At 44.9% G+C, this 96702-nt stretch carries 80 protein-coding genes and 2 pseudogenes (1 of these 82 cut by a window edge); 30 read left to right on the top strand and 52 right to left on the bottom strand.

Annotated features, from left to right (window positions below):
- Nucleotides 1-206: 206 nt before the first annotated feature.
- Nucleotides 207-1256, bottom strand: coding sequence for a Preprotein translocase subunit SecY (locus KI742_RS16360; protein WP_115386688.1), 1050 nt, complete (start codon nucleotides 1254-1256; stop codon nucleotides 207-209).
- A 439-nt stretch (nucleotides 1257-1695) separates the two neighbouring features.
- Here KI742_RS16360 and KI742_RS16355 point away from each other — a divergent pair, with 439 nt between their 5' ends.
- From KI742_RS16355 to KI742_RS16340, 4 genes are all read left to right on the top strand, one after another.
- Complete coding sequence (locus tag KI742_RS16355; RefSeq protein ID WP_005388493.1) at nucleotides 1696-2157, top strand: hypothetical protein; 462 nt, start codon at nucleotides 1696-1698, stop codon at nucleotides 2155-2157.
- A gap of 93 nt (nucleotides 2158-2250) precedes the next feature.
- The gene (locus tag KI742_RS16350; RefSeq protein WP_005375841.1) at nucleotides 2251-2724 is read left to right on the top strand and encodes a copper chaperone PCu(A)C; all 474 of its coding nucleotides are present in this window, start codon (nucleotides 2251-2253) and stop codon (nucleotides 2722-2724) included.
- 608 nt (nucleotides 2725-3332) lie between these two features.
- The gene (locus KI742_RS16345) at nucleotides 3333-4088 is read left to right on the top strand and encodes an SDR family NAD(P)-dependent oxidoreductase (RefSeq protein WP_017634222.1); all 756 of its coding nucleotides are present in this window, start codon (nucleotides 3333-3335) and stop codon (nucleotides 4086-4088) included.
- Between the two features lie 415 nt (nucleotides 4089-4503).
- Complete coding sequence (locus KI742_RS16340) at nucleotides 4504-5400, top strand: NAD(P)-dependent oxidoreductase (RefSeq protein ID WP_373417450.1); 897 nt, start codon at nucleotides 4504-4506, stop codon at nucleotides 5398-5400.
- 485 nt (nucleotides 5401-5885) lie between these two features.
- Here the strand turns inward: KI742_RS16340 and KI742_RS16335 are convergent, their stop codons facing one another.
- The 4 genes from KI742_RS16335 to KI742_RS16320 form a co-directional block, all read right to left on the bottom strand.
- Entirely contained in the window at nucleotides 5886-7643 is a 1758-nt protein-coding gene (locus tag KI742_RS16335; RefSeq protein ID WP_285386109.1) for a sodium:solute symporter family protein, read from the bottom strand.
- 450 nt (nucleotides 7644-8093) lie between these two features.
- Complete coding sequence (locus KI742_RS16330) at nucleotides 8094-8717, bottom strand: bifunctional 4-hydroxy-2-oxoglutarate aldolase/2-dehydro-3-deoxy-phosphogluconate aldolase (protein WP_285386108.1); 624 nt, start codon at nucleotides 8715-8717, stop codon at nucleotides 8094-8096.
- Nucleotides 8718-8795: 78 nt separating this feature from the next.
- Nucleotides 8796-9728, bottom strand: a complete 933-nt coding sequence (locus KI742_RS16325) for a sugar kinase (protein ID WP_136976428.1) — start codon at nucleotides 9726-9728, stop codon at nucleotides 8796-8798.
- 34 nt (nucleotides 9729-9762) lie between these two features.
- Nucleotides 9763-10098, bottom strand: a complete 336-nt coding sequence (locus KI742_RS16320; protein ID WP_005450851.1) for a cupin domain-containing protein — start codon at nucleotides 10096-10098, stop codon at nucleotides 9763-9765.
- 421 nt (nucleotides 10099-10519) lie between these two features.
- On the opposite strand from KI742_RS16320, the gene KI742_RS16315 reads away from it, so the two are divergent.
- From KI742_RS16315 to KI742_RS16305, 3 genes are all read left to right on the top strand, one after another.
- On the top strand, nucleotides 10520-12685 hold the full coding sequence (locus tag KI742_RS16315) for a heparinase II/III family protein (protein ID WP_285386107.1): 2166 nt from the start codon (nucleotides 10520-10522) through the stop codon (nucleotides 12683-12685).
- A 2-nt stretch (nucleotides 12686-12687) separates the two neighbouring features.
- A complete protein-coding gene (locus tag KI742_RS16310) occupies nucleotides 12688-14853 on the top strand; it encodes a heparinase II/III family protein (RefSeq protein WP_285386104.1) in 2166 nt (721 codons plus the stop codon).
- A gap of 322 nt (nucleotides 14854-15175) precedes the next feature.
- Nucleotides 15176-16927 (top strand): polysaccharide lyase family 7 protein, encoded by a 1752-nt coding sequence (locus tag KI742_RS16305; RefSeq protein WP_054576768.1) that lies wholly within the window; start codon nucleotides 15176-15178, stop codon nucleotides 16925-16927.
- A 470-nt stretch (nucleotides 16928-17397) separates the two neighbouring features.
- Here KI742_RS16305 and KI742_RS16300 read toward each other — a convergent pair whose 3' ends face one another.
- Nucleotides 17398-18963 (bottom strand): polysaccharide lyase family 7 protein, encoded by a 1566-nt coding sequence (locus tag KI742_RS16300; protein ID WP_017821221.1) that lies wholly within the window; start codon nucleotides 18961-18963, stop codon nucleotides 17398-17400.
- Nucleotides 18964-19039: 76 nt separating this feature from the next.
- Nucleotides 19040-19813, bottom strand: a complete 774-nt coding sequence (locus KI742_RS16295) for an oligogalacturonate-specific porin KdgM family protein (protein WP_053307760.1) — start codon at nucleotides 19811-19813, stop codon at nucleotides 19040-19042.
- A 569-nt stretch (nucleotides 19814-20382) separates the two neighbouring features.
- On the opposite strand from KI742_RS16295, the gene KI742_RS16290 reads away from it, so the two are divergent.
- Nucleotides 20383-22128, top strand: coding sequence for a hypothetical protein (locus KI742_RS16290; RefSeq protein ID WP_054576769.1), 1746 nt, complete (start codon nucleotides 20383-20385; stop codon nucleotides 22126-22128).
- A 228-nt stretch (nucleotides 22129-22356) separates the two neighbouring features.
- Here KI742_RS16290 and KI742_RS16285 read toward each other — a convergent pair whose 3' ends face one another.
- From KI742_RS16285 to KI742_RS16275, 3 genes are all read right to left on the bottom strand, one after another.
- On the bottom strand, nucleotides 22357-23400 hold the full coding sequence (locus tag KI742_RS16285; protein ID WP_054574338.1) for a polysaccharide lyase family 7 protein: 1044 nt from the start codon (nucleotides 23398-23400) through the stop codon (nucleotides 22357-22359).
- 197 nt (nucleotides 23401-23597) lie between these two features.
- Nucleotides 23598-24887, bottom strand: coding sequence for an MATE family efflux transporter (locus tag KI742_RS16280; RefSeq protein WP_053308081.1), 1290 nt, complete (start codon nucleotides 24885-24887; stop codon nucleotides 23598-23600).
- 189 nt (nucleotides 24888-25076) lie between these two features.
- Nucleotides 25077-25793, bottom strand: a complete 717-nt coding sequence (locus tag KI742_RS16275; protein WP_017634231.1) for a FadR/GntR family transcriptional regulator — start codon at nucleotides 25791-25793, stop codon at nucleotides 25077-25079.
- A gap of 560 nt (nucleotides 25794-26353) precedes the next feature.
- Here KI742_RS16275 and KI742_RS16270 point away from each other — a divergent pair.
- From KI742_RS16270 to KI742_RS16255, 4 genes are all read left to right on the top strand, one after another.
- Complete coding sequence (locus tag KI742_RS16270) at nucleotides 26354-27073, top strand: FadR/GntR family transcriptional regulator (protein ID WP_005388529.1); 720 nt, start codon at nucleotides 26354-26356, stop codon at nucleotides 27071-27073.
- Between the two features lie 142 nt (nucleotides 27074-27215).
- Entirely contained in the window at nucleotides 27216-29078 is a 1863-nt protein-coding gene (locus KI742_RS16265) for a putative nucleotidyltransferase substrate binding domain-containing protein (protein ID WP_285386101.1), read from the top strand.
- Nucleotides 29078-29794 carry a 3'-5' exonuclease gene (locus KI742_RS16260; RefSeq protein ID WP_213987018.1) on the top strand — a complete coding sequence of 239 codons (717 nt, stop codon included), beginning with the start codon at nucleotides 29078-29080 and terminating at the stop codon, nucleotides 29792-29794. Before KI742_RS16265 ends, KI742_RS16260 begins: the two co-directional genes overlap by 1 nt.
- A gap of 683 nt (nucleotides 29795-30477) precedes the next feature.
- Complete coding sequence (locus KI742_RS16255; RefSeq protein WP_031781211.1) at nucleotides 30478-32259, top strand: transporter; 1782 nt, start codon at nucleotides 30478-30480, stop codon at nucleotides 32257-32259.
- 363 nt (nucleotides 32260-32622) lie between these two features.
- Here the strand turns inward: KI742_RS16255 and KI742_RS16250 are convergent, their stop codons facing one another.
- From KI742_RS16250 to KI742_RS16240, 3 genes are all read right to left on the bottom strand, one after another.
- On the bottom strand, nucleotides 32623-33237 hold the full coding sequence (locus KI742_RS16250) for a hypothetical protein (protein WP_285386099.1): 615 nt from the start codon (nucleotides 33235-33237) through the stop codon (nucleotides 32623-32625).
- A 324-nt stretch (nucleotides 33238-33561) separates the two neighbouring features.
- Nucleotides 33562-33882, bottom strand: a complete 321-nt coding sequence (locus KI742_RS16245) for a DOPA 4,5-dioxygenase family protein (RefSeq protein ID WP_053307765.1) — start codon at nucleotides 33880-33882, stop codon at nucleotides 33562-33564.
- A gap of 396 nt (nucleotides 33883-34278) precedes the next feature.
- Nucleotides 34279-34473: a hypothetical protein gene (locus tag KI742_RS16240; protein ID WP_152560954.1), complete on the bottom strand. Its 195-nt coding sequence runs from the start codon at nucleotides 34471-34473 to the stop codon at nucleotides 34279-34281.
- A gap of 65 nt (nucleotides 34474-34538) precedes the next feature.
- On the opposite strand from KI742_RS16240, the gene pdhA reads away from it, so the two are divergent.
- Genes pdhA through KI742_RS16225 form a run of 3 tightly spaced genes read left to right on the top strand, consistent with a single transcriptional unit; the run spans nucleotide 34539 to nucleotide 37754 of the window.
- Nucleotides 34539-35633: a pyruvate dehydrogenase (acetyl-transferring) E1 component subunit alpha gene (gene pdhA, locus KI742_RS16235; protein ID WP_025998586.1), complete on the top strand. Its 1095-nt coding sequence runs from the start codon at nucleotides 34539-34541 to the stop codon at nucleotides 35631-35633.
- The gene (locus KI742_RS16230; protein WP_213866281.1) at nucleotides 35626-36609 is read left to right on the top strand and encodes an alpha-ketoacid dehydrogenase subunit beta; all 984 of its coding nucleotides are present in this window, start codon (nucleotides 35626-35628) and stop codon (nucleotides 36607-36609) included. Before pdhA ends, KI742_RS16230 begins: the two co-directional genes overlap by 8 nt.
- Entirely contained in the window at nucleotides 36606-37754 is a 1149-nt protein-coding gene (locus KI742_RS16225; RefSeq protein ID WP_285386096.1) for a dihydrolipoamide acetyltransferase family protein, read from the top strand. Before KI742_RS16230 ends, KI742_RS16225 begins: the two co-directional genes overlap by 4 nt.
- A gap of 67 nt (nucleotides 37755-37821) precedes the next feature.
- On the opposite strand, the gene KI742_RS16220 is transcribed toward KI742_RS16225, so the two are convergent.
- Complete coding sequence (locus KI742_RS16220; RefSeq protein ID WP_285386095.1) at nucleotides 37822-38787, bottom strand: electron transfer flavoprotein subunit alpha/FixB family protein; 966 nt, start codon at nucleotides 38785-38787, stop codon at nucleotides 37822-37824.
- Between the two features lie 138 nt (nucleotides 38788-38925).
- On the opposite strand from KI742_RS16220, the gene KI742_RS16215 reads away from it, so the two are divergent.
- Complete coding sequence (locus KI742_RS16215) at nucleotides 38926-40587, top strand: electron transfer flavoprotein-ubiquinone oxidoreductase (protein WP_285386094.1); 1662 nt, start codon at nucleotides 38926-38928, stop codon at nucleotides 40585-40587.
- A gap of 59 nt (nucleotides 40588-40646) precedes the next feature.
- On the opposite strand, the gene KI742_RS16210 is transcribed toward KI742_RS16215, so the two are convergent.
- Complete coding sequence (locus KI742_RS16210; protein ID WP_213903727.1) at nucleotides 40647-41531, bottom strand: LysR family transcriptional regulator; 885 nt, start codon at nucleotides 41529-41531, stop codon at nucleotides 40647-40649.
- Nucleotides 41532-41648: 117 nt separating this feature from the next.
- Here KI742_RS16210 and KI742_RS16205 point away from each other — a divergent pair, with 117 nt between their 5' ends.
- Nucleotides 41649-42320 carry a type 1 glutamine amidotransferase domain-containing protein gene (locus KI742_RS16205; RefSeq protein ID WP_285386093.1) on the top strand — a complete coding sequence of 224 codons (672 nt, stop codon included), beginning with the start codon at nucleotides 41649-41651 and terminating at the stop codon, nucleotides 42318-42320.
- A gap of 84 nt (nucleotides 42321-42404) precedes the next feature.
- On the opposite strand, the gene KI742_RS16200 is transcribed toward KI742_RS16205, so the two are convergent.
- Entirely contained in the window at nucleotides 42405-43052 is a 648-nt protein-coding gene (locus KI742_RS16200) for a glutathione S-transferase family protein (protein WP_285386092.1), read from the bottom strand.
- Between the two features lie 118 nt (nucleotides 43053-43170).
- Between KI742_RS16200 and KI742_RS16195 the strand changes: the two genes are divergently transcribed.
- Entirely contained in the window at nucleotides 43171-44001 is an 831-nt protein-coding gene (locus KI742_RS16195) for a LysR family transcriptional regulator (protein ID WP_285386090.1), read from the top strand.
- Nucleotides 44002-44010: 9 nt separating this feature from the next.
- Here KI742_RS16195 and KI742_RS16190 read toward each other — a convergent pair whose 3' ends face one another.
- From KI742_RS16190 to artP, 5 genes are all read right to left on the bottom strand, one after another.
- Nucleotides 44011-44583: a protocatechuate 3,4-dioxygenase gene (locus KI742_RS16190; RefSeq protein WP_213903724.1), complete on the bottom strand. Its 573-nt coding sequence runs from the start codon at nucleotides 44581-44583 to the stop codon at nucleotides 44011-44013.
- Between the two features lie 138 nt (nucleotides 44584-44721).
- Entirely contained in the window at nucleotides 44722-45390 is a 669-nt protein-coding gene (gene artM / locus KI742_RS16185) for an arginine ABC transporter permease ArtM (protein WP_005450156.1), read from the bottom strand.
- Nucleotides 45387-46076 carry an arginine ABC transporter permease ArtQ gene (gene artQ / locus KI742_RS16180; protein ID WP_005388570.1) on the bottom strand — a complete coding sequence of 230 codons (690 nt, stop codon included), beginning with the start codon at nucleotides 46074-46076 and terminating at the stop codon, nucleotides 45387-45389. The genes artM and artQ overlap by 4 nt, the downstream gene beginning before the upstream one ends.
- Nucleotide 46077: 1 nt before the next feature.
- Complete coding sequence (locus tag KI742_RS16175; RefSeq protein ID WP_005388572.1) at nucleotides 46078-46821, bottom strand: arginine ABC transporter substrate-binding protein; 744 nt, start codon at nucleotides 46819-46821, stop codon at nucleotides 46078-46080.
- Between the two features lie 96 nt (nucleotides 46822-46917).
- The gene (gene artP, locus KI742_RS16170; protein WP_086013014.1) at nucleotides 46918-47646 is read right to left on the bottom strand and encodes an arginine ABC transporter ATP-binding protein ArtP; all 729 of its coding nucleotides are present in this window, start codon (nucleotides 47644-47646) and stop codon (nucleotides 46918-46920) included.
- Nucleotides 47647-48070: 424 nt separating this feature from the next.
- Between artP and KI742_RS16165 the strand changes: the two genes are divergently transcribed.
- Nucleotides 48071-50305: a hypothetical protein gene (locus KI742_RS16165; RefSeq protein WP_285386087.1), complete on the top strand. Its 2235-nt coding sequence runs from the start codon at nucleotides 48071-48073 to the stop codon at nucleotides 50303-50305.
- A gap of 141 nt (nucleotides 50306-50446) precedes the next feature.
- Complete coding sequence (locus tag KI742_RS16160) at nucleotides 50447-51442, top strand: ABC transporter substrate-binding protein (RefSeq protein WP_005375798.1); 996 nt, start codon at nucleotides 50447-50449, stop codon at nucleotides 51440-51442.
- Between the two features lie 82 nt (nucleotides 51443-51524).
- Here KI742_RS16160 and KI742_RS16155 read toward each other — a convergent pair whose 3' ends face one another.
- The 7 genes from KI742_RS16155 to KI742_RS16125 all read right to left on the bottom strand — a co-directional run bounded on the left by KI742_RS16155 (nucleotide 51525) and on the right by KI742_RS16125 (nucleotide 59313).
- Nucleotides 51525-51902 (bottom strand): nuclear transport factor 2 family protein, encoded by a 378-nt coding sequence (locus KI742_RS16155; RefSeq protein ID WP_306309115.1) that lies wholly within the window; start codon nucleotides 51900-51902, stop codon nucleotides 51525-51527.
- 142 nt (nucleotides 51903-52044) lie between these two features.
- Complete coding sequence (locus tag KI742_RS16150) at nucleotides 52045-52776, bottom strand: DUF3726 domain-containing protein (protein ID WP_285386085.1); 732 nt, start codon at nucleotides 52774-52776, stop codon at nucleotides 52045-52047.
- Nucleotides 52773-54509: a hypothetical protein gene (locus KI742_RS16145; RefSeq protein ID WP_213876122.1), complete on the bottom strand. Its 1737-nt coding sequence runs from the start codon at nucleotides 54507-54509 to the stop codon at nucleotides 52773-52775. Before KI742_RS16145 ends, KI742_RS16150 begins: the two co-directional genes overlap by 4 nt.
- A gap of 101 nt (nucleotides 54510-54610) precedes the next feature.
- Nucleotides 54611-56212, bottom strand: a complete 1602-nt coding sequence (locus KI742_RS16140) for a BCCT family transporter (protein WP_285386084.1) — start codon at nucleotides 56210-56212, stop codon at nucleotides 54611-54613.
- 109 nt (nucleotides 56213-56321) lie between these two features.
- Nucleotides 56322-57311 carry a membrane dipeptidase gene (locus KI742_RS16135; protein WP_213876118.1) on the bottom strand — a complete coding sequence of 330 codons (990 nt, stop codon included), beginning with the start codon at nucleotides 57309-57311 and terminating at the stop codon, nucleotides 56322-56324.
- Nucleotides 57312-57380: 69 nt separating this feature from the next.
- Nucleotides 57381-58841, bottom strand: a complete 1461-nt coding sequence (locus KI742_RS16130) for an aldehyde dehydrogenase family protein (RefSeq protein ID WP_031781215.1) — start codon at nucleotides 58839-58841, stop codon at nucleotides 57381-57383.
- Nucleotides 58842-58914: 73 nt separating this feature from the next.
- On the bottom strand, nucleotides 58915-59313 hold the full coding sequence (locus KI742_RS16125) for a RidA family protein (protein ID WP_005375789.1): 399 nt from the start codon (nucleotides 59311-59313) through the stop codon (nucleotides 58915-58917).
- 155 nt (nucleotides 59314-59468) lie between these two features.
- Between KI742_RS16125 and KI742_RS16120 the strand changes: the two genes are divergently transcribed.
- The gene (locus tag KI742_RS16120) at nucleotides 59469-60359 is read left to right on the top strand and encodes a LysR family transcriptional regulator (RefSeq protein WP_005375788.1); all 891 of its coding nucleotides are present in this window, start codon (nucleotides 59469-59471) and stop codon (nucleotides 60357-60359) included.
- An 80-nt stretch (nucleotides 60360-60439) separates the two neighbouring features.
- Here KI742_RS16120 and KI742_RS16115 read toward each other — a convergent pair whose 3' ends face one another.
- The 13 genes from KI742_RS16115 to KI742_RS16055 form a co-directional block, all read right to left on the bottom strand.
- Nucleotides 60440-61546: an NADH:flavin oxidoreductase gene (locus KI742_RS16115; protein ID WP_086047323.1), complete on the bottom strand. Its 1107-nt coding sequence runs from the start codon at nucleotides 61544-61546 to the stop codon at nucleotides 60440-60442.
- 670 nt (nucleotides 61547-62216) lie between these two features.
- On the bottom strand, nucleotides 62217-63131 hold the full coding sequence (gene cyoE / locus KI742_RS16110) for a heme o synthase (RefSeq protein WP_017634257.1): 915 nt from the start codon (nucleotides 63129-63131) through the stop codon (nucleotides 62217-62219).
- Nucleotides 63092-63403 carry a cytochrome o ubiquinol oxidase subunit IV gene (gene cyoD, locus KI742_RS16105; RefSeq protein WP_005375783.1) on the bottom strand — a complete coding sequence of 104 codons (312 nt, stop codon included), beginning with the start codon at nucleotides 63401-63403 and terminating at the stop codon, nucleotides 63092-63094. The genes cyoE and cyoD overlap by 40 nt, the downstream gene beginning before the upstream one ends.
- On the bottom strand, nucleotides 63403-64005 hold the full coding sequence (cyoC, locus tag KI742_RS16100) for a cytochrome o ubiquinol oxidase subunit III (RefSeq protein WP_213911998.1): 603 nt from the start codon (nucleotides 64003-64005) through the stop codon (nucleotides 63403-63405). Before cyoC ends, cyoD begins: the two co-directional genes overlap by 1 nt.
- Nucleotides 63995-66031, bottom strand: a complete 2037-nt coding sequence (gene cyoB, locus KI742_RS16095; RefSeq protein ID WP_033906952.1) for a cytochrome o ubiquinol oxidase subunit I — start codon at nucleotides 66029-66031, stop codon at nucleotides 63995-63997. Before cyoB ends, cyoC begins: the two co-directional genes overlap by 11 nt.
- A gap of 5 nt (nucleotides 66032-66036) precedes the next feature.
- Complete coding sequence (cyoA, locus tag KI742_RS16090) at nucleotides 66037-66918, bottom strand: ubiquinol oxidase subunit II (protein ID WP_005388604.1); 882 nt, start codon at nucleotides 66916-66918, stop codon at nucleotides 66037-66039.
- A 798-nt stretch (nucleotides 66919-67716) separates the two neighbouring features.
- Nucleotides 67717-68475, bottom strand: coding sequence for an SDR family oxidoreductase (locus tag KI742_RS16085; protein ID WP_005375778.1), 759 nt, complete (start codon nucleotides 68473-68475; stop codon nucleotides 67717-67719).
- A 110-nt stretch (nucleotides 68476-68585) separates the two neighbouring features.
- Entirely contained in the window at nucleotides 68586-69491 is a 906-nt protein-coding gene (mmsB, locus tag KI742_RS16080; protein WP_262652996.1) for a 3-hydroxyisobutyrate dehydrogenase, read from the bottom strand.
- Nucleotides 69492-69502: 11 nt separating this feature from the next.
- The gene (locus tag KI742_RS16075) at nucleotides 69503-70642 is read right to left on the bottom strand and encodes an enoyl-CoA hydratase/isomerase family protein (protein WP_025767666.1); all 1140 of its coding nucleotides are present in this window, start codon (nucleotides 70640-70642) and stop codon (nucleotides 69503-69505) included.
- 8 nt (nucleotides 70643-70650) lie between these two features.
- Nucleotides 70651-71436, bottom strand: a complete 786-nt coding sequence (locus KI742_RS16070) for an enoyl-CoA hydratase (protein WP_053349982.1) — start codon at nucleotides 71434-71436, stop codon at nucleotides 70651-70653.
- 38 nt (nucleotides 71437-71474) lie between these two features.
- Entirely contained in the window at nucleotides 71475-72629 is a 1155-nt protein-coding gene (locus tag KI742_RS16065) for an acyl-CoA dehydrogenase family protein (RefSeq protein ID WP_213901635.1), read from the bottom strand.
- 19 nt (nucleotides 72630-72648) lie between these two features.
- The gene (locus KI742_RS16060) at nucleotides 72649-74142 is read right to left on the bottom strand and encodes a CoA-acylating methylmalonate-semialdehyde dehydrogenase (RefSeq protein ID WP_213915508.1); all 1494 of its coding nucleotides are present in this window, start codon (nucleotides 74140-74142) and stop codon (nucleotides 72649-72651) included.
- Between the two features lie 23 nt (nucleotides 74143-74165).
- Nucleotides 74166-75377, bottom strand: a complete 1212-nt coding sequence (locus KI742_RS16055) for an acetyl-CoA C-acyltransferase (protein WP_285386082.1) — start codon at nucleotides 75375-75377, stop codon at nucleotides 74166-74168.
- A gap of 275 nt (nucleotides 75378-75652) precedes the next feature.
- On the opposite strand from KI742_RS16055, the gene KI742_RS16050 reads away from it, so the two are divergent.
- The 5 genes from KI742_RS16050 (at nucleotide 75653) to KI742_RS16030 (ending at nucleotide 80670) form a co-directional block, all read left to right on the top strand.
- Nucleotides 75653-76027 carry a MerR family DNA-binding transcriptional regulator gene (locus tag KI742_RS16050; protein ID WP_017821195.1) on the top strand — a complete coding sequence of 125 codons (375 nt, stop codon included), beginning with the start codon at nucleotides 75653-75655 and terminating at the stop codon, nucleotides 76025-76027.
- A 66-nt stretch (nucleotides 76028-76093) separates the two neighbouring features.
- The gene (locus KI742_RS16045; protein WP_213893353.1) at nucleotides 76094-77263 is read left to right on the top strand and encodes an isovaleryl-CoA dehydrogenase; all 1170 of its coding nucleotides are present in this window, start codon (nucleotides 76094-76096) and stop codon (nucleotides 77261-77263) included.
- 25 nt (nucleotides 77264-77288) lie between these two features.
- Complete coding sequence (locus KI742_RS16040; RefSeq protein ID WP_021036013.1) at nucleotides 77289-78893, top strand: carboxyl transferase domain-containing protein; 1605 nt, start codon at nucleotides 77289-77291, stop codon at nucleotides 78891-78893.
- Between the two features lie 29 nt (nucleotides 78894-78922).
- Complete coding sequence (locus KI742_RS16035) at nucleotides 78923-79762, top strand: enoyl-CoA hydratase-related protein (protein ID WP_042521092.1); 840 nt, start codon at nucleotides 78923-78925, stop codon at nucleotides 79760-79762.
- The gene (locus KI742_RS16030) at nucleotides 79762-80670 is read left to right on the top strand and encodes a hydroxymethylglutaryl-CoA lyase (RefSeq protein WP_285386080.1); all 909 of its coding nucleotides are present in this window, start codon (nucleotides 79762-79764) and stop codon (nucleotides 80668-80670) included. The genes KI742_RS16035 and KI742_RS16030 overlap by 1 nt, the downstream gene beginning before the upstream one ends.
- Before the next feature lie 46 nt (nucleotides 80671-80716).
- On the opposite strand, the gene KI742_RS16025 is transcribed toward KI742_RS16030, so the two are convergent.
- The 6 genes and pseudogenes from KI742_RS16025 to KI742_RS16005 form a co-directional block, all read right to left on the bottom strand.
- A complete protein-coding gene (locus KI742_RS16025) occupies nucleotides 80717-81595 on the bottom strand; it encodes a DMT family transporter (protein ID WP_005375761.1) in 879 nt (292 codons plus the stop codon).
- Between the two features lie 391 nt (nucleotides 81596-81986).
- A pseudogene (locus tag KI742_RS23585) lies at nucleotides 81987-82340 on the bottom strand (methyl-accepting chemotaxis protein); the annotation flags it as partial.
- A gap of 180 nt (nucleotides 82341-82520) precedes the next feature.
- A pseudogene (locus KI742_RS23580) lies at nucleotides 82521-83207 on the bottom strand (PAS domain-containing protein); the annotation flags it as partial.
- Between the two features lie 756 nt (nucleotides 83208-83963).
- Entirely contained in the window at nucleotides 83964-84785 is an 822-nt protein-coding gene (proC, locus tag KI742_RS16015; protein ID WP_285386079.1) for a pyrroline-5-carboxylate reductase, read from the bottom strand.
- 10 nt (nucleotides 84786-84795) lie between these two features.
- Nucleotides 84796-85755 (bottom strand): zinc-dependent alcohol dehydrogenase family protein, encoded by a 960-nt coding sequence (locus tag KI742_RS16010; protein ID WP_285386077.1) that lies wholly within the window; start codon nucleotides 85753-85755, stop codon nucleotides 84796-84798.
- A gap of 259 nt (nucleotides 85756-86014) precedes the next feature.
- Complete coding sequence (locus KI742_RS16005) at nucleotides 86015-86482, bottom strand: Lrp/AsnC family transcriptional regulator (protein ID WP_137282532.1); 468 nt, start codon at nucleotides 86480-86482, stop codon at nucleotides 86015-86017.
- Nucleotides 86483-86624: 142 nt separating this feature from the next.
- Between KI742_RS16005 and KI742_RS16000 the strand changes: the two genes are divergently transcribed.
- Nucleotides 86625-87797: a pyridoxal phosphate-dependent aminotransferase gene (locus KI742_RS16000; protein WP_285386075.1), complete on the top strand. Its 1173-nt coding sequence runs from the start codon at nucleotides 86625-86627 to the stop codon at nucleotides 87795-87797.
- A 4-nt stretch (nucleotides 87798-87801) separates the two neighbouring features.
- The gene (locus tag KI742_RS15995) at nucleotides 87802-88686 is read left to right on the top strand and encodes an AEC family transporter (RefSeq protein ID WP_285386074.1); all 885 of its coding nucleotides are present in this window, start codon (nucleotides 87802-87804) and stop codon (nucleotides 88684-88686) included.
- Nucleotides 88687-88961: 275 nt separating this feature from the next.
- Here the strand turns inward: KI742_RS15995 and KI742_RS15990 are convergent, their stop codons facing one another.
- The 3 genes from KI742_RS15990 to KI742_RS15980 all read right to left on the bottom strand — a co-directional run bounded on the left by KI742_RS15990 (nucleotide 88962) and on the right by KI742_RS15980 (nucleotide 91395).
- Complete coding sequence (locus KI742_RS15990) at nucleotides 88962-89264, bottom strand: hypothetical protein (RefSeq protein ID WP_005375707.1); 303 nt, start codon at nucleotides 89262-89264, stop codon at nucleotides 88962-88964.
- Nucleotides 89265-89469: 205 nt separating this feature from the next.
- Nucleotides 89470-90408, bottom strand: a complete 939-nt coding sequence (locus KI742_RS15985; protein ID WP_017635745.1) for an alpha/beta hydrolase — start codon at nucleotides 90406-90408, stop codon at nucleotides 89470-89472.
- 72 nt (nucleotides 90409-90480) lie between these two features.
- The gene (locus tag KI742_RS15980; RefSeq protein WP_017821078.1) at nucleotides 90481-91395 is read right to left on the bottom strand and encodes an alpha/beta hydrolase; all 915 of its coding nucleotides are present in this window, start codon (nucleotides 91393-91395) and stop codon (nucleotides 90481-90483) included.
- Nucleotides 91396-91523: 128 nt separating this feature from the next.
- Here KI742_RS15980 and KI742_RS15975 point away from each other — a divergent pair, with 128 nt between their 5' ends.
- Nucleotides 91524-92453 carry a LysR family transcriptional regulator gene (locus tag KI742_RS15975; RefSeq protein WP_213873957.1) on the top strand — a complete coding sequence of 310 codons (930 nt, stop codon included), beginning with the start codon at nucleotides 91524-91526 and terminating at the stop codon, nucleotides 92451-92453.
- Nucleotides 92454-92522: 69 nt separating this feature from the next.
- On the opposite strand, the gene KI742_RS15970 is transcribed toward KI742_RS15975, so the two are convergent.
- Entirely contained in the window at nucleotides 92523-93716 is a 1194-nt protein-coding gene (locus KI742_RS15970) for an acetate/propionate family kinase (RefSeq protein WP_005386205.1), read from the bottom strand.
- Between the two features lie 363 nt (nucleotides 93717-94079).
- On the opposite strand from KI742_RS15970, the gene KI742_RS15965 reads away from it, so the two are divergent.
- Complete coding sequence (locus KI742_RS15965; RefSeq protein WP_031781023.1) at nucleotides 94080-95618, top strand: bifunctional diguanylate cyclase/phosphodiesterase; 1539 nt, start codon at nucleotides 94080-94082, stop codon at nucleotides 95616-95618.
- A gap of 72 nt (nucleotides 95619-95690) precedes the next feature.
- Here the strand turns inward: KI742_RS15965 and KI742_RS15960 are convergent, their stop codons facing one another.
- Nucleotides 95691-96702, bottom strand: the 3' portion of a protein-coding gene (locus KI742_RS15960) for a DEAD/DEAH box helicase (RefSeq protein ID WP_005375680.1). Its footprint extends 920 nt past the window's final position; only the last 1012 of its 1932 coding nucleotides appear in the window; its start codon lies off the right edge, out of view; the stop codon is at nucleotides 95691-95693.

The following is a 96702-nucleotide window of genomic DNA, read 5'->3' as shown; positions in this document are numbered from 1 at the left end:
AAATTGCCAGATGAAGGGATGGCGGGTAAAGCTGTTGATGCAATGACACCGGAAAAAGAGAAGAAAACGGTGAAAGACGTAACCAAAAAGCTCAATAAAGATTGATACCCTTTCTTATATTTAACTTTAAAATCGAAAACCCCCCCCCCCCCCCCAAAAAAAAGAGCGCCGATTGACGCTCTTTCCGAACTCTAATAGATAACCAATTATGCGGTCTCTGCTTCACCTATCCAATGATAATGGTGGTTGGCTTTTTTCCCCACTAAACCGAGCTCTGCCAATTCTTCAAATACCTTGTCTACCTCTTCCGCAGACAGCCTAAACTGTTTAGCAACGGCTTTTTTGGTGCACGTAATTTGATGCGTTTTAAGTGCATCGCTAACTTGCTCTAACAAGGTTTTCGGTTCCTTTGGTTCTTCTGGCTCCGGCGCTGCTGGTATTTCTTGCTCTACTTCCTCTTTTATATGAGGAAGATAACCCGCAGGCGCTGGGTCTATATCGCGAACTGTTTTCAATATCATGCCCTCATTTCTGCGATAGAAATATCGGAACCGTTGCTCTTCACCAATCAAGCCAACAAAAAATGCAGCAAAGAAGTCCAAAAGAATCGAAAGAAATACAACCAAGCCAAGCTGAGCTTGCTGAGAGGTGGTACCAAATGCGTTAGCTAGACTATCAATTAAACCAATCACTGAGCCTTGCGTCACCGGCGGTAAACTATCACGCTCCATAGCCAAGCGTTGCTGCTCTTCACGTAAGGTTTTGTTTTGCTCCTGGATGCGAGTTACACCAGTCGCGATACGTTCCATCTCGATGTATTTCTGCGCTGCCATATTGTTGAGCTCAATCTGCTTATCGATTGCCGCAATCTGACGATTAAACGCTTCCACTTTCGCCTGCTCTACCGAAATATGACTTTGTGCACTATTGGTTGCACTATTAATCCCACCAATACTACCGCCAATGGAAATCGCAGCTAAGACTAAATAAAACACGAGAGCGGTTGCTGCTCCTGTGTAGTTGCGATGGGCTCGGCGCTCACCGTATTCATACCAAGCGTAAAATTTACCTGCTTCAAAAACAATCGCTAAACCACCAAATAAGGTTTGCATCATCGGGTTTTCGTCGATAGACAAAAACAGCAATAGAGAAAAAATAGTCGATGCTAAAATCGCAGCACCGGTGAATGCATATACACTCACCATGGCAAATCGACCTTTAGGGTATCGATATCCAATCTGTTGTTCGTATTTCATTTGAGAAATTTCTTAAGATTAATCGCCCCTCCGACTAAGCAGGACGGACGTTTCTGGCATGTACAAAGGAGCGCAGAATACCGTATCCTTTATTAAATTACTGTCATAATTCCGTTAATGGAAAACAAGTGAAGATTCGGTGTGCATTTTGAATCGATATCAGCCAAATCTAGCACGTAAAAACACCACCACGACACCCACTAACCGAAGCTTCAGTGACATATAAGAGAGATTAATTCGGTATCTTCAGAAGCGACTAAGCAAGACTGACAAGTTGAATTGGAGGTTGTGAATGTCAGCCGAATCAAGACATTAAAGCGTTAAAAATAGGCAACAAAACAAATAATGCACACTTGCATCACCTTTTAGTAAACTGATAATTACATTGTTTGGTTAATTTGTTAGTATCCCGCGCCGAAGAAGATAAGCACTCAATTGTATGGAAAACACTCTAATACAGCACAAACACCATCGCTTGCACGCTATTGCGGTTATTATCGCGGTGTTGTTTCAGTTGTATTTAGCGTCCACAGCCGCTCTTAATCCTACACAAGTTCACAGCACAACTTGGCTCAACAAAGTCCAAAGTGAAAAGGTTTTACTGTGTACCGCAGATGGTTTCAAATGGGTGGATATCAATACGTTGATTGAGGCTAACGCTCAATCTTCTTCTAAGCTCATCCAAGATCTTAACTTACACGACGGCTTCCAGTTTGAATGCCCGCTTCTTCAAGCTGTTCAATTCTTTCTTTTAGTTGCGATTGGGCTTTACCTGACAACCATCCATTGGCTGCGCCGAGTAAAGTATGCACTGACGACTTATCACTTTTCAAAATGCGATAAGCTCGTTTACAAACACATCGCGCCTAAGCACTCTCCGCCGAGTGTTTTTCCTGCCTAACAGGCATCTAATCATTGACAACTTTATTCAAAAATAACGATGACTCTGTTTGTTGTCCATTCAGAGAAGCTATTAATTCAAAAGGAAAAACACATGCTTAAATCATTAAAAACCGCCGCTATCGCGCTTATTGCTGTCATCGCTAGCCCACTGAGTTTAGCGCACGATTATGAAGCAGGAAAAATTCATATCGACCATCCATGGAGCCGCGAAGCGCCACCAAACGCACCTGTTATCGGTGGTTTTTTTCAATTAACCAACCACGGTGACAGTGAAGATGCATTGATCGCAGCAGAAAGCCCAATCGCAGGGCATGTCGAAATTCACACGCATAAGAAAGAAGATGGTGTGATGAAAATGATTAAGATTGACGAAGTGCGCGTTCCAGCCAATGACTCAGTGTTGTTTAAGCCAGGCAGCTTCCATTTAATGATTTTTAACCCAACACAAACTCTTAAAGAAGGCGACCGCTTCCCTATGACGTTAACATTCAAAAACGCGGGTAAAGTGGAAGTAGAAATGGCGGTTGAAAAACAAGGTCACATGGAAAAACACATGCACCATTAATGACGTAAACAAAAGTGCCCGCTGATTTAGCGGGCATTTTTATCTCAGCTTAGTCAAAATCATTATTCCGGTAGATCCTAACTCGACTCTTCAGAATAATGGTGATGAATAACGCTCGGCGAAACGGGGTCACATATCATAACAGCGTGCTCGGGCAAGAGATTCTAAATCACGCTCGTCCCTCACTATTCAGAATGACCTTGAAAGACTTAAGATCCTAAAAAGGTTCCCTACCCGCTTAAAACTCAACCTCTCGACAAAGTTCTCCAACCATCACTTGGCAAGCCTAAATGAAATCATAAGTTTGGCAACAAAGACCCACTGTTAATCAGCTTTCTTTCTACTTGAAACAAACCTCAGCCCAACGAGCTAAGCCGGCAGCTATATGCTCAATTGTTTATATATCCCGATTCTCCTGACTAGATACAAATCATGCACGACCGTAAAAGTCGATATATGCCACTGGATGAGTCAGCATCTCAAAAAAGTACGTGATCGACTTCTCATTGTTGGTGTTTCTCTGTTTATTAAAACCATTTGTATTACAATAATACCCTATGTTAAATGAAAAATCCTTTCCAACTCTACAAACATGAGAGAACACCATTATGTCTACTAAAATTGCATTTATTTCTGGTGCTACAGGCGGTATCGGCTTCCAAGTGGCAAAGCGTCTTGGTCAGGATGGATACACGGTCATTCTAAACGGCATTGAAGATGAAAAAGGTTCGGAGTGTGTCTCCAAACTACATAACGCAGGGATTGAGGCTGAATACTACGGTTTTGACGTTACAGATGAACATGCCGTCGATGAAAACATCAATGCTATTGGTGAAAAATACGGCAAAATCGATGTTGTCGTTAATAACGCAGGTGGTCTTGGTGGTCGTAGTCCTATTGAAGGTATGGAAACTGCTTTTTTCCGTAAAGTCATGGCTTTAAACCTCGATAGTGCATTCTTCGTATCACGCGCAGCGATTCCATTTCTAAAAAAGTCTGATAACGCATCAATTATCAACTTCACTTCAAACGCTGCTTGGAATGCAGGTGGTCCAGGTGCAGGTATTTACGGTACATCAAAAGCCGCCGTTCATACATTAACTCGCGCTTTAGCTAAAGAGTTAGCTCCGGCAGGAATTCGAGTCAATGCAGTATCTCCTGGCACTATCGATACACCATTCCATGCTCAAATCAAAGCAACCAAGCCTGAAGTATTTGCTTCTTGGGCAGACAGTATTATGCTTGGACGCCTAGGCCAGCCAGAGGAAGTCGCCTCTGCTATCTCTTTTCTGGTAAGTAAAGATGCATCATTCATTACCGCAGAAACACTGCAAATTGGTGGTGGTCAAGCTTTAGGCATTTAGTACCAATAAGTCTTTTTACCTATCAGTAAGTGCGCTTTAGTACTGATTTGATAACGGCCGCAGTATGTTTGTACTGCGGCTTATCCTTATACCACCTCTCCTTTAACCCCATCTGTAACGTTTCACCCATTTTTTAGTATGGACAGTATTCCTCTAGCTGAAACAAAATCACTTGTATTACAATAAATTTTATTTTTACATTATTTAAGCCCCCTAAAGGCTTTGTTCACGATAAAATGGAAGCGTGATGAATCCGCTTTTCTTATATACGCTGATGAATAAAACCCTCACAAACCTTACTTACATCTCACTTTTAGAAAAAATTCATCGCAAGCCCGCTATGCTCATAATTTTCAATTGCAAAAGCCACAATAGTCATTATGATTACTAACAAGCAATATAATCATACAATAGCATTTTTGGAGTTAAAATGACTAAACCTATCATTGGTTTCATCGGCCTAGGCTTGATGGGCGGAAACATGGTTGAAAACCTACAGAAACGTGGTTACGAAGTTGCTGTAATGGACCTCAATAAAGATGCTGTTGACGCAGTACTAGCTCGTGGAAACGCTTCTGAAGCATCTTCAGGTAAAGAGCTAGCAGAGAAAAGTGATATCGTGATGCTGTGCCTAACAACATCTGAAGTTGTCGAAAAAGTTGTTTACGGAGACACTGGTGTTCTAGCTGGCATGTCAGAAGGTAAAACACTCATCGACTTCGGTACATCTATTCCAGCTTCAACGAAGAAGATTGGCGCTGACCTCGCTAAGAAAGGGGCTGGTATGATTGATGCGCCTCTAGGTCGTACACCTGCCCACGCAAAAGATGGTTTACTAAACATCATGGCCGCAGGCGACGTCGAAACATTCAATAAGGTTAAGCCAGTACTGGACGATCAAGGTGAAAACGTATTTTACCTTGGCGCACTAGGTTCTGGTCACGTAACCAAGCTTGTGAATAACTTTATGGGTATGACAACCGTAGCAACCATGTCTCAGGCATTTGCTGTTGCTAAACGTGCTGGTGTTGATGGCCAACAATTATTCGACATCATGTCTGCAGGACCATCAAACTCACCATTTATGCAATTCTGTAAGTTTTACGCCGTAGATGGCGAAGAAAAACTAGGCTTCTCTGTCGCAAACGCAAACAAAGACCTCGGTTACTTCCTTGCTCTATGCGAAGAGCTTGGTACAACTTCCCTGATTGCAGAGGGCACTTCTAAGAGTCTACAAGCAGCAGTTGATAAAGGCCTTGGTCAAAATGACGTTCCAGTCATCTTCGACTACTTTGCAGAGCTAGAAGCTTAGTCACACTCAGTTGTAACTAAAAGCCCAGCTACCAATGTAGCTGGGCTTTTTTTGTTTTTCCCCAGACGCTCATCACTCCTTGATACCCTAGCCACTCCTTTAAAGTTTTGCAGGGCTGCCTCTTCCAATTCTCTTATATATTTTCCACTAACACTTCAAAACCTCTCTCCTATTTCTGGCGTACGCCTCATTAAAGCTACGTCTGATTTAATGCTTTTTCTTTGCTAAGAAGGCACACATATTTATTTAAATAGACAAAGCATCAGGTTTGGGGTGTAAAGTGTAAACACAGCGTGCAAAGAAAGTTAGATTGCTTTTTCGCTTTAGGCTGACGACTCTAATGCGAATATAGTCGCACCTTATTGGGAGTTCCCCAATACAACGAATAACAACAAACGATGCGCCACGCTTTCTCAGTCAGCTTGATCAAAAAATCCCACAGTAGCGATACTGTGGGATTTTTCATAGAGAGTCGTTAACTGTGGTTAGCTTTTCGCGTTAGCTAACTTTGGGCTTTTAGGCCCTCGTGCTGCGTTCACCAATAGAACACCCACCGAGAGAACAATCGCACCACACAAGATAAACAGTAGTCGACCTGATGGTTCGTTTGGAATCAGAGCCATCGCTAGGATACCGAAGCCCGCTACGCTGATAAGCTTACCAAGCATGCCACGCTGTTTTGTATCTAGGTTCTGCTGCTCTTCGCTGTCAGCCACAAGTGGCGTGTTCCAGTTCTCGAACAATTGAGCCACTTCTTTCTCACGTTCAGGTGATAGACCTTTGTAGAAACGTGTTGTCAGTAGGAAGAAGCCACCAGTGAAGACAACGTGTGCCGCTAGGCTCAAGCCAACTTTCAGGTCAGCCCACTCACGTCCTGTAAACGCTTGCTCTAGACCGAATAGGCGCTCTACGTCTTCTGCTTGTAATGAGATACCGAAGATGTAAGAAACAAAGCCACCAACAACCAGTGTTGCCCAACCAGCCCAATCCGGCGTCTTACGAATCCACATACCAAGTAGTACAGGAATCAACATTGGGAAGCCAATCAATGCGCCCACGTTCAGTACGATATCGAACAGGCTCAAGTGACGTAGTGAGTTAATGAATAGACCGATACCAATGATGATGAAGCCCATCACGATAGTCGTTGCTTTACTCACGATAACCAGCTCTTTTTGTGACGCTTGTGGACGTACAATCGGGCTGTAGAAGTTCATCACAAAGATACCCGCGTTACGGTTAAGACCAGAGTCCATTGAAGACATGGTCGCCGCAAACATTGCTGACATCAGAAGACCCACCATACCTGCTGGCATTACGTTTTGTACGAATGCTAGGTAAGCTGCATCACCACCTACTGAGCCGTATTGCTCTGCGAAATCAGGCATAAATGCCGCAACGTACCAAGGTGGTAGGAACCAAATGATAGGACCAACAATCATCAGCACACATGCAAGGCCAGCAGCTTTACGTGCGTTTTCACTGTCTTTTGCACATAAGTAGCGGTAAGCGTTGATGCTGTTGTTCATGACACCGAACTGTTTAATAAAGATGAACACAACCCAAAGGATAAAGATACTGAAGTAGTTCAGGTTGTTACCTAGCATGAAGTCGCCGTGGAAGTTCGACACGATGTTGCCAATACCGCCACCATGGAAGTATGCCGCCACCGCACAAGTGATCGTCACTGCCATGATAACCAGCATCTGCATAAAGTCAGATGCAACAACTGCCCAAGAGCCACCCGTTACCGCCATTAGCATTAGCACTAAACCCGTAACGATGATGGTCGCTTCCATAGGAATGTTGAAGACCGCTGCCACGAAAATCGCAAGACCATTCAACCAAATACCGGCTGAGATCAAGCTGTCTGGCATACCAGCCCAAGTGAAGAACTGCTCTGAAGTCTTACCAAAACGTTGACGAATCGCTTCAATCGCCGTCACTACACGTAATTGGCGGAATTTTGGAGCAAAGTAGAGGTAGTTCATGAAGTAGCCAAATGCGTTGGCTAAGAATAGGATTACAACAACGAAACCGTCGTTGAACGCGCGTCCTGCGGCACCTGTAAACGTCCATGCTGAAAATTGCGTCATGAAGGCGGTAGCACCTACCATCCACCATAACATCTTACCGCCCCCTCGGAAGTAGTCACTGGTTGAGGTAGTGAACTTACGGAACATCCAACCAATTGCAACTAAGAAGAAGAAGTAGGCAAGAACAACAAGAGTATCAATAGTCATTTTTTCAGCCTTTCAAGTTTGATCATTTTCTAACGTCTAGACTACTCTTCTCACAACTCCATTTGTACTACAATAAGCTTTAATTGTGATCTAAAGCATAAGTTACTCAACGAAAAAAACACGTCAAACCCCTTAATTTCTTAGACCAATGGCTTTCTAGGAGATAATTGCCACTCAGAACACCTCAACATATTGTAATACAAATTTTCTAATTGAAATTTATTAGAGTATGGAATATTTTTCTTCTTCGCGCTTTGTCTGAAGATCAAAAATACGCGGCATTTCTTTGAAGGAAACGTAATGAGATGTTTCGAAAAAATTGGATAGAAAGTAGGATTTATATGAATGCGATTCTTAACTCTCGCCTCTTTCAAACTTTCAAACACAAAAAAGCAAGCACTGAGGCTCGCTTTTCATTCTTTCGCTAGTTTTATCGGGGTGTTACGACACTTATGCTACGTGAGCTACTGCGTCGCCGACCAGTGTACCTAGTTCATCCCACTTACCTTCATCGATAAGCTTTGTTGGCACCATCCAAGTACCGCCACATGCCAGCACTGAAGGGATAGACAAGTACTCGTCTACGTTACCTAGGCTCACGCCACCTGTTGGCATGAATTTCACTGGGTAAACCGCCGTTAGTGCTTTAAGCATACCAACACCGCCAGATGGCTCAGCAGGGAAGAACTTAAGTGTACGCAGACCCATTTCCATCGCTTGCTCAACAAGGCTTGGGTTGTTTACGCCAGGTACGATAGCCACGCCTTTGTCTAGGCAGTATTGAACCGTGCGAGGGTTAAAACCAGGGCTTACGATAAAGTCCACACCAGCTTCGATCGCTTGGTCAACTTGCTCGTTAGTTAGGATCGTACCTGCACCGATCAGCATTTCTGGGAACTCAGCGCGCATAGCACGAATCGCTTCTGCAGCACACTCTGTGCGGAACGTGATTTCTGCGCAAGGCATACCGTTTTCAACCAAAGTGCGGCCTAGAGGGATCGCATCTTCTGCTTTGTTGATGGCAATAACAGGAATTACTTTTAGGTTTGCTAATTGTTCGTTTAATGTCGTCATAAGAGTGTACTCGTCGTCGTTAACTTGAGTTCAATAAATCACTGCGGAGCGCCGATTACTCAACGCTCTGCAAAAGAATTACAAAGGAAGATCTGGCATCACTTCACGTGGAATGATGGCACCTTTATGTTGAATTACCGCGCCAGCCATACAGTGGCCAGAGTAAGCCGATTCCGCTGCATTGCCGCCAGTCAAACGCTTCGCCAAGAAGCCCGCACTGAAAGAATCACCAGCCGCTGTTGTATCAATCACGTTGTCGACTTTGTTTGGCGCCACGTATTGCGCTTCGCCATTCGCCACAACCAAGCAATCTTTGCTACCACGTTTGATGATGATTTCATCCACGCCCAGTGCAGAGGTTCTCTCGATGCACTGTTCTAGATGCTCGTCACCGTAAAGCATTTGCTCATCTTCAAATGTGAGCAGTGCGATATCTGTGTGCTTAAGGATCTTAAGGTACCAAGACATGGCATTCTCGCGGCTTTCCCACAATTTAGGACGGTAGTTGTTATCGAAAATAACCTTACCACCTTGTGCCTTGAAGCGCTCAAGGAAGCCAAACAGTTGCGTCTTACCTTCTTCAGTAAGGATCGCTAATGTAATACCGCTCAAGTAAACCGCATCGTACGAGTAAAGTTTGTCGACTAATAGCGGAGACTCGTTTTGCTCGAATAGGAACTTAGCGGCCGCTTCGTTACGCCAGTAGTGGAAGTAACGTTCGCCAGTTTCATCGGTTTCGATGTAATAGATACCTGGTTGCTTTCCTTTAACAGAAAGAACCAGACTAGTATCGATGCCCTCTTCTTGCCATGCTGATAGCATTTCTTGGCTAAAAGGATCATTACCCAGAGCCGTTACGTAGCTGGTTTTAATATCGTGAGCTTTGGTCAAACGAGATAAATACAGTGCGGTATTCAACGTATCACCACCGAATGACTGCTTTAGCTGACCTTCCTTTTTCTGTAGCTCAACCATACATTCGCCAATGACCGCGATGTTTAATGATTTCATGTTGTCACCTTAGCAACTGAGGTTGCGCTATAGATTATTTTAAGAAGTCTTCACGTGCTGGGTTGAAGATGTCCAGAAGAATGCTGTCTTGCTCTAGTGCAACCGCACCGTGCATCATGTGCTTACGAGCAAAGTATGCGTCGCCTTCTTTTAGTACTTTCTTCTCGCCTTCGATTTCTGCTTCAAAGCTGCCACGTACTACGTAACCGATTTGATCATGGATTTCGTGAGTATGCGGAGCGCCAATCGCGCCTTTGTCGAAACATAGGTGAACCGCCATTAAGTCATCTGTGTAAGCAACAATTTTACGTTTGATACCGCCGCCCAGCTCTTCCCACGGGTTCTCATCTAATACAAAGAAAGAATTCATCGTCATACTCCTAAAAAGTCTCTATTAAAGCGAACCCTACGGCACTTCATTCTTAACCATGCTTTTATTAAAAGGTTCTCTTAAAAAAGCGTCGTATTGATAAAAGTGAAACGCGAAGCGAAAGGGTCTGCTGTCGAATTGGTAACGAGCATATCCGATCTATTTTAATTGTCATACAATATATCTAAAAATATGTGATATTCATCAAACGGTGCTCGTTAAAGCATTCCACTTAACGATTGATAACGCCGAAACATCAGTCACAACAAGGATTACCACACCAATATAAATCAATAAGTTAGCTAAATTCGCGTGATTTCACTCTCCCTTTTTGCCACAAAAACTACACCCAAACTTAATATTGTATTACTTTATAGAAAGTTTAAGAAAACAACACACTTCATCTGAGGGTGGTAAAGAAATGACTACACAACCGATTTTGTTGACTGAAGCAGAAGTCGAACTACTAAGAAAGGAAGTCGGAAAGCCGAGCTTAATGGGCAAATCCATTGAAGCGAATCGCAAGGAACTTGAAGCCTTCATGCGTCTGCCTCTAGACGTACCAGGTCACGGCGAAGCGGGTGGCTACGAGCACAACCGCCACAAACAAAACTATACCTACATGAACTTAGCGGGTCGTTTGTTCTTGATCACTCAAGAAGAAAAGTACGCGCAGTTCGTTAAAGATCTTCTCGCTATTTACGCAGAGAAGTACCTCACTTTTGATTTCCACGTACAGAAAAACACTAACCCAACAGGTCGTCTTTTCCACCAGATCCTTAATGAACACTGTTGGTTAATGTTTACTAGCCTTGCTTACTCTTGCGTGGCATCAGTGATGACAGAAGAAGAGCGCACAGCCGTTGTTGAGCGCATTTTCGAACCAATGCTAGACATGTTCACCGTAAAATACGCGCACGATTTCGACCGTATTCACAACCACGGTATCTGGGCAGTTGCGGCTGTTGGTATTTGTGGTCTAGCCATTGGTAAACCTGAATATCTAGAGATGTCGGTATACGGTCAAGACCGTGATGATACCGGTGGCTTCCTAGCGCAAATCTCACAACTGTTCGCCCCTTCTGGTTACTACATGGAAGGCCCTTACTACCATCGTTATGCGATTCGTCCAACTTGTGTATTTGCAGAAGTAGTACACCGTCATATGCCTGAAGTAGACATCTACAACTACAAAGACAAAGTGATTGGCAACACAGTACAAGCGATGCTGGCAACGGCTTACCCGAATGGTGAGTTCCCTGCCCTAAACGACGCATCTCGTACCATGAGCATTACAGATATGGGTGTTCAAGTTGCGGTGAGCGTTTACAGCAAACACTACGGTATGGATGACAACATCCTAGGCATGGCGAAGATTCAAAACGCAGTTTGGATGCACCCTTGTGGTCTTGAGCTTTCTCAAGCCTATGATAAAGCCATCGCAGACCGTGAAATCGGCATGCCTTTCTGGCCGAGCGTGGAACTTAACGAAGGTCCAACTGGTAACAACGGTGCACAAGGCTTTATCCGTATGCAGGATAAAACCGGTGATGTGTCACAGCTTGTGATGAACTACGGTCAACACGGCATGGGACATGGTAACTTCGATACGCTTGGCATTACCTTCTTCAACCGTGGTCAAGAAGTGCTGCGTGAATACGGCTTCTGTCGCTGGGTAAACGTTGAGCCTAAATTCGGCGGTCGTTACCTAGACGAAAACAAATCCTACGCACGTCAAACTATCGCGCATAACGCGGTAACGATTGATGAGCAATGTCAGAATGGTTTCGATGTAGACCGCGCTGATTCGGTACACGGTTTGCCTCACTTCTTCAAAGTAGAAGGCACTGAAATCAACGGTATGAGTGCGTTTGCGAACGACCATTACCCGAATACAGACATGCAGCGCAGTGTGTTCATGCTTAACCTCGATGAGCTTGAAGCACCGCTATTGCTAGACCTTTACCGCATCGAAGGTGAAGGCGAGCATCAGTACGACTACTCTCATCAATACGATGGTCAAATCGTACGTACTAACTTCGATTACCAAAGCTTTGGTGAACTGAACACGCTTGGCGATGACTTCGGTTACCAACACCTTTGGAAAGTAGCAAGCGGCAAAGTGCAAGATACCGCGCTGGTTAGCTGGCTACAAAACAACACCTACTACACTTGGTTAGGCACAAGCAACAGCGCGAAGCAAAACGGTGATAATGAAGTAATCTTCACTCGCACTGGCGCCAATGACCCAAGCTTTAACCTACGTAGCGAACCGGCATTCATTCTGCGCAGTAAGGGCGAATCGACACTATTTGCTTCTGTGCTAGAAACACACGGCTACTTCAACGAAGAGTTTGAGCAGTCGGTGAATGCACGTGGTCAGGTGAAAGATATCCGCGTCGTGGGTTACAACGCCGTTGGCAGCATCGTAGAAATCACGACTGAAAAATCACTGGTTACTGTGATGATCAGCAATGTGCTAGGCGCTGACGACCAAACCCCACACCAAGTAGAATTAAACGGTAAAACCTACAGCTGGAATGGCTTCTACTCTCTAGAAGTAAACGCATTCGGGCAGGAGAAATAATAATGAGCTACCAAACCCAGTCTTACCAACCGCTATTAATGAACTTTGAAGAAGCGGCAGAACTAAGCAAAGCACTTGGCACGGATAGCCTATTAGGAAATGCACTAGCACGTGACATCAAACAAACTGACGCTTACATGGCTGAGGTCGGTATTGAAGTTCCAGGTCACGGCGAAGGCGGCGGTTACGAGCACAACCGTCACAAGCAAAACTACATCCACATTGATCTAGCGGGTCGCCTATTCCTTATCACTGGCGAACAGAAATACCGTGATTACATCGTGGACATGCTAACGGCTTACGCGAAGGTTTACCCGACGCTAGAGAGCAACACCAGCCGCGACTCTAACCCTCCGGGTAAGATCTTCCACCAAACTCTGAATGAGAACATGTGGATGCTATACGCCTCTTGTGCGTACAGCTGCATTTACCATACCTTGGAAGAAGAGCAAAAAACACTGATTGAAAACGACCTGTTCAAACAAATGATTGAGCTATTCGTAGTCACTTACGGTCACGACTTCGACATCGTACACAACCACGGTCTGTGGGCAGTAGCAGCAGTGGGTATCTGTGGTTACGCAATTAACGATCAAGATGCGGTAGACAAAGCGCTTTACGGCTTGAAACTGGACAAAGTTAGCGGCGGCTTCCTAGCTCAGTTAGACCAACTGTTCTCGCCAGACGGCTACTACATGGAAGGTCCTTACTACCACCGTTTCTCGCTGCGTCCAATCTACCTATTCGCAGAAGCGATTGAACGTCGTCAACCTGAGCTTGGTATTTACGAGTTCAACGACTCGGTAATCAAGACTACGTCTTACGCAGTATTTAAGACGGCATTCCCAGATGGTACTTTGCCAGCATTGAACGATTCATCGAAGACGATTTCGATCAACGATGAAGGCGTAATCATGGCTACATCAGTCTGTTTCCACCGTTACGAGCAGTCTGAAACGCTACTTGGCATGGCAGACCACCAGCAAGACGTTTGGGTTCATATCTCAGGTAAAACATTGTCTGACGCGGTTGCAGCCGCAGACAACATCAAACCATTCAACTGGGGTAGCCTATTCGTAACAGACGGCCCTAAAGGTGAAAAAGGCGGCGTAAGCATTCTTCGTCACCGTGACGAGCAAGACGACGATACCATGGCGCTTATCTGGTTTGGTCAACACGGCAGCGATCACCAGTACCACTCAGCGCTAGACCACGGTCACTACGATGGTCTTCACCTGAGCGTGTTTAACCGCGGTCATGAAGTGCTGCACGATTACGGCTTTGGTCGCTGGGTAAACGTTGAGCCTAAATTTGGCGGTCGTTACATCCCAGAGAACAAGTCTTACTGTAAGCAGACAGTCGCGCACAACACAGTAACGGTTGACCAAAAGACGCAAAACAACTTCGACACAGCGCTAGCAGAAACCAAGTTCGGTTCTAAGCACTTCTTCAAAGCTGATGACGAAAAACTGCAAGGCATGAGCGGTCGCATCTCTGGTTATTACAACGGCGTAGACATGCAGCGCAGCATTATTCTTGCTGAATTGCCAGAATTCGAAAAACCACTTGTGATTGATGTTTACCGCATCGAAGCAGATCAAGAGCACCAATACGATCTGCCAGTGCACTACTCTGGTCAAATCATCCGTACGGATTTTGAATACGACGTAGAAAGCACGCTGCGTCCAATGGGCGAAGACAGCGGTTACCAACACCTATGGAATGTGGGTTCAGGCCAAGTTGAAGGCAGCTCGCTTGTAAGCTGGTTGCACGACAACAGCTACTACTCGCTAATCACAAGCGCAACAAACGGCGGCAAAGTGTTCTTCACTCGCACAGGCGCAAATGATCCAGACTTCAACTTGAAGAGCGAACCAGCACTGATCCTACGTCAATCGGGTCAGAACCACGTGTTTGCCTCAGTGCTAGAGACACACGGTTACTTCAACGAGTCTATCGAAGCATCAGTTGGCGCTCGTGGTCTAGTAGAGTCAGTCACCGTCGTTGGCAACAACGAAGTGGGTACTGTGATTCGTCTGCAAACAACCACAGGCAACGCTTACCACTTCGCCATCTGCAACCTTGACGAAGACAAGCAGAACGCGGCACATCGCGTTGAGTTCGACGGTGTGACTTACACTTGGGAAGGCGCATTCGCACAAATTTAATCTTTAGCTAGTCACTAAAAATTAATGTAAAAATCGGGAACTAATTCAAAGCCGGACGCCATGTTCGGCTTTTTTTGATTGTTTACATGACTCTACATGAGCTTATCAATTAGCGTTTAATCATAGTAAAACCGTTAATAACTCTTAGGAAAAACAGACATAACTTAACCTTACGCCTTATCAAAGACACCACTTATAGATATAGAACTCTTCTGAGATTTAATTAACACTTTTACTATTTAACTTATGACTAAACTACTCCCCAATAACACTAAAATGATATTGTATTACAAATATTAAATGGTATAAGAGACGTACTACTGTGTTTATAAAATCAACTAAATTGCTTCTAATAAGCTTCTCTGGGCTTGGATTAATAGGGTGTGGAGGAAATACCTCCCCTACAAGCCAAGATGATAAACCAAATATTCCACACCAAGAGCATGTAGCACCATACTCAGTAGCAAAATTTCAAAACATATTGAGTAATTCAGATTTACAAGTATCAGATCCCAATGGGGAGGAGGGAAACAAAAACAGTGACGTCAAAAATGGAGCATTCTCGGATTATAAGAGTGACCACTTTTACGCAGAAAAGGATTCCAATTACCTTGTCTTTAAAATGTCGAACTACAAAATGCGCTCAGAAGTTCGTGAGCGAGAAAACTTCAACATTTCAGAACAAGGCGTCTTTAGAACTTTGTATGCAGATGTTCGATTACCAGAGATTAACCTTGCAATGGCTAGCTCCCCTGCAAACCACGATGAAGTCACTTTCCTGCAAATTCATAACAAAGGCACAGATACTTCTGGTATAGGTGCTATCCCACACCCTTTGTTACGAATCGTTTGGGAACAAGAACGAAACAGTATCACTGGTCATTACTGGGCGGTAGTAAAGAACAATGCCATAGATTGCAGTCTACCTTCTAGCGCATCAGATTGTTATGCAACATCATATGATCGTTATGATTTAGGAAAAGCCGATCTCAACGCATTCACGCGATTCGAAGTAAAAATCGGAGAAAACACATTAACCATTAAAGTGAACGATGAGCAAAAGGTAAATGTAGATGTATCCTACTGGCAGCACCTCCTGAGCTACTTTAAAGCCGGAGTTTACAACCAGTTTGAAAACGGTGAAGCAAAGGTACAATTTAAGCAGCTAGGACTAACCAAAACTGACCATACTGATTCAATAGCCTGGAATATTGACGATTGGAAATTAACCATTCCTGCAAGCAAAAATGATTGGTATGGTTTTGGCGGTGACAGCGCGGCTGAATTAGAGCCTGAGCGTTGTAATTCAAGTAAAGATCCTCTGTCTAACGAAGAGAGCGTTTACCAACGCGAGATTGATTTATCATACTTCAATGTTATTGACGGTAGCATGCATTTCCGTGCCGATATGGGTTACGGCACGTCAACGGCCAACTCCAGTTACATCCGTTCAGAGTTGCGAGAGCTCTACATCAGTACTAACTCCCCGGATTGCAGCACCAGCGATGAAGAGACAAGTTGGTATATTGAAGATAGTCGTACCGGTGCAACTTCGCATACGCTAAACGCAACACTAAGAATTAACGAATACCCTAAAATCGACGGTCAATTACCAAAAGTCGTGGTAGGCCAGATACATGGTTGGAAAATCAGCCAAGCACTCGTGAAGCTACTTTGGGAAGGTGACAATAAGCCAGTCCGAGTTATTCTGAACGATAACTACAAACTTGATAACAACAAAGACTGTACTGATTGCAACGCATTCAGCGTTAAGCTTGGTACCTACGCGGTAAACGAAGACTGGCAATATACGATCCGTGCCGATAAGGAAGGACTGTTTTTAGCCACCTACGATGCAGATGGCAGTAATATGGTCTCGCACACACTGAAGTGGGGAGAAGCATACTCAGACACCGCTAACAACAAGTCCTATACTCTTACTGAAAGATGGGCATCGCCTGATATTGCGTTTTACTTCAAAGCCGGAATTTACCCTCAGTTTAAACCTGATAATGCATATCGAGGAGAAATCTTTGATGTGAGCTTTAGTGCTTTGAGCACTCTTCATCAATAGTCATTTCAATCTCTTAGCAATAGGCTTGCTACTTTGCTCTAAAGCAACGAACAAAGCTCATACTGCCGCCACGGGAAATTTATTTTCTCGTGGCCTCTTCTTTTAGAACACCACAATTCAAATCGCTTCACGCATAGTGTTTCCTTCTACGATAAATATATAAATCAACCTCCACTTAGGCAGCTTAAAAAAAGCTTCTATAGTTTCATGAGATATTTATCTACCCTAACGCTGAGTTATTTTAAATTTAACCAATTAAACTACTCTAATATACATTCGCACTTAAAAATAAACATTGTCAGAAGATAAAAGCAATCAATAATTATTACTTATCTATGGTGATAAATTTTTAAATTAATTTATCCATGTCAATTAAAATAATATTTGAGCTGTTTTATTCTTCTATAGAAAAAAAGCCCTCAGCTACAAAGCCGAGGGCAAAGGACTTCAATCAACTAAAAGTGATAGAACTAGCCTTGGTACTTACCAAAAGATTGTTTTAATTTATAGAAAGTAGCTTGTGCGTAATCATCTGGATTACCGTACATATTCTGGTTATAGACACCGGCTTTAAAGTACATATATCTGCCACCTTCGTCATAGCCACTGTCACTCATATCTACGACTTGAACAACATCATCTTTACCATCACGTTTTACCGTAACTGTCATTGTGTTGCCTTTCACATCAATGATGTAGCTGAATTTTTCACCTAGCGCGATGCCATCGTCACCGATTTCACCAGTCATATCACCCACTAAGCTGTAGTAATCCTCTGTTCCAGTTTTGGTTTTTTCGTGAGCAAAGTAAACTGTACCTGTTGGTTGGTCTGGTAGCTTACGATAATAAAGACGAATTGGCTCATCATCTTTGTCATGAATCTGGCCGATAATAAAGCGGCCAACTTCATGCGACTGACCAGTTGTGGTTGCGTGGTCAATCTTCAGAGTAGCTTCAAGCGTACCGTCTACACCACCCGCTTCTTTTTGATCTTCAACTGGTGCAGAACTGAATACCCAGTTATTAGGATTTACACCTTTTGTGCTGTAAGACTTATCACCAGCACGAAGCATGGTACGTAACTCAGTTCGCGCGTATTTAGTGTTTTCAGAAGTTCGAGCGCCTTTCACATAGCTCTTGAATACCATTCCGCCATCATCTGCTGTGTAGAATATATCAGAGTGTTGGAAGCCGTTAGCCAAGTCCCACTCATCAATATCATCAGCACGACCATCTTTGTCATGGTCGAAAGGTGTCGTCAGTTTCCAACGTGTTAAGTCAAAGTTTTCACCCGGAGCATTTGTAGCGAGTGGCTCTTTCGGTAACGTAGGGTAAGGCATCGCTTTAGAAAGATCACACGTCACAGTCGTTTCACAAGGACGGACGATTGGTGCTCCAAAGTCGCCTTTACGATTCTTTTTGAGTAAATCCTTTTGTGCCTTTTGCTCCGCTTTCATTTGCGCAATCATAGCCGCTTCAGCGTTAACGACGTCATCAGTAATGATGTGGCTTGCCGGACAGGCATTAATTCCGCAATTAACTGCAGCTAACTCAGTAACTGAGTTCCATTGGTTTTTGCTATTACCGTGGCCAACGTAACGAACATAGCGTGCTTTTACTGCAGGCTCAAACTGGAAGCGCTCTAAGCCAAGTGCGCGACCAGAGCTTTGCGCACCCTCAATAACCGTCACCCAGTTTTCACCATCAGTACTAAACTGAACATCAAATTTGCTGACGCGTTCGTTACCTTTGCTGAACGAGGCTTGAATTGCGTCGAACTCATAAACCGAGCCGTAATCCAACATCGCCCACTCACCATCACCATTTGCTGACCAACGTGTCATAATATCTTGGTCAAACAACTGCTCTGGAACATTACCATCATGACTACTCGCCGTTATCGTAACGGGAGTCAGAATATCAGCACCAGTTTCTTGGTTGTTTGGAAATGGATCTACCATGGTCGCCGTACTATTACAGCCCACAGCAAGTAAAATAGAAGAAGCTAACAAGCTTTTGAAGAAAATATGCTTCATGTAATCTAACACCTACAATATAAAAATGAATTAACAGCTCTTTTGCTGTAACAACAATTAGGCAATAACACTCGGGTTAAAAGCTGTATTTAAGACCAAGGCGTGTTCTCAATTGGCGGTCATCCGTGGTTGAACCATCCTTACCTTTGACATTCCACAATTCAAAGTAAGGACGGAAATCTCCCATTTGGTAACCAACAATTAAGCCAGCATCCCACTCAGAATCTTTCCAATCAGATAAACGCACTTCGTCATAGTTTTTGTTGTAGTTGATCTCATAGCTCAGCTTGACGTTATCAAGGTACTCGTTATCAAACTGACGCATATCGTAAGAGCCTGTCAGTGTCCACTTACCTTGTTCAACTGTTTTCCCAGCAACGCTTACCGAAGTACCATCCGTTAGTGTTTTGTTACCTGCACCATCTGAATAAACTTGAAATTCGTGTCGGTAACGTAAAGCGGTACTTAAGCCAAAAGAGGATTTGTAACCAACACGAACTTGTGGTTTATAAGTGGTTTTTTCGTCATCATCGCCAAAAGTAATAGGCATCCCTGGTTGGATAAACCATTGTTTATTTATTTGGTAGCGAACTCCCCAATCAAACTCAGAATCACCAGCAACGAGTTGATCCCAAAAATGCGAGTTGTCGTAACTATGGAATTTTTGTTCAACACCAAAGTTCAGTTTGGTCTGATCGTTAATTTTAGAACTACCACTAATTTTGATACGTTGGGCATAAGTTTCACTCTCATGCTTATATTCTGCGCGATAGTCTAAAGTTGCTGCGGAAACCGCTCCCGTCATTAATGTGGAAGCAACGAATAGGGACATTGTTGTAACTGCTTTCATGATTATATCTCTCTGTATATATTTTTTGGGATACCACTTAAATCCCTGGATTTGATTCAACACTATTGAATTAATGTATGACAAATACTAGTTAATTAATCATGAGAGTTCTGTGATATTAATCATGTAAGTGCCCCTCAACTGACAATTTGTATTATTATATATTCAAAAGTGTTAGCTATGTCTGATTCTAAAACGACCTTTGTAGACATCACTTACAGAGAAATGTTTTAACTCGTTTCATATGATAAAGAAGAAGATTAAAAAATATAAACAACAATAAATTCAATGACTTAAAATAAAAAATCTTGATGTAAAATCAAATTTCTTTCCTAAATCACCTTTAGTTTTTGCTGTTTCTCTATAAAGAAAGCCCTCAACCTCATAAAGGTTCAGCTCTTATTGATGTTGATATTCAACTATTTTGTGTGACTTATTCATCACTTCAGTGAGCGATCATTGTATCTAGTGTGAGTCGGATCATTCTATTGATAAAACCATCTAGATGACAGAAATTATTTGTCTAACAATATTACATAAATAAAAACACATAGAAGTGAGTACCTACCATGCAAGTAACAAAAATTGCAGCAGCAATTGCTATTTCCACAGGTTTGTTAACCGGATGTAACACTGATTTAAGGGATGCACCATCAGCTCCCCCACCAACAGAAACTGAGTCTGAGTTGAGCCAAGGTATGTGGGATATTTCAACACCAGCCACTGTGGCGAAATCCGATGATGAGCACGACCTGCCAAACGTCTATGTCTTTGAAGACGGTACGCAAAAGTATTATAACGATGATGATAACTTCGGTACTTACACAATCTACACTTCAACTTATACCGAAGATAAAGATACAGAGACGCTTACATTCAACCTTTATGACGAGAGCGATCTAGGTAACCCTACCGAGTTAACAGGGACTTATGAAGTTTCAAACGGCATGTTAACCATCTCAGGAACAAATGACGGAAAGTTCACCGGTAACGATGAATCAGAAAACGATGCGGTGAAAGATGCAGTTGCAGCGGCAAATAATGACGCTGGCGATAACAACGTCGTACAAATTTTGGATACCAATAAAGGTGGAACAGAAGAAGACACCGGTGAGTTACGAATCAAGCTGTCTGATTCAACGAGTGTTTCAGAAATTTCAACAGGCCGACTAACTGTAGATCTAACTTACCAGCATCATGAAGAAACAGAACAGGAAGCCGACGGTTCTGGTGACAATGCTTACATCTCATTTTATGCAGCAAAAACCTCGAATTCCAACTTGCATGGCGAAGTGGCATTTGAAAACGGCAAAATCAAATACCGCGATGCAAGTGGAAACTTGACGGAAACAGGCGACACGTTTGAGTTAGGTGAAAACCTCGCGATAGAAGTCAGTTGGATAGAAAACTTCTTCTCTTTTTCGGTTAACGGTAAACAAATAGGTGAAATGTTACCTGTCGCTGATGGCACCGCTGTAACTTATGTATCACTGAGACTAGGTGATAATGGCAACACTACAAACTTTGAATTAAATGCAGACAACTTGAAGATTTACTCTAGTGATTCGGGCTCTGAAGTGTTGGTTCTAGAAGAGGATTTTGACAACTACATTCCAGGCTTAGACCTTGCGACAATTTACAACAGTGCATCAAGCGAAGCGGTTGTCATTTCAGACGGAAGTTCTAATCCTGATAAACCGTCAGAAGACGTGAGTGAAAACTTTGACTCATACCCAGTAGGAACAAATATCAGTTCAGCAAACTCTAGTTGGAAAGAATACAATACGGTTGCTGATGACTCCTCCACCTTGACCTCCGTGGCTGTAGTAAGTGATGACGTATCAAAGAGCGGCACTAACTCTCTGCTAATATCCGACACAGATACGACCAACAAACCATACGTTACGCGCGAGTTTTCAAACGGAGCAACATCAAACGGTAGCGTGTCATTCGATGTTTACATTCCGTCAGACAACGAAAAAACTACATACATTAATGTGGGCTCAGGTAAAAACAACTCAGATCGTTACTACGAATTGAGAATTTCGGGTAGTGGTAAAGTTGAAGCCGAAGCAGGATCAGATGACGTAGAAATAGGCACTATTACGACTGACGCTTGGAACTCAATGTCCCTAGCTTGGGATGGTGATGAGATTAACGTTTCTATTAATGGAAAAACGGTTGATGCACCAAGTCAGTCCGAAACAGGCTTAGACGCAACGAATACACCATCACAACTGACTATTTATGTAGGGGACACAAGTGGTGCTTCAACAAAAGCATATTTCGATAACATCGATTCAAAGCAACTCTAGTGTTATTTTGTAGCACTTGATACTAGGCCAGGCTTTCGAGCCTGGCTTTATTTTTTTACCTCTTCAGAAGGACAAAATTCAACACAATACTCTAAATTCAAGCCAGTCCCAGTGATTGCTTGCTCTATCTTGTTTCTTACCTTTTAAAGAATTCCACTGAAAACAAAAGCCTCATCAAATCGATGAGGCTTAAGTAGAAATCGAGTAGCTCTTAGTTTTCTATTAGTTTCAATTTTGATTTAGCTTGAGCTTAGAAAATGTCACGCTATTATAGTCACCGTTTTTCTTGTCGACTGAAAAATCACCGGTGCCCGCACATCCTGTACCCCACACAGGGTGAGACTCACTGACGCTACATTGACCATAAGCTCCTGCTTTAAAATAGAACATGTCTTCTGCGTAGCCATGCTCAAAGTCCTTACTATCAATCCCCTTACTGAGATCTATGGAATAATTTACTGTCTCGTGGCGTTCTGTTTCAAACGTCAAGTTCATCATAGTTCCTTGAACTTCTATCTTGTAGCTGAACTCTTCACCAAGAGCGATACCTGCTTGGCCTGGTTCTTCAAGGTTATCCCAAGTATTTCCCCATACTGGATATGCAATATCAATACGATTTGGATCTTCCTTCGCTAGGTTACGCTCGTAGTTCCAAAATACAGAGCCCATTTTGTGTTCTGGGAATTTTTTATAGAAGATTTTAATGGGTTCATTTCCATGTCCATAACCTTTACCCTCTTTTATTCTTGCATCAATTTTTTTCGCGTGGATTTGACCGACAACAACAGAATGAGCAGGCCCTTTTTCTGGAAATTTGGCGTGTTCAGAAACATGGTTCACTTTCAAGGTCGCTTCCAACGTTCCACCTACGCGACTGTGTTTAGCAGCCTGAGGGTGGCTCGATAAAGCCCAATGGTTTGCTAAATCATCGGTTTGAATAGAAAAGTCAGCGCCACGAGGCATTTCACGTAGTTCAGAGCGAGCATTCTTCGAGTTTTTTGTCGTTACCGCTTTATTCTGCACTTCAAACACCAAGTTGCCTTCTTCGTTCAAGAAGAAGAAGTCTTTGTGTGAATAACTCAGCATCGCCACACCCTCGATTTCGTCCACTTTTCCGTCTTCATTGATATCGGAAGGAATAGTGATCTTCCAGTTTCGCATATCAAATTTATCGGCAGGGACTGGATAATCAACGCCATTATTTAAATCAGAAGCGATAACAAGAGTTGGTAAGGTAACAGCCATTGCGGCTACGAGTAGATTGAGTTTCATGTTCAAACCTTATTATATGTAATATTGTCATACATATAATAAGGTTTGCAAAGGAATGATTCGAGGAAAGAAGTTATGATGTGCTCTATTGATCACAATTTATAAACTCGATAAACCCCAAAATGATAAGCTATACATACTCCTCTTTAGTCCATAGCATCTACGAATCTTTTCGACCTAATCCGAAAGTCATAGGATCAATCGTACATTAGCTTGTCTGCCTTATTAATATCGAAATCTTTCAGAGACTTACGTGCTAAATGCCTAAATGGCCATGCCTTAACAATTTCTTCAAACGGCATGATTGCAAACACCCAAAACACTGAAAGGTCCAAGTATAAAATCATCAAAGCACATAACGGTATTGAGATTACCCACTGACCGGTAAAGTTAATCTTAAACACCTCCGTTGTTTTACCTAACGCTCTCAAAATATGACCATGAACGGTGTTATAGCCACGTACTATCGGTAGCAGTATGTAAAGTGGAGCAATCGCGGATAACGCTTTGTAAGTACTCGGGTCTAAGTCGGGATACAAATCAGGAAGAACGAAACTAAGTGCAAAAAAGAAAAATGCTGAAACGAACGAGATCATCACGGCCATATCAATACTAATATCGACATTGTTACGCAGCTCATCCATTTTTCTTGATCCAATTGCTTGGCTAATCGTGATTGCCGATGAATGCGCCCAAGCAGTAATGAACTGAGTACCAGCTTTGATCCAAGGCATCACGATAGTCATAGCGACATAAGCATTTAAGGTCAGTTGCGAGTACAGCAACATGTATATCGTTGCGCCAGTTTGTAACATTGTGACGTTCGCCGCGACGGGGAAAATCTCTTTAAAATGCTTATATATATTGCTTTTCAATGACGCATCAAGCTTCTTAATAGACAAGATGATAGAATCATCAAGCTTAATGCACATGGTTAAATATAACAGCCGAATACTAATAGCAACCAAACTACCCGCCGCGGCGCCTTGAACGCCAATACCTTCAAAATTAGTCAGGCCGTGAATCAGAACATAAGACATCGCCACGTTGACTGGCAATTCAATCAAATAGCCTTTAAATGGAACTTTGGTCCGTCCAAGCGCATTGAACACCGCAATCATAACCTGAGTAATGGCATTGAATATGACGATGAACTTAGCAATTGCAAGGTAGCATTTTGTCTCCGCATAGAGATCAACGTTATCCGTCAACTTACTGATTAACGCTTCATCAAAGACAGTAATCAACAGCCAGAATAAGGATGCGACTAGAACGTTGATAACTAAAGCTGCCCAGAAACCTTTATTTAACGATAGATAATGACCAGAGCCTACGGCACGGCTAAGTACCAATTGAGACCCATTTGCTAGAGCCATTTGGATGCCTAAAACGAAAGAAACTATTGTTGTAGCAATCCCCATAGCAGCAAGTGAAACTTCACCTAATGGCGTAACAAGCAGCGTATCAATCATAAGCATTGATTGCATCAACAAAGCATTAAGAGCAAGCGGCCAAGCAAGAGATAAATTTTTCTTTATATATGGTTGGGAAAACATTAGTAAACCTTTGTAATGAGGTTAAACGTTTAAACTAAAGAGCTCGGTCATTAGGCAAAGTTCATGACAAAAAGAAACGACAGAAAAATCTTTTTAGTCAATAAAGGTGTACGCAAGCTCTTAACTATTCACGGCGTCGGAAAGCCTCTGATTCTCATCATTTAACAGCGTTTGAGAGGCTAAACGAGCTTGAAATGAGTTTCCGACCATAATTGCATCATAAATTGCACGGTGCTCATTAAGGCAGAACCTCCCTCCTTCAACTGACTTGTCAATAAACACCTTAAATATGGTCGAAAGTATATTGCTGAAGGGAACGTAGAATTGATTATCGGTACAAAGGAATATCGTTTGATGAAACAAATGATCGTTAGCAATCCACTCATCATAATCGTGACATCGTGCTGCCATCGTCATTCTTTGAAATACAATTGACAACAGCTTTCTTTGCTCAGCATTGGCATTTTGGGCTGCCAGCGCACACGCCTCTGGTTCTATGGCTTTACGCAATCCTAAAAACTGAGATAGAAACGGCTTAGTATCTTCTAAATCTTGGATCCACTCTAAGAGTTGAGGATCAAGAAAATGCCAATAGTTTCTTGGTAGTACCGTAGTTCCAACTTTTGGTTTAGAGATAATTAAGCCTTTAGCAGACAGCAACTTCGTCGACTCTCGTAGTGCTGTCCGACTAACACCAAACAACTTACACAGTTCTATTTCACTCGGGAGCTTCTCATTTTGACTTAATTCTCCTGACAATATTTTGCGAGAAATCTGTCTTGCTACTTGTACATGTATCTTGTGATTTGAATTCCCGAGAAGTGAAAACTCTGCCATCTATATTCCTCATTGCCAGCAGCCTAAACGACTTGTTTAGCTAATAATTAGAAAAGGCCAAATGAAACACGCTTTGAAGGCGGAGACTTTCTGTGTAAATGTAAAGCACTGTTATTTAGCGTCTAAAATCTAACGATCTTATGAATATGATTTTTACTTGCGAGGTATATTGGCCAAACTCAATATTGAATGGTCGAGTAGTAACATCATGTACACCGATCTTTAGTATATAATAATACAATATCACTTTATTTAACAAGAAACCTGACCTTCTATTCAAATTGTGTGCTGTGTATTGAAAATCAGTGAGTACAATAAGTAGGCGCGACTAGAGTTAACTAACATATTGAGCTAACAGATAAATAAGGAATGATGTAAGAATCGGTGGCCTCATCTGTTATACGCTAAGTATCATAATCATGAAGGCTTCATAAAGCAGTCGGAGATTCAAAATGGATTTGTGAAGACAACTGTTATTACGTAAACATCTTCTTGGTGAGCTACACTTTGGATGATATAGTCCAAGCTTAAATAATACAATTTTAACGATAAGTGATTTTATGTCTGGTGAATTTCATTCTATCTCCGGTTCCAAGCGCAGCTTACATGTACAAGTAGCTCGCGAAATTGCTCGTAGCATTTTGTCAGGCAAGATCCCTCAAGGGTCCATTCTTCCAGGAGAAATGTCCCTGTGTGAACAGTTTGGTATCAGTCGCACAGCTTTGCGTGAAGCCGTAAAACTTTTAACATCAAAAGGTTTACTCGAGTCACGTCCAAAAGTTGGTACTCGAGTCATCAACCGAGCGTACTGGAACTTTTTAGACCCACAATTAATTGAATGGATGGACGGTCTAACAGAGATAGATCAGTTCTGTCATCAATTTTTGGGGTTACGACGCGCGATAGAGCCTGAAGCTTGTGCACTCGCAGCGAAAAATGCCACTGCGGAACAGCGAATTCAGCTATCAGAAGCATTCCAAGATATGTTGGAAGTCGCTAAAGCAGACGAACTGGACAAAGCGCGCTGGATGGATGTAGATATTCGTTTCCATAGCATTATTTTTAACTCAACCGGAAACGACTTTTTCTTACCGTTTGGGCATGTTCTGACTACAATGTTCATTAACTTTATTGCTCACTCATCTGAGGAAGGCAATACGTGCATCGAAGAACATCGTGAGATTTATGAAGCAATAATGGCAGGCAATGCTGAAAAAGCACGTCAAGCTTCGGCTAACCACTTGTTGGAGTCAAAACATCGCTTACCCGAAGCCAGTTAAGCTTAGAGCTTGGGCGATCTAATAACTAGGCAAAAGCACGCATCTCGCGTGCTTTTTTAATTTCGTTTCCTCCAATTCTTTATGGCACACCATCAATATTTTGATATATAGTAATACAAATGTATTTTGAGAATGTTGTGTTATGACCGACTCGCTACTGCCAAATATCATACAGTTTATCAGCCAGATTGATCCGTTTGACAAGGTACCTAAAGGTGCACTTCGCGAGCTTGCTTCATCTGTTAAGATCACTTATTTAAGCAAGGGGGATGTTGTTGATCAGTATTCTTCTAAGAACGAAAAGTCACTTTATATTGTTAGAACTGGCTCTATCGAACAGCGTAAATCTGATGGCATATTGAGAGCTAAACTTGGTCCGGAAGATTTGTTTGGCTTCACTTTTCTTGGTAACGAAGTCGAAAGCGGAAAAGAATACAAAGCAATTGCAATCGAAAATTCATTAGTTTATGTAATTCCAAATGCTGCGCTGAAAAAGTTGTGCACTTCTCATCCTGAATGTGCTGAACATTTTGCATCACAAGCTCAGGTACGGCTAAAGTCAGCATTAGATGTCGTGTGGTCTAACAAAGAAAAAGGGTTGTTTATTCGGCGTGTAGAGGAAGTTGCTAGTGGTCGAGTTGCAATTGTAACCGCTGAGCAATCCATTCAGTCAGTCGCCAACGAGATGATCGATAAGTGCTCTCCCTGCGCTGTCGTTTATCGTGATAATAAAATAGTTGGACTGATTACCGACCGAGATATGACAAAGCGAGTCATCGCCAAAGGATTAAGCATCTCAACACCAGTCGTCGAAGTCATGTCGCCTGATCCTAAAACAATTCATCCTGACGATTTAGTTCTGCACGCAGCCTCCATTATGATGCAGCACAACATAAGAAATTTACCCCTAGTCAAAGACAATAACGTCGTTGGCGTTTTGACAACAACGCACTTGGTTCAAAACCATCGAGTCCAAGCTATATTTTTAATTGAAAAGATCAAATATGCTGGCAGTGTCAAAGCTTTGTCTAGTTTTACGTCTGAGCGCCAAGCTATTTTTGAAGCATTAGTCGAAGGACGGGTTTCACCAGAAATCATTGGTAAAGTGATGACCATGATTATGGATGCGTACACTCGTAGGTTAATACAAATAGCCATTGATAAGTTGGGAACACCTCCCTGTGACTTCTCTTGGATTGTGGCAGGCTCTCATGCTCGCCAAGAAGTACATATGCTGTCAGATCAAGATAGCGCCATCGTATTAGATGATTCGGCAACAGATAACGACCGTATCTACTTCAAACATTTAGCAATGATAGTAAGTAATGGCCTGAATAAATGTAACTATCCATTGTGTCCAGGGAAGTTTATGGCAGCGACCCCTAAATGGTGCCAGCCTCTCTCTGTTTGGAAAAAGTACTATAAGAAATGGGTGGCAAATCCTGAATACGAGCGCCTCCTCAATATCAGTGTCTTTTTAGAAATCCGAACCGTTTATGGAAACAAAGACTTTGAACAGATACTTCGCGATGAGCTTCACTCTAACATCAACGCTAATAGAGAATTCCTTACGATGTTAGTTAACGATGCGGTGAAAACAAACCCACCGCTAGGAATATTCAATAGCCTAGTATTACAAAAATCGGGAGAGAACAAGAAAACGCTCGACGTAAAAAAATACGCGATTAATCTAATCATTGATCTTGCAAGGATTTATGGTCTTGCAGTTGAATGTGACCTCACTGCAACTGATGAGCGTTTTAAAGCAGCCAACGAAAAAGGGCTGCTCAGCCATGACGCGTACAAAAATATAATAAACGCATATCAATTCATCTTGTCGTTTCGATTTGCCCATCAATTAGAAGCACTAAAAAGTGGAGATGAGCCAAATAACCACATTGACCCCAATACGTTCGGTAGTTTTGAACGTCAACATTTAAAAGACGCGTTCCGCATCATTGCAGATCTACAAGAAGTCGCCAAACTCCGTTTTGGGAGCCGATAATGAAGCGCTTACTTGAGTACTTTCATCCATTGACACGAAAAAATCGTCAGAGACAAAAGCACTATAAAAAGAAGCACATCCCTCTTTATCTTAAAAAGCTGCTTCGCTCGCCAAATCTGGACGTAAATCAACGAGCTTTTGACACTGAGTTCATCGTTCTAGATCTTGAAACAACTGGCTTAGACAGTGAGGAAGAAGTCATTCTTTCCATGGGCTGGGTAGAGATTCGACAAGGCCATATTGACTTAGCAACAAGCAAACACCTTTATGTACATAGCGACTCAAAAATTAAGCCCGAAACCATAGTTGTTAACCATATTACCCAACAAATGCTGACTGATGGAATCTCTATTCATGAAGCAATGCGGACATTCTTTAAAGCAGCAGAAAACAAAGTTATTGTTGCGCACGGATGTATAGTCGAAACTAGCTTTATTAATCAATATTTACAGCGAGTTTTCAACATAAAAGAGTTGCCGCTCATTTGGATAGACACCTTGCGAATAGAAAAAAGGTTACAAAGAGCTATCAATGCTTCCGATGAATCAGATGTGACTCTAGCAGCGACAAGGGAACGTTACGGGTTACCCGCTTACAACGGCCATAATGCACTTGCAGATGCAATTGCAACTGCAGAGTTACTATTAGTTCAACAAACCCGTATCGCACCTCAGACAAAAGCGACAGTCGGGCCCCTTTATCGGCTTAGCCTGTAATCATCCAGATCACAGGCCTATTTGCTAAACATGTTCTCTGTCACAATTTGGTATCATCAGCATTTACCTTAATTAATAATACAATATCATTAATGGGGCGACGTTAGCAAAATGCAGCGAATAGCCATTGTCACTTGCCAACATCAGAGCGAGTGTAAACTGATTAGTTGCTCCATATCATAACTACATTTTAGAGAGCTTAGCATTGCATGTGCGCAATGATTGTCGAAGATCTAGCAGTGTTACATAAACAACCGAATTCAGGTGATGTCCCCTCGAACGTCATCTTCAGTGGTTAGTAATCATGTAAAGCCGCTGTTGCGAACTTCAGCCGACAGCTCGCGGTACTAGTACCGTTTGGCCCATGCAGTACAGGCTTGCATGGGCTTTTTTTTAACAATCCTACATCAATCGATGTTATATCCCTCTGCCAGATATGCAAATCCGCGTCCATTCTTATTAGAGGACTTAAGATTCTTTATAAGTATATTCATAGAACCCATACCTAAACTCGACACCTTTAGCAGCTTCAGAGAAAAGCAATATCTGACACCGATCACTTGTATGATTAATTAAAGGGTTTATTACGCCTTACTGGTCACGATTTTGAGTTATTGTACTACAAATAAGAGGAGCGAACGTTACTATTACTTCGGACAATAAACTACTTCAAAGGTCTAAAGATGGAACTCAATACTCTCATTGTGGGCATCTATTTTCTATTCTTAATCGCAATAGGTTGGATGTTCAGAACTTTTACTAGTACTACAAGCGACTACTTCCGAGGTGGCGGCAACATGCTTTGGTGGATGGTTGGAGCAACGGCGTTTATGACTCAATTCTCTGCTTGGACATTTACTGGCGCCGCTGGTAAAGCCTACAATGATGGTTTTGCTGTCGCTATTATTTTCCTTGCAAACGCGTTTGGTTACTTCATGAACTTCGCTTACTTTGCACCGAAATTTCGTCAGTTACGCGTCGTAACTGTCATAGAAGCCATTCGTATGCGTTTTGGTACAACAAACGAACAAGTATTTACTTGGTCTTCAATGCCAAACAGTGTTGTCTCTGCAGGTGTATGGCTTAACGCCCTTGCTATTATAGCTTCAGGTATTTTTGGTTTTGATATGACAGCAACCATCTGGATTACCGGTTTAGTTGTACTTGCGATGTCGGTAACTGGCGGCTCTTGGGCGGTTATCGCCTCCGATTTCATGCAAATGGTCATCATCATGGCGGTAACGATCACATGTGCAGCCGTTGCTATTGTTCAAGGTGGTGGCGTTACTGAAATTATCTCTAACTTCCCAGTCGCAGAAAGTGGGAGCTTTGTTGCCGGTAACAACCTGAACTACTTAAGCATCTTTAGTATTTGGGCGTTCTTTATCTTCGTTAAGCAGTTCTCTATTACAAACAATATGTTGAACTCTTACCGTTACCTAGCTGCAAAAGACTCTAAAAATGCAAAAAAAGCAGCTTTGCTAGCATGTGTATTGATGCTGGGTGGAGTTTTCATTTGGTTCATGCCTTCTTGGTATATTGCAGGCCAAGGTGTTGATTTAGCGGCAGCTTATCCAGATGCTGGTAACAAAGCAGGCGACTTCGCGTACCTATACTTCGTTCAAGAATACATGCCAGCAGGTATGGTTGGACTTCTGGTCGCTGCAATGTTTGCTGCTACGATGTCCTCTATGGACTCTGGTCTTAACCGCAATTCAGGTATTTTCGTAAAGAACTTTTATGAACCGATCGTTCGTAAAGGCCAAGCATCAGAGAAAGAGCTCGTCGCAGTTTCTAAAGCAACATCGGCGGTATTTGGCGTTGCAATTATTCTAATCGCGCAGTTTATAAACTCTCTAAAAGGTCTGAGTCTATTCGACACTATGATGTACGTTGGTGCGCTCATCGGATTCCCAATGACAATTCCAGCGTTTTTAGGCTTCTTTATCAAGAAAACTCCAGACTGGGCAGGTTGGGGAACTCTAGTTGTGGGTGGCATCGTTTCCTACCTTGTTGGGTTTGTTATCACAGCTGATATGGTGTCATCGGCGTTTGGCCTTGAGGAGTTGACTAGCCGAGAATGGTCTGATGTGAAAGTAGCAATAGGTCTAATCGGACACATGACGCTAACTGGTGGCTTCTTCATGTTGTCGACTCTATTCTACAAGCCTCTAACTGACAAACGTCAAGCAGATGTCGATAAGTTCTTTGAAAACCTATCAACGCCTCTTGTAGCGGAATCAGTGGCACAGAGAAAACTCGATAACAAGCAACGTCAAATGCTGGGTAAACTTATCGCGGTCGCAGGTATAGGTGTCATGTTTATGGCTCTGCTACCTAACCCAGTATGGGGGCGCTTAGTGTTTATTCTATGTGGTGCCATCGTCGGAGGTGTTGGTCTACTACTTGTAAAAGCTGTGGATTCAAGCGCTGAACAAGCCTCTGAACCTGTGACAGAAAGTTAAATCTCTTATTCTAATAAACGCGGCTATTCTTTGGCCGCGTTTTTTAATTCTAAGTTCCCAGTACGAACACTTCACCCTTTTACGAAGACATATCATCTTGTCTAGGGTTATCGAATTGCAGCTTTATTTTGTCATTCGATAAGGCTAAACCAGAACGTGATAATCTGATCGAGTTAAAAGTGCAGCCTACCTTGCTTAAGTAAACGCCCCAAAGCCATCCAAATACCTGATGAAGTAAAGATCTCGGCTCGTATACTTTTTTGCCGCTTCGTGATTTAGACTGGCTAGTCCTTTACACCACTACCTAGTCTACAAGCCAAACTATTCCCGCTGAACAAACCATCTCGGGATTACTTAGGTACACTATTTTTCTCTTTTTGCAGATGGCACAACAACCGCTACCAATAAAGCTAACAGCAGGAACACAGGGCTAAGCATTAATCCATGCCAGATTGAATACCCATCATGGAACAGCCAGAATATACCAAGCGTCAGTAGGTACGAAAAGTAGCTGCAAAACACCAAGCTAATCGCGACAAAGCGCTTTTGATTAATAATAAGAATCCGCACTAGATACTGGCTAAGAATACCAGAGCAGCGCATGGCAAGTTGCCAATTAATGATAAAGAAAGCAAGCGCAATAAACCCAGCTACGACCAGTGCATCATGCGTGCTTAAAATGAAGTAGCTACCAAATCGGCTTATGATGACCGGATAATCGCCTTCGTATATCGTTGACCAAGATATTGCGTTCGCTGCTGCTACGTAATTGGCAAAATAAGCAATGGCGTAGAAAGTCGTTTGAGAACTGAACGGCTGAAATACATCCGTACAAAATCCTCGCCACTCTTCTTTGTTGGCGGTAGGCCCAACCCAGTCACGTTTTTTTTGAGCGGTACGCCCGGCAAACGCAGGCCCGTTGCGAAACAACAGCCAAAATATATAGAGTGCAAGTATAACCAAGAGTATTGAAAACATACCCTTCCCCCTCAGAAATTATCGGCGCCACTGCCAATGGCGTTGGGGTCGTAAACTGCACTTCCCTGCTATACCTATTTGATTTATCAAAGACTTATTATTTTATTACCACCAAAATTCATTCAACGGCATACTAAACAGCGACATTTTCACGCTTTGTGTGAAGTTCGAAAGCCTACTTTTAGGTTTAGCACAAAAATAGCTACAGCAAAGCGTAAGAGAGGGATTCCGCACCCATCAATGAAGATGAGGCGTTAAGCAGAAGCTGTGACCGCAATGAGAAGAGAAGGATTCAAAGCGGCCATGCATGGGCAAGAGGAGCAACTATTTCTCTAACTTTTCTTCAAATACACCAATCTCTCTGCCCAACCAAATCGCGCGTTCTGTGTGATCGAGCAACTCTTCTTCGCTTACTGGGTGAATAAGCACAGAAAAATCGCCTCGAATCGTATCAAGCCACGCCAAGAACTCTTCACTCAATGATTCTAGGTGAATTTCAAACATCGGCATCTTGTGTGGGCCAACTAACCTTCCAACTAATGGAAACACACGCAGCACATCTTGACGCTCTTGACGGATGATATCGTTCAAGGCTTGCGCTTTATCTTGTTCTCTTAGGGGAAAATAAACATGAGCGTGGTACATAACTTCTCCATAATCACTTCCGCTTGAGCACCACCTACTTTGGATAAGCTCAAGGACTGCCGAGGGTATACATTTGTAATGCCGTCACCCTACCTTGATTCCACTCAGTTGGGAAGAAGTTATGCATTCTCATAAGGTCGAGGCTTCGAGCACAACAAAAATTTGCAATTCATCATATAGCAACTGTTTGAGTTGATTCATTAATAATGACTCACTTTGTCAAATTTTACAGCCAAATTTTGTTGCAAATATGTTTCATTAACCAGTAATTAAATTCGAGTTTAAAAATACCACCAACAAAATAGCAGCATATTACTCTGCAAAATCAGGGTGTAAGCAAAACTTTACTACTGAGCGAAAGTCAAAATGAAGCATAATTTAACAATTTGTTTACACTTATTGTATCTGGCTATACCACGATTTAGTTAGAGGGTTAGATACAGAAAAGCCTTTCTCTGTATCTTGCGGTGAAATAATCGCAGCGATGTTATCGACAAATAGTTTAAGGGACGAACAGATGCCTACCGCTATCGAAAGCACACGCAACCTTAGGTATGGCCTTTGCGCTGATATCAGAGTTTGAGTACCCATACAAACTCTGGTTTTGTATGAACAGCTGCAGTCCAAAAGACCCGCAGCGTCAAAAGGAGCTTGAGATGAACGTTCAGGCATTACCCATGCATCGGTTTATCGACCATCGTGGGGACCTCGTCGGCCAACTACCCAACTGGGCTGACACTGAAACATTGGTCGGGTTTTACCGAGACATGGTATTAACTCGCACTTACGACAACAAAGCAGTTGCCTTGCAACGCACCGGTAAGCTAGGGACCTATCCCTCACACTTAGGCGCGGAAGCCATAGGCATTGCGGTCGGCAGAGCACTTAAAGCCGATGATGTGTTTGTCCCTTACTACCGCGATATGCCTGCGATGTGGTGTCGTGGCATTGGCATGGAAAAGAACCTTCAATACTGGGGTGGCGATGAGCGCGGGAGTGATTTTGCTCCTGAAGGAAGTCCGGTTCCTAGCCGAGACCTTCCCTACTGTGTACCCATAGCGACGCAATGTACGCATGCTGTCGGGGTGGCTTCCGCGCTAAAAATTCAAGGTAACCATGAAGCTGCGCTAGTCATGTGCGGCGATGGTGGTACATCCAAAGGGGACTTTCTTGAGTCAATAAACTGCGCAGGTACTTGGAATATTCCACTTGTTTTCGTCGTAAACAATAACCAGTGGGCAATTTCAGTGCCGCGTAGTCTCCAATGTGCCGCCGATTTCTTATCAGAAAAAGCGCAAGGTGCAGGTATACCGGGTATTACTGTCGATGGTAACGATGTCGTCGCCGTTTATGATGCAACTAAAACCGCCCTTGAGAGAGCAAGAAAAGGGAAAGGTGCAACACTCATCGAAGCGGTGAGTTACCGACTGAGTGACCACACTACGGCCGATGATGCGACTCGTTATCGTAAAGAAGATGATGTTCAAACTGCATGGCAATACGAACCTATCGCACGTCTTAAAACGTACCTCCTTAATCAAGGCGCTTGGAGCGACGAACAAGAACAGCAATGGCTAGATTACTGTAAAGAGCAAGTAGAGTTAGCTGTTGAACGCTATCTGAGCTTACCGCCACAAGCACCAGAAACCGGTTTCGATTATTTGTATGAATCGCTACCTCAAGAGCTTCATGCACAAAGAGATGAACTCATCAACAAGGCAATGAGAATGCAGGGAGGCAGACATGGCTGAGCTAACGTTGGTTGAAGCAGTAAACCTTGCCCTGCACCACGAAATGCAACAAGACCCCAATGTTGTCGTATTAGGTGAAGACGTGGGCGATAATGGTGGTGTATTTCGTGCCACTGTTGGACTCAAGCAAGAGTTTGGTCTTAAACGAGTCATCGATACGCCACTCGCTGAAGCCTTAATCGGCGGGGTTGCGGTCGGTATGGCAACGCAAGGATTACGACCTGTCGCCGAATTTCAGTTTCAAGGTTTCGTTTTTCCTGCTTTGGAGCACTTAATGTGCCACGCGGCTCGAATGCGTAACAGAACTCGCGGTCGGCTCACTTGTCCCGCGGTTTTCCGTGCGCCATTTGGCGGCGGTATCCACGCTCCGGAGCACCACTCAGAAAGCGTGGAAGCGCTATTTGCTCACACTGCTGGATTTAAAGTGGTGATTCCTTCTTCACCACAACGCGCATACGGCTTACTTCTCGCCGCAATTAGAAGCAATGATCCCATCATGTTCTTCGAACCGAAGCGCATATATCGCACCGTTAAATCTGAAGTCGTCGATAACGGCGAAGCACTCCCACTCGACACCTGCTTCACCTTACGTAAGGGGCGAGATATCACGCTCGTTACTTGGGGCGCATGCGTCGTAGAGTCACTTCAGGCCGCACAAACCTTGTCTAGTCAGGGAATTGAAGTCGAGGTGATTGATTTGGCGAGTATTAAGCCAATTGATACCGCGACGATTTTCAGCTCACTAGAAAAAACTGGACGTTTACTCGTTGTTCATGAAGCGAGTAAAACTTGTGGTGTGGGCTCTGAGCTATTAGCTCGAACCGCTGAACATGCCATGTGCTTACTTAAAGCCCCACCTAAACGAGTAACTGGAATGGACACCATTATGCCTTATTACCGTAACGAAGATTATTTCATGGTTCAGGAAGAAGACATTGTGACCGCGGCGCGCGAACTCGTGGAGGATTGGAAATGAAGACGTTTAATTTACCCGATCTCGGTGAAGGTCTCGCTGAGTCAGAAATTGTCAAATGGCACGTTAATGTCGGAGACATGGTTAAATTAGATCAAGTGATCTTAACCGTAGAGACAGCAAAAGCGACGGTAGACGTCCCTGCCCCCTACTCGGGCCGTGTGGTCAGCCGTCATGGTGAGGAAGGTGAAATCGTCAATATTGGTGCATTACTGCTAGAGATTGATGAAACAGGTGCCGGGAGAGAAGTAACGGCAGAGAAAAAAGCCACTGCTGACGCCGCAACCGTCGTCGGTAGCGTTTCTCACCAAGCGCATCATGTTAACGTTGATGATTTCTGGATTGGTGGCAACCACAACACGACAGAAAGTAACCTCGTTACCGCCCTGCCTTCGGCTCGCTTGTTGGCACAAAAACTTGGGGTAGATCTTAACCTCGTGTCAGGTAGTGGCCCGAACGGACTTATCGTAGATACCGATATTTACGACGAAGCCGGAAAACAGCGTCCAGGCACCGAAGTTTTGAAAGGCGCTCGACGTACCATGGTATCGTCTATGACCGAATCGCACGAACATGTTGCTGCCGTAACCATTACGGAAGAAGCATTGTTGGAAGATTGGCTGCCAAACGAAGATATCAGTATCCGCCTTGTTCAAGCGATTGTTCATGCGTGTCAAGAAGAGCCCGCTTTAAACGCTTGGTTTGATGCCGAAACCATGACACGCTGTGTACACACAACGGTCAATGTAGGAATTGCAGTAGATAGCCGTCATGGATTGTACGTACCAGTCTTGCGCCACGCAGATGAATACGAGCCACAAGATGTTCGTCGTTGGCTCGATCAAACCGTTGAAGGGATCAGAGAGAGAAAAATCGGTCGTGAGCAATTGCAGCACGCGACGATTACGCTTTCCAACTTCGGCGCGATTGCCGGTATTTACGCAACACCTGTCGTCACACCGCCACAAGTCGCTATTGTCGGCGCGGGCCGAATACTCGACCGAGTAGTGATAAGAAACGGTCAAGCAATTTCGGTGAAAGCAATGCCGCTATCCGTAACGTTTGATCATCGCGCTTGTACTGGTGGTGAAGCTGCAAGGTTTACGAAAGTACTTGCAGAGCACCTGCAACGTCCGAGCGAAAAGTAACTTATAAAAATCAAATGATAAAGGCTTCCAGTCCGGAAGCCTTTTGTTTTAGGAAGCAAGACTATATCTACAGCTTCTCTAACAGCTCAGGCATTACCACAAACAAATCGTCGACCAATCCATAATCTGCAATGTCAAAAATAGGCGCATCAGGATCGCTATTAATTGCAACAATCACCTTGGAATCTTTCATTCCCGCCAAATGCTGGATCGCGCCAGAAATTCCGACGGCAATGTATAACTCCGGTGCAACAATTTTGCCGGTTTGCCCGACTTGATGGTCATTAGACACATAGCCCGCATCGACCGCCGCTCGTGACGCCCCTACCGCTCCACCTAGCTTGTCCGCCAATTGTTCTACTAAAACAAACTTCTCTTTACTCCCGAATGCACGACCACCCGACACCACTACTCTAGCCGCTGACAATTCTGGTCGCTCACTTTCTGGCGTTTGTTGCGAAACAAACTCACTAAGTTTATTGATAATCACCGTGTCGACTTGAGTAAGCTTAGGGACACCTGGCGTGTCAGATAGCTCTGCGGCATCAAAAGCCGTACTTCTTATGGTCATCACTTTATAGGGGTCATTCGACGTGACTCTCACCAATGCATTTCCAGCATAAATTGGACGAATCACCGTATCGATAGACTCGATTGTCATCACGTCAGAAAGTTGACCAACATTAAGCAACGCCGCCACACGAGGCATCACATTCTTACCAAATGTACTGGCAGGAGAAAGAATGTGTGAGTAGTTTTTGGCTACTTGTGAGATCAAAGGTGCGATATTTTCCGCTAATCCATGTTCATATCCCTTCGCATCAACCCAGATAATTTCTGCAACACCCTGAACACAATTCAACTCATCCAAAACTGATTGGCACTGATAACCAATAAGCAACACAGAAACAGGAAGCGATTTATCATCATCCTTAATCTCAAATGCCGCTTTAATTGCACACAGCGTCCCTACAGCCAACGATTGGTTGTCATGCTCTGCGAGCACAAGTGTTGCTAATGGTCGGTCTTCCATGGTCATGCCTCATATAACACGTCAGATCCATTACTTGAGCTTAGTCCACTTCACGTTAACGTCAACTGAGCTATAGTTTTCTGTATAGAAACCAAAAACCTGTCACGCAGATGACGATAATAGAAAGGAAGCATAGAGATGGAACGAGAATGCATGGAGTTTGATGTCGTGATCGTGGGGGCCGGACCTGCAGGCTTAAGCGCCGCTTGTCGGCTAGCTCAACTCAGCCAAGACAGTGAAGGTGACGCACTTTCAATTTGCGTTGTAGAAAAAGGCTCAGAAGTGGGCGCACATATTTTATCTGGCGCTGTTTTTGAAACTAGTGCCTTAGATGAGCTTTTCCCCAATTGGAAAGAAATGGAGGCCCCGCTAGCAGCCTCGGTTCAACGAGATAATTTCCTTTATCTTACTACTGAACAAAACCATATTCGCGTTCCCCACTTCCTTACACCGCGTCCAATGATAAATGGCGAGAATAATTACGTAATTAGCCTTGCCAACCTTTGCCGTTGGCTCGCTAACCAAGCAGAAAATCTTGGGGTGGAAGTTTTTCCGGGCTTTGCCGCTGCAAGCATCAATTATGATCAGACTGGCGCCGTGACAGGCATTAACACGAGCGATATGGGACTAGATAAGAACGGCCAGGCCAAACCTAACTTTGAACCAGGTATCGAGCTAAGGGCAAAATACACCCTTTTTGCTGAAGGTTGTCGCGGACATCTGGGTAAAGAACTTATTCAAAGGTTCGACCTAGACGCAGGAAAGCAACCACAGCACTACGCGCTTGGCCTAAAAGAGATATGGGAGTTACCCACTGACAGTAAGGATGTATCTGGCAGTGTTATCCATTCCGCTGGCTGGCCCTTGAGTGAAACAAATACCACAGGCGGCGGTTTTCTCTATCACATGGAGAACAACCAAATCGCCGTCGGGCTTATTGTCGACTTGAATTACAGCAATCCTTACTTGAGTCCGTTTGACGAATTTCAACGCTTTAAGCACCATCCTGCTATTGAACCACATTTGAAAGGTGCTCAGCGCATCGCTTATGGCGCAAGAGCCATTGCGAAAGGTGGGCTTTCCTCTCTGCCGAGACAGCAATTCCCTGGCGGTTTATTGATTGGTTGTGATGCGGGGACTTTGAACGTCGCAAAAATTAAAGGCAGCCACACAGCAATGAAATCCGGAATCATTGCAGCAGAAGCGGTACATACGGCCCGACAAACTGGAGCTTCTGAGCCAGACTACCAGTCGTTGTTTGAATCATCATGGTTGTATGACGAACTCGCCGAAACGCGTAACTTTGGCGCGAACATTCATAAGTTTGGCAGCATACTTGGTGGTGCTCTTTCGACTTTTGAACACAACCTGTGGCAACCACTGGTTAAGAAGCCGTTACCTTGGTCTATCAAGGACTATTCGCACGATCATGAGCAGTTAAAACCTAAACAAGAGTGCCACCCAATTGCATACCCAAAACCAGATGGTGAAATCAGTTTTGATAAGCCTTCGTCGGTATTTTTGTCGGGAACACAGCACGAAGAGAATCAACCTTGTCACCTTGTTCTGACTTACCCTCACATTCCAATTGATGTGAATTTAGGTATGTATGACGAGCCGAGCCAGCGCTATTGCCCTGCAGGGGTTTACGAAGTGGTGGAAGTTGAGAGTAAGTTGAAGTTTCAGATAAATGCCGCCAACTGCGTGCATTGCAAAACCTGTGACATCAAAGATCCTTCACAAAACATCACATGGAAAGCACCAGAAGGCGGCGGTGGACCGAGCTATCAAAACATGTAGATACGTTAGTATGTTGACGATCTAACAAATGGATAAACAAACCGATTGGCAGAGCCTCATTACTCCTGCCAATCGGCAAAATGATCAAGCAAGAAGTCGATAGCCAATCGCGCTCGTAGTGGCAGAAAGTGACGATTCTGATAAACAATCCAGCTGCTGTTACCACTTCCCCAATAGGGCTCTAGGATTGGCACCAAACGACCAGACGAAATAGCATCGTTGAAACTGCTCTTCGGTAAGTACGCCACACCTAATCCTTCTGCACAGGCTTGCAAAACCGTATGCGCGTTATTGCTCTTCCACCTGCCCTGCACTTTTACGCCATCTAACGGCTCGCCGTCTTTTTCAAACAACCAAACGTCTTTGTTGGCGATGATGCAGCTATGACGCTTGAGTTGCTCGGGGTGCGTTGGCAAACCATGTTCATCGAGATAACGCTGACTGGCTGCCGCTGCCATCGGACGATCCACCAGCTTTCTCGCAACCAAGCCTGAATCACTCAACCTGCCATAACGAATGGCAAAATCGAAACCATCTTCAATAAAGTTGACCATGCTGGTATTGAAGTTGATCTCTACCGTGAGATTAGGATGTTGCTTGGCAAATGCCATCAAGGCAGGCGCTACATGGTTCTCAGAAAACGCACCAGCGGCGCTCACGCGTAACGTACCACTTAGTTGAGTTTGCTGCGTGGTGAGCTGTTCATTGGCTTGCTGAAGCCCAATCACCAACTCTTTACACTGCTGATAATACGCTTGCCCTGCTTCCGTTAGACTCACCATTCTTGTCGAACGTGCTAACAAGGCGACACCTAATCGCTCTTCTAATCTTGTGACTTGACGACTGACATGACTAGTACTGCAACCTAACTGTTTTGCCGCTGCAGAAAACCCTAAGCTCTCAGCAACCGTAACAAACTCATTGATACCTTCAAAACTGTCCATACTTACCTTTGCTATATAGCAATAATGTTTTGCCAATTAATCATATTATCACTTATTTGTTTAGCAATTAGTATGAAGGTGTTCAACAAATATACGTAAGCCAAAAAGGAAACCATCATGAAGAAAGTACTCATCATTGTGACGAACCATGCGACCCTTGGTGAAACTGACCAAGCAAACGGAACTTACGCGCCAGAGCTCACTCATGCGCTTAGCGAACTACTAGGTGTAGGCTTCGATTACGACATTGCCTCTATCAAAGGCGGGCAAGCACCACTGTACGGAACCGACATCGAAGGCGACGCAGTGAACGAGAAAATCTTGGCGGATGATGATTTCCAGAACCGCATCAACAACACGATTCCAGTGTCACAAATCAACGGTGACAACTACGATGCGATCTTCTATCCGGGTGGCTTTGGTCTTCTTTCAGACCTAGCGAGCAACGAAGATTTTGCCAAGATTTCTGCAAAACACTATGAAGATGGCGGTATTGTTGCAGCAGTTTGTCACGGTCCAGGCGCTCTTCTACCTATCACGCTTAGCAATGGCGAAAAGCTACTTTCGTCTAAATCAGTAACAGGCTTCACTCGTGAAGAAGAGATCGACTTCGGCACCATCAACGATATCCCTTTCCTATTGGAAGAATCTCTTGCACGCAGCGCAGCGCGCTACTCTAAAGTGCAACCATGGCAAGAGTTTGTAATTGTGGATGATCGTGTCATCACAGGTCAAAACCCAACGAGCGCACACGGCGTAGGCAGAGCGATTGTTGAACACCTAGCTTAAACGCGCCGGAAACTACAACCATCCTAGAAGAGGAAAGCGTGCTTTGTCATGCTTTCCCTTGCTACAGGCGATCGCAAGATGCGCTTATACTTCTACCCCTGCTTCATCTTCTTCTACAATATCCGTTTCTTGGTTCGCCTCTTCCAACCATTGCTGTAAAGATTCACTTGCTAGCACCTTCTGTTGGTAAGCTTTGGCACCTTCCGATAACTCGATGCCGTAAGTTTGGAAACGCAATGCCACAGGTGCATACATAGCATCAGCTATCGACCATTCTCCAAATAGCCAACCGTTGGGATACAGTTTGGCTTGCTCAGCCCAAATGGCATCAATACGCGCAATATCCTTACGCGCACCATCCGTTAGATCGACTTTTCTGCGTGCGCGGGTGTTCATTGGGAGTTCGCTTCTTAAGTTAAAGAAACCCGAATGCATTTCTGATGCGATGGCGCGTGCTTTAGCCCGTTCTGAAGACTTACTTGGCCATGCTTTGCCTTGTAAGTATTGCTCGTTAACGTATTCCAAAATCGCTAATGAATCCCACACGGTTGCGTCACCATCCACTAAGGTAGGGACTTTCGCGGTTGGTGTAATATCTTCCAAGGTCTTATAAAAATCTTCTGTGAATAATTTGAGCTTGGTGACTTTCACATCCAGTTTGAATTGAGAAAAGATCAGCCATGCGCGAAGTGACCAGCTTGAGTAGTTTTGATTAGCAATAAACAGTTTCATGACGCCTCCATGCGGTTCGTGTTTTGAGTACCCATTCACAATATCTGATTGTATTTAAGGGGACTAACGGATAGTTTTGATGGAACACTTCAACAAAAACGATGGATGAGTTTTAGATATGGATATCGATGCGTTACGCAGCTTTCTGGCTTTTGTCGAAACGGGCAGTTTCACTCGTGCAGCCAAGCAGATCAATCGCACCCAATCCGCGTTCAGTGCGCAAATGCGTAAGCTAGAAGACGAACTCAGCGTCAGTTTGTTTGAAAAAGAAGGTCGTAACCTCATACTGAGTGAAGCGGGGCTGGCACTGCGCTCTCACGCCGAGCAATTGGTCAGCTTGCACAATCAAGCGCTGAAACAAGTGAAACGTTATGAAAACAAGCGCCCTCTTCGCTTAGGTTGCCCCGAGGATTACAACGACAATATCCTGCCTAGAGTCATTCGCGTATTACAACAATCTGAGCCCACATGTTCGATTCAAGTCTTTAGTGAGCCAAGCATCACCTTGAGAGAAAAACTCGATGAAGGAAAGCTAGACGCCGCTATTGTGACAAGAGCACCGGACAGTGAGGAAGGTTACTGGCTAGCAAGCGACAAAGGCGTGTGGATTGCTCATCCTGATTTTGACATTGAGAACGCCCAACCTCTCCCTCTCGCCCTATTCCAAACCGACTGTAAATACCATGCGGCAGCAGTAGACGGATTAACCAAACGTGGCACTCCTTATCAACTACTGGCATGTTGCAATACGGCTTCTGCACAACGAGCAATTGTACGTTCAGGCATGGCTATCGGTGCGATGGGCAGTATTAGCGTTAGCGAGGATCTTAAGATCTTAGGCAATATGCCATCGCTGCCTTCCGTAGATATTGTACTGGTCACGGGCGTCGAGCCTCATCCGATACTGGATAAAGAATGCTTGGCGCAATTGGTTGAGTTAATGGCTTAACCGGATTAGCTAGCCAATCACAAAGTTAAATTGGCCAGTTAATCGCCCGTCGGTTCGTATGGTTTCAAACTGTAGATAATCTCGGGCTTTGCCTCCCCACCATTCATCGCCAGTATTGCCTTTCAAGTACAACTGAGTGGTCAGAAGTTCTTGATTATCTCGCCACAACTTAACGTGAATGTGCGGTGGGCGAGAAGCATAAGGTACAGGGTATAAGGTCTGAAACAAGTAGCGACCATCCGATTGAGTTTCGACTGCGCCAAAGCCAGCAAAGTGAGCATCAAACTTATCGTTATTTGGTTGCTTAGGATGATCGTAAATCCCCTGCCCATCGCATTGCCAGATTTCTACTTTGATGCCTGAGGCAGGGTTTCCCGATGTATCTACTACTCTGCCTTGCAACACGATAGGTTCACCGACCAAGCCTTCTGATTGCAGAATCAAGTTTTGACGAAGAGGAATATCCACTACTGGATAAAATGGTCCTTCTGTTTGTGCTGGCGTCGACCGCATTGGTGTTTTCGCTTTTAAAGAGGGGGCGAACAACAATGTCCACAGTGCTAAAAAGTGTCTTCTTTCCATGATGCCACCAATGCAATTGGGTTGAATTAAGTTTGGTGGAACTTGAGGAATTTGCCATGACAAATATAAAAAATGCCCCTGCAAGAGAGTCATTCGCAGAGGCACTGTGGAACTAAACGATGAGTGTTGATTGAAGGATTATGCGGCTTCGAACGCCAATGCTTTCTTCTCTACCTGACGGAAAATGAGAGTCAACACACCATTTACCGTTAAATAAAATGCGCCTGCAACACCAAATACTGTCAACGTATCGTAAGTTTGTGCGTTAATGCGCTGCGCGTAACCCATCAGATCCATGATCGTAATCGTACTTGCTAGTGACGTGCCTTTGAAGACCAAAATCACTTCGTTCGAGTAAGCCGGAACAGCACGACGAATAGCGTATGGCAGAAGCACTTTCAGTGTTGCTGTTTTGTTCATGCCTAATGCACGACACGCTTGCCATTGACCGGAAGGAATCGCGTTAAACGCTCCTTTGAACAACTGAGTGCTGTAAGCAGCGGTATTGAGTGCTAGTGCTAGCATCGCACAGAACCAAGGTTGGCTTAACCATGTCCAGAATACGCTTTCTCTTACGACATCAAACTGACCTGGACCGTAATACACCAAGAAGATCTGCACCAACAAAGGTGTACCAGTAAACAAGGTGATGATGCCACGACTTAACCAATGCAAACCCGGAGTACGTAAGATCAGAGTCAGCGTCATCATCAAAGCTAAGAGACAGCCCACCACCAAAGAAGCGGCAGTCAATTGAAGGCTAGTGCCTAAGCCATCCAGCATTTGCCAAACGTGTTGTTCGTTCATGCGGTAGCCTCCTGTCCCATACTCATGCCTTGAATTGAGAACTTCTTATCAATCAGTTTTACGGCACGTTGCGTAATCAAAGTAATGCCTAAGTAAATCGCCGCAGCAGTTGCGTACCATGTAAACGCTTCATGCGTCGCTGCAGATGTTAGCTGCGCTTGCTTCAATAAATCCGTTACGCCAATCAGTGATACAAGCGCGGTATCTTTCAGCAAAACCAACCATTGGTTAGTTAAACCTGGTAGCGCGTGTCTTACCGCTTGTGGCAAAACAATGCGAACAAAAGCGTGTGCTTGACTGATGCCGAGTGCACTTGCTGCCTCTCTTTGCCCTCTTCCAACGGCTTTCAATGCGCCACGTAGAGTTTGAGAAGCATAAGAGGCGAAGATCAATGACAACGCCACCACGCCAGACAAGAACGGGCTAACTTCAATAAAGTCGCCGGTGATTAAAAACAGAACCTGCGTCGAACCAAAATAGATGAACAACACGACAAGGATTTCTGGCAAGCCACGTACAATCGTCACAAACGCCGTCATTGGCCATTTAACGAAAACACGGCGAGACATTTCACCACTGGCGAATACCACTGCCAGAATCAAACCGACTAAAAGGCTTGTGAATGCTAGCTGGACAGTCATCCAACTAGCTTGAACAAGCGATAAAGAGTAACCCGTTAGTGCCATATTACTTACCGAAGTACTTGTTGTAGATTACGTCGTATTCGCCGTTCGCTTTCACTGTTTTCAGTGCCGTGTTCAGCTTGTTCACTAGCTCGTCGTTACCTTTGTTTACTGCGATACCGAAACCGTTACCGAAGTATTTAGGGTTAGTAACGTGCTCACCAACGTACGCTAGGTTGTCTTCTTTCTTGAACCATTCCGCTACAACTGCTGTGTCACCGAATACAGAATCAATACGGCCATTCTTCATATCGATGAACGCGTCTTGGTAGCTTGAGTAAGGAACCGCGGTTACGCCCGGCATTTGCTCAATCAGGTAGCTTTGGTGTGTTGAACCGTTTTGAACACCAACACGCTTACCTTCTAGTGCTTTTTGATCGGCCACTTTTTCTTTGATAGAAACAAACGCTGCTGAGTTGTCATAGTATGCATTCGTGAAATTCACTTGCTCCAAACGCGCCTCAGTAATGTCCATTGCAGAGATTGCCGCATCGTAGCGCTTGAATTTTAATGCTGGGATCAGGCTGTCAAAAGATTGGTTGTGGAAGGTGCATTTTGCTTCGATTTCTTTACATAGTGCATTCGCCAGATCCACATCAAAACCTTGGATTTGGTTGTTTTCATCCATGTATTCGAACGGTGCGTACGTCGCTTCCATCGCGAATTTGATCTCTTCTTGTGCTGCTGCGTTTGCTGCCATAGTTGCAGAAGAAAGGCCGATTAGTGAAGCTAGTAGAATCTTTTTCATTGCAATACTCCGTGTGTACTTAGTGGGCTGACACTCGCAATGACAGCCGAGCTTATCTGTTAAATAGACTGAACTTTAAAAACGTAATTTAGTGATTTAGTGATTTAAGTAGTCAGCAAACTGGGCGGTTTGCGGGTTAGAAAACGAATCATTTGTGCCGTGCTCAACGATGTGTCCTTTTTCTAAATACAGTACGTGACTAGCGATTTTCTTGGCGAAATCCACTTCGTGCGTCACAACTACTTGTGTAATTCCGGTTTCGCTTAAATTTTTAATAATCTTAACGACTTGGTTAGTAATTTCCGGATCAAGCGCAGCGGTCGGTTCATCAAAAAGCAAGACTTCCGGTTTCATCATCAATGCACGAGCAATCGCCACACGTTGTTGCTGACCACCAGAAAGTTGCATCGGCCATGCATCCGCTTTGTCTGCCAAATGCAGCGTCGCAAGAATTTGCATTGCCTGCTTCTTCGCTTCTTCTTTATCCATGCCAGCGACTTTTACCGGAGCCTCAATCAGGTTCTCCATCACTGTCATGTGTGGCCATAGGTTGTACTGCTGGAACACCATGCCCACTTTACGACGAAGTGCTAAACCTTGTTTCTCTTTGATTTCAGTAGAGAAATCAAAAACATCATTTGCGATGTTTAGCTTGCCGTTATCCGCTCCTTCAAGAAGGTTAAGAACACGTAGTAGAGAGCTCTTCCCTGCACCACTCGGACCGAGTAACACCAGTGTTTCGCCGCTTTCACACTTAAAGCTGACATCGTGAAGCACTTGTGTCTCACCGTAGGATTTATTGATTCCGCTTACCTGAATAGTCATGCTGACATACCGCATTAATTGTCACTTGGCATTTATATTACTCAAAAGGATTTTTTATGCAATAAAAATGTATAAAAATTAATTTTGTTAAATTTTTGTATGATAAGCAATCAATACAACAGAGAATATGACTGGTTTAATCAGTTGGTTTTAACTGAAATTGTTGATGAAAATCCAACAATATGATGGCAATCGAACAAGGTTAAAATTCTGGTTACTTTTGTGCTTGTGTAGACGGAGTTTTGAGTCTTTGAACGTACTACACCCGACGCAGACCTTCTCATTTTTGCCGGGCTTCCCCCCTCGATTTCCGGTAAAGCCTTCTATCGGCGGGTTCCTGATTAGGACTTTGTGAATGGACTATAATTTCTCTTTGTATTCTGGCCCTTAATTCGAGTCATCTAAGTATGAGTGAGATAACCCCATGTTGAAGTCGCATTGTTTTTCTCTCATTGCACTTGCTTCTCTGAGCTTACTTTCTATACCCAGCGTTTGGAGTAGAACATCAATCGTGTTACCTGGATTGCATGAACAGGGTATTGATCTTCAAGATAAGCCTATATCTGCTGCCGCTGCACTTGAATGGGAGTTGGATAATGCCGATATCGTGTTTGGAGCTTACAAAGATAAGAGTGATAACGAGCGTGTAAAAGCGCTTGGTTACATGTACAACCAAAAGCTGGAACTTAACTCAGGTTGGCTGGAAAACGATATACGTAACCAAGCAGAACTGAATGGAATTGACTACGAAGATTTCTTTCTCCACTTTTCTGAAGACACTATCCTAGCTGAAGTCGACTCAAGCCATGGTGAAAATACCTTACTCAATCGAAAACCGATGATCGTTGGCTATACCGCCAGCGCTGACCACGCCGGCTTTTGGCTATATCAACCACCGCCATGGGATGCTGATGTATTTGGCCAGGCGAATAATGGTGGAGCCCTCTATGTCTATCACTCAGAGAAGTTCGACCGCTTAGCCTTTACGTTCTCTCAGTTTGCTCAAGGCGGCAGCTTCACGATTGAATACCCTTCTGCTATCGACTCGTTTGGTCGGGTAACAGAATGGAAACGCTTCGCGATTAAAAAAGACAAAACTGAGAACATGACTAAAAACCAAACAGTAAACTGGTCTGTTCCTTCGGATTGGGTTCGCGCTACAACGCATGATGGTAGCGGAAAAACTTATGGTGGCGGTCAGTACTTTGGCTCCACCTTTTTACGCGACGGCGGCCGCCTTTACTTTGCGAAAATTACTTGGCATGACGGCAACATAGAAAACCGCCCACGTCTCGAAAACATTCAACTCAAAAATAGCTTCCCTGCCGTCAATATCTCAGGAGCACCAACGGAGACACCGGAAGGTCAAACCATTCAACGCTGGCGTAAAATTCGTGGCTTCGACAAATCTGCAGATCGAAACCAAGACAATTATCTTTCTTGGAATGAATACAAAAACCGTTCGAATAAGAATGCAACGGCCCGATTTCGTTGGGAGTCACGGGTTATTCCATTTGGTCGTATGTGGAATCAAACCTCTTCTTGGGCATTGACCAATCTCGGTAATCCCGTTTTTACCAATACAATGCGCCACTATTACCAAGCTGAATGGGCGAAACAAGGTTTAAATGGTGCGTACAACGACGATACGAATCAGTTACTCGGTGCAAATCAGTTCTACATATATTCCGGAGGCACAGTGGATGAACTTGGTTTGGTGGCGGGTAGCCAAGCTGCTGACGATGCTTACAAAGCGCAATTCTCGGCGTTCTTGAATAAACTGGCAACGCTGGATGAAGATGCGTTAATTGGCCTCAACATAGGTACGGCAAACTTATTCGGTCGTAATGGGCAAAACCACTTGGTTAACGCTGGCTCCTTGTACTTGCGCGAGCACTACCTTTTCCCTGCTACCGGCTTTAGTGGCTATGCTGGCTTGGCTAAATTTTGGGATAACTCTGCACTCGCCAAAGCGGGTCAGAAAGTGATTTATCAAGCGACCACGCGTTATGGTCGCGTTCAATACTTTGGGAACACAGAAGACAATTGGAAACAGGACCAATACTCTGCACTAGCAGTGTTCTACTTAAACTATCACCCTGAGCGCAGTTACTTTAATCAGTGGAACAATGGCTACTTATATGGAAGCAATAACACAACAAGTGACAACTTCTGGAAGGCAGGCGTACCAAAGAATATTGCTTATCAACCTAGCTCCTTGCTTGCCGTTGATTTGGGAGAGCCTGCCAATCAAATACCAGAGGGATATCAGGCGACTCCGCTAATGATGTCCACCAGCACGCCCTATCCTGCCGATTACACAGTCATTGGAGATGCTTCTATGAGCAAAGTGGCTCACCCTGACTTGCCTAATGGCGCTATCGATTTGTTACCAACCCATACGTACTTTGCGTATCACTCAGACGATGCGGTAGTGATGCATGGCCCTACAGAGATGGTGTTAGCCCGCGAATTCACCAAAGGCCGAGTGCTGTATCGGACTGATTTCTTTGGCAAAAATATCGATTACTTCTCCTCACCGAAGATAACTATCGCACTTCCAGAGCCTATGCGACCTGTAGATCAAGACGGTAACATCGGCGACTATGTTTCTCATATTGAGATTGGCGGCTACGAAGGAGTGTTCTTGCTGTATTAACTCCCTTTCAACACGCCTCACCAAACGCTTCATAAATCGCCGTTTTTATGCTTAACGTCACTGAAAAAAACTTGTTCACTGAATCTTTATAAACCGATGTATATACTGAAGTAAATGACAACGACAAGGAAATTCAGTCACATGAAGACGACACCTTCAATGCTCTCTGTTCTGCTGCTATCAGCATTATCTACTCATGCAAATGCGGACGAATGCGGAAAAATAACCATCGCAGACATGAATTGGAATTCGGCCAGCTTAATGGCGCACATCGACCAATTTGTCTTAAATGAAGGCTACCAGTGCGATGCGGAATTGATCCCTGGTGATAGCGTTCCTACAGGCACCTCTATGATTGAAAAGGGACAGCCTGACGTTGCGCCAGAGTTATGGACAAACGGTATTAAAGAAGCACTTGATAAAGGGATTGCGGATAAACGCTTGCGCATCGCTAGTGAATCGCTTGTCAATGGTGGTGAAGAAGGGTTTTGGGTTCCCGCCTATCTGGTAAAACAGTATCCAGAACTCGCGACGATAGAAGGCGTCATCAAGCACGCCAAACTATTTGAACACCCAGAGGATGATGACAAGTTCGCGTTTTATAGCTGCCCTGCTGGTTGGACATGCCAAATCACCTCCGGTCACTTGTTTAATGCATTAGGGTTAAGTGAGCACGGCTTTGAGATGGTTGACCCAGGATCTGGCGCAGCATTAGCTGGCACCATCGCCAAAGCCTATGATCGCAAAATGCCTTGGTTTGGTTACTACTGGTCACCGACCCCCGTATTGGGCAAGTATGATATGGTCAAAGTGGATTTTGGTAGCGGAACAGATTTAGAAGAGTATCGCAACTGTACCACTCAGCCTGATTGCGCTTCACCAAAAGTAACAATGTACCCACCTTCTCCAGTTCGCACAGTAACAACTGAGGCGTTTGCGAGCAAAGAACCCCAAGCATTCGCGTACTTGCAGAAACGCGGATTTACCAACGAGCAAATGAGTGAAATGCTGGCCTGGATGGAAGATAACTACGCGGACGGTGAAGAAGCGATGTTTTACTTCTTTAATACCTACCCTGACTTGTGGAAAGGCTGGGTATCTGAAGACGTCGCGGTGAGAATCGAAAAAGCGCTTTGATGATTAATACTTAAAGTGCCACAAATCATTTAACCTCCCATACCGTTTGAATAAACGGCATGGGAGACTCGTCAACGACTCGTTAATACATGGTGTGACCATTCAATGTTTCTTTAGGAATCTCTTGCAGAGCGTCCCAATGTTCGACGATCTTCCCATTGTGATCAAAACGAAAGAAATCCATTGTCACGTATTCAATATCATTAGGCCATGTTTGGTGAGTGTGTAGTGCCACCAAGTTCCCTTCAGCAATGGCTCGCACAAACGTAATGTCTTTATTGGGATACTCATTTTGCATCCGCTCAAAATACTCGATAAAAGCCTCGGGGTCATTTCCAACTAATGGATTGTGCTGAATGTACTCATCGCCAACATAGTCTTCAACCGCTTTTCTTGGATTACCTCGATAGGCGGTTTCGTAAAACGCAATGGCATTTCTTTTATTCTCTTGCAGATCCATTTTTCTTACCTGTGTTGCTCCATCTTGCGGATAACGGTAATCATAGTCTTTGAACTTCAGAAGTGACCAAACTTCGCGCACAAAAAAGGCCGCTAAAGAGCAGCCTTCATCACTTCTACTTGGAATCATCGCCTTTCATCGCTTAAACCACACCGCCAGCACCGAGCATAGAACGCTCACTGTTCTCCACCAGCAACGCGGTTGCGGTTTGTTTCAGTGTTTCCCATTCTTGGTCTTCGACAAAGATACCATTTTGCCAAGAAGCTTGTTGCGTACGGCTTAACTCATCACCTTCAATGTGGGTGGTATACCCTTGTGCACTTTTCTCGATATCGAAATCGTTCACGGAGAGCTCGATAACCATACTATGCAAATCCGTATCATGCACATCAAACTGATCCGAGAAAAAGACTTCTGGTGCGATTCGTCCACGGTTTAACACATAAAGCGTTCGCTTGGGACTTGAGCCATTGACCCACTGTGCTCGACACGCAATGCCTTTCGCAGAGAGCTTCAACAACTCACTGAAACCCAGCCAACGGTTATGACACTGTTTCAACGTAATGGTAATCGACTTACGGTTGATCATTTTCTCGAGCGCGAAATCCAACACAGCGGGTAAATGACACGCTACACTCCCGTTGTGCAGTTCTACCTCTATGCTTGACGGTGTGCTGTTGATCACCGATACGGCGCAGTCTGAATCTAACCCAAGAAACAGACTGGCGTTATTAAAATGGCGAACTCCATGTAAGCCAACCATTTGCAAGTCCGCCACCATGTTCGCAATGACATCCGCCTCACCACAGTGACGGCGCATGCCAAGAAATGCCTTATTAACCGCGGCCACCAATTCGTTGTGAGAGACGATCATAATGCAAATCCTCCACTGATTTTTTGATTATCACTTTGCGCAATTTCGTCACGTGGCGGCATGCTAGGGAAAATCCATGTGTCTGCCAGTTTAGGGTCGTGAATTTCATCTAACAACGGCGCACCTTGGAAGAAAGTTACTCGAACCCAACGATCCGAGCGCGGATCAAACTTAGTCGCGCCAAAGATCGCCAATTTACAGCGCAGTAAGTGCATTGGTAACGCATCTTTACGCAGCACATTCATTTGAATATCCCCCATCGCACGGTTGCCTAGCGTCCATACGCGACGTGTGATCGAACGATAAGCCGGTTTTTGCAATAGAAACTCTGCTACGGACATTTCTACATCACAGTCAAGCAAGGCCTGGTACAAGCGATTCACTTGTCTGCCGATATCAAGCGGCAGTTCTTTTTCTTCTCCAGCCTCTTCCCCGCGAACACCAAGCCTTGGCTCTTCTTTATCTTGTGAGCGATACCAGAACCAGTAGTTGTTCTCGGCTAGTGAGTAATCCGCATCAATCGCCCAGCGGTACTTGCTTTGCAACACTTCCAGTAAATCTTGGATCTTTTTCCCGCCCGGAATAGATAACGTTTCATCCGTATTCATTTGGCTAGCAAATTCATCCACTAAAGATGGGTAGAGTTCGATCAAGCAAGAGGTGAGGATTTCTTGGGCTTCCACACTCATTGTTTTCTTATGCTCGACCAAACTCGCCCAGTTCGGATGTAATGCCATTAACGTTGTTAGCTTCGATAGCAGTTGTTTGATGTCTGCTATCGCTTGATGATTGAGCCTGTCTTGATGTTCATTGATGGTGATGACTTGCTCTAAATGACGCTGTGCTTTTTGCAGCAATCCTTGCAAAGGAGCATGGAACGACGCTTCACATGGCATCGCAAAGACTCGCGCTACCGCACGTTCACGAGAGGTCATCCATTGGTCAACAATACACGGATGATTAATCAAGTATGGAGCCATGCCTAAGCCAGTCGCATTGCCGACACCAAGGTAGCGCTGCAAGCCACGATGCAAAGCCACCGCGTTGTCGCCACCTTGTTGAAGTGCCAGATAGTGCACCCAATCTAGGCTGAATTCACGCAACATATATACTGCACACATTTGCGCACTAAAAGACTGGCTGAAATCTGAGTTGTTCTCTAACAGTTTGAAATCGGCGATACCAAACTTTCCGTTACCATAAACAGCTGTGGTACGCAGGATATAACCCACTTCCGCTAACTCTTTCGGCTCAGGCTGCTCGCCTTGAGAAAGCGCGCTAACAATGTGCTCAAACACGCGCACACTTTTATTTGCGCGAGCAAGAACAAGTACGTTGTTTGGATTACGCCCCGCTTCTTGTAGCGGTACATTTTCTCGCAATCTTTCCAACAAAGTAACATCAACATCGCCTTGAACCAGTGCAAATGTGACGTCCCACTTTTCTGCAATAACGCGATCATTACGCTCGTCGTCGGCAATTTCATCACAGAATACCACCAAATGATAAACGTGCTCTGGCGTGGTCAATTTGTAAATCACATGACCATAACCACGAGGACAAAGCTGCCACTCATGCTTGGTTACTTGCCAGTTTTGGCTTGCCATATTACGAATCAGACTGCGTACAAAGCTAATTCGGTTTTGGTGCATTGCGCCAAGCCTTTCGGCTGCCATGACAATCGCTGCATCGCGCATAGTTGCTTCCGTATAAGTAGAACGATGTGCATCCATTTTGCTCACCACCTATTTGTTATTGTAAGAATACTAGGGTTTGTGCGGATGCAGGAGGAAAACACCCGCACAAGCTCCACGTTGTTTGAATTAGATAATTGTTATAGCCCTTGCTCTTTCGCCATTTTGATTGCGATTTGCGGTGCATTCCAAAGTGACGGCAACAGAATCAGCGAAACCGGAACCGCGGTAATCACAATGAAAGATTGCAGTGCAGAAATGCCGCCAGAGCCAAGGGAAATTAGGATCAATGCCGTCACACCCATCATTACGCCCCAGAAGGTACGGATGATCGCATTCGGCTCCGTTTCACCACTGATCACGACACTGATTGTGTAGGTCATTGAGTCGCCCGTCGTGACGATGAAGATCGTGGTTAAAATCAGAAATAGAATTGAAGTCAACATTGGCATTGGTAGTTGCTGAGTCACCGCAAGCAAAGCACCTGGCAGGTTAAAGCCTTCGAACGCCGCACTCACGCTACCCGGTTCAGCAATTTCAAACGCAAGGCCTGAGCCGCCCACAATCGTGAACCAAAAACAGGTGGTTAACGGAGCCACAATACTGATGGTGGAAATGACTTGGCGGATAGTTCGACCACGGGAAATACGCGCAATAAAAATTGCCATCATCGGACCATAACCAAGGAACCAGCCCCAGAAAAATACTGTCCACCAGCTTAGCCAACCTTCATCACCACGATAGGTCGCCATTGGGATAAAGTTATCTAGCATACTCCCTACACCTTGAATGTATCCGTTAAAGATAAAATTCGTAGGGCCAAAAAACAGGATGTAAACCATCAATGCCATTGCCAGAATCACGTTGTAACGACTAAGCAGTTGCATGCCTCTGCTTAATCCACTGAGTGCTGACAAGGTGTAAAGAGCAATCGCAAACAAGATGATGATAAGCTGAGTGGTAAAGCCATCAGGAATATCAAACAGCGCATTTAACGCGTAGCTAACCTGCAAGCCTAAAAACCCAATTGGTCCGATGGTGCCCGCGGCTACCGCGATAATGCAGCACGCGTCAATCAATGCACCGAGTTGGCCTTTAAGTGCTCGTTCGCCCAAGACTGGGTAAAGCAAAATACGGGGTTTTAGTGGTAAACCTTTGTCGTAATGCAGGTGCATCACCACGATGGAAGTTAAGCTACCTACAATCGCCCAAGCCAGAAAGCCCCAGTGCATAAAGGATTGCGACAACGCATTCACCGCACCTTGCTGCGGGTTATCTTGCGCGCCGTACAAAGGGGGTGGGCTAACGTAATGCGCGATAGGCTCAGCCGCGGCCCAGAAAACACCACCACCAGCCAATAAGGTACAGAAAATAATCGCCATCCAGCGGAAAGAATCCATTTCTGGTTTTGCAATCCCGCCCAACATCACCTTGCCTGTTCGCCCTGCAGCCAAGCCAAGACCAACAAGAAAAGTGAGAAGCAGCAGTAACTGCCAGTATGGACCAAACACCTGAACTGCCCAGCTAAAACCGGCGTTAACGATCGTAGATAACAGCTCGCCGTCATAAAGTGCAATAGCAACGAACAACGCGATGAAACCACCGCTATACCAAAAGGCCGGGTTATTCAGTCCTAATTTGTCCGTCGTGTTTTCTGTTGTTGATGTGTTGTGTTTTGCTTTTGACTTGCCCGATGACACGCTCATCGTGGAAGCTTTCATGCTATTGGTTAAATCAGACATACTCTGGCTCCAGAGGTTCTTTGCAGCAGCCAAAGACTGGCTACAAATGTGAGTTTTACGCCTGCCGTATTGTTATTATGTGGGCAGGCGGTTCCTACTTTGGGGAATGCTATGAAAAAGGCTCTAATCCTTCTTTAAGGAAGTTGAACCAGTTTTCACCCAATATTTTTCCAGCCTCAGATTCACTGAATCCGTGACCCATTAATCCGTTGTAGATGTTCTCCATCCCTGCGCTGCCGCAGAACCATGGCAGCGCATCTGGCCATCCCGAGTTACTTGCTGAACCTTCGCCGTAATCCATCGCTTTTGACCAACGCCCGTTGCGCATCCACTCCAACACTTGTTGCGGCTGATTTAGGCACAAATCGCTACCGATGCCTAAATGGTCGACGCCAAACATGTCTGCGGTTTTCGCTACCATCTGGCAGAAATCATCCAGCGTGCACTGGCTGCCATTTGGCAAATGGAATGGATATAAACTGAATCCAATCAAACCACCGCGCTCCGTCAGTGCTTTGATCACGGTGTTGGATTTGTTGCGCAGTGCGTCATGCGCAAACGTCGGGTTAGCATGGCTGATACAAATTGGACGCGAAGAGAGCTCGATAGCTTCCAACGTCGAACGCTCCGCGCTGTGGGACATATCAATGATCATCCCGACTCGGTTCATCTCTTCAATCGCTTGCTTACCAAAGCGAGTTACGCCGGAATCATTTTGTTCGTAACAACCTGTCGCCAGTAAGCTTTGGTTGTTGTAGGTCAGTTGCATGATCAGCAGACCTTGACGGCGCATCACTTCAATCAGGCCAATTTCATCATCGATTGGTGAGCAATTTTGCGCGCCGAAGAAGATGCCGACTTTGCCTTCTGCTTTGGCTTTTTCTACATCTGCCATTGAATAAATAGGCATGATGAGGTCTGCATTTTGCTCGAAGCGCAAGTTCCACTCAGCAAAACGCGTCAAGGTTTCGCGCGCAGTTTCGTGGTAGACGATGGTGGCATGAACGGCGGTAATGCCACTCGCCTTAAGCGTTTGGAAATACTCTCGATCCCAATTGCAGTACTGCAATCCGTCAATCACAATCCGTTGTTGGTACATAACCACTCCTTAAACAATTTCTTAGCCTTTTCGTGCGGGTAACTGACACCATCAGTTACCCTGCCGATCTTAGTAAGGACGCTGATAAGCGGTTTTCACTACGGTGTAGAACTCTTTGGCGTACTGACCTTGCTCACGAGGACCAAAGCTAGACTCTTTACGGCCACCAAATGGAACGTGATAATCTGTACCCGCAGTTGGCAAGTTAACCATGACGCAGCCCGTTTGGACTTGCTGTTTGAAGATCGCGCTATTACGCAAGCTTTGCGTGATAATGCCGCCTGTCAGGCCAAAGCGCGTATCGTTCGCGACTGCAATTGCCTCATCCAGATCAGAAACGCGAATCACGCTCGCCATTGGCGCAAAGACTTCTTCTTGGTTCACTTCCCAGCCATTCTGTGTATTTAAAAACAGAGTTGGTGACATGTAGTAACCGTCATGCTCTAGGCTCAGACGCTCACCACCGAAAGCCAGCTCCGCGCCTGCTTGGCGTGCGTTTTCGATCCACTCAAAGTTCGCATTCAGCTGGTTACCATCAACAACAGGGCCCATGAACACGCCCTCTTCTAGAGCGTGACCCACTTTAAGTTCGCTCATGCGTTTGATTAGCGCTTCAACATACGCGTCGTGAACTCCGTCCATAACGACAAGACGAGAAGACGCGGTGCACTTTTGACCTGCACCCGAGAATGAGCCTGCGATTGTTGCTTCGACAGCAATCTGAATGTCTGCATCATCTGCCACTACGAGCGCATTTTTGCTACCCATCTCTAGCTGACAACGCACAAAATTTGGTGCCGTTGCCGCTGCAACTTTACGGCCTGTGTCCACAGAACCAGTGAAGCTCACGCCGTTCACATCCTTCGAATTAATAAGGGTATTACCGACTTGCGAACCGCTACCCAAAACGAGGTTAAACGTGCCAGCAGGTAAACCTTGGCGATGGATAATCTCTGTCAGCGCAACGGCACTTGCTGGGGTTAGGTTGGCAGGCTTCCAGACGACGCTGTTGCCAAACGCAAGTGCTGGCGCGATTTTCCAAGCCGCTGTTGCTGTTGGGAAGTTCCAAGGAGAGATAATGGCGATAACGCCGACGGCTTCGCGAGTAACTTCAACGGAGACACCTGGACGGACGGAAGCAGCGCTATCGCCAATTTGACGCAGAACCTCAGCAGCAAAGTATTGGAAGAATTGGCCAGCACGGTAAATCTCACCTCGACCTTCAGCAAATGGCTTACCTTCTTCACGCGAAAGCAAGGTGCCCAATTCGTCACATCGTGCAATGAGCTCATCACCAATCGCTTGTAGCACTGCTTGCTTGCGCTCGATTGGTGTTTTTTCCCACTCTGGCTGCGCTGATTTAGCCGCTTGAATCGCTTGCTCTACTTGCGACACACTCGCTTGTGCGAAATCGCCAATGTTTTCGCTGATATCAGAAGGGTTAATATTGGCGATGGTGTCCATGCCCGATTGCCATTCACCTGCTATATAGAGGGATTTTTCTGCTTGAACATTGTTAATAAAAGTCATGGTTCTTTCCTTGTTCTTCCGATTTGTGATGGCAAGCCACTCACTCACTGATCTCTAATTATTCTCGTTGGATTTATTCTGGTTGGCTTGCCGACGCGTAGACAACAAACTCCACCAACATCTCTTCTCGCGCTAACCCTGCAACCACCATGGCGGCGCGATTTGGGTACGGCGCTTCAAAATATTCCGCGTACACTTGGTTAACGGTCTTTAAGTATTCTCTGTCAGTCACATAAATCAGGACCTGCAACACCGAGTCCAAAGACTCCCCTGCACACTCCAGGGTGTGAATGAGATTGTTAAAGGTTTGACGTGTTTGTGCTTCGATACCGCCTTCCACAACCGCGCCTGTGTCATCAATAGGAATTTGAGCCGTATACAGGGTTCCGTTGTTGACTATCGCCCATTCAAGCGGCGCTTTAGAAGCAAATAGACTGGTTTTAACTGGGTGTTTTTTAGTAGGAGTATTCACGTGCCTTTCAACCTTTGTAACAGCTTTGTTTCAATATGGTTAAATGATGCACATTGACAGGCGATAAATCTAACGGTAAATTTTTGACATTTGATAAATTAAACTTATCACTCTGTTTAAAATAACGTAAATAAAGGGATTAAGAGGCATTAGGGATGAGTATTAAGCTTCAACAATTAATGCATTTTGTGATGGTAGTCGAGGAAGGAGGCTTTCGAGCCGCTTCACATCGTGCAAATCGTTCTCAGGCGGCACTGTCAACATCGATAAAAGAGCTTGAAAAAATTCTAGGGCAAACGCTGTTTGAACCCGGAAACAAAACCAAATTGACCCCGTTTGGTGAAATTTGTCTGCCCAAGGTGGTTCAGTTTCTTAATATCTACAGTGCGCTGGACAACGATCTCAAAGCTGCCGCGGCCGGACAGCAAGGGAGAGTGCGAATTGCGAGCGTTCCTTCTGTTGCAGCGAAACTCATCCCTAGCGTGTTGGGTGCCTTTTGCGAGCAGTATCCAAATGTAGAAGTAAGCTTGATCGATGATAACGCGGCGGGCGTCGAGGCTCGCTTACTCTCCGGTGAAGTCGACTTGGCGCTCGGTAACCCCTCTCACCTCGATGAGGGCGGCATTGACTTTACGCCGCTGTTAGCCGATCCAATAGGCGTGGTGTGTTTAAAGGACAACCCTATTGCAAGTCATCCAGAAGGAATCGAGTGGCAAACTTTGTTGGAACAACCCTTTATCCGTAACGGCACTTGTACACTTCTCGATCCAACCCCAGCAAGAGCTCTGAGTCAGCAAGCGCTCTATTCGGTCGAAAATATTACTTCACTGTTTTCTGTCTTAGAACTTGGGATTGGTGTCACGACCCTACCGAAGCTTGCTTTCCCAACCAATGAAACACGCTTGGTTTGGATTCCGCTTATCGATCCACCACTTGAAAGGCAAATTGGTATATTTACGTTAACCGATCGCACGATCTCGCCTCAAGCTAAAGCATTTCACGATCTTTGTGTGCATTATTTAAACTATCAAAAAGAAGATAAATAATGGTTCGATTAACATGCGGATAATTAAAAGCCTCCATATTCAGAGTGGAGGCTAATTTGTATTTGTGTATTCGCTTCGTTCTATTTTTTGCGACGATTTCGGTTCTTATACACCACGCAAAAGTTACCACGCTTGGTACGACACTTTGAGCAACGTTCGCAATCTACTGGTGCGCGATTGCCTTCTTTCCAACGTTTGATCAACTGCGGCTCAGCCAATAAAGGGCGTGACACAGCAAAAAATTGGATATCTGTGTTTTCTGCAATTTTCTCAATCGCATCAATGTCGCTCAGCCCGCCGACAGTAATCACCGGTATGCTAACATCCTGACTGATCACGTGACCATATTCGTGAAAGTAACCTTCTTCTTGTAGTGTGTAACCATCGAACGTTTGACCAACAAGTTCGTTTGCTTTGCCGTGAACATTGCCAGATACGATGATCGCATCAACGCCTACTTCTTCAAGTTTCTTACAGACGACGCGAGTTTCATCGAACGTTAAACCGCCGTCAAAGAACTCAGTTGCCGTCAGTTTAACGAGGATGGGAAATTCGCTTCCAACCAGCTTTCTGGTTTCAGAATAAATTTCTAAAAGAAAGCGCATGCGATTTTCTAAGCCACCACCATATTCGTCTTCGCGACGATTATAGTACGGGCTTAAAAACTGGTTAATTAAATAAGTGTGCGCCGCATGAATCTCTACGCCGTCAAAACCAGCGTCTTGAGCACGTTTGCTCGCCAATGCGAATGCCTTTACGATGTAGTCGATTTCGTCCTTTGTCATCGCTTTGCCTTGCGTATTTGTACCACGCTCAGGCACGTCACTCGGAGCGAAGATGACACGCTCACCGACGTTATGGGTGGTTTTGGTGCCACCGTAAGCAATTTGCATCACGATTTTAGAATCTTGTTGATGTACTAGCTCTGTTAGCTTTTTGTATTCTTCAATAAAAGAGTCGTTGTAGATCCCCATCATACCTGCGTTGGGTTTCTCTTCTTCAACGATATTGGCATAACCCGTAACAATAAGCCCAACTTCCCCTTTCGCAAGCGTTTCGTAAATATCGTAAAGCTTTGCCGTCATATGACCATCTTCGGTCGCCATGTTCTCCCACGTTGCGCTTCTCACAAAACGGTTCTTTAGGGTCATGTTGCCAATGCGGGCTTCGGAAAACAAAATGCTCAAAACCAGTCCTCTTAAAGTTGTCTTTATGTTTTATCTGTTCGCAAGTAAACAAGAACGAAAAAGGAACAGCGATACACGATGTATGGCTGTTCCTTCTCTGAATCCTTGAGACCTGCAAACTACAGGCGCACCTTAATGCCTCGGAGACGACAAAACTTTAATCTGGGTTAATGTTTAGTGAGTTTTTAGACTATGTAAAAGGATGATTCTTAATCGTGTTCATTTCACTGGAGTTAAGATGCTTCCTCACCCACTTTCAGTCGTAAAACTTGTGTATTTCGCTAGCTGGTGATTCAACTTAAACATTCGCATTGTTAGTTTGTATGCTGCTATGGGAACTAGCACTACCCCAAATGTTTACATTACAAACTATCGATATTGAATTCTCATATGGTAAGTAGAGTTATTGCGCTGTTTATACTTTTAGCTTAATCGTCGCTATCTCTTGGCATTATTACGCGTCAGCGGAAACGCGCGATCCACTATGTTTTACACACTGGTTGTTTTTGCTTTTAGATATGAATACGTGATAGTGAAGCTAGAGGAGGAACAGGAAAAACAGTGAAAATAAAGGACAATAGAAAGTTAAATGACCTTACTTCCAGGTAAGGCCATTCATGCATTCAGCAGCAAAAGATATTGGCGTTTAGCAAACGCTTAGGTTTGGTTGTTACAGAGCTAGAGGAATCAACTCGACACCAAGCACACCACTGATCCCCATCACCACTAGCAGTGAGACTTTAAACACCGACTTTGACCAAGCGATGTAGTTGTTGTCATCAATGCTGCGAAAGGTCACTTTCGTCCACATAAAGCAAACAACCGCTGCAACCGCTAAGTATTCATACCCGGCTTCACCTAGTAAAAATAACCCCAACGATACTGCTCCAAACGCCACGACATACGCTTTCATGTGTCGATGCGCTTTATGAATACCTTCTTTAACTGGCAATACGGGAATCCCGGCTTCTCGGTAGTCTTGCATGCGGAACATGGCAATGGCATACGAGTGCGGCATTTGCCAGAGACAGAACATGGTAAAGAGTAAAATCGCTTCCAAGCTAATGAAGTTTGTTACCGCTAAGTAACCCACCAATGGCGGAACTGCGCCTGAGATACTTCCCACTAAGGTTCCATACACCGAGTTACGTTTGTACCACATCGTGTAAAAGAACACGTAATACACGTAGCCAAGCAACACGACGACAGCGGATAGTGGGTTCACTCGGATAAATAACAGTGCGGTTCCTACCAGCAATAAAGCAAGTGCATAAACAAACGCAATATCGATATTGATGTTGCCTTTCACTGTTTCACGATTTCGTGTACGTGCCATCTTTTGGTCGATATCACGATCGAAAATATTATTCACCACACAACCTGAAGCGATGACTAACCCAACACCAACTAACGTCGTAACGAACAGCATTAGACTGGCTGGTTCTGTTTTTGCGGCGAGGAAGAACCCCGCCGCAACAGAAATCAGGTTGCCGAAAATAATGCCCGGTTTAGTGATAGACAAATAACTTTTCAGCATACCTTGACCTACAACTTCATGTTGACGTTCATGTTGTAGATGATCCATACCGAGCCAGCGATAAGGATAAGTACAACAATGGCGGTAAACATCAGTGATACAAGATTCCAACGTCCGTCGGATGTTTTTGTTTCCATGTGCAAGAAGTATTTAAAGTGAACAAATATCTGCACTAATGCACATCCAAATAGAATCGCATAGGTCGTTGTATCTGGTAATGATTTCGTCCAAACAAAGTAGAACGGAATTACCGTCAGAATCAGTGAGGCAATAAAGCCTTTCACGTAATCTGACGAACTGGTTTCTACATGTTGATCCATTACATTACCCCCAGTAAGTAAACGATGGTAAAGACACAAATCCAAACGATATCTAGAAAGTGCCAGAATAGGCTTAAGCAGTTAAAGCGCATTGCCATATTGTCGTTCAGACCTTTCGTCGACAGTTGATGATACGCTACCGCTAACCAAATCAGACCAAAGGTTACGTGCAGGCCGTGCGTACCAACCAACGTAAAGAATGCCGACAGGAATGCACTTGTTTGGGGCCCATAGCCTTCTTCAATCAGGTGATGGAACTCATAGACCTCCATACAGATAAAGCCAAGACCAAGCGCGAACGTGACTAACATCCAACGTTTGAGACCAGCAACATTGTTGCGCTTCATCGCGATAATGCCAAAACCAAATGTGATACTGCTAAACAGCAGCAGCATGGTTTCGACAAACACGAATGGCAGTTCGAAAATGTCGTTACCTGTTGGGCCCGCAATTGAATTGCTCGACAACACAGCGTATGTCGCGAACAAGGTCGCAAACAGTACGCAGTCACTCATCAGGTAAACCCAAAAGCCAAATAGCTTGTTGCCATTCGTGTCATGGTGGTGATCATGGTCGTGATGTGCTGCGATATTAGTTTGCATACGTCACCTCCAGATCATCTTTACTTTCGCTGTCTTTCACTGAGTTTTTCTTCGCTTCTTCAAGCTGAGCTCGACGCTCGGCCTCAATTGCTTTGATCTCTTCAACTTCCACGTAGTAATCCACGTCATCGTTGTAGCTGTGCTGAATACACGTCACGATAATACCGACCAAACTTGCTGCCGCTAGCCACCAGATGTACCAAATCATGCCGAAGCCAAATAGGAGCGACCAAGCCGACACGTAGATGCCTGTTGCCGTGTTTTTTGGCATATGAATACGTTCGTATTCCACTTCTTTATTTGGATCGAACTCGCCACTTTGTTTCTGGTACCAGAAGGCATCCAGCACATCACCTTTTGGTAGGTGCGCAAAGTTGTAGAACGGCGGTGGAGACGATGTTGCCCACTCAAGAGTACGACCACCCCACGGGTCACCAGTTAGATCACGGTTTTGCTCGCGGTCACGGATACTCACGTAAATTTGGATGAACTGAGACAATACGCCCAGCGCAATCACAACCGTACCTGCTGCGGCAATCGACAACAGTGGGAAGTATTCTGGGTTGATGTCTTGGCTTAAACGACGAGTCATCCCCATGAAGCCCAGCGCGTAAAGCGGTAAGAACGCCATTAAGAAACCAATAATCCAAAGATAGAACGCGCGTTTGCCCCAAGTTTCATTCATGGTGAAACCGGTCGCTTTCGGGAACCAGTAAGTGATCGCAGCGAAACATCCAAACACCACACCACCGATGATAACGTTGTGGAAGTGAGCGATAAGGAATACTGAGTTATGCAGAACGAAATCTGCGCCCGGAACAGCCATTAGTACGCCCGTCATACCACCAACAGTAAAGGTGATAAGGAAGCCCACCGTCCACATCATTGGCGTCGTAAAGCGGATGCGGCCTTTGTACATCGTGAATAGCCAGTTGAAGATCTTCACCCCAGTTGGGATAGAAATGATCATCGTGGCAATACCGAAGAAGGCATTTACGTTCGCGCCAGACCCCATCGTAAAGAAGTGGTGTAGCCAAACGACAAAGGCAAGAATCGTGATAACTACGGTAGCCCAAACTAGCGATGTGTAACCGAACAACTTTTTACGTGAGAAGGTTGCGGTGACTTCTGAGAACACACCAAAAATTGGCAAAATCAAGATGTACACTTCTGGGTGACCCCAAGCCCAAATCAGGTTGACGTACATCATTACGTTGCCGCCAAGATCATTGGTAAAGAAGTGCATGCCTAGGTATCTATCCAGCGTAAGCAGAGCGATAGTCACCGTTAGGATTGGGAATGAAATGATGATCAAAATGTTTGCACACAGAGACGCCCAAGTGAAAACTGGCATCTTCATCATTGGCATAGACGGTGTACGCATACGCAAAATGGTCGCGAAGAAGTTCACGCCTGTTAACGTCGTACCAACACCTGATATCTGCAGCGCCCAAATCCAATAGTCGACCCCGACTCCTGGGCTAGCCTCAATACCTGAAAGCGGCGGATACGCCAACCAGCCGGTACGACCAAATTCACCTAAGCCGAGAGACATGTTTGTTAGGATGACACCTACAACAAACAGCCAGAAGCTCAAGTTATTCAGATACGGGAAAGCTACGTCACGCGCACCAATCTGCAGTGGCACGATGATGTTCATCAGACCAATGACCAATGGCATCGCTACGAAGAAGATCATGATCACGCCATGGGCAGTAAAAATTTGATCGTAGTGATGCGGTGGTAAGTAACCTGCTTCACCCGCAGAAGAAAGGAGTTGCTGACTACGCATCATGACTGCGTCAGCAAAACCACGAACAAGCATCACCATCGCTACTGCGATGTACATGAAGCCAAGTTTTTTATGGTCTACTGAAGTAAACCATTCATTCCACAAATATTGCCACTTTCCGGCTTTGGTCACCGCGTAAACTACGGCTAAACCAACCAGCGCCACAACCGCTAGGGTGATGACGATAATAGGTTCGTGGAATGGAACTGAATCAAGAGTTAATCTTCCAAACATTACGATTATCCTTGGTTTTCAGGCAAACAGTTCATTGAACCAGGATGCTGAGTCACAACGTCGGTGAACAAGAACGGAGGAACGCTAGAGAACAAAGTGACTGGCTCTGCGATACTTGGCGCTGCCAGTGAGCTGTATTGCTCCCAATCTTCAATACGATCAGGGCTCGCCTTCACTTTCTGCACCCAATTTAGGAACGCAGCACGATCAGACATTGCTGAAGCTGTGAACTTCATTTGCGAAAAGCCTTCGCCGCTGTAGTTCGATGCAAAACCCTTGTAGTCACCTTCGTGGTTCGCTATCAGGTTGAGCTTGGTTACCATGCCTGGCATCGCGTAGATCTGTGTACCTAAGCGAGGGATGAAAAAAGCGTTCATGATGTTGTCCGAAGTCAGTTTGAACTGCACTGGCACGTCTTTCGGGAACGCCACATAGTTCACCGTCGCAATGTTTTCTTCTGGATAAATGAACAACCATTTCCAATCGAGTGACACCACTTCGATGGTCATTGGTTTAACATCACTTTCCAAAGGTTTGGATGGCTCTAGTTCATGAGTCGAACGCCATGTGATCGTCGCAAGAATCGCAATGATGATGATTGGAATTGTCCATACCACCACTTCGATTTTGGTCGAGTGTGACCACTCGGGTGCGTACTCTTCTTCAGTGTTAGAGGCGCGGTATCGGTAAGCGAAGTAAATCGTCATTAAAATCACAGGGATTACAACGATCAACATCAGCAAAAGAGCAGTAATAATTAACTCTTTTTCTTGCACACCAATGGCACCTTTGGGGTCAAGTAAAGCTGAATTACATCCTGAGAGCATAAGTATGACGGACGCCAAACTTCCCCTCGACAAGATGCGTTTATATCTTGAGGCTTCCATTAACTTTCTCGATGGTTGTCTGGTTTCAAAACAGATGCCAATCAAAGTAAATAAGAGCTCACAAATAGCGCAGAGGTAATGTATGAGAACAAGAAGAAACTTCGATAAGTAGTTATTCTACTTAAAATTTTTCAACTTCGTCATCAAGCATTTAACCAGCTAGAATGAACCGTTATTTGCTACGATACGATTGGTATCAAGCCAAGAACCAGTTGTTATAGTCATTAGAATGTTTATGTGTTGAGCATGAGTAACGTCGGGCTCAGAGCGAAACAAAACGGAATTGAGTGGAGATCAAAACCACACTCTTAGTGTGAGTTTATTGTTACACTTTGAAACACTATGTTACATTTGGCGCATTATGAGGAGTAAAAAGTTAAAGCTCATTAGCCACAACTGGAAACTAACCTTCCATTAATGGAAGTTACACACTTTAAATAGAATATTAACTTCAACACGAATTTCTCGTGCTTCAACAATTAATTATTTAAAAACAAACAGTTGAAACTAAAAATTGATGAGACTGACTATCAACTTCATTTACGCAGATAGCCTTAATGAGAAGCGGAAACTAAAAAACCAAAAGTGTGATCAGAATCAAATTAATGATTTCACTTAATATTTGAGTGGTATTTGCATCTCTTTATTGGATTGTGAGAAATCATTCTCAAGGTAAATCCAAACATAAGTTGTAAATACATTTGGGCTGCGCAGAATGAGCACTCCACAACATAGAAAATGTTGAAATGGAAAGAAACTTATTATTCAGGTCTATCAGAGCCTTATTTCAGTGGTCACTTACATACGAATACCGCCATCCACTTCTAAAACCCTGCCAGTAAAGTAATCACTCTCAATAATGTATTTTACTGCATGCGCGATTTCGCTTGTTTCGCCCATCCTGCCAACTGGGATCATCTTTTCTAATCGCTCTATGGCTTCGGGTTTCATTTGCTCTGCCATCGCGGTGTGTACTACACCTGGTGCAACCGCCGCCGCACGAATACCGTATCTTGCGAGCTCACGGGCCCATGTTGTCGCCATGGTCGCGACCGCCGCTTTAGATGCAGAATAATTGGTTTGTCCGATATTCCCTGCTCTCGCAACACTAGAAATATTGATGATAACGCCTTGGGAGCCACTCTCAATCATCTTGACGGCCGCTTCACGCCCACACAAAAATGTTCCTGTCACGTTAACGTTCATGACCAAATTGAATTGATCCAAAGACATCTTACTGATCACGCCATCTTTTGCTTTTACAAGTAACCCATCTCTTAACACGCCAGCGTTATTGACTAACCCATTGAGTTGACCAAAATCTTGGATAATCGCTTCAAACGTGGTTTCAACGTCGATTTCGTTGGTGACATCCACTTGATATGTCAACGCTTTCGCACTCAGCATTCGACACTGCTCTTGTGTTTCCATTAAGCCACTGGCGTTTACATCCAACAACGCTAAATCAGCGCCAGCTTGAGCAAGGGTAATGGCCATCATTTGCCCAAGCCCCTGCCCTGCTCCTGTAATGGCAATAACACTACTTTTTATGTCCATATTGGTGCACTCCATAGCTCGTAATGTTCTCTATCTCAACCAGTCTAAGTTGGCCGAAATGATGCGCGTTTTAGGTCACCATCTCGGGCTGGTTTGTCACAAAACTCGGTCTAGCCTTTCTTACTCTTGTATAACTCAAATAAGCTTGAGAAATCGAGCTCGCCGTGGCCGCTCGCGTTGTGGAAAGAATATAAGTTGCGCGCTAACGACCCCATCGGAACCGAAGAATGTGTTTGTAACGCCGCATCTAACCCCAAGCCGAGATCTTTTAGCATAAGTTTGCTCATAAAGCCCGGCTGGTAATCGTGACTGGACGGCGCACTGTCCATCACGCCTGGGCAAGGATTGTAAAGCTCCAATGCCCAATTTCGGCCAGAGCTTTGCAGCATGATGTTTGATAGCACTTTTGGATCGAGTCCATGATCGATACCTAGGTTTAATGCCTCGCACGTACCAGACATTAAAATGCCGAGCATAAGGTTGTTACAGATTTTCGCCATTTGACCATCGCCTGCTTTGCCAGCATGGAAAACATTTTTTCCCATATACTGCAAAATCGCATTGGCTTTAGAAAACGCTTGATCCGAACCACCAACAATAAAGGTTAATGTCGCCGCTTTAGCGCCAGCAACGCCCCCCGAAACGGGCGCGTCGACAAACAACACGCGTTTATTTGCCGCTTCATTGGCGACTAATCGCGCAGAGTCCGGATCAATGGTTGAACAATCAATCATCAAGGTACTTGGCGAGACAAGATTGAGGACACCTACGCCACCATGTAAGTCACCAAGATACACGGAACGAACGTGAGACCCTGCTGGTAGCATCGTGATGACTGTGCTAGCACCATCTACTACCTCTTCGATAGAGCTCGCCACCACCGCACCAAAAGGTACTAGTTGCTTTGCGGCTTCGCTATCGACATCGAATACTTGCACGTTAAATCCAGACGCGAGTAAGTTTTGCGCCATAGGATGCCCCATCCTTCCTAAACCGATAAATGCGATGGTACTCATGATCATTCTCCTTATTGACCTAGTGTTTGTTCACCCAAATTAGCAAGCGGATGCTCGTTATCTGACCAAAGCGAGGTAAACAAAGTATCGATAACATCTTCATCGACTTCACTGACACTGTTAAATATCCAGCTCGGCTCGCCATCCCGGTCAATGAGCCGAGAACGGACGCCCTCTTTAAACTCACCTAATAAGGCACTGCGAACCGACAAACTCAACTCTAAACGGAAGCAATCTGCAAGCGGTAAGCTGTGGTACTCTTTCACTTGTCTAAAGCAAATATGCGCGGTGATCGGACTGCCCGATGCGAACGTTTGTTTCGCGTTTTCTATCCACTGACTGTTCCCGTCGATAGCCATGATTCGCTGTGCTATCGCATTAAGATCAAAGCCTTTGCACGCTTCCTCTATCTGATCTAAGTATGGACAAATTTGCGTGGTTGGTTTGCTATCAATAACCTGTTCTTCCATTAATTGTAGTAGCGCAGTTACCAACTCTTTCGCATCTTCTTTGCCCCACTGGAGCCGCTTTAGCTCATCCAGTAAGGTGGGATACTGCTCTTCCAACAGTAACCAATCGGCCAAACCAATAGTGACAGCGTCACTTGAATTTACCATTGAACCTGTCAATCCGAGGAATAAGCCCACTTGCGGATCTATCTGGCTTAAAAACCACGTACCTCCCACATCAGGATACAGTCCGATATTGATTTCTGGCATAGCAAGGCGTGATGTTGTTGTCACAACTTTATGGCTGGTTCCCATAAAAAGCCCCATCCCACCGCCCATGACAATACCTTCTCCCCAACCGATAATGGGTTTGTTGTAAGTGTGGATGAGATAGTCACACTCATACTCCAACGAGAAATAGTTCGTACAGAACTCTACGATTTTTTCTTTACTCTCGTTATGCATGACGTGATACATAGCTCGAACATCGCCACCAGCACAGAATGCTTTTTCTCCAGCGCCAGTAAGTACCACACAAGTCACATGCGGATCGTCTTGCCACTTGATAAGCTGATCGTTAAGTTGGACTAACATGTCATACGTCAATGCATTCAATGAAGCGGTGTTGTCTAACGTTGCGATACCAATGCGGTGCACGCCATCTAAGCACTCTATTTCACTAATGGTTACCATCCCTGCCATGTGGCCTCCTATCGGTTTTTCCATTGCGGTGGGCGTTTTTCTAAAAAGGCGCGAACACCCTCAACTTGATCTTCCGTATCAAAAAGATTCAGAAACAACTCTCGCTCTTTCATTAAGCCGTGCTTAAGTGGCGCAGAGCGCATATTTTGAATGAGCGCCTTACATGCGGCGACAGAAGATGGTGACTGGTTCGCAACAGATTCAGCAAGTTCCAGCGCTTTACTTAAAGCTTCACCTTTGGGAACCAACTCCTCAACTAGGCCTAGTTCTTTTGCTTTGTCAGCGCTGACTTGCTCTCCACATAAAATGATACGCTTTGCCCAGCCTTCCCCTACTAACGCTGTGAGGTTTTGGGTACCGCCAGCGCAGGGCAAAAGTCCGACTTTGGCTTCAGGTAAAGCAAGTACCGCTTGCTCTTCAACGACTCGAATATCACAAGCTAATGCCACTTCTAAACCTCCACCCATGGCGTAACCATTAATAGCGGCAATGGAAACACCACGGAATTCCGAGAGCATTTCAAAGGCTTCACCAAAGCATCGCGCCATGTCTAACGCAACCGCTTTGTCACCGTCAGAAAATAGCTTGAGATCTGCACCAGCAGAGAAAAACTTTTCTCCACTGCCGGTTAAAACCAGTGCGTAGACCTGCTTATCATTGTTAAGTGTGAGTATCAGCGACTTCAGTACCTTGAGGCTCTCTGCTGTCCACGTATTGGCTGGCGGGTTGTTCATCGTCACCACCGCAACGTGATTAGTGATCGTATGTTGAATGGCTTCTTGGGTTAATGGCATATCTGAATCCTTTCTCAATGAGCAAATCCAATACTTCGCTACAGCAAGGCCGACTCCTCTGAGAGTAAACGGCGCGCGATGATCAAGCGCATGATTTCGTTTGTCCCCTCCAGAATTTGATGCACACGCACATCTCTGAAATGACGCTCCATTGGATACTCTTTGATGTAACCATAGCCGCCATAAAGCTGTAGCGCGTGGTCGCAAACCTGAAAGCCCACATCAGTCGCGAACCGTTTTGCCATCGCGCAATAAGCCGTCGCATCGGGGTCATTTCGGTCGAGCTTGCTGGCGGCATAGCGCACTAACTGCCGTGCAGCCACGAGCTCTGTCGCCATGTCTGCTAATTTGAATTGTAAGGCTTGAAACTGCGCAAGCGGTTTGCCGAACTGCTTACGCTCCTGAATATACTGTGTCGCCTGTTCAAGGGCCTGTTGAGCCGTACCGACGGAACAGGTCGCAATATTTATACGCCCTCCATCAAGCCCTTTCATCGCAAAGACAAAACCTTGCCCTTCTTCGCCCAGTAAATGGCTAGCTGGAATAACGACATTTTCAAAAGTAACCGCTCGTGTTGGTTGGCTGTTCCAGCCCATTTTGGGTTCTTTACGCCCATAGCTGATGCCATCTGCTTGAGCAGGAACAACAAATGCGGACACGCCTTTGGCACCCTCATCTCCGGTTCGCGCCATCACGACCAAAACATCTGTCTCTCCTGCGCCAGAGATAAAGGTTTTGCCGCCGTTGATGACATACTTATCTCCCTTTTTTGTAGCGGAAGTGGTCAGTGCAGCGGCGTCTGATCCTGCGTTGGGTTCGGTTAAGCAATAGGAGCCTAACCACTCCCCCGTAACTAGTTTCGGACAGAACTGCGTTTTGGCTTCATCGGTAGCAAAACTGGCTATCATCCAACTCACCATGTTGTGAATCGTCATAAACGCCGTAGTGGACGTACATCCCATGGCCAGTTGTTCAAAGATAATTGAAGCATCCAAACGGCTTAACCCTAAGCCGCCATGTTCTTCTGGTGTGTAGAGACTGAGAAACCCCAGTTCCCCCGCCTCTCTCAATACGTCTTTGGGGAAAATCTGCTTTTCATCCCACTCCGCCGCCATCGGTGCTAAACGCTCATCGGCAAATTGTTGAGCGGTATCGGCAAATGCACGTTGATCTTCATTAAGTTCAAAGTCCATAAAAGCTCCTTTTATTCACTCAGCGCAGTTGGATGGTCAAATTAGGCCCCGTTGGAATATCGTCATCAAACCAACGCGCCGTCACCGTTTTAGTCTCGGTATAAAAACGTACCGCTTGTTTACCATACGCATGTAAATCACCATAGAAACTGCCTCTCCAACCAGTAAAGGAGAAAAATGGTAAAGGGACTGGAATAGGCACATTGATCCCAACCTGACCGACTTGAATGTCATGCTGATATTTTCTCGCAGCAGCGCCATTAGCGGTAAATATAGAAGTTCCATTGCCGTAAGGGTTGCGATTCACTAACTCAATAGCTTCTTGCAACGTTTCGACTTCCATACAAACTAAGACAGGGCCAAATATCTCTTGCGTGTAAATCGACATGTTCGCTGTTACACCGCTAAACAAGGTTGGGCCAATCCAGTTTCCATCGGGAAAGCCTTCCACTTCACACTGACTGCCATCGAGTTCACACACTGCGCCTTGTTGTTTGCCATCTTCAATTAGGTCCAATACGCGTTGTTTAGCTTGCTCACTGATCAGTGGGCCATAAGCAGCTTGCTCATCGTCCCAAGGCCCTGGGTGTACTTTCGCCATTGCCTGTTTGAGGTCTGTAATCCATTGTTTTGAATCACCGACAAATACCGCAACAGAAATTGCCATACAACGCTGCCCCGCAGCCCCTACGGAGGCTCCGATTAGGTTATTCACCACTTGATCTTTGTTTGCATCAGGCATGATCACCATGTGATTCTTTGCACCAGCAAAAGCTTGAACCCGTTTAAAATGTTTAGTCCCTGTGGTGTAGATATAACGGGCAACGGGAACCGAGCCAACAAATGACACCGCTCGAATATCAGGATGAGCCAGAAGAAAGTCGACTTGCTCTTTGCGGCCATGAACGATCTGCAACACTCCTTCCGGCGCGCCAGCTTGCTCAAATAGTTCAGCTAAACGAATAGAGGTCAACGGCACTTGTTCGGAGGGTTTAAGCACAAATGTATTGCCCGCAGCGATAGCGATTGGGAACATCCACAACGGAATCATGGCAGGAAAGTTAAATGGCGTAATGCCGCAACACACACCTAGGGGCTGAATCATTGAGTAACTATCAATATCCGTGGCAACGTTTTCGACGGTTTCGCCCATCATGTTGCTGGCAATATTTGCAGCCTGCTCAACAACCTCTATGCCTCGCCACACATCGCCTTTAGCATCCGCTAAAATCTTACCCGTTTCATGAGAAAGCAGTGTGGCAAGCTCATCATGATGCTCTTTGAGCAAGTGCTGATAACGCAGCATGACTCTGGCACGCTCGGATACTGCCACTTCCTTCCAGGATTGGAATGTCTCTTTCGCATTATCAATGGCGGCTTCCATCTCGTGCTCTGTGGAACATGGAACGTACGCAATGACATCATTAGTGGCAGGATTGGTTACCTCAACCCAATCCGATGTTTGAGATTCACGAAACTCGCCACCAATAAACAAGGGAACCAAACGAGTCATCATTTACTCCTTTCTGATTTCAATTAAAGCGGTATTTCAATGCCTATCGCCGTGGCTTCTCCACCACCGATACAAAGTGACGCAACACCCCGCATCACTTTTTTGGCTTCGAGATCACCATTGGTGCCTAGCGCTTGTAACTGACGCAAAGTGTGAATCAATGTCACCAGAATTCGTGCGCCACTAGCCCCTATCGGATGCCCAAGTGCACAGGCTCCACCTTTAATATTTACTTTGCTCGTATCAAGCCCAAGTTCCGCCACCGCTATTTGTGTCACGACGGCAAAGGCTTCATTGATTTCCCACAGGTCCACTTCATAAATGGACCAATCTAGCTGGAACAGCAGTTGCTCAATTGCGTAGACGGGGGCCAAAGTAAATTCTGCAGGTTTTCTGGCATGTGTAGAGTGCGCCTTGATGAACGCAAGTGGTTTAAGCCCCTGATGACGCGCAGTGTCTTCATCCATAAGCACCAGAGCCGCCGCGCCATCTGAAATGGCACTCGAATTAGCAGCGGTCACCGTACCTTTTTCATCGAATGCAGGTTTGAGTTGAGGAATTTTACCAAGGTCAATCGAGCGAGGGTGCTCATCGTAGTCCAGCACCGCTTGTTCTGACTTGGTATTGAGTGAAACCGGCGAAAGTTCATCGGCAAACAAGCCTCGCTCTTGAGCTTCCAACGCACGTTTTGCCGACATCACGGCCCATTCATCCATTTGCTCTCTGGTGAACTTAAGCCTGTCAGCGACTTGCTGAGCATAAACACCCATTAAGTGCCCTTCGTAAGCATCTTGTAGCCCATCGAGAAACATGTGGTCATACGTAGACTGGTGCCCCATGCGCATTCCCTTTCTCGCCTCCCTCAGCAAATACGGCGCATTGGTCATACTTTCCATACCACCAGCAATGGCAGAGCGAATCGTTCCAGCTTTAATGAGATCGTGCGCTAACATGACGCTCTTCATGCCAGAGCCACACACTTTGTTAATGGTGGTGCACCCTACGCCCAAAGGAAGATCTGCCCCCATAGATGCTTGCCTAGCAGGAGCTTGTCCACACCCTGCTGGAAGCACACATCCCATGAACACTTCATCCACCGAAGTCACATTCACTTCGTGCATTGCCGCCTTGATCGCCAGTGCGCCTAATTGAGGAGCAGAGTAAGTTTGCAACTTGCCTTGAAAGCGCCCAATTGGCGTTCTTTTCGCGCTGACAATCCAGATGTCTTTTCCCATGATTCGCATTCCCTTAAGGTATATGTGAACACTTGGCAGACTGATGACACCCTACATAGAATTACTCACCAAGCGCCACACCAGCCTTTATCGCCTTTTTCACTAACAAACTTTCATTCCGCGATTTCTTGACGTTTACGTAAGCATAGCACTAGCCTTTACAATGAGATGAAAAAACACACCAAGCAGACGTTTATATTTCAAAGTTGATGTTCGGCCTTCCCATTTAAGGTTCGATTTCCAGAAACTGGATTTTTATTCGAGGTAAGTATGTTATGGAAAAATACAAGATCAGTGACCTCGCCAAGGAGTTTGATATTACTACTCGCAGTATCCGGTTTTATGAAGACGTGGGTCTGATTGAACCAGAGCGAAAAGGCAATATGCGCGTTTATCAACGCAGGGATAGAATTCGCCTCAAACTGATTTTAAGAGGGAAACGACTCGGTTTTTCGTTGGCAGAAATTCGTGAACTTTTCGAGCTCTACGACATGCAACAAACCGAAGGACAGTTATTGAAAATGCTCAATATCATTGAAGAGAAACAAGCCGTCCTACAGCAACAACTCAACGACATCAGCGTCGTTATGGCAGAGTTGAATGCCGCTAAGGAGCGTTGTATTCAAACACTCAAAAGCAAGCAGACATAAACGCTATACTCAATTAGCAACACCGCTACAGGCTTTTCCACCTTACCTCTGATACCGGGAGACGTTATGAAAAGCACCTATACCCCACTCAATTTCGGACTTGGTGATACCATCGATATGCTCCGAGAACACGTTAATGCCTTTGCTACGGAACATATTGCGCCCATCGCCGCTGAGATAGACCGCGATAACCAGTTCCCGAATCATTTATGGCCTTTGTTCGGAGAAATGGGGTTGCTTGGTGTGACCGTCGATGAAGAGCTTGGTGGTGCAGGCATGGGATACCTCGCTCACGTTGTTGCCATGGAAGAAATCAGCCGTGCCTCTGCATCTGTCGCTTTAAGCTACGGCGCTCATTCTAACCTGTGCGTCAACCAAATCTTTCGTAACGGCACGCCTTCTCAACGCGAAAAATACCTTCCAAAACTCATTGATGGTACGCACGTTGGCGCCCTAGCGATGAGTGAGCCCAATGCCGGTTCAGACGTGATAAGCATGCAACTGAAAGCGGAAAACAAGGGCGACCATTTTGTACTGAATGGCAACAAAATGTGGATAACAAACGGGCCCGATGCTGACGTAGTGGTGCTTTACGCTAAAACGGATGTCAGCGCAGGTTCACGTGGTATTACCGCATTCATTATTGAACGTAACTTCACAGGTTTCACTCATGCTCAAAAGCTGGACAAGCTAGGCATGAGAGGCTCGAATACTTGCGAACTTGTATTTAACCATTGCGTAGTGCCAAAAGAGAATATTCTTGGCGAGTTGAATAAAGGCGTCGAGGTGTTAATGAGTGGGCTGGATTACGAGCGCGTCGTCCTCGCTGCCGGACCACTCGGGATAATGCAAGCTTGCATGGACATTGTGGTCCCGTACGTACATGAACGAGAGCAGTTTGGAAAATCCATTGGCGAGTTTCAGTTAGTTCAGGGCAAGATCGCCGATATGTACTCTCGAATGAGTGCAGCAAAAGCGTATGTATATACCGTCGCAGCGGCTTGTGATCGAGGTAACGCAACACGCAAAGACGCCGCTGGCGCGATTTTGTACAGTGCAGAACTCGCCACACAAATGGCACTCGATGCAATACAACTGCTCGGTGGGAATGGCTACATCAATGAATACCCTGCTGGTCGTTTGCTACGTGATGCAAAGCTTTATGAAATCGGCGCGGGTACCTCAGAGATTCGCCGCATGTTAATAGGCCGAGAACTGTTCGAAGAATCTCGCTAACGGAACATACGACAAGGAAGTCATTATGGCCATTATCAAAAGTAAAACTAAGCCAACTGACGAGTTATTTCTTTCCAATAAAGCTGTTATGGAAACGTTGGTCACTCAACTTAATCAACACATCGAGACCATCAAACAGGGCGGCGGTGAAAAAGCCATTGAGCACCAGAGGCAAAAAGGAAAACTCCCCGCACGAGAACGCATCGCGCGCTTGCTTGATGACAACACTGACTTTCTTGAAATCAGCCAGTTTGCCGCCTGGCAAGTGTATGACGAAGCGATCCCCTGCGCTGGTGTTATCGCCGGCATTGGTATCATAGAGGGGATTCAATGCATGGTCATCGCCAACGATGCTTCGGTAAAAGGCGGAACCTACTACCCACTCACGGTAAAAAAACACCTTAGAGCGCAAGAGATTGCCCAACGTTGCCAACTCCCCTGCGTGTACTTGGTGGACTCCGGTGGCGCAAATCTCCCTCATCAGTCCGACGTCTTCCCCGACAAAGAACACTTTGGTCGCATTTTCTTTAACCAAGCGAGAATGTCAGCGAAAAGCATCCCCCAAGTTGCTGTTGTGATGGGGCTTTGCACTGCTGGGGGCGCGTACGTTCCTGCCATGGCGGATGTGTCCATTATGGTTAAAGAGCAAGGCACCATTTTTTTGGCGGGGCCACCTTTGGTGAAAGCGGCCACTGGCGAAGTCGTGACGGGTGAAGAGCTCGGCGGTGCAGACGTGCATTGTCGAAAATCTGGTGTCGCAGATTATTACGCTGAAAATGATGAACATGCCCTAATGCTTGCGAGAGAAGCCATTGCCAATGCCAATAGAACAAGACCTGTTAAGCCAGAAAACACCGTACTTCCTCCCCGCTACGACGCAGAAGAAATCTACGGAATCGTGAATGCCAACTTACGACTGTCATTCGACGTTCGAGAAATTATTGCCCGCATCGTCGATGATTCTGATTTCGACGAATTCAAAGCCTTGTACGGCAGAACGCTAGTGTGTGGTTTCGCTCGTATTCAAGGACACTTGATTGGCATTGTGGCAAACAACGGTATCTTGTTTTCTGAATCGGCACAAAAAGGCGCGCACTTTATTGAGCTGTGCGCCAAACGGAAAACACCGCTTCTTTTTCTCCAAAACATTACCGGCTTTATGGTCGGAAAAAAGGTTGAAGAAGAAGGCATCGCAAAACATGGCGCCAAGTTAGTGATGGCCGTCGCTTGTGCTGACGTGCCGAAGTTTACCGTGATCATCGGTGGATCGTACGGCGCTGGTAATTACGGCATGTGCGGCCGAGCGTATGATCCAACCATGATGTGGATGTGGCCGAACGCGCGTATTTCTGTGATGGGCGGAGAACAAGCAGCAGGCGTTTTAACACAAGTTCGAAAAGACGCGAAGGAACGTCAGGGGGAAGCGTGGTCAGAGCAAGAAGAGCACATTTTTAGAGAATCGATCATAGACTTGTATGAAACACAAGGACATCCCTATTTTGCGAGTGCTCGGCTATGGGATGACGGAATTATTGACCCTAAAAAAACGCGTCAGGTGTTGAGTCAAGCGTTAATGGCAGCATTAAATGCCCCCATTCCTGATAGCGAGTTTGGCGTCTTCAGAATGTAAACATCCAAAGATGAATTAAGGAAGTTAGTATGCAGGAAATGCAACCAAGCATTATTCCCAACGCCCAAAGGCAAGATGATGTTCTTTGGCATGTCGATGATAATGGCGTAGCGACCATTACCCTAAACAGAACAGCTAAACACAATGCTTTTGACGCTTGTACGATCGACTTGCTGATCCACCGCCTAGATTATCTCGCTTTACGAACGGATGTGCGGTGCTTGGTATTAAGAAGTAACGGCAAGCACTTTTCATCCGGGGCCGATTTGAATTGGATGCAGTCGATGGCCGACAGCACGAGGCAAGATAACTTCGTTGATGCCCAAAACTTGGCAAGACTCATGGAAACATTAGATTCGTTCCCTCAACCCACCATCGCAGTTGTTCAAGGTTCCGCTTATGGTGGTGCTTTAGGGTTGATTTGTTGTAGTGATATCGCCATCGCAAGCCAAAGTGCCAACTTTTGCTTAAGTGAAGTTAAGCTTGGTTTAGTTCCAGCGACCATTGCGCCTTACGTCATGCGCGCGATGGGGAATAGACAAGCTAGACGCTATATCTTAAGTGGTGAAGTCATTTCAGCCGAAGATGCCGAACGGTTTGGTATTGTGCACGAAGTGAAAGAAGCCAAACAGCTTGAAAATGCGGTCGATAGTGTAATCAAGACGTTGCTACTTAATAGCCCAGATGCGATGCGTAAAGCGAAAACGCTCTGCCATCAATGTCATCAAAACCCCATCGATCAACAACTGATTCACTATACTAGCAAGCTCATTGCGGACATTAGAGTATCACCCCAAGGTCAAGATGGGCTGCAAGCGTTTCTTGAAAAACGTAGCCCAAGTTGGGTCACCAAGTCACAGGACAAGTAATGCTACCTTCCAAAGTAAAGATTGTCGAAGTAGGTCCTAGAGATGGGTTGCAAAATGAATCTCCTGTTGCGACCCAGACTAAAATCCGGCTGATCAACTTACTCTCTGATACTGGGTTAACGCATATTGAGGCGGGCTCTTTTGTCTCACCCAAATGGGTGCCACAAATGGCGGACTCAATAGAGGTCATGAAAGCAATAACACGGCGAAATCATGTTACCTACTCTGCCCTGACTCCAAACCTAAAAGGCTTAGAACAAGCGTTGGAGGCTGACGCCAATCAGGTCGCAATTTTCACTTCATCCTCAGAAGGATTCTGCCAACACAATATCAATTGCTCGATTGCAGAAAGCCTAACTCGCTTCGAACCTGTAATGCGATTAGCCACCAAATACGGTATCCCTGTTCGTGGCTATCTATCCTGCGTTGCCGACTGCCCTTACGATGGCCCGACAGCCCCAAAACAAGTGGCGAGCGTGGTCAAATCACTCATCGATTTAGGGTGTTATGAGGTGTCTCTAGGCGACACAATCGGTACAGGCACGCCAAACCGTATCGCTGCTATGCTAGAAGCCGTCATGTTGGTTGCACCTCTTCCCCAGCTTGCTGTCCATTTCCACGATACATGGGGACAAGCTCTCACCAACATTTATCAGGCACTGAGCATTGGCATCAATACCATCGACAGTAGTGTAGCTGGGCTGGGTGGATGCCCATACGCTCATGGAGCATCAGGGAATGTCGCAACGGAGGATGTACTGTATTTATGCCAAGGGTTAGGAATAGAGACGGGGATCGACTTAGAGCTACTGGCTAAAGCTGGCTGGATGATCAGCGAAGAGCTGGGGCGGGAGCCTACATCAAAAGTGTCATTAGCATTGCGTAACCGCGTATTATCACTTTCGTAGAAGGCCATCCGGCACCTCAAATTCTCCCAACCCAAGTTAATTTGCTCTACTTTCGAGTAGGGAAGCGAAACCGCCCGCCAGTACGATAAATAATTAGAGAAAATAAGATAAGCACACAACCTACTAGTTTATTTGCCGTTAGCACTTCGCCATACCACAGCACGCTCAGAATAACCGTCCAAACTGGTTCTAATATCATAATTAGAGCAGCGTTACCTGCCTGAACAAATTTTTGCCCCATGGTTTGCATTACGTAACGCAAGCTCGTCGCTAATAAGGTACTCAACGCAAACCACCACCAAATAGAGGAGTCAACCTCTGCCGGGAAAGATTCCATAAAAAATGAAACCAACAAACCTAAGCAACCTGCTGAAAAAAGTTGCACGCAAGTAAGCAGCAGCACAGGTAGTTTTTGAGAGTATTTGCTATTCACATTAAAATGAAGCGCCAAAACCAGTGCTGCACCAAGAAACCACAATTGACTGGCCGATTGTTTCCAGCCACCAACTAAAGAAAGACAAGCAAGACCTAATACAGCGATAGGCAAAGAAAGCCAGAAAATTCGTTGTGGTCGTTGACGAAACATAACCCATGCAACAATCGGCACAAACAGCATGGAAAGGCTCATGATAAATGCGCCCTCCCCGAGAGTATCACTGATAGAAATAGCGTAAATCCATGTCATAACGGCACTGCCTAACAGGAGCCCGACACCACCAGCAGAAAGCACATCTTTTAAGTTTGCTTTCAGCAAAGGTCGGTAACATAGAGGCAGTAAGCAGAGCGAAGCGATAGTAAATCGCGCCCCAATAAAGCCAAAAGGTGGTAAACCCTGTATTGTTTCCTTAGAGAATATCCAGCCAAGTGCCGCGATCATCGTCGTCGCAACCAGAATAACCGTCGCTTTACGTTCTGAGTTAAACATAAGTACTCACAAAATATGGAACACACAATAGCGCAGCAAGAGAGTTTTACTGCGCTATTGTGTAAATTTGAAAGGGGTTTGTGTCGAGCGAAAAAGTGAAAGCCCGATCCTCTCCTGTATTGTTGTCACGCAGATTGAAGTTCTGCTGCTAGATACATTAAATGCAGGCAAAGTCCTAAGGCAAGCCTTTTCGCATACTAAATTACTTTAGCATTCTATACAGCAAGCAAACTGGCTAAAACCTGTACCGGGTGTCGAACTACCTCCCCTTCAAAACGCTTAACTTGACTGCGGCAGGAGTAGTATTGCGACTTCAGCGCTCCTCAATACAGGTTGAATAAGGCGAATTGCTTTTTACCCATCGCCCCTACAATGAAAACTTATTGATTAACTACAACGAGCGATTAAATTGCTCCACGGCCTCTACAACACGGCTAGCGCCATCTTGTATTTCATTCATCACATTGCCTGCTTTTTCAGAGAGCTCTAGCGTATCTAGTGCTTCTTTTTGGCATTTAGCGATCAGCTTAACTGCGTTATCTGTTCGCTGTAGGTTTTCACTGACCATTGTGACAATTTCATCGGTGGTTGCATTGGTTCTTGTAGCAAGCTGTCTGACTTCATCAGCAACAACGGCAAAACCTCTACCATGCTCACCCGCACGAGCCGCTTCTATCGCCGCATTTAACGCCAATAAGTTAGTTTGGTCAGCGATACCACTGATGCTATTTACCAACTCGCTAATACGCGATGAGTGCGCTTTAAGCTCGTCAATCGCGGTGTTCGCTTGCTGCATTTGCTCGGAAAGTATCTGCATCTTTTCTAACGTTGAGCCTATAACCTCTTGCCCTTGCAGGGTTTGTGTTCCAGTTTCTTGGGAGATTTCGTTCGCCAATTGCGCAGCCTGGGCCATTTTCTGTTCCTGCATCACCTGCTGGGTAATATCTGTCGCGAACTTAACGACCTTGTAGAGCTCTCCTCTGTCGTTATGGATAGGGTTATATGAAGCCTCTAGCCACACCTCTTCACCATAACGGTTAACTCGTTTGAATCGCTCTGATGAAAATTGCCCTTTTGCTAAACGTTGCCAAAACTCACGGTAAGCTTGAGAGCTCGACTCTTCCTGATCACAAAACATGCGATGATGCTTCCCTAGAATCTGATCAAGCGTATAACCCATTGTGTTTAGGAAATTATCGTTGGCTTTTAAAACATGGCCATCTAATGTGAACTCAATCACCGCCATAGAACGACTTAATGCATTTAGCATGTCCTCTTGCTCACGGGATGATTTGATCGTTCGCGTAAGTTCAGAAGCAAAAACAAAAAAGCTTTCTACTTCTCTGCGCTCATTTAAAACAGGCTGGATAATCGTTCTTAACCAGGCTTCCTCACCATTACCTTTCTGTACTTGCAATGCCCCATTCCAGAACACTTTATCTTGGACGGCTTTCTTCATTCGATGAAAGTGGTCTGTATTGCGCGAATTTGACGGTACCAATTCAGTAATTGATTTCTTTAAGATCTCATCATCATGTAAGAAAAGTTCTTGCTGTAGTTTGGTATTTGCAGAAGTAATGAGGCCTTTACTATCCAATGTTAAGCGGATCATCTCTTCATCTAAACTGGTTTGGATTTGCTGCAGGATTTGCAACTCCTGCTTTAATCGTTGATTTTCTTGTTGAAGCGACTTATTAAAAAACATGACTTTCTCTCATTCGACCGACCTTCGGACTAGTCAAAGGTTTATTATTTGTATACCGAATAAACTGCAAGCGGCAAAATCGTTTGGTTGCATATTCAAACGCGATTTCTATTTCTCATCAAAGGACCCCGCTGGGAATACGGCGATTTTTTCTACAGTGTAACCTAAGCGCAGTATACTGAAATTTCTTCAGCGCCCAAGCTGTTTATATATTTATCAATATTAAAGCTCTTTATCGCCAGTTTGAGGTTTGTATTTGTGGATATACTTATATGGAGAAGCGGTGTGTTCAGATCAATAAGCCTTTTCATTAAAAAAAAGGGCCTTGACTTAATTCCAATAGTTTTTGCCGTTTTATCGCTGTTCCATCCGCCGTTTGAGCGATTAGCCACTCCTTATTCGCTTGCATTTCTATTAATAGCGCACGGAGCAACCAATAACAGCACACCGACCAACAAGCTTTTGGACATTTTCAATTTAGGACGATAGGACGATTTCTACTCTATCGATAAGTTTTAGTATCCCAAAACGACAATGACCACCATTTATAACGGTGGTCGCCGTAACAGGAATTGGACATCAGTGAGCATTTTTAAAAGCTGGAGCATATTAGTAGTTCGCATAACTATGCATTTAAGTAGCTCATATATTGCCTCTGCCTACTTAAACTCTTAATTCCAAAGCACGCTGGTATGCCGCTTTAGCCGCTTGTTTTACAGCACTTTCAACTTCTCTCTCATGCAGAGTAGTAAGCGCCGCTTCAGTGGTTCCGCCGGGTGACGCAATACGTTGGCAAAGTGTATCTGGTTCATCATCAGATAGTAATGCTAATTTTGCAGCCCCCAGGGCCGTATGACCAACCAGGCGCTTTACATCATCAGATCTCATCCCCAGCTCTTCACCAGCTGAGATCATGCATTGCATCATAAGCAGGAAATACGCCGGACCGCTACCAGAAAGCGCTGTGACTAGGTTAATGTCATTTTCATTCTGTACTTCTAAGCACTCACCAAAAGATTCAGCGACCGTGGTTGCAAGCTTCTTTTGTTGATCATCGGTGTTGGCATTTGCATATAAACCAGACATCCCAGCGCCGACCAGCGCTGGCATATTGGGCATCAAGCGCACTATTGCACACTCATGGCCCAATATATTCTCGAGTGTTTTGATAGATGTGCCTGCAGCGATGGAAACAAAAACCTGACTTCTATCTGCTCTGATATCAATTTGTTTTGCAACAGCTTCTATAACCTGAGGCTTGACCGCCAGCACAACAACATCGGACTTATCAACGACATCCTGCGTTTTACTTACCGTAGATACACCATATTTGTCTGATAACCATGCCACTCTTTCTGCGGATGGTTCTGACACCTGTATATCCTGCGCCAGAAAACCTTTCGAAATCAGCCCACTAATCATGGCGGCGGCCATATTACCCCCCCCAATAAACCCGATAATCGGAGATTGTTTATCTTGTGTCATTTCGCCCTCCTTAGAAACCTGTAACAACCGTAACGCCAGGTGTGGTTGCCGAATCCATAGTGGTTAGAGCCTCAATCGATTGTTCCAGGCTGATAGTACGGCCCAGCAATTTCTCTGGTGTTAATTTTCCGGACATCATCATGGCTAACATGGCATCGTAACGATGTGCTTGCATGCCGTGGCTACCTATAATTTCCAGTTCGTCAGCGATAACTTTAGCCATAGGCATAGCAGGATTGGCCTGTTCAGCAAGTAATAACCCGACTTGTATATGCTTGCCTAATTTGCGCAAGCTCTTCACTGAGTTTACACAGGTGATAGAGTGCCCCAGAGCATCAAGAGAAACATGTGCACCTCCTTTACTGATCTCAATTACAGCTTCTGCAACATCAGCGACTTTATTGCCATTTACCGTGGCTACAGCCCCAAGCGAGCGTGCCATTTCCAGCTTGGTATCATCAATATCGATGGCGATTACATTGGCACCAATTGCAGTCGCAATCATAATCGCTGACAGGCCGACACCACCACAGCCATGTACTGCTACCCATTGTCCGGCAGAAACTTTGCCTTGATCGACTACCGCTCTGAATGAAGTTACAAACCGGCAGCCAAGGCTGGCTGCTGTAACAAAGTCCAGATGCTCTGGTAGGGTGACCAAATTTACGTCAGCGTGATCAACAGTGGTGTATTCAGCAAATGATCCCCAATGCGTAAAGCCGGGCTGGGTCTGGTTACCACACACCTGATGATTACCGGTATTACACTCAGGACAGGAGCCACATGCGTTTACAAACGGCACTGTCACTCGCTGGCCAACCTTGAACCTATTCACCTCTGAACCAACTTCTTCGATAACACCGGCAAATTCATGACCGGGTACGTGCGGGAGTACAACGTCCTCATCATGACCTTGCCAGCAGTGCCAGTCACTGCGACATACGCCTGTCGCTTCAACTTTAATTACCACACCATGGGAAGCGGGTGTTGGATCCGGTACATTTTTGATTTCTGGAATAGATGAAAATTTTTCTATAACGACGGCTTTCATAGGCTTCTCCGCAGTGCTGTTTAGTGGTATCAGTTGTTAACAGTCTATCTTTGTGCGAAGAAATTACCTTGCAAAGGTTGCCTGGATATCAATCAAAAAGTAAATAGTCTTTCATAAAACAACGTAATTATGAAAGACTAATTCAAATGTAAAGAAATTGTGACATAGGTTGGTTGTGTCAAAGAGAAACCGGTAGCCTTGTGGATGACTTCAGCTCTCGTAGAGAAATATTTGAGCTAATCACAGACACGCCGGGTAGCTGCCTTAGCTCTCTTTCAACAAAATCGCTGTAATCATCAAGATCTTTAGCGACAACCTGGAGCATAAAATCCGAATCGCCGGTTGTATTGTGGCAAGAAAGCACGTTCTCAGAGCTTTGGATAATAGACTCGAAAATCCTAGTTGTTTCAGTATCATGCTTTGTACAGGTAAGCTGAACAAATGCCAGAACGCCAAACCCTAGCTTGCGGCGATTCAGGTTAGCCTGATACCCCTCTATATATTGCTCTTCTTCCAAGCGCTTTAGCCTCCTCCAACAGGGGGTTTCACTGATTGCCAGCTCTTGGGCAAGCTTTGCATTTGTTAAGCGTCCATCCTGCTGCAAACGCTGCAATACGGCAACATCGACTTTATCAAGCTTCTTCATGGAAAGATTCCGCCATTAATGAGGTAATAATTGGAAGACTAATGCAAAAATGGGCTTATGTCACACCTGAAAAGCAAGGCAATTCCTGCTATGACCGATAAGATTAGAGCTTATTAGTCGAGTTTTTAGCCGAGGTACAACAATGCAGTCTTCCATACTTAGCGACATCAGTCCGGTTGCGTCACAATTGAAAGAGTCTTCTATCCGCGCTATTGCCAACTTTGGTATGTCGCAAAAAGATGTCATTCCCCTGTGGTTTGGAGAGTCAGATATTGTTACACCTGATTTTATTAAGCAGGCGGCTTTCGAAAGCCTGGAGCAGGGGCAGACATTGTATACACCAAACAATGGTATACCGCAGTTGCGCCAGGCGCTGGCTGACTACCAGTCACGTCTGTTTGAGCGTCCGTTTACCGATGAGAATATCGTAGTGACCTTGTCTGGTACCAATGCGGTGATGCTTGCCGCTCAGGCCGTATTAAAGCCAGGGGATAAGGTGGTTGTTATCAGTCCTGCTTATCCGATACTGACCGCTATTCCAAGTCTACTTGGTGCGGAAGTCGTAGAGTTCCCTCTTACTCAGGTCGAAGGACGATTCGAACTGGATATGGAGGCGCTTTTTGCGGTGACGAAAGATGCCCGGGCATTAGTTATCAATTCACCAGCCAATCCGACTGGATGGATGGCGAGCGAACAACAGCTTAAAGCGATAACCGAGTTTTCTCGACAGACCGGGGGATGGGTAATCTCGGATGAAGTGTATAACCGCCATGTTTATGAGGGAACATCTGCCCCTTCCTTTTGTCAGTTCATCGATGACCATGATCGTATTATTGTTTGTAATAGTTTCTCCAAAACCTGGTGTATGACGGGATGGCGTTTGGGCTGGCTTACTCTGCCTAAGCCTCTCCGGCCAACGATTACCAAGCTGATTGAGTTTAATGTTTCCTGTGCTCCTGCCTTTGTTCAGGCCGCAGGCGTTGCTGCAATTGAGCAGGGCGAAGGCTTTTTACAACAGACACTGAAGCGTTTTCGTCATTCGAGAGATATGGTGCGTGAAGCATTAGGTAATATCTCTGGCGTAACCTTGTATGAAATGCCGGCAACCTTTTATGCCTTCCTGAAGGTTGATGGGTTAGCCAACAATAGCCAACCATTTATTCTGGATATGATTGAGAAGTCTAAAGTAGGCGTCGCACCCGGAGAAGCATTTGGTGAGGCGGGCTGTGGTCACCTGCGTGTCTGTTATGGTACCAATCACACTAGTCTTGCCATCGCTTTAGAGCGTTTACAGACAGCACTGGAAAACAGGTAGTAAGATGTTTGAATTAGTCATTGGAATACTGTTTCCGCTATTTTCCCTCGTGGCTGTGGGGTACGGCATTGGTCGTTGGATTAAAATGGATTTTCGGCCCATTAACCGTATTAACATGGATATGTTCTTGCCTGCTCTGGTGTTTTCTTCAGTAGGAACGATGCCACTTGATATGACCAAAGTGCCGCTGCTTAGTGCTTCGCTTGTTGCGATATTTATCCCTGGCTTGTTAATGGTTCCAATATGTCGGTTGTTTAAACTTCCTTACAAAGTCTGGGCTCCGCCACATATGTTTCGTAATAGTGGTAACTTAGCAATACCTCTCTTTACTTACACGTTTGGCGAGGATGCTATAGCACCAGCAGTACTGTTGCTCGTCGTTTCGGTTTGTACGCATGTCAGTCTTGGTCTGACATTAGTCAGCAAAGGGAATCCTCTTAAGCAGGTTGTACGTATGCCTATGTTTATCGCGGCTATTGTGGCTCTGATACTAAACTTGACCGACATTGGTATCTGGGAGCCTCTTTATAATGCAACAGCACTTCTGGGGCAGACAGCCGTCCCAATTATGCTTTTATCCCTCGGGACTCAGATGTGTAATATGCGCCTGAGCGGTCTTAAAGTCGGTCTGCTTTGCACTCTGCAGTCGTTGGCAACAGGGGCGGTTACTTTTGGGATTATTTATATGCTTATTCCACTGCCGACCATGCATTTGCAGATGATGTTACTCTTTTCGATGTTGCCTCCAGCAGTCATGAATTACCTGCTTGCTGAGAGGTTTGGCCTTGAGCCTGCCAAGGTCGCTTCAATGGTTCTGTTTGGTAACTTTTTAAGCATCGTAACTTTGCCAGTGCTATTGACGATTGCTTTGTCATTAGAGCCTTTTTAATCAATGTTCTCTTTTGAATGACTATACATTCTGGACAAAACTCTTAAGAGTTCATGTTTTTTCGCTTTTGTCCAGAATGTGCACACCCCGGCTCTGGTTCGACATTAGGAAATATAGGGCAAATTCTGACGGGATTTATCGATCGAAAATTTTTTTAGCAAATAATGGGGCAAAGATAAGTTTGGCAGAGAAAGCCCAAGCTTAGTCTTCAGGCTTTATATAAAAACTCTTTGGATACCTAAAACAACCCTAGCTCACTTCAATTGCTGCCCGCGCTAATGCTTTTGTTTTGTATCGTAACTGATTTGCTTACTGACGTTCTTTAGTTGCACTCCTACCTTATTAAATGCCTTTTGAATAGTTGTGGAAACATGCTGGCGGCCCTCTCCTTCAAAAAAGTTAGCTCGATCTTGCTTCGTTTCGAAGACGCAGACTATTTCTAAGCTTTGTGGAAAAGAAGAGAATTTGACGGTATGAGTCACCCAAAGAAAGCCATCGTAACCTTTTAGCGTATCTTCACAAACTTCGGTCAACACTTCTCTAATTAGATTCTCGACCTTCTTATCTGATTTGCGCATAAATTAAACTTCATTCCTATCTAACGCCTTTAATTAGGTTTCAGTGTACATTGTCTTAAACAGTATTTGGCAGTGGTATTTAGTCAATAGCCTGTAGATGAGGTTATTCGCACGAAGATTTACCGACCTACTCGCTTCGAACTACATCTTACTCTGTTAAAAATAAGCGCTTTGCAACTCTACAAAACGCTTCTAACTTATTAGATTATTTTAAGTGTGTTTCAAGGAATGCAGAAACCTTGTCCATTGCAATGCCGACTGCTTCTGGATGGTCATACAGTTCATAGTGAGACCAATTTTCCAAATTAACCAGCTGTCGGTCTTTTGATTGAACAGAGCGGCCATAAATTTCCTGCCCATCACGATAAGCACCAAACGCCCCGACTTTTTGCCCTACCACGGCCATAACAGGCTGAGTCAATAACGTTTCGGCAAATGCAAAGGCATCCCAGCTCAGTGTTTTCTGTGCATGTGAAAACAGCATACGAGTTGCACCACCTTCGGTTTGTCCACGTGATGTTTTGTAGTATTCAGTAGCTTCGAACACGTCTCGTTCTGTTAATCCATTTTCTTTTGCAAATTCAATATTTGGAGGAAGAAGTTCATCGATTTTCAGCTCTGAGCCGCGAGCTTCGGCTGTTCTCTGTGCAGCCATAGCTTCAAGATTGGCGATAGGGTCGTACATACTAAAGCCTTCACGGAACAAGCGGCCTAAGTTAACAGGCGTAATACCTACGACAGCTTTCAAGCGCTTTTCGGTTAGGGCTGAATTGATCATGTAACCACCACCGCCGCAGATACCGAGTCCACCAATTCTATTCTCATCGACATATGGTAAAGTTACTGCATAGTCGATAACGCGACTGATATCTTCAACACGTTGACTTGGGTCTTCTACGTAGCGAGGCAATCCCCCCGATTCTCCTTGGAAGCTCGCGTCAAATGCGATCACGACGTAACCTAACTCAGCAAGGGCTTTACCATAGACAGCGCTGGATGTTTGTTCTTTACAACTACCAAAAGGATGAACACTTATCATTGTTGGGTAGCGTTTCGATTCATTGAAGCCTTCTGGGAATAAAATTAATGCAGACATATCCCAAGACATATCAGCATTTCTAAAAGTGATTTTTTGCATATTCATAATCAATACCTTAAGAGTAAAAAGCCTTGAGAGCAGAAAGGCTCGAAGCAATTGAGCCTTTCATCGGGAATATTAAAGAGTGCGTTGGAAGAAAGATGCGAGTTGGGATACTGCGTCATCGACGTATTCGGCAACATCATAAAGCGACATATGGTTTGCACCATCAATGGCATACAAGGTTTTATCTGAACTCGCTGCACGCTCTATCAGGTCATCACTCATCCATTTGCTGCCTGCGTCACTACCAACGACAGCAAGAATTGGCTGAGTTAGGAATGCTTCCGCTTTGTGGTACGCATCGTAAGTAATGATCTGGTTTAAGTTACGAGTTAGAGCAAAACCCGGCGCATTTGGATGTTCACAACGTGGTGTGTGGTAATACTCCCAAGCTTCGCGTAGCTCTGCATTTGAGGCATCTTCTTCACGCATCGGAGCTAGAGGAATAGTCGCGAATTCTGTACCATTCGTATCGGTTGTGCGAGCATTCGAACCAAATTCTAAGTAACCAACAGCGTCAGCATCGTTAACCGAATTATCCCAACCATTACGGAACATTTGGCCAATGTTTACGGCACTAACCATACCCAGTGCTTTGATTCGACGGTCATTGATCGCTGCATTTGCACTATAGCCCGCACCAGCACAAATCCCCATTGCGCCAATTTTATCGTTATCGACGTACTCTAACGTTGTCAGATAGTCGACGACTGCGCTCACGTCTTCAGTACTCGTGTAAGGGTTTTCCATTTGGCGAGGCTCACCTGTACTTTCACCTTGATACGAACGGTCAAACGCAATGGCAATTATGCCGCTTTTTGCAAGTTTACTTGCATATAGGCCTGCGGTTTGCTCTTTTACGCCACCACCTGGGTGTGAAACAACAACCGCCGCATATTGTTTACTTGCATCAAAATCTGTAGGGAAGTTGATAACCGCTGAAATCTCAATACCTTGACCATTGAGATTTTTGAAAGTGACTTTAGACATAGCGACATTCTCCATTAGAAGTTAACTGTTCATCTCAGGCTGACCTAAGCTTCGATGTAATATTAGTCAACACACTGTTTCGGATAAATATCGTTTTATCTACATGACTGTTTAGTTATACTTAACAAATGAGAATAGAACCTTCTTTAATTTCATCACTGACGTGGTTTGCACATATTGCTCGCCATCGTAGTTTCACTAAAGCAGCCTTAGAAATGGGGGTAACCCGTGCTGCCTTATCACAACACCTAAAAGCGTTAGAACAACAGCTACAAGTTCGGTTAATTAATCGAACCACCAGAAGTATGTCGCTGACGGAAGAAGGCCAACGTCTGCTTGATATTTTGCAACCTTCATTGGTGAACATTGAGCAGGTCGTTAACGAATTGAACGACTCTCATCTTGAGCCTTCGGGATTAATCCGTATCAGTGTATCAAGAACCGCTGCTCGGCTGCTTATTGAGCCCTATCTAGGTGAGTTCCTCTCTCGTTATCCTAAAATACGCCTAGAGCTAATCATGGATGATGGGTTTTCTAACATCGTCGCAGAAGGCGTTGACGCTGGCATTCGCTTAGGATTAAGCTTAGATGAACATATGGTTGCGATCCCTATTACTCCGCCGTTAACAACGGCAATAGTGGGCTCTCCTGAATACTTTAGGCAAAATGGACTACCTCAAACTCCTGAGGATTTAGAAGATCACAATTGCCTTGCTTATCGTTTTACCTCTAGCGGAACAATTGATCATTGGTCGCTAACCTCTCCAGATGTTGCAAAGCGCACCCTCGTTTTCGAGCCTAAAGGTAATGCTATTTTTAATGATGACTATAGTATGTTACAAGCTGCAATACAGGGTGTGGGTTTAGTGAAGCATATTGATTTATGGGTGGAAAAGCACATAGATGAGGGAAGATTGACCCGAGTTCTGACACCTTGGTGCAAAGAGTTTCCAGGGTTTTATTTATATATACCTTCACGAGAGCATATGCCGAAAAAAATCCGCGTCTTGATGGATTTTTTAATCAAAAAGCGCGAAGCTCTGAAACTCAAAGAGTAATTGCCAAATTGCTTTAAATAAAAAAAGCGAGCACGAGGCTCGCTTTTAACTTTCTGTTTTCGTTATATATTACAATAGCTCAACCGATTGTTTGGCTATCACAAATTCCTCGTTAGTAGGAATAACTAGTGCTTTCGCACCGAGCAACTCAGATGTTGCAATAACACCTGCGTTACCAAATCTTGCATCTTCGTTACCTTTCTCATCTTCAACAAAACCTAACAGTTTTAGGTTTTTCAAGATTTCACGACGAATTGGTAGTGAGTTTTCACCAATACCACCAGTGAAGATGATGCCGTCTAATGAATCCAGAGCCGCTAGGTAGGAAGTAATGTACTTCGCAACGCGGTAAGTGAAGATCTCAAATGCCAACTTCGCACGTGAATTCCCCGCTTCCATTGCTTCTAGTACACCACGAGCATCACTTGTCACACCAGATACACCTAAGAAACCTGACTTCTTGTTCATCATCTCGAACACTTCGTCTTTTTCCCAGCCTTTACGGAAAAGGAACTCGATAACACTTGGGTCGAGGTCACCACAGCGAGTGCCCATCATTAGGCCAGCTAACGGCGTCAAACCCATACTTGTATCAACACATTCGCCATTTTTAACCGCACTCACTGATGCACCGTTACCTAAGTGCACAGTGATAAAGCTGCTTTCTTCAACCGGCTTATCTAGCATTTTCGCTGCTTCACGGCTTACGTAGTAGTGGCTTGTGCCATGAGCACCGTAACGACGCACTTTATGCTCTTCGTAAAGCTCGTAAGGAAGTGCGTACATAAAGGCTTTGGCTGGCATTGTTTGGTGGAAAGCAGTGTCGAATACAGCAAATTGAGGCAGTGAAGGGAACGCCGCCATTGCCGCTCTCATGCCTTCAGCGTTCGCTTTGTTATGAAGTGGTGCAAGTTCAGCAAGGCGCTCTACTTCTTGAATAACTGTTTCATCAACTTTCACAGTTCCTTTAAAGGTTTCACCGCCTGCGACAATGCGATGGCCTACAGCGACAAATTTTGAGCTCAAACCTAGAGTTTCGAGTAGTTTTACCACTCGCTCAACAGCGTACTGATGATGGTTACCGCCAGCTGGAATTGCTTCAACGGTTTTTTCTCCCTGATATTTCCAACTGATTTCAGCTTCAGGTAGGCCAAAACACTCACCAATACCTGATACCAAAGCTTCACCGGTTTCAGAATCAATAACAGCAAATTTTAATGAAGAGCTACCAGAGTTGATCACCAGTACAAACGAATTAGACATGAAATAGTTATCCTGTTGTAGAGCAGAGGTTGTAATAGCGCTTGTGCGCTGCGTACTTCTTGTTTGCCCCTCTATTATTCAATAATTTTTTAATCTTTCAACAATCTTTTAGTAAAAGCGATTTGATTGAACAAATTTTGTTGATCTGTAGCAAGTTTTGATTTTATTTGAAGACTAAAAAATATCACTTGTTAAACATAATTTATGAATAGGTCAATTTGTACAAAGTCAGATATATAAGCTACGTTGTTTATTGGGTGAACAAAAATAACAAACCAATCAATAAATCGGGGTAATAATGTGCCCACTATTGCATTTCTATTAGTGATCTTAGGTTTGATTTTGCTCTGCTGGGGATGGCAGATGACAAAAAACATCTGCTCGAAAACTGACGTAACCGGGTGGACTTTCCTATTATTGTTAATCAGCTGTTTCATTTTTGCTTATGCCGTTTTTTTGCACGCTATCATGCAAAAACCTATTGCTTCTCTCTTAGAAACGGGGGTTTCTCTTATACTTTTTGGCGGCAGTATCTTTGTCGTGCTGGTGATTAAGTGGAGCAACGATTCAATATTAGAGCTTCATACCGTTGCTGAAAGAGAGAAGCGCAATGCCGTCCATGACGCTCTTACTGGGCTCCCTAATCGTAAATACTGCTTTGAGTCTATCGAAGGCAGAATACAATCTAGAGACCCATTCTCGGTGATCCTTTTTGACGTGGTTAATTTTAAACAAGTCAACGATGCAATGGGTCACTTTTGTGGAGACCAGTTACTTATTCAAATTGGTCAACGCCTTCAGGGGAAACTGAAAGGCAATGACCAGATATTCCGCGTTGGTGGTGATGAATTTGTCATCCTGACATCTTCTGCATGCGAGGAAACGGGTAAAAAACTCATAGAAGAACTAGATTCTGCAATGTCTGAACGCTTTCATTTAGATGAGTTTCAAGTTTCCTGCCGCGTTGTTTTTGGTATAAGCACCTACCCATATGACGCCCTAACCAATGATCTTTTGATCAAGCACGCAGATATCGCTATGTATCACGCCAAGCGTAATGGCAATCTTTTTGCGTTTTATAATGAAGATATGAACGTCGGGGCTAAGTACCAACTTGAGATATCTTCTCGTATTCAATGTGCGCTTGAAAAAGAGGAGTTTCAGTTGTATTACCAACCGTTGATTGATGCACACACTAACTTAGCTGTCGGTTTTGAAGCAGTGATTCGTTGGCATGACGAAAATGGTAAAACGATCTCACCCAACGACTTCATTCCTATCGCAGAGCGTAGCAATCAGGTGCACAACATTACCATGTGGGTTCTTAACCAAGTAGAAAGGGATCTGCAAACATTTATAGAGAAAGGCATTAAGCTTCCTGTCCACGTAAACTTATCAGCGAAAGATCTCTCATCTAACTTGCTGTTTAATCGCTTAGAAACTTTGCTCAAAGTAAACCCGCAATTCGCTGACCTAATAAGTTTAGAGATCACTGAAACGATGGCGATCGATAGGGTCGTTGAGCTCAACCCCTTAATTCATCAAATTAAAGGATTAGGTATAAAGATCAGCTTGGATGATTTTGGCACTGGGTATTCATCTTTGTCACTGTTAAGAGATCTTCCGGTTGATCAAATTAAAATCGACCGCTCATTTCTCTCCACAGCAAGCCGCACAGAAGGCTCCCGCTCTATCGTTGAGAACACGATTGCGCTAGCACATGGATTAGGGTATTCGGTCGTAGCAGAAGGCGTTCAAGACATGGACACACTGCATTTTTTGAGAAGTCGAGGCTGTGACATCATTCAGGGTTACTTGTTCTGTCCTGCCCTGCCCTTAGACGAAGTAATAAGTTGGGTAAACAAACACGATGAAAAGCAAAACCGTATTAGACGCGCATAAAAAAGCCGAGCGCTTTGCTCGGCTTTCAATTCTTTGTGTAGCAACTTAAACCGTCGCTTTAATCACTCGTGATTATGCGTCTGTACGACGGCCACGACCGTGACCACGTTCACCACGATGTGCACCACGGTGATCACCACCACGGTTGCGATCGAAACGACGTTCGCCACCTTCACGATTGCCATCGCGGTTGCCGTCACGGTTACCACGGAAGCCACCTTCGCGACGGCCGCCTTCACGACGATCACCACCACGGTTGCCGCCTTCGCGGTTGCCACGGTAACCACCGCCATCACGACGACCACCATCGCGACGACCACCGTCACGGCGACCACCACGAGACTCGCGGAAATCATCGAAATCACATACTACAGCACCAACATCTTGTTGACGGATACGTAGTTTGCTTAGCTTGTTCGCCGCGTCTGAAGTCATTGCTTTAGGTAGCTGTACGAATGTGTGACCTTGAGCTAGCTTGATCGCACCGATAGAACCTTTACCTAGACCTAGTTCGTTTGCTAGAGCGCCAACGATGTCTTTAACTTGAACGCCTTGCTCACGACCAACTTGAAGCTGGTAAGTATCCCAGTCTTGGTTGTTGAAGTTACGACCGCCGTCGCGACCACCTTCACGGCGCTCTTTACGACGTTGCTTGTCACGCTCAATTGCTTCAACCATTGGGTCTTCGCCAATGTAGAACAGAGGACGTTTGCCTTGCTGACGCTTAAGAAGCATAGCAGCAAGTGTTGCTGGGTCGATGTCTAGAGAAGTTTGTAGTTTCTCTACCAGCTCAGCAAATTTGTCTAGTGCTTTGTGCTCTTTCTCTGCTTCAAGCTCAGCGCCTAGCTTAGCTAGACGAGCTTCAGCAACTTGGTCACGTAGAGGAAGTTGGATTTCTTCCATAGATGACTTAGTTACACGCTCGATAGTGCGAAGCATACGAATTTGGTTAGTGCGAACTAGAAGGATCGCTTTACCCTTACGTCCAGCACGGCCAGTACGACCGATACGGTGGATGTATGACTCAACATCAAATGGGATGTCGTAGTTAAATACGTGCGTAATACGTGGAACGTCAAGACCA

The organism is Vibrio sp. D417a, assembly GCF_030248595.1.
In the GTDB taxonomy this organism is placed as follows: Bacteria; Pseudomonadota; Gammaproteobacteria; order Enterobacterales; family Vibrionaceae; genus Vibrio; species Vibrio alginolyticus.
This window is presented reverse-complemented; position numbering and strand designations above follow the sequence as displayed.

Coding starts and splice junctions, on each gene's coding strand:
- cyoA (WP_005388604.1), bottom strand. CDS start 66,918: ATGGAAGCCTCAAGATATAAACGCATCTTGTCGAGGGGAAGTTTGGCG.
- KI742_RS16035 (WP_042521092.1), top strand. CDS start 78,923: ATGCAGGAAATGCAACCAAGCATTATTCCCAACGCCCAAAGGCAAGAT.
- KI742_RS16160 (WP_005375798.1), top strand. CDS start 50,447: ATGAAGACGACACCTTCAATGCTCTCTGTTCTGCTGCTATCAGCATTA.
- KI742_RS16140 (WP_285386084.1), bottom strand. CDS start 56,212: ATGTCTGATTTAACCAATAGCATGAAAGCTTCCACGATGAGCGTGTCA.
- KI742_RS16270 (WP_005388529.1), top strand. CDS start 26,354: ATGTCTGGTGAATTTCATTCTATCTCCGGTTCCAAGCGCAGCTTACAT.
- KI742_RS16355 (WP_005388493.1), top strand. CDS start 1,696: ATGGAAAACACTCTAATACAGCACAAACACCATCGCTTGCACGCTATT.
- KI742_RS16155 (WP_306309115.1), bottom strand. CDS start 51,902: ATGGATCTGCAAGAGAATAAAAGAAATGCCATTGCGTTTTACGAAACC.
- KI742_RS15995 (WP_285386074.1), top strand. CDS start 87,802: ATGTTTGAATTAGTCATTGGAATACTGTTTCCGCTATTTTCCCTCGTG.
- KI742_RS16005 (WP_137282532.1), bottom strand. CDS start 86,482: ATGAAGAAGCTTGATAAAGTCGATGTTGCCGTATTGCAGCGTTTGCAG.
- mmsB (WP_262652996.1), bottom strand. CDS start 69,491: ATGAGTACCATCGCATTTATCGGTTTAGGAAGGATGGGGCATCCTATG.
- KI742_RS16335 (WP_285386109.1), bottom strand. CDS start 7,643: ATGACTATTGATACTCTTGTTGTTCTTGCCTACTTCTTCTTCTTAGTT.
- KI742_RS15980 (WP_017821078.1), bottom strand. CDS start 91,395: ATGTCTAAAGTCACTTTCAAAAATCTCAATGGTCAAGGTATTGAGATT.
- KI742_RS16290 (WP_054576769.1), top strand. CDS start 20,383: ATGCAAGTAACAAAAATTGCAGCAGCAATTGCTATTTCCACAGGTTTG.
- artQ (WP_005388570.1), bottom strand. CDS start 46,076: ATGGCACTAACGGGTTACTCTTTATCGCTTGTTCAAGCTAGTTGGATG.
- KI742_RS16205 (WP_285386093.1), top strand. CDS start 41,649: ATGAAGAAAGTACTCATCATTGTGACGAACCATGCGACCCTTGGTGAA.
- KI742_RS16060 (WP_213915508.1), bottom strand. CDS start 74,142: ATGACTCGTTTGGTTCCCTTGTTTATTGGTGGCGAGTTTCGTGAATCT.
- KI742_RS16030 (WP_285386080.1), top strand. CDS start 79,762: ATGCTACCTTCCAAAGTAAAGATTGTCGAAGTAGGTCCTAGAGATGGG.
- KI742_RS16085 (WP_005375778.1), bottom strand. CDS start 68,475: ATGGACATAAAAAGTAGTGTTATTGCCATTACAGGAGCAGGGCAGGGG.
- KI742_RS16070 (WP_053349982.1), bottom strand. CDS start 71,436: ATGCCATTAACCCAAGAAGCCATTCAACATACGATCACTAATCACGTT.
- KI742_RS16210 (WP_213903727.1), bottom strand. CDS start 41,531: ATGGACAGTTTTGAAGGTATCAATGAGTTTGTTACGGTTGCTGAGAGC.
- KI742_RS15985 (WP_017635745.1), bottom strand. CDS start 90,408: ATGAATATGCAAAAAATCACTTTTAGAAATGCTGATATGTCTTGGGAT.
- KI742_RS16050 (WP_017821195.1), top strand. CDS start 75,653: ATGGAAAAATACAAGATCAGTGACCTCGCCAAGGAGTTTGATATTACT.
- KI742_RS16285 (WP_054574338.1), bottom strand. CDS start 23,400: ATGAAACTCAATCTACTCGTAGCCGCAATGGCTGTTACCTTACCAACT.
- KI742_RS16065 (WP_213901635.1), bottom strand. CDS start 72,629: ATGGACTTTGAACTTAATGAAGATCAACGTGCATTTGCCGATACCGCT.
- KI742_RS16320 (WP_005450851.1), bottom strand. CDS start 10,098: ATGAATTCTTTCTTTGTATTAGATGAGAACCCGTGGGAAGAGCTGGGC.
- KI742_RS15965 (WP_031781023.1), top strand. CDS start 94,080: ATGACAAAAAACATCTGCTCGAAAACTGACGTAACCGGGTGGACTTTC.
- KI742_RS16360 (WP_115386688.1), bottom strand. CDS start 1,256: ATGAAATACGAACAACAGATTGGATATCGATACCCTAAAGGTCGATTT.
- KI742_RS16075 (WP_025767666.1), bottom strand. CDS start 70,642: ATGGCAGGGATGGTAACCATTAGTGAAATAGAGTGCTTAGATGGCGTG.
- KI742_RS16215 (WP_285386094.1), top strand. CDS start 38,926: ATGGAACGAGAATGCATGGAGTTTGATGTCGTGATCGTGGGGGCCGGA.
- KI742_RS16200 (WP_285386092.1), bottom strand. CDS start 43,052: ATGAAACTGTTTATTGCTAATCAAAACTACTCAAGCTGGTCACTTCGC.
- KI742_RS16130 (WP_031781215.1), bottom strand. CDS start 58,841: ATGACTTTTATTAACAATGTTCAAGCAGAAAAATCCCTCTATATAGCA.
- KI742_RS16000 (WP_285386075.1), top strand. CDS start 86,625: ATGCAGTCTTCCATACTTAGCGACATCAGTCCGGTTGCGTCACAATTG.
- artP (WP_086013014.1), bottom strand. CDS start 47,646: ATGACTATTCAGGTAAGCGGAATCAATAAATCCTACGGTGAGACACAA.
- cyoC (WP_213911998.1), bottom strand. CDS start 64,005: ATGCAAACTAATATCGCAGCACATCACGACCATGATCACCACCATGAC.
- KI742_RS16315 (WP_285386107.1), top strand. CDS start 10,520: ATGACTACACAACCGATTTTGTTGACTGAAGCAGAAGTCGAACTACTA.
- KI742_RS16045 (WP_213893353.1), top strand. CDS start 76,094: ATGAAAAGCACCTATACCCCACTCAATTTCGGACTTGGTGATACCATC.
- KI742_RS16195 (WP_285386090.1), top strand. CDS start 43,171: ATGGATATCGATGCGTTACGCAGCTTTCTGGCTTTTGTCGAAACGGGC.
- KI742_RS16165 (WP_285386087.1), top strand. CDS start 48,071: ATGTTGAAGTCGCATTGTTTTTCTCTCATTGCACTTGCTTCTCTGAGC.
- KI742_RS16255 (WP_031781211.1), top strand. CDS start 30,478: ATGGAACTCAATACTCTCATTGTGGGCATCTATTTTCTATTCTTAATC.
- artM (WP_005450156.1), bottom strand. CDS start 45,390: ATGAACGAACAACACGTTTGGCAAATGCTGGATGGCTTAGGCACTAGC.
- KI742_RS16295 (WP_053307760.1), bottom strand. CDS start 19,813: ATGAAAGCAGTTACAACAATGTCCCTATTCGTTGCTTCCACATTAATG.
- KI742_RS16300 (WP_017821221.1), bottom strand. CDS start 18,963: ATGAAGCATATTTTCTTCAAAAGCTTGTTAGCTTCTTCTATTTTACTT.
- KI742_RS16040 (WP_021036013.1), top strand. CDS start 77,289: ATGGCCATTATCAAAAGTAAAACTAAGCCAACTGACGAGTTATTTCTT.
- KI742_RS15990 (WP_005375707.1), bottom strand. CDS start 89,264: ATGCGCAAATCAGATAAGAAGGTCGAGAATCTAATTAGAGAAGTGTTG.
- KI742_RS15970 (WP_005386205.1), bottom strand. CDS start 93,716: ATGTCTAATTCGTTTGTACTGGTGATCAACTCTGGTAGCTCTTCATTA.
- KI742_RS15975 (WP_213873957.1), top strand. CDS start 91,524: ATGAGAATAGAACCTTCTTTAATTTCATCACTGACGTGGTTTGCACAT.
- KI742_RS16280 (WP_053308081.1), bottom strand. CDS start 24,887: ATGCAATCAATGCTTATGATTGATACGCTGCTTGTTACGCCATTAGGT.
- KI742_RS16310 (WP_285386104.1), top strand. CDS start 12,688: ATGAGCTACCAAACCCAGTCTTACCAACCGCTATTAATGAACTTTGAA.
- KI742_RS16120 (WP_005375788.1), top strand. CDS start 59,469: ATGAGTATTAAGCTTCAACAATTAATGCATTTTGTGATGGTAGTCGAG.
- KI742_RS16240 (WP_152560954.1), bottom strand. CDS start 34,473: ATGGGTACTCAAACTCTGATATCAGCGCAAAGGCCATACCTAAGGTTG.
- KI742_RS16350 (WP_005375841.1), top strand. CDS start 2,251: ATGCTTAAATCATTAAAAACCGCCGCTATCGCGCTTATTGCTGTCATC.
- KI742_RS16265 (WP_285386101.1), top strand. CDS start 27,216: ATGACCGACTCGCTACTGCCAAATATCATACAGTTTATCAGCCAGATT.
- cyoB (WP_033906952.1), bottom strand. CDS start 66,031: ATGTTTGGAAGATTAACTCTTGATTCAGTTCCATTCCACGAACCTATT.
- KI742_RS16345 (WP_017634222.1), top strand. CDS start 3,333: ATGTCTACTAAAATTGCATTTATTTCTGGTGCTACAGGCGGTATCGGC.
- KI742_RS16175 (WP_005388572.1), bottom strand. CDS start 46,821: ATGAAAAAGATTCTACTAGCTTCACTAATCGGCCTTTCTTCTGCAACT.
- pdhA (WP_025998586.1), top strand. CDS start 34,539: ATGAACGTTCAGGCATTACCCATGCATCGGTTTATCGACCATCGTGGG.
- cyoE (WP_017634257.1), bottom strand. CDS start 63,131: ATGGATCATCTACAACATGAACGTCAACATGAAGTTGTAGGTCAAGGT.
- KI742_RS16250 (WP_285386099.1), bottom strand. CDS start 33,237: ATGTTTTCAATACTCTTGGTTATACTTGCACTCTATATATTTTGGCTG.
- KI742_RS16190 (WP_213903724.1), bottom strand. CDS start 44,583: ATGGAAAGAAGACACTTTTTAGCACTGTGGACATTGTTGTTCGCCCCC.
- cyoD (WP_005375783.1), bottom strand. CDS start 63,403: ATGGATCAACATGTAGAAACCAGTTCGTCAGATTACGTGAAAGGCTTT.
- KI742_RS16275 (WP_017634231.1), bottom strand. CDS start 25,793: ATGGCAGAGTTTTCACTTCTCGGGAATTCAAATCACAAGATACATGTA.
- KI742_RS16330 (WP_285386108.1), bottom strand. CDS start 8,717: ATGACGACATTAAACGAACAATTAGCAAACCTAAAAGTAATTCCTGTT.
- KI742_RS16150 (WP_285386085.1), bottom strand. CDS start 52,776: ATGATCGTCTCTCACAACGAATTGGTGGCCGCGGTTAATAAGGCATTT.
- proC (WP_285386079.1), bottom strand. CDS start 84,785: ATGACACAAGATAAACAATCTCCGATTATCGGGTTTATTGGGGGGGGT.
- KI742_RS16225 (WP_285386096.1), top strand. CDS start 36,606: ATGAAGACGTTTAATTTACCCGATCTCGGTGAAGGTCTCGCTGAGTCA.
- KI742_RS16145 (WP_213876122.1), bottom strand. CDS start 54,509: ATGGATGCACATCGTTCTACTTATACGGAAGCAACTATGCGCGATGCA.
- KI742_RS16025 (WP_005375761.1), bottom strand. CDS start 81,595: ATGTTTAACTCAGAACGTAAAGCGACGGTTATTCTGGTTGCGACGACG.
- KI742_RS16220 (WP_285386095.1), bottom strand. CDS start 38,787: ATGGAAGACCGACCATTAGCAACACTTGTGCTCGCAGAGCATGACAAC.
- KI742_RS16325 (WP_136976428.1), bottom strand. CDS start 9,728: ATGAAATCATTAAACATCGCGGTCATTGGCGAATGTATGGTTGAGCTA.
- KI742_RS16230 (WP_213866281.1), top strand. CDS start 35,626: ATGGCTGAGCTAACGTTGGTTGAAGCAGTAAACCTTGCCCTGCACCAC.
- KI742_RS16245 (WP_053307765.1), bottom strand. CDS start 33,882: ATGTACCACGCTCATGTTTATTTTCCCCTAAGAGAACAAGATAAAGCG.
- KI742_RS16055 (WP_285386082.1), bottom strand. CDS start 75,377: ATGGGAAAAGACATCTGGATTGTCAGCGCGAAAAGAACGCCAATTGGG.
- KI742_RS16135 (WP_213876118.1), bottom strand. CDS start 57,311: ATGTACCAACAACGGATTGTGATTGACGGATTGCAGTACTGCAATTGG.
- KI742_RS16260 (WP_213987018.1), top strand. CDS start 29,078: ATGAAGCGCTTACTTGAGTACTTTCATCCATTGACACGAAAAAATCGT.